101 protein-coding genes (1 of these 101 running past the window's edge) are annotated in these 115,343 nt (G+C 45.0%); 33 read left to right on the forward strand and 68 right to left on the reverse strand.

Annotation, left to right across the window (positions count from 1 at the left end):
* Positions 1-34: 34 nt before the first annotated feature.
* The 4 genes from EXT48_RS11600 (at position 35) to EXT48_RS11615 (ending at position 10,515) form a co-directional block, all read left to right on the forward strand.
* Positions 35-6,760 (forward strand): non-ribosomal peptide synthetase, encoded by a 6,726-nt coding sequence (locus EXT48_RS11600; protein WP_205992072.1) that lies wholly within the window; start codon positions 35-37, stop codon positions 6,758-6,760.
* Positions 6,761-6,888: 128 nt separating this feature from the next.
* Positions 6,889-8,127: an NAD(P)/FAD-dependent oxidoreductase gene (locus EXT48_RS11605; protein ID WP_045988380.1), complete on the forward strand. Its 1,239-nt coding sequence runs from the start codon at positions 6,889-6,891 to the stop codon at positions 8,125-8,127.
* A gap of 192 nt (positions 8,128-8,319) precedes the next feature.
* Positions 8,320-9,372, forward strand: a complete 1,053-nt coding sequence (locus EXT48_RS11610; RefSeq protein ID WP_130164535.1) for a hypothetical protein — start codon at positions 8,320-8,322, stop codon at positions 9,370-9,372.
* A 75-nt stretch (positions 9,373-9,447) separates the two neighbouring features.
* Positions 9,448-10,515, forward strand: a complete 1,068-nt coding sequence (locus EXT48_RS11615; RefSeq protein WP_130164536.1) for a hypothetical protein — start codon at positions 9,448-9,450, stop codon at positions 10,513-10,515.
* A gap of 64 nt (positions 10,516-10,579) precedes the next feature.
* On the opposite strand, the gene EXT48_RS11620 is transcribed toward EXT48_RS11615, so the two are convergent.
* Together EXT48_RS11620 and EXT48_RS11625 are read right to left on the reverse strand one after the other, a co-directional pair.
* A complete protein-coding gene (locus tag EXT48_RS11620; RefSeq protein WP_069022654.1) occupies positions 10,580-11,815 on the reverse strand; it encodes an MFS transporter in 1,236 nt (411 codons plus the stop codon).
* 203 nt (positions 11,816-12,018) lie between these two features.
* Positions 12,019-12,534: an acyloxyacyl hydrolase gene (locus EXT48_RS11625; protein ID WP_045961557.1), complete on the reverse strand. Its 516-nt coding sequence runs from the start codon at positions 12,532-12,534 to the stop codon at positions 12,019-12,021.
* A 180-nt stretch (positions 12,535-12,714) separates the two neighbouring features.
* On the opposite strand from EXT48_RS11625, the gene EXT48_RS11630 reads away from it, so the two are divergent.
* The 8 genes from EXT48_RS11630 to EXT48_RS11665 all read left to right on the forward strand — a co-directional run bounded on the left by EXT48_RS11630 (position 12,715) and on the right by EXT48_RS11665 (position 22,682).
* Positions 12,715-13,461 carry an ABC transporter substrate-binding protein gene (locus EXT48_RS11630; protein ID WP_039491180.1) on the forward strand — a complete coding sequence of 249 codons (747 nt, stop codon included), beginning with the start codon at positions 12,715-12,717 and terminating at the stop codon, positions 13,459-13,461.
* 105 nt (positions 13,462-13,566) lie between these two features.
* Positions 13,567-15,894, forward strand: a complete 2,328-nt coding sequence (ygjK, locus tag EXT48_RS11635) for an alpha-glucosidase (RefSeq protein ID WP_240703379.1) — start codon at positions 13,567-13,569, stop codon at positions 15,892-15,894.
* A 77-nt stretch (positions 15,895-15,971) separates the two neighbouring features.
* Positions 15,972-17,174 (forward strand): iron-containing alcohol dehydrogenase, encoded by a 1,203-nt coding sequence (locus tag EXT48_RS11640; protein WP_039491176.1) that lies wholly within the window; start codon positions 15,972-15,974, stop codon positions 17,172-17,174.
* A gap of 209 nt (positions 17,175-17,383) precedes the next feature.
* Complete coding sequence (locus tag EXT48_RS11645; protein ID WP_130164537.1) at positions 17,384-17,854, forward strand: sigma-70 family RNA polymerase sigma factor; 471 nt, start codon at positions 17,384-17,386, stop codon at positions 17,852-17,854.
* Positions 17,855-17,864: 10 nt separating this feature from the next.
* Positions 17,865-18,830, forward strand: coding sequence for a FecR domain-containing protein (locus EXT48_RS11650; protein ID WP_130164538.1), 966 nt, complete (start codon positions 17,865-17,867; stop codon positions 18,828-18,830).
* An 84-nt stretch (positions 18,831-18,914) separates the two neighbouring features.
* Positions 18,915-21,638: a TonB-dependent receptor gene (locus EXT48_RS11655; RefSeq protein ID WP_130164539.1), complete on the forward strand. Its 2,724-nt coding sequence runs from the start codon at positions 18,915-18,917 to the stop codon at positions 21,636-21,638.
* Positions 21,639-21,705: 67 nt separating this feature from the next.
* On the forward strand, positions 21,706-22,296 hold the full coding sequence (locus tag EXT48_RS11660) for a biliverdin-producing heme oxygenase (RefSeq protein ID WP_130164540.1): 591 nt from the start codon (positions 21,706-21,708) through the stop codon (positions 22,294-22,296).
* Positions 22,293-22,682, forward strand: coding sequence for a YbaN family protein (locus tag EXT48_RS11665; protein WP_130164541.1), 390 nt, complete (start codon positions 22,293-22,295; stop codon positions 22,680-22,682). Before EXT48_RS11660 ends, EXT48_RS11665 begins: the two co-directional genes overlap by 4 nt.
* A gap of 15 nt (positions 22,683-22,697) precedes the next feature.
* Here the strand turns inward: EXT48_RS11665 and EXT48_RS11670 are convergent, their stop codons facing one another.
* Positions 22,698-24,722, reverse strand: coding sequence for a methyl-accepting chemotaxis protein (locus EXT48_RS11670; RefSeq protein ID WP_130164542.1), 2,025 nt, complete (start codon positions 24,720-24,722; stop codon positions 22,698-22,700).
* 198 nt (positions 24,723-24,920) lie between these two features.
* Between EXT48_RS11670 and EXT48_RS11675 the strand changes: the two genes are divergently transcribed.
* The gene (locus EXT48_RS11675; RefSeq protein ID WP_039491160.1) at positions 24,921-25,373 is read left to right on the forward strand and encodes a HugZ family protein; all 453 of its coding nucleotides are present in this window, start codon (positions 24,921-24,923) and stop codon (positions 25,371-25,373) included.
* On the opposite strand, the gene EXT48_RS11680 is transcribed toward EXT48_RS11675, so the two are convergent.
* The 3 genes from EXT48_RS11680 to EXT48_RS11690 all read right to left on the reverse strand — a co-directional run bounded on the left by EXT48_RS11680 (position 25,370) and on the right by EXT48_RS11690 (position 28,206).
* Positions 25,370-25,780, reverse strand: a complete 411-nt coding sequence (locus tag EXT48_RS11680) for a GNAT family N-acetyltransferase (protein ID WP_239357928.1) — start codon at positions 25,778-25,780, stop codon at positions 25,370-25,372. The genes EXT48_RS11675 and EXT48_RS11680 overlap by 4 nt on opposite strands.
* A 103-nt stretch (positions 25,781-25,883) precedes the next feature.
* A complete protein-coding gene (locus EXT48_RS11685; RefSeq protein WP_130164544.1) occupies positions 25,884-26,849 on the reverse strand; it encodes a GyrI-like domain-containing protein in 966 nt (321 codons plus the stop codon).
* On the reverse strand, positions 26,833-28,206 hold the full coding sequence (locus tag EXT48_RS11690; protein ID WP_130164545.1) for an MATE family efflux transporter: 1,374 nt from the start codon (positions 28,204-28,206) through the stop codon (positions 26,833-26,835). The genes EXT48_RS11685 and EXT48_RS11690 overlap by 17 nt, the downstream gene beginning before the upstream one ends.
* A gap of 237 nt (positions 28,207-28,443) precedes the next feature.
* Between EXT48_RS11690 and EXT48_RS11695 the strand changes: the two genes are divergently transcribed.
* A complete protein-coding gene (locus EXT48_RS11695; protein WP_130164546.1) occupies positions 28,444-29,898 on the forward strand; it encodes a hypothetical protein in 1,455 nt (484 codons plus the stop codon).
* 43 nt (positions 29,899-29,941) lie between these two features.
* Here EXT48_RS11695 and EXT48_RS11700 read toward each other — a convergent pair whose 3' ends face one another.
* The 13 genes from EXT48_RS11700 to metA all read right to left on the reverse strand — a co-directional run bounded on the left by EXT48_RS11700 (position 29,942) and on the right by metA (position 49,423).
* A complete protein-coding gene (locus tag EXT48_RS11700; protein WP_130164547.1) occupies positions 29,942-31,213 on the reverse strand; it encodes a PAS domain-containing sensor histidine kinase in 1,272 nt (423 codons plus the stop codon).
* Entirely contained in the window at positions 31,206-32,540 is a 1,335-nt protein-coding gene (locus EXT48_RS11705) for a sigma-54 dependent transcriptional regulator (RefSeq protein ID WP_130164548.1), read from the reverse strand. Before EXT48_RS11705 ends, EXT48_RS11700 begins: the two co-directional genes overlap by 8 nt.
* A gap of 40 nt (positions 32,541-32,580) precedes the next feature.
* On the reverse strand, positions 32,581-35,007 hold the full coding sequence (locus EXT48_RS11710; protein WP_130164549.1) for an ABC transporter permease: 2,427 nt from the start codon (positions 35,005-35,007) through the stop codon (positions 32,581-32,583).
* Entirely contained in the window at positions 35,007-35,729 is a 723-nt protein-coding gene (locus tag EXT48_RS11715) for an ABC transporter ATP-binding protein (RefSeq protein ID WP_045988311.1), read from the reverse strand. The genes EXT48_RS11710 and EXT48_RS11715 overlap by 1 nt, the downstream gene beginning before the upstream one ends.
* An 11-nt stretch (positions 35,730-35,740) precedes the next feature.
* On the reverse strand, positions 35,741-36,997 hold the full coding sequence (locus tag EXT48_RS11720; protein ID WP_130164550.1) for an efflux RND transporter periplasmic adaptor subunit: 1,257 nt from the start codon (positions 36,995-36,997) through the stop codon (positions 35,741-35,743).
* 174 nt (positions 36,998-37,171) lie between these two features.
* Positions 37,172-38,275: a hypothetical protein gene (locus EXT48_RS11725; RefSeq protein ID WP_130164551.1), complete on the reverse strand. Its 1,104-nt coding sequence runs from the start codon at positions 38,273-38,275 to the stop codon at positions 37,172-37,174.
* 64 nt (positions 38,276-38,339) lie between these two features.
* Positions 38,340-39,143, reverse strand: a complete 804-nt coding sequence (locus tag EXT48_RS11730) for an MBL fold metallo-hydrolase (protein ID WP_130164552.1) — start codon at positions 39,141-39,143, stop codon at positions 38,340-38,342.
* Positions 39,144-39,219: 76 nt separating this feature from the next.
* Positions 39,220-41,730: an ATP-dependent helicase HrpB gene (gene hrpB, locus EXT48_RS11735; RefSeq protein WP_130164553.1), complete on the reverse strand. Its 2,511-nt coding sequence runs from the start codon at positions 41,728-41,730 to the stop codon at positions 39,220-39,222.
* 76 nt (positions 41,731-41,806) lie between these two features.
* On the reverse strand, positions 41,807-43,675 hold the full coding sequence (locus tag EXT48_RS11740; protein WP_069022691.1) for a GGDEF domain-containing protein: 1,869 nt from the start codon (positions 43,673-43,675) through the stop codon (positions 41,807-41,809).
* Positions 43,675-44,559, reverse strand: a complete 885-nt coding sequence (locus EXT48_RS11745; RefSeq protein WP_130164554.1) for a hypothetical protein — start codon at positions 44,557-44,559, stop codon at positions 43,675-43,677. The genes EXT48_RS11740 and EXT48_RS11745 overlap by 1 nt, the downstream gene beginning before the upstream one ends.
* Positions 44,560-44,769: 210 nt before the next feature.
* The gene (gene metH / locus EXT48_RS11750) at positions 44,770-47,397 is read right to left on the reverse strand and encodes a methionine synthase (RefSeq protein ID WP_130164555.1); all 2,628 of its coding nucleotides are present in this window, start codon (positions 47,395-47,397) and stop codon (positions 44,770-44,772) included.
* Between the two features lie 9 nt (positions 47,398-47,406).
* Positions 47,407-48,486, reverse strand: coding sequence for a homocysteine S-methyltransferase family protein (locus EXT48_RS11755; RefSeq protein ID WP_130164556.1), 1,080 nt, complete (start codon positions 48,484-48,486; stop codon positions 47,407-47,409).
* A complete protein-coding gene (metA, locus tag EXT48_RS11760) occupies positions 48,476-49,423 on the reverse strand; it encodes a homoserine O-succinyltransferase (RefSeq protein ID WP_039491121.1) in 948 nt (315 codons plus the stop codon). The genes EXT48_RS11755 and metA overlap by 11 nt, the downstream gene beginning before the upstream one ends.
* A 177-nt stretch (positions 49,424-49,600) precedes the next feature.
* On the opposite strand from metA, the gene EXT48_RS11765 reads away from it, so the two are divergent.
* Positions 49,601-50,491 carry a DMT family transporter gene (locus EXT48_RS11765; protein ID WP_130164557.1) on the forward strand — a complete coding sequence of 297 codons (891 nt, stop codon included), beginning with the start codon at positions 49,601-49,603 and terminating at the stop codon, positions 50,489-50,491.
* Positions 50,492-50,537: 46 nt separating this feature from the next.
* Here the strand turns inward: EXT48_RS11765 and EXT48_RS11770 are convergent, their stop codons facing one another.
* Positions 50,538-51,269: an Ig-like domain-containing protein gene (locus EXT48_RS11770; RefSeq protein ID WP_130164558.1), complete on the reverse strand. Its 732-nt coding sequence runs from the start codon at positions 51,267-51,269 to the stop codon at positions 50,538-50,540.
* A gap of 250 nt (positions 51,270-51,519) precedes the next feature.
* Between EXT48_RS11770 and EXT48_RS11775 the strand changes: the two genes are divergently transcribed.
* The gene (locus tag EXT48_RS11775) at positions 51,520-53,127 is read left to right on the forward strand and encodes a tetratricopeptide repeat protein (protein WP_130164559.1); all 1,608 of its coding nucleotides are present in this window, start codon (positions 51,520-51,522) and stop codon (positions 53,125-53,127) included.
* Positions 53,128-53,172: 45 nt separating this feature from the next.
* Here EXT48_RS11775 and EXT48_RS11780 read toward each other — a convergent pair whose 3' ends face one another.
* Entirely contained in the window at positions 53,173-53,643 is a 471-nt protein-coding gene (locus tag EXT48_RS11780; RefSeq protein ID WP_039491112.1) for a hypothetical protein, read from the reverse strand.
* Between the two features lie 368 nt (positions 53,644-54,011).
* Here EXT48_RS11780 and EXT48_RS11785 point away from each other — a divergent pair, with 368 nt between their 5' ends.
* From EXT48_RS11785 to EXT48_RS11795, 3 genes are all read left to right on the forward strand, one after another.
* On the forward strand, positions 54,012-55,613 hold the full coding sequence (locus EXT48_RS11785) for a hypothetical protein (protein WP_130164560.1): 1,602 nt from the start codon (positions 54,012-54,014) through the stop codon (positions 55,611-55,613).
* A 50-nt stretch (positions 55,614-55,663) separates the two neighbouring features.
* Positions 55,664-57,652: a hypothetical protein gene (locus EXT48_RS11790; RefSeq protein ID WP_130164561.1), complete on the forward strand. Its 1,989-nt coding sequence runs from the start codon at positions 55,664-55,666 to the stop codon at positions 57,650-57,652.
* Positions 57,653-57,743: 91 nt separating this feature from the next.
* Positions 57,744-59,189, forward strand: coding sequence for a metallophosphoesterase (locus tag EXT48_RS11795; protein ID WP_130164562.1), 1,446 nt, complete (start codon positions 57,744-57,746; stop codon positions 59,187-59,189).
* 16 nt (positions 59,190-59,205) lie between these two features.
* Here EXT48_RS11795 and EXT48_RS11800 read toward each other — a convergent pair whose 3' ends face one another.
* On the reverse strand, positions 59,206-60,405 hold the full coding sequence (locus EXT48_RS11800) for an MFS transporter (RefSeq protein ID WP_130164563.1): 1,200 nt from the start codon (positions 60,403-60,405) through the stop codon (positions 59,206-59,208).
* A gap of 108 nt (positions 60,406-60,513) precedes the next feature.
* Here EXT48_RS11800 and EXT48_RS11805 point away from each other — a divergent pair, with 108 nt between their 5' ends.
* Positions 60,514-61,092: a TetR/AcrR family transcriptional regulator gene (locus EXT48_RS11805; protein ID WP_130164564.1), complete on the forward strand. Its 579-nt coding sequence runs from the start codon at positions 60,514-60,516 to the stop codon at positions 61,090-61,092.
* 29 nt (positions 61,093-61,121) lie between these two features.
* Here the strand turns inward: EXT48_RS11805 and EXT48_RS11810 are convergent, their stop codons facing one another.
* The 5 genes from EXT48_RS11810 to EXT48_RS11830 all read right to left on the reverse strand — a co-directional run bounded on the left by EXT48_RS11810 (position 61,122) and on the right by EXT48_RS11830 (position 65,971).
* On the reverse strand, positions 61,122-61,664 hold the full coding sequence (locus EXT48_RS11810; protein WP_130164565.1) for a hypothetical protein: 543 nt from the start codon (positions 61,662-61,664) through the stop codon (positions 61,122-61,124).
* Positions 61,665-61,676: 12 nt separating this feature from the next.
* A complete protein-coding gene (locus EXT48_RS11815; RefSeq protein WP_130164566.1) occupies positions 61,677-62,261 on the reverse strand; it encodes a hypothetical protein in 585 nt (194 codons plus the stop codon).
* A 79-nt stretch (positions 62,262-62,340) separates the two neighbouring features.
* Complete coding sequence (locus EXT48_RS11820; RefSeq protein ID WP_130164567.1) at positions 62,341-62,949, reverse strand: hypothetical protein; 609 nt, start codon at positions 62,947-62,949, stop codon at positions 62,341-62,343.
* Between the two features lie 207 nt (positions 62,950-63,156).
* Entirely contained in the window at positions 63,157-63,738 is a 582-nt protein-coding gene (locus EXT48_RS11825) for a hypothetical protein (protein ID WP_130164568.1), read from the reverse strand.
* A 106-nt stretch (positions 63,739-63,844) separates the two neighbouring features.
* Entirely contained in the window at positions 63,845-65,971 is a 2,127-nt protein-coding gene (locus tag EXT48_RS11830) for a TonB-dependent siderophore receptor (RefSeq protein ID WP_130164569.1), read from the reverse strand.
* A 327-nt stretch (positions 65,972-66,298) separates the two neighbouring features.
* Between EXT48_RS11830 and EXT48_RS11835 the strand changes: the two genes are divergently transcribed.
* Positions 66,299-67,453: a PepSY domain-containing protein gene (locus tag EXT48_RS11835; protein WP_130164570.1), complete on the forward strand. Its 1,155-nt coding sequence runs from the start codon at positions 66,299-66,301 to the stop codon at positions 67,451-67,453.
* Between the two features lie 6 nt (positions 67,454-67,459).
* Entirely contained in the window at positions 67,460-67,933 is a 474-nt protein-coding gene (locus EXT48_RS11840) for a hypothetical protein (protein WP_130164571.1), read from the forward strand.
* A 226-nt stretch (positions 67,934-68,159) separates the two neighbouring features.
* Here the strand turns inward: EXT48_RS11840 and ggt are convergent, their stop codons facing one another.
* Positions 68,160-69,902, reverse strand: coding sequence for a gamma-glutamyltransferase (ggt, locus tag EXT48_RS11845; RefSeq protein ID WP_130164572.1), 1,743 nt, complete (start codon positions 69,900-69,902; stop codon positions 68,160-68,162).
* Between the two features lie 303 nt (positions 69,903-70,205).
* Here ggt and EXT48_RS11850 point away from each other — a divergent pair, with 303 nt between their 5' ends.
* Both EXT48_RS11850 and EXT48_RS11855 read left to right on the forward strand, forming a co-directional pair.
* The gene (locus tag EXT48_RS11850; protein WP_130164573.1) at positions 70,206-70,388 is read left to right on the forward strand and encodes a hypothetical protein; all 183 of its coding nucleotides are present in this window, start codon (positions 70,206-70,208) and stop codon (positions 70,386-70,388) included.
* 32 nt (positions 70,389-70,420) lie between these two features.
* Positions 70,421-70,633 carry a hypothetical protein gene (locus EXT48_RS11855; RefSeq protein ID WP_069022722.1) on the forward strand — a complete coding sequence of 71 codons (213 nt, stop codon included), beginning with the start codon at positions 70,421-70,423 and terminating at the stop codon, positions 70,631-70,633.
* Positions 70,634-70,679: 46 nt separating this feature from the next.
* Here the strand turns inward: EXT48_RS11855 and EXT48_RS11860 are convergent, their stop codons facing one another.
* Together EXT48_RS11860 and EXT48_RS11865 are read right to left on the reverse strand one after the other, a co-directional pair.
* A complete protein-coding gene (locus EXT48_RS11860) occupies positions 70,680-71,297 on the reverse strand; it encodes an HAD family phosphatase (protein ID WP_130164574.1) in 618 nt (205 codons plus the stop codon).
* 296 nt (positions 71,298-71,593) lie between these two features.
* Positions 71,594-72,520, reverse strand: coding sequence for a LysR family transcriptional regulator (locus tag EXT48_RS11865; protein ID WP_130164575.1), 927 nt, complete (start codon positions 72,518-72,520; stop codon positions 71,594-71,596).
* Between the two features lie 112 nt (positions 72,521-72,632).
* On the opposite strand from EXT48_RS11865, the gene EXT48_RS11870 reads away from it, so the two are divergent.
* From EXT48_RS11870 to EXT48_RS11910, 9 genes are all read left to right on the forward strand, one after another.
* Positions 72,633-73,052: a lactoylglutathione lyase gene (locus EXT48_RS11870; protein ID WP_130164576.1), complete on the forward strand. Its 420-nt coding sequence runs from the start codon at positions 72,633-72,635 to the stop codon at positions 73,050-73,052.
* A 13-nt stretch (positions 73,053-73,065) separates the two neighbouring features.
* Positions 73,066-74,187 carry an alkene reductase gene (locus EXT48_RS11875; RefSeq protein ID WP_130164577.1) on the forward strand — a complete coding sequence of 374 codons (1,122 nt, stop codon included), beginning with the start codon at positions 73,066-73,068 and terminating at the stop codon, positions 74,185-74,187.
* Positions 74,184-74,735, forward strand: a complete 552-nt coding sequence (locus EXT48_RS11880) for a YbhB/YbcL family Raf kinase inhibitor-like protein (RefSeq protein WP_130164578.1) — start codon at positions 74,184-74,186, stop codon at positions 74,733-74,735. The genes EXT48_RS11875 and EXT48_RS11880 overlap by 4 nt, the downstream gene beginning before the upstream one ends.
* 2 nt (positions 74,736-74,737) lie before the next feature.
* On the forward strand, positions 74,738-75,676 hold the full coding sequence (locus tag EXT48_RS11885) for a polysaccharide deacetylase family protein (RefSeq protein WP_130164579.1): 939 nt from the start codon (positions 74,738-74,740) through the stop codon (positions 75,674-75,676).
* A 235-nt stretch (positions 75,677-75,911) separates the two neighbouring features.
* On the forward strand, positions 75,912-77,159 hold the full coding sequence (locus EXT48_RS11890) for an efflux RND transporter periplasmic adaptor subunit (RefSeq protein ID WP_130164580.1): 1,248 nt from the start codon (positions 75,912-75,914) through the stop codon (positions 77,157-77,159).
* Positions 77,160-77,177: 18 nt separating this feature from the next.
* Positions 77,178-77,885, forward strand: a complete 708-nt coding sequence (locus EXT48_RS11895) for an ABC transporter ATP-binding protein (RefSeq protein ID WP_130164581.1) — start codon at positions 77,178-77,180, stop codon at positions 77,883-77,885.
* On the forward strand, positions 77,882-80,269 hold the full coding sequence (locus EXT48_RS11900; protein WP_130164582.1) for an FtsX-like permease family protein: 2,388 nt from the start codon (positions 77,882-77,884) through the stop codon (positions 80,267-80,269). Before EXT48_RS11895 ends, EXT48_RS11900 begins: the two co-directional genes overlap by 4 nt.
* Positions 80,270-80,337: 68 nt before the next feature.
* A complete protein-coding gene (locus tag EXT48_RS11905; protein WP_130164583.1) occupies positions 80,338-81,708 on the forward strand; it encodes a sigma-54 dependent transcriptional regulator in 1,371 nt (456 codons plus the stop codon).
* Between the two features lie 8 nt (positions 81,709-81,716).
* A complete protein-coding gene (locus tag EXT48_RS11910; protein WP_240703380.1) occupies positions 81,717-83,012 on the forward strand; it encodes a PAS domain-containing sensor histidine kinase in 1,296 nt (431 codons plus the stop codon).
* A 27-nt stretch (positions 83,013-83,039) separates the two neighbouring features.
* On the opposite strand, the gene EXT48_RS11915 is transcribed toward EXT48_RS11910, so the two are convergent.
* The 38 genes from EXT48_RS11915 to EXT48_RS12095 form a co-directional block, all read right to left on the reverse strand.
* Complete coding sequence (locus tag EXT48_RS11915) at positions 83,040-84,179, reverse strand: PAS domain S-box protein (protein WP_069020233.1); 1,140 nt, start codon at positions 84,177-84,179, stop codon at positions 83,040-83,042.
* A 105-nt stretch (positions 84,180-84,284) separates the two neighbouring features.
* Entirely contained in the window at positions 84,285-85,364 is a 1,080-nt protein-coding gene (locus tag EXT48_RS11920) for an NAD(P)/FAD-dependent oxidoreductase (protein WP_130164585.1), read from the reverse strand.
* An 11-nt stretch (positions 85,365-85,375) separates the two neighbouring features.
* Positions 85,376-87,304, reverse strand: coding sequence for a LodA/GoxA family CTQ-dependent oxidase (locus EXT48_RS11925; protein ID WP_130164586.1), 1,929 nt, complete (start codon positions 87,302-87,304; stop codon positions 85,376-85,378).
* 274 nt (positions 87,305-87,578) lie between these two features.
* A complete protein-coding gene (locus tag EXT48_RS11930) occupies positions 87,579-88,589 on the reverse strand; it encodes a phage late control D family protein (protein WP_128728002.1) in 1,011 nt (336 codons plus the stop codon).
* A gap of 1 nt (position 88,590) precedes the next feature.
* Positions 88,591-88,806: a tail protein X gene (locus tag EXT48_RS11935; protein WP_010378405.1), complete on the reverse strand. Its 216-nt coding sequence runs from the start codon at positions 88,804-88,806 to the stop codon at positions 88,591-88,593.
* Positions 88,807-88,831: 25 nt separating this feature from the next.
* On the reverse strand, positions 88,832-89,263 hold the full coding sequence (locus EXT48_RS11940; protein WP_130164587.1) for a phage tail protein: 432 nt from the start codon (positions 89,261-89,263) through the stop codon (positions 88,832-88,834).
* A 14-nt stretch (positions 89,264-89,277) separates the two neighbouring features.
* Complete coding sequence (locus EXT48_RS11945; protein WP_130164588.1) at positions 89,278-92,436, reverse strand: phage tail protein; 3,159 nt, start codon at positions 92,434-92,436, stop codon at positions 89,278-89,280.
* A 124-nt stretch (positions 92,437-92,560) separates the two neighbouring features.
* Entirely contained in the window at positions 92,561-92,686 is a 126-nt protein-coding gene (locus EXT48_RS24005) for a hypothetical protein (protein WP_017218950.1), read from the reverse strand.
* 5 nt (positions 92,687-92,691) lie between these two features.
* Positions 92,692-92,949 carry a phage tail assembly protein gene (locus EXT48_RS11950; protein WP_010378399.1) on the reverse strand — a complete coding sequence of 86 codons (258 nt, stop codon included), beginning with the start codon at positions 92,947-92,949 and terminating at the stop codon, positions 92,692-92,694.
* A gap of 3 nt (positions 92,950-92,952) precedes the next feature.
* Complete coding sequence (locus EXT48_RS11955; RefSeq protein WP_010378397.1) at positions 92,953-93,462, reverse strand: phage major tail tube protein; 510 nt, start codon at positions 93,460-93,462, stop codon at positions 92,953-92,955.
* Positions 93,462-94,625 (reverse strand): phage tail sheath subtilisin-like domain-containing protein, encoded by a 1,164-nt coding sequence (locus tag EXT48_RS11960; protein WP_045988655.1) that lies wholly within the window; start codon positions 94,623-94,625, stop codon positions 93,462-93,464. Before EXT48_RS11960 ends, EXT48_RS11955 begins: the two co-directional genes overlap by 1 nt.
* Positions 94,626-94,760: 135 nt before the next feature.
* Positions 94,761-95,096, reverse strand: coding sequence for a GPW/gp25 family protein (locus EXT48_RS11965; protein ID WP_017218947.1), 336 nt, complete (start codon positions 95,094-95,096; stop codon positions 94,761-94,763).
* A 6-nt stretch (positions 95,097-95,102) separates the two neighbouring features.
* Positions 95,103-95,405, reverse strand: a complete 303-nt coding sequence (locus EXT48_RS11970; RefSeq protein ID WP_052258317.1) for a PAAR domain-containing protein — start codon at positions 95,403-95,405, stop codon at positions 95,103-95,105.
* A 6-nt stretch (positions 95,406-95,411) separates the two neighbouring features.
* Positions 95,412-96,149, reverse strand: coding sequence for a phage baseplate assembly protein V (locus EXT48_RS11975; RefSeq protein ID WP_130164589.1), 738 nt, complete (start codon positions 96,147-96,149; stop codon positions 95,412-95,414).
* Positions 96,146-96,724: a hypothetical protein gene (locus EXT48_RS11980; RefSeq protein WP_130164590.1), complete on the reverse strand. Its 579-nt coding sequence runs from the start codon at positions 96,722-96,724 to the stop codon at positions 96,146-96,148. The genes EXT48_RS11975 and EXT48_RS11980 overlap by 4 nt, the downstream gene beginning before the upstream one ends.
* A gap of 78 nt (positions 96,725-96,802) precedes the next feature.
* Complete coding sequence (locus EXT48_RS11985; RefSeq protein ID WP_130164591.1) at positions 96,803-97,018, reverse strand: tail fiber assembly protein; 216 nt, start codon at positions 97,016-97,018, stop codon at positions 96,803-96,805.
* 2 nt (positions 97,019-97,020) lie between these two features.
* On the reverse strand, positions 97,021-97,698 hold the full coding sequence (locus EXT48_RS11990; protein ID WP_130164592.1) for a hypothetical protein: 678 nt from the start codon (positions 97,696-97,698) through the stop codon (positions 97,021-97,023).
* Positions 97,699-97,707: 9 nt separating this feature from the next.
* Positions 97,708-98,460, reverse strand: coding sequence for a phage tail protein (locus tag EXT48_RS11995; protein WP_130164593.1), 753 nt, complete (start codon positions 98,458-98,460; stop codon positions 97,708-97,710).
* A complete protein-coding gene (locus EXT48_RS12000) occupies positions 98,460-99,569 on the reverse strand; it encodes a phage tail protein I (RefSeq protein WP_130164594.1) in 1,110 nt (369 codons plus the stop codon). Before EXT48_RS12000 ends, EXT48_RS11995 begins: the two co-directional genes overlap by 1 nt.
* Positions 99,562-100,470 (reverse strand): baseplate J/gp47 family protein, encoded by a 909-nt coding sequence (locus tag EXT48_RS12005; RefSeq protein ID WP_240703381.1) that lies wholly within the window; start codon positions 100,468-100,470, stop codon positions 99,562-99,564. Before EXT48_RS12005 ends, EXT48_RS12000 begins: the two co-directional genes overlap by 8 nt.
* Before the next feature lie 154 nt (positions 100,471-100,624).
* The gene (locus EXT48_RS12010) at positions 100,625-102,022 is read right to left on the reverse strand and encodes a hypothetical protein (RefSeq protein ID WP_130164595.1); all 1,398 of its coding nucleotides are present in this window, start codon (positions 102,020-102,022) and stop codon (positions 100,625-100,627) included.
* A gap of 249 nt (positions 102,023-102,271) precedes the next feature.
* The gene (locus EXT48_RS12015) at positions 102,272-102,691 is read right to left on the reverse strand and encodes a hypothetical protein (protein ID WP_130164596.1); all 420 of its coding nucleotides are present in this window, start codon (positions 102,689-102,691) and stop codon (positions 102,272-102,274) included.
* Positions 102,692-102,700: 9 nt separating this feature from the next.
* Positions 102,701-104,182, reverse strand: coding sequence for a hypothetical protein (locus EXT48_RS12020; protein WP_130164597.1), 1,482 nt, complete (start codon positions 104,180-104,182; stop codon positions 102,701-102,703).
* A 20-nt stretch (positions 104,183-104,202) separates the two neighbouring features.
* Entirely contained in the window at positions 104,203-104,424 is a 222-nt protein-coding gene (locus EXT48_RS12025; RefSeq protein ID WP_130164598.1) for a hypothetical protein, read from the reverse strand.
* 8 nt (positions 104,425-104,432) lie between these two features.
* Positions 104,433-105,629 carry a hypothetical protein gene (locus EXT48_RS12030; RefSeq protein ID WP_130164599.1) on the reverse strand — a complete coding sequence of 399 codons (1,197 nt, stop codon included), beginning with the start codon at positions 105,627-105,629 and terminating at the stop codon, positions 104,433-104,435.
* The gene (locus tag EXT48_RS12035) at positions 105,626-107,590 is read right to left on the reverse strand and encodes a DUF4815 domain-containing protein (protein ID WP_130164600.1); all 1,965 of its coding nucleotides are present in this window, start codon (positions 107,588-107,590) and stop codon (positions 105,626-105,628) included. The genes EXT48_RS12030 and EXT48_RS12035 overlap by 4 nt, the downstream gene beginning before the upstream one ends.
* A 10-nt stretch (positions 107,591-107,600) precedes the next feature.
* Positions 107,601-108,083, reverse strand: coding sequence for a hypothetical protein (locus tag EXT48_RS12040; protein WP_130164601.1), 483 nt, complete (start codon positions 108,081-108,083; stop codon positions 107,601-107,603).
* A gap of 26 nt (positions 108,084-108,109) precedes the next feature.
* Positions 108,110-109,015: a phage tail protein gene (locus tag EXT48_RS12045; RefSeq protein ID WP_130164602.1), complete on the reverse strand. Its 906-nt coding sequence runs from the start codon at positions 109,013-109,015 to the stop codon at positions 108,110-108,112.
* A 1-nt stretch (position 109,016) separates the two neighbouring features.
* Positions 109,017-109,859 carry a baseplate J/gp47 family protein gene (locus EXT48_RS12050; RefSeq protein ID WP_130164603.1) on the reverse strand — a complete coding sequence of 281 codons (843 nt, stop codon included), beginning with the start codon at positions 109,857-109,859 and terminating at the stop codon, positions 109,017-109,019.
* An 8-nt stretch (positions 109,860-109,867) separates the two neighbouring features.
* Positions 109,868-110,236 (reverse strand): hypothetical protein, encoded by a 369-nt coding sequence (locus EXT48_RS12055; protein WP_130164604.1) that lies wholly within the window; start codon positions 110,234-110,236, stop codon positions 109,868-109,870.
* A gap of 2 nt (positions 110,237-110,238) precedes the next feature.
* The gene (locus EXT48_RS12060; RefSeq protein ID WP_130164605.1) at positions 110,239-110,997 is read right to left on the reverse strand and encodes a hypothetical protein; all 759 of its coding nucleotides are present in this window, start codon (positions 110,995-110,997) and stop codon (positions 110,239-110,241) included.
* A 1-nt stretch (position 110,998) separates the two neighbouring features.
* A complete protein-coding gene (locus EXT48_RS12065; RefSeq protein ID WP_069020287.1) occupies positions 110,999-111,535 on the reverse strand; it encodes a phage tail protein in 537 nt (178 codons plus the stop codon).
* A gap of 67 nt (positions 111,536-111,602) precedes the next feature.
* Positions 111,603-112,349 (reverse strand): phage tail protein I, encoded by a 747-nt coding sequence (locus EXT48_RS12070; protein ID WP_130164606.1) that lies wholly within the window; start codon positions 112,347-112,349, stop codon positions 111,603-111,605.
* Positions 112,330-113,286: a baseplate J/gp47 family protein gene (locus EXT48_RS12075; RefSeq protein WP_130164607.1), complete on the reverse strand. Its 957-nt coding sequence runs from the start codon at positions 113,284-113,286 to the stop codon at positions 112,330-112,332. The genes EXT48_RS12070 and EXT48_RS12075 overlap by 20 nt, the downstream gene beginning before the upstream one ends.
* 59 nt (positions 113,287-113,345) lie before the next feature.
* A complete protein-coding gene (locus EXT48_RS12080) occupies positions 113,346-113,810 on the reverse strand; it encodes a hypothetical protein (RefSeq protein ID WP_039496121.1) in 465 nt (154 codons plus the stop codon).
* Between the two features lie 11 nt (positions 113,811-113,821).
* Entirely contained in the window at positions 113,822-114,592 is a 771-nt protein-coding gene (locus EXT48_RS12085) for a hypothetical protein (protein WP_130164608.1), read from the reverse strand.
* Positions 114,593-114,720: 128 nt separating this feature from the next.
* The gene (locus EXT48_RS12090; RefSeq protein WP_130164609.1) at positions 114,721-115,035 is read right to left on the reverse strand and encodes a hypothetical protein; all 315 of its coding nucleotides are present in this window, start codon (positions 115,033-115,035) and stop codon (positions 114,721-114,723) included.
* A 10-nt stretch (positions 115,036-115,045) separates the two neighbouring features.
* Positions 115,046-115,343, reverse strand: partial view of a phage tail protein gene (locus tag EXT48_RS12095; RefSeq protein WP_130164610.1) — the 3' end only. The gene runs 479 nt beyond the window's last position; only the last 298 of its 777 coding nucleotides appear in the window; the start codon falls outside the window, past its right edge; its stop codon occupies positions 115,046-115,048.

Below are 115,343 nucleotides of genomic sequence, written 5' to 3' on the forward strand. Positions count from 1 at the left end.
CCCCACACCGGAGCTTCAAGCCGACAACCTTTATGTGGCACCGCGTAATGCCTTAGAGACCCAGCTTTGTGAGATTTGGCAACAGGTACTTGGCCTTGAGCAAGTGGGGATTGAGGATAACTTCTTCCAAATCGGCGGCGACTCAATTGTCAGTATTCAGCTGGTTTCACGCTTAAGAGAAGCTGGGTTAACGGTACAAGTTAAAGAGATATTTGCCGCCCCAACTCCCGCGCGGCTGGCAAAGCTTATCAGTGCGAATGGCGACAAGAAGGTTACGATAAAAACCGAACAAGGCCAGCTTGAAGGCGAGTTCGATCTGCTGCCTATCCAGCAGTGGTTCTTCGCAAATCAGTTTGCTAATCCCGCACACTTTGCCCAAACTTTTGCCACTGTAATGCCAAGCGCAATCAGTGATGAGAGATTAGTTGAGCTATTGTCCGAGCTTGCTGAGCAACATGATGTGCTACGTCTTGTTTTCAATCAAAAGACGGCGCATATTACCCAGCAGTACCAACAAAATAATACCATGGCACCTCTAGTTAAACTTGATGCAGACACACTTAGTGACGACGAGCTTGGCAAGCAATTAACCCGCTTGCAGTCACAGTTTGCGTTAAATTCAGGCCCTTTATGGCAGCCAATTCGTGTCAAACGCCAAAGCCAAGATATATTGGTACTGGCCTTCCACCACCTGATCATTGACTTTGTCTCTTGGCGGATCCTAATTGAGGACTTAAATAGCCTTTATCAAGGCAAAAAATTGGCGCAAAAAACCTCAAGCTATCGTCAATGGGTTGAGGCCTTAGCCCAATATGCACAGGTTCAAGCCGAACAAATCGATTACTGGCAAGAAGTACTTGATACTTGTCAAACACACTTAACAGCGAAGAGTACACCGAGAAACCAAGTGATTAAACTTGACTCTGCATTTACACAAACGTTGCTGTTTGACGCTAATCAAGGATATCACACAGAGCCTCGAGACCTTGTCGTCGCCGCGCTGTCCCTAACTCTCGCTCATATCACTGGTAGTAATGATCAGGTTATTGCGCTTGAAGGACATGGTCGTGAACACATCGCCGAAGATATAGATCATTCACGCACCGTAGGCTGGTTTACGTCATTATATCCACTAGCACTCCATGCGGGTTCTAGTCTCGAAAGCGCTATAGTCAATGCCAAAGAGCAGCTGCGTAAATTGCCAGACAATGGCGTTGGTTTTGGTCAATTCTATTTTTCTAAACAAGTGACGGGGACTTTACCAACCGTTGCATTCAACTATTTAGGCCAAATCGGTGGCACAAAAACGCAGCAACCCAGTGGTGACTTTTACTTGACCGAAGCCATTACAGGTCAACCAGTCGCAAGCGAAAATAATGGTCATTACGTTCTTGATATCAACGCGGCTATTATTCATGGTCAGCTTGTCTTAAATTGCACCACGGCATTGTCTGAAAGCGAATTTGCCCTATTCCAAAGTCAGTTCACTGCCAGTCTACAAGCGGTGCTGGACACGGCATTACATACCAAAGCGCTTGGCGCCAAACAAACGCCGAGCGACTATAACCTGACAGGCGTCAGCTTCGCCCACTTAGATACACTGCGCACACGTTACGACCTAGCCGCGGTTTATCCCGCAACAAACTTGCAGCAAGGTTTTATTTTCCACCAGCTTAATAGTCCAGAAGATACCGCCTATCGGGTGCAGTCACAGATGCAGTATTTCGATAAAGTTGACACTGCGCTTTACTGTCGTGCGTGGCAACTAACCTCACTGCAATATCCAGCGCTGCGCTGTGCTTTCGATGTTGAAGAAACCATGCTGCAACTTATCGTGGATCACACCTGTGTTGATGAAGATAACTTTAGCGTGATTGATATCAGTCAATATTCAAAAGCAGAACAACAAACACACATAGAAAAGCTTGCAAACCAAGTGCTAAATCAGCCATTTAATTTTGCAAGACCGGGGTTATTTACACTGCATTTGGTAAAACGCGGTGAAGCGCATTATCACCTAATAAAAACAGAGCATCACAGCATTTGTGATGGCTGGAGTGGCCCGTTAGTTATGCAGACCGTTCACCAGAACTATACGCAATTACTACAAGGTCAAGAACCTGTTTTACAGGTGGACAACGCCTATTTAGATGCCCATGCTTACCTAAGAGATAATCAGGCCGCCACCAAAGCATTTTGGCAATATCATGTCGCTGATTTATCACAAGCAAACGATCTTAACACCCTGTTTAGTCACTCAACAGATTTAGAAACGCTCCGTCATAATCATGACCCGCAGGCGCTGCTTTTTGCTCTACCAAGCGAGACATTAAGTAAGTTGCAGCAAGCGTGTCAGCAACATTCTGTCACGCTCAATGCTGCGGTACAATTTGCCTGGCATAAGCTTATCCAAATCTATACTCGCGACGAATTTACTTTAGTAGGTACAACTATCGCAGGTCGTGACTTACCAATTGACGGCATAGAGCAAAGTGTTGGAGCTTACATCAATACGCTACCGCTTTATCTTGATTGGCCTACAGATGCTACCATCGCGCAACAACTCGAGAAGATCCAAACTGCCATTTTGGACTTAAATAGCCATGCGAATGTATCACTCGCGTCACTGCAACAAGGTGGTAATCGGCTATTCCAAAGCCTAGTCGTTTTCGAAAACTACCCAAGCCTTGAAAATGAACAAACAGAGGCACAACAAGCTCGTTGGCAGTTTGACGCCGCACCAGAGCAAGTTGAATACCCACTTGCATTGATAGCAAAGGAGCAAGGAGAGCTGCAACTTGAGCTGATGTACGACGCCAGTTTGCTTTCGCCAGCACGTGCCGTACAACTGCAATCTCAACTGCTACTTATCCTTAAGCAAGTCGCTGACAATACTCACTTACCGCATCAACACATTGAAATTGCCAATACAGTGGAAAAGGCCCGTATTCTCAACGAGTGGAATGAAACCGAGCGCCAGTCATGTGGCTTCGAGAACTTCAACGACTTATTTAGTGAAAAAGTCGCCGTATTCCCGGATGCAACCGCTGTGGTCTGGCAAGATGAAGCACTAAGCTATCAAGCACTCAACCGCCAGGCTTGCCTGCTTGCCCAGCAATTATTGGTGATTAAGGCTGAGATTTACGGCAACGAGTATCAAGGTGATTTCCCAGTCTTATTGCTGCATGAAAAACAGTTGGATTCTATCGTTGCGATCCTCGCTATTCTTAAAGCAGGCGGTGGTTATGTTCCTGTATCACCGGAATTTCCTGACTCAAGGATTGAATATATTGCCAAGGACTGTGGTGCGAAAATCGTGGTCACCCAATCGGGATTAATGGATAGAGTTGAGAGTACAACACTTGCCTCACTGTCACGTGTACTTAGCGATGCACCAATGGAGGAAACAAGCTTAGACCAAGCGGTATCGGTGAGCCCGTCTGATTTGGCTTATATTATCTATACCTCTGGCACCACAGGTAATCCTAAAGGCGTAGAAATCAACCATGAGGCACTATTAAACTATGCCACGGACGACCATTTTATCGACCCCACACAACTGAACAAGGTACTTAGCTTATCGAGTATTAGCTTCGACGCGTTTATTTTTGACTGCTTTGTCACACTCAGTAACGGCGCAGCGCTACACCTGATAGATAAACAGACTCAACTTGATCCAGAACGACTGATTGAGTACTGCCAAGCACAGCAGATTGATACGTGCTTTGTAACCACTGCGCTATTTAATCGTTTAGCTAGCGAAGACTTCTTCTTACACGCCGGACTTAAACAGATTAATTTTGGTGGAGAGGCGGTCGACTTAGCTATGGTTGAGCGAGTAAAGCATCAAGCGCCAGAGCTGATGCTTTACCACGCCTATGGCCCAACAGAGACCACCGTTTATGCGACTTGCTGCTTACTCAACTCTGTAAATCACGGAGCACCTATTGGCCGCGCTATTGCCAATAAATCTGCTTACGTGTTGTCACCTGCTGGCAAAATACTTCCACCGGGCGTGGCAGGAGAACTTTATATTGGCGGCGCGGGTATGGCAAGACGCTATTTACACCGTTCAGATTTAACCGAACAAGCATTCTTAGTTAATCCGTTCGCATCGGATAGATACCTCGCAAGCGGTTGGAACAAAATGTATAAAACGGGAGATTTGGTTAAATGGCGTGAAGATGGCTTATTAGAGTATGTTGGTCGTAATGATTTTCAGGTGAAAATTCGTGGTTACCGCATCGAACTTGGCGAGATTGAAACTGCGATTAAGCAACAACCGCAAATTCATACTGCGTTTGTAAACGTGAATGAACAAGATGGGGTTAAACGTATCGTGGCCTATTTGGTCATGGCAAATACTGAGTCACTAGATGAGGCGAAGCTCAAGCAAACACTCTCTCACATGCTACCGAGTTATATGCTGCCAAGTGCATACGTCACATTAGACGCCCTACCGGTTACGGTTAATGGCAAGATTGATGCCCGAGCACTACCGCAGCCCGATTTTAGCCAAACTGAAACTCACCATGCTCCAAACACAGAACAGCAAAAGCATATCGCTAAAATCTGGTGTGCTGTATTGGGAATTAAGCAGATTAGCTTGGAAGATAACTTCTTCCATATTGGTGGTGATTCAATTATGAGCATTCAGCTTATGTCGGCTCTCAAACGTGCTGGCTATTCGCTGTCGACCAAAGACATATTTACATATCCAACCCTAGAAGCGCTTTGTGCATTTTTGGCAAATAATGAACAGGTAGAAATCGAGGCTGAACAAGGTGAGCTCAGCGGAGAAATCAAGTTATTACCTATCCAGCAATGGTTCCTCAACTCCCATTACCGTCATAAAGCGCATTTTAATCAGTCGGTCATGCTCGCACTTCCGCACAATACCGCGCTGGATACTTTGGAGCGTGCACTTACGCAGCTGCATCAACAACATGACATGTTGCGCGCTCAGTTTAGCAAAACCGAGACTTGGCAATCCCAATATCAAAGTGTTGCTGCTTGTCCAACACCAAAGCTTATCCATTTGGACACCTCGGGGCTTGATGAGCAGCAAACCGGTCTGGCGTTGAGTAAAATACACGCCCGTTTTGAACTCGGTTCAGGTGCTTTGTGGCAACCGGTTTTACTCAGCGATGATACGCCGCTAACTAGGCTTGTACTTATCGTTCATCACCTTGTTATTGATGGTGTTTCGTGGCGTGTTTTGGTCGAAGACTTAAGTCGCTTGCTGCAAGGCGACACCTTAAGCGACAAAACCAGCAGTTATCGCCAATGGTCAGACGTTGTGGCCCTGCATCCTTTTGAACAACAAATACCGTATTGGCAAAATGTGCTAAGCACACAACAAAACGTACCTTACGGTAAATCACAACAGCGTCTTACGCATCAATTTGATACTCAGCTTACTGAGCAATTGCTACGCCTTGCTCCTGCTGGGTTTAACACAGAAATCAATGATCTCTTAATGAGTGCGTTTACTCGGGCTTGGTGCAATACCTTTGCTACCAACTATTGCCACCTCACGTTAGAAGGCCATGGGCGAGAACATCTGAGTGACCATATTGATACCTCAAGAACACTAGGCTGGTTTACTAGCATGTTTCCGGTTGCCCTGAAAAATGACACGGATTTATCGACGCTGATTATTCAAAGCAAAGAAACGCTTCGTGCCATTCCAGATAAAGGGCTAGGCTTCAGCGAATTGGTCAGACGTGGGGAATTTTCCTTCAATCAGTTACCTAAAGTTAGCTTTAATTACTTGGGACAACTTGATAGCAACAATGATGCACAAGATCAGGGCATACGAATGCTAAATGCACACTCAGGCGATGCCAGCAGCAAGGATAATCAGGATGAAATGGCACTCATCGTTAATGCCGAAGTGCGTCAAATGAAACTGCAAGTGAGCATTGCAAGTCAGTTAGATGAGACGCAAACCGCCGCATTCATAGAGCAGTTCGATGCTGCCCTTCGAGCCGTCGTTTCACATTCGATTACAGCAGCAAATCCCCAAGGCATAAAAACCCTAAGCGATATTGAGATCGGCGTATTGGTGAATGAAGCCGATGCTCCTATTGAATGGTTTTTCTTCCCTCCGGGTGGCGGTGGTGCTGAGAGTTACTTGCAATCCATTGCTCCCAAGATTTCCGCGCCTTGTTATTGCTTCAATAATATCTATGCCGCACAGGAAAAACCAACGGACTCGCTCGCCTATGACTATTATCAGTTCCAAACATTGGCGTTGCAGTATGCTATTCATCTTAAAAAGCTAAAGCCTAGTGGTCCTTATCGGATTTTTGGTTGGAGTTTTGGCGCAACGCTGGCACTTGAGGTTGCCAAACTGCTGCAAAATGAGGGGGACACAGTCGAACACTTGGTGTTCGTCGACCCTTGTTTTGACTATGCCGCGATGCATGATGAAGTTTTTGCTCTACACCCAGAGTTCAGTCATCTTGATCCCGATAGAATTAATTATCACTACCAAAATGATCCGGCATTTTCTAGCACAGCAAAGGTGACGCTATTTAGTGCTGGTTGTGCGGTTGAAGTGGCTCAGTCGGATAGCCTAGAGTTGCAACTTTCCAGTCATATAATCAACCGATACCTTGATAAGAATCAAAATCTTATCGAAGAAGCAATGCAACCCAGTCAGGTTCAAGTGTTCACCATGAAAGGGTCGCACAACAGTTGGGTAAAAACACCGGAAGACTTAATAAAAATGTCAGAAATTATGAACACTCTTTAACAATTTATTCGTTAATATAATGTTAAATTGGATTTTCTAGAGTGAGGCATTAAAGGGAGCTCCCCTCTTCACTCTAGGATTAATTAATTGCCACATTTTCTCACAATATATGATTAAGGAATTACAAAATGGCTAAGGAAAATGTAGATGTACTTATTATCGGCGCTGGACCTGCTGGGACAATGACCGCTGCAAAGCTAATTCAAGCAGGATTAACCGTGAAGATCGTTGAACGTAGCCACTTTCCGCGCTATGTCATCGGTGAAAGTCTTCTACCACAAAGTATGCAGCATTTGGAAGATGCTGGATTTATGGATGCGTTAGTTGCACGCAATTACCAAAAGAAAATCGGTGCTAATTTTAAACAAGATGACTTCCAAGAGTTTTTCGATTTCTCTAAAAATTACACCGATGGCTGGACATGGACATGGCAAGTTCCAAGAGATGACTTTGACAATGTACTGGCTGAAGAAGTGCAAAAAATGGGTGCCCCTATCGAATTTGGCACTTCAGTAGTCGATGCCAACATGGATCTAGAAGAGCCTATCATTAAGGTAGTCAATGAGGCCGGTGATGTGCAGGAAATTCAAGCAAAATTCGTTGTTGACTCAAGCGGCTATGGCCGAGTACTCGCAAACCTGCTTGATTTAAATGAACCTTCATCAGCGCCAACTCGCGCAACTTTGTTTGCGCAATTTAAACCTGCTGATGGCATAGAGACTGGGGCTGAAAACAATAAAGTAACGATTCTGGTTCACGAAGAGGATGTATGGGTTTGGCTAATACCTTTCTCTGACGGTCGTGTTTCAGTCGGTTTTGTTGGTAACCCTGAGTATTTGGAAAGTGCCCAGGGCGATGCTAAAACACGCTTTTTAACCTACCTTGCTCGCGATCAACATGCATCAGCAATGTTGGAAGGAATGGCGCTGTGTATGGAGCCAAAGGAGATCAAAGGCTACTCAAAAGGTATTAAACAACTGTTCGGCAAAAACTTTGTACTAACCGGTAACGCCAGTGAATTTATTGACCCTGTATTTTCAGCCGGTGTTATGTTTGCGATTGAATCAGGCGCGCGCGCCGCTGATCTCATAGTCGCTCAGTTAAATGGCGAGGAAGCAGATTGGCAGCAAGATTATGAGGCGCATATGCTTAAAGGTATTGCTGTCATGCGCACCTACATTGAAGGCTGGTACGACGGACGTTTGCGCCGCCTATTTTTCTCAGACAACAAGCCTGAAAAAATTAAGAGCCAAATCACTTCTGTGCTTGCGGGCTATGTATGGGATGAGACTAACCCATTTGTAAACCGCAGCGAGAAAACCCTGAACCTGCTATCTGAACTCCATAACAACCCTGAAATGGCGTGATTTTAGCTTTTTAGACCGGCGTGGGAATAGTTTCTCACGCCACATAATATACTAACAAAGATGCGTTTCAGTAGTAGTGAAAGTAGTTGTGTGATGCCTATAGTTTCCCGAATTGATGATTAAGCAAAGTGGGAGAATTTTATTGTAGGCCGACCATAGATGTGGCACTTGGCGCTTTAAAGGACTTAGACAATGAAAACTAACTTTGTATACACTGCTGCACTTTCTGCGTTATTAACAGGCGCTGCACTTGCAACTCCCGCGCAGGCCGCTGAATATAAAACAATTCTAATTCATGGCTTTCAAGCGGACCAACTTAACCGCCCTAACAGTACCAATGTCGAGCTTGAGGGTGAAGAATATTGGTCATCTTTTTGGATAAACCACGCTGATGAACGTATTGATTGGCCTTCTTATGAACGCTTGCAAGGCAAAATCGCAACAGATTATATTTGGCCAAAGCTAAAAGCATTTGCAGAAAATGGCACTTGTAATCCTGGCTGTGTCTTTGTTACCCACTCAACGGGTGATTTGGTTGCGCGCTATATCTTAGATAATCAAGCAACTTGGCTTGAAAATGCGGACCTTCAACCACTTAATATCGTTGCTACTTTTGACCTTGCAGGTGCGGGTGGCGGAAGCGAACTCGCAGACACTGCTATCAACGCTGCGACTTCTGGTGGTGTAGTTGGTGAACTAACTCGCCAAGCTGTTGAGGCTTGGCTTGGTAGCATGCCTGAAGAGTTTGGTATCATGTGGGATTTAAAAGTAAATAACGCGCGACAAGTTGCTCAGTACCCAAGTGACAACGCACCTCGCCTACGTTTCGTCGCTGATGCAAGCGACTACTACGGCCTCACTTCAGGTTTCTTGCCAGGTAATGATGATGGTGTTGTGTCAACACACTCTTCTTGTGGTGCATCGACAAAAGGTGACTTTGGTAGTTGTAGTACAAGCGTTGCTATCAACGGTCAACTAGCCTCTCAAGATGATGCAGTAACTAGCTTTATGCCATACCACTACCCATTACTAATGAGCGCGGAATATAGCCACGGTAACCTGCCAGATGCTGGATACCAAGGCAAAGTAACAGCGGCTCGTACTCAGTTTAACGCGGGTTATAAAACAATTAGCTACAACACCTATGAAGAAACAACGGGTAGCTGGTTTTGGAAAAAAACTTACCGTTATGTTAGCGAGTCTAACTCACAAAGCTTTTCACAGTTAATACTAAACTCACTGTAACTTAACGGTTATTTTGCTAATTTCTATACCCAAGGGACTGCTCCATGCAGTTCCTTATATTAACCGAGTATTGCTATGAAAAAGTTTTTGTTGATTAGTGTCATTCTTATTGTGATCTGTATCACTGCAGGCTATTTTGCCTTGCAGCGCGAAGCTCAGCCCTCACCTGAGTTACCAGCACCACAAGTCACCACAGCTATTTTGACACCACCAACAACGCAACCCACTACACCTAAAACTACGATAGCACAAAAACAATCACTGGTTGAATCACTACCACTGGCACAAGCTGCGCAAACAGCTGCGGCACATTATGAGTATAGTATTTCTCTACCTCCTTATTCACAGCCCCTTGGCAAAGGTGATTTTGATAGGCTCAATCCAAATCATTTTTATGCCGTCGAAATGACAATTGAAGAAAACAACGAACAGGTGTCTTTGTCGCTGAATCAATATCGCTTTGTGCACCCCGCTACTATCGAGATAAGTTTATCTGGTAGTCAATTTTCTAATGCAACCGCAACGATACTCGACCCTACATCACAGCAAACCTTATCCACCACCCGCCTCAAAGAGTCTGATGGTATTTGGCTTGGTGCAGTCGATGGCGAGACAACATGGCCTCAAGAGCTGAATGTCGTCGTGCGTGCTAAGCCAAGCTCGGCTAAGGCTGTTGCATTAACGGCAAGTATCCGTTATTACCAACCCAGCGCCACACTGCTCGCCATTGCTACACCTTACCCCGAGCAAGCAGACTTGATAATTCCATTGCAGCTTGAAGTAAAGCAAAGTGGTACTTATCGTATCCGTGCAAACCTATTTACTCGCGATGGCACACCAATCAGTCATTTGGTTGAAAAACAAAAGTTAAGCGAAGGAAAACAAGTATTCAACTTAAAAGCACATCAGTCGGTGCTTGCTCCTTTTTCAGCTAAATCAGGCCCATCGCAATTCACGTTAAAGACATTTGTGATTGAGAGAATGTCGCCAATGCCCGGAGAGCTTGCGCAGTTTGGTGATAGCAAAATAACCGAATACCACATCACTGATTTCTACTTTGACGCACTGGAGAAGCGCCCATATCAGCCCTCGGCTGCCGAGCGTCAACGTCTGGGTTACTTGCAAAAAATGGCGGGTAAGTAAAGTAACTAACCTTTGCTTCGGATAATTAAACGGTGACCCTTTTTAGGTCACCGAGTTAGCTAAGCTATATCGCTTCAGCCGTCGTCTTAGGCTTCAGCTCAGCAATGCGATAAAACCCAAGCGCGGTGATAGATACTAAGGTCATGATGATAAACAGCATCATGCCGGAGTAAAAATCTAATATAAGTCCGCCTAAAATGGGTGCTAATGCATATCCTAATGAACACAAGCCAGCAGCACCAAAATAGCTAGCTTTCAGGTTATCTGGTGCCAACCTGTCAATATAGACATTGATGTTAGTAAACATAATTGCTTCGCTCAGACTCAACACCATCATGGCTGCAATCCATCCCCAGATATTTTGCACATCATTCAAGGCCATCATGACTTGTGAAATGATCAATATCACGCCACCCGCATAGAGTCTATTTTCAATACGCCAATTACGCATCAGATGTAGTAATGGAAATTGGCAAACGATGATCACACTAGAATTTGCGATGATTAAGCTAGAAATTAGCCAAGCCAGATCGGGGACCTCTGCACGCGTCAAATACTGCACTAGGCTAGAGTCACATTGTGCATAAACCAAATACACTAAAGTTGTAGCGATTAGCACAATTAAAAAGACTTTATCTTTTCGTAAGATCCCCAGCCATTTTGCGAACTTCGGTACCGACTGAGCGGCAGACTGCAAAGCGAAAGTCTGCGCTTCACTCAATTTAGGTCTAAAGTAAAGCAGCGCGAGCAACAAACCAATATACGAAATACCAGTATAGATAAAGCTAAACTGCTCACCATTAAGCCCCGCCCATAGCCCGTACAATGGTCCTAAAGCCGCCCCCACATTCACGAGAAAATAGAGTAAATGCAGTGCAAGCTCTCTGTCTTTTGCGTCGGCGAGTTCTTCAGTAAGTAATGCTTTACTAGGCGCATCCCAAAGCGTCCTAGGTAGACAAGCTAAAAACACTGAGGTTGCAAACAACCACAACGATTCAGCCACAGCCAACAGTGAAAAAGAAATCACACCAACAAACACTGCCGTGTAGAGCATTTTGGTGCGACCAAAGCGATCAGCGAGATTCCCCGTATAAAACCCCAAAAATACGGCGAAAGTCGCTGACACCGTCAGCAATAAACCGACCTCTGTTGCACTCAGTCCATAATTTTCGTAAAGAATAACAGCCAAAAAAGGCCATACCATGTAGTAACTAGCGCGAACGAAAAAGTTACCAACAAGCATTACCCAAACTAAAGGTGTAAAGCGCTTTAACCGCTCAATTGCAGAGCTATTCTCCATTGATGTTCCTTGATTATTATTGATTTACGCAGAACTCTAATTCCTAAACCTTAGTTTAGGTCAAGCGTTTAACTGCATTCTATTATCTTGGAAACTGGAACTCTATAAAGAAAAAATGACGTTATTTTAGCGTTATTTAGTAAGAAAAAATTTCATCCTTGAAATCACAAAGGGAGATAAAACTAAATCAATGACATTAAGCGTTAAAACCGCTTAACGTAGAACACATTTAAAAAATCAAGACCGGGGTTGTGGTCGCTCAAACCTGCATTAGAATAATGCAGATATCGGATCCCAACTTTAGTACTGGGGTTCAAATTAACACTAAGTCCAATGCGGTCTTCAAACTGATAGTGAACACCAATGTCTTTGCCCGCAAACCGAGTATCACTGACGTAGGTCATGCCAATCCCAAACTCAAAATTTACCGGCTTTCCAGCAAACTCGGTCAGTGGAACACTAAGCACTGGTGACAGTGCAATAGCAAACGTCGTGTCTGAGCGTTTTGGTTTGCCGTATTCCCAATAGTTGGTGCTCAACTCAAAATAAACATAGGCACCTTCGCCAAAACCATAATCCGCTAAACTATAATGCAAGGGACGATACCCAAGCCGCAGTCCTTTTACATCCCCCTCTCCCATCACATAATCAACTGCAACTTCACTAGCATGTGAGTAAGTAGACACAAACAACATAAGCAAGAATAAAACTAAGCGCATAACGACTCCTCTACAACAAGAGCAATTTTACGCCGTTATTTAATTCTTAAAAGACACCAAAAAACCATATAATAATTGCCAATAAAGCACCAATATGAAATTTTAATGGGTACATTAATTTAACCAAAACCAATAACAAATTATGAGTTATACTGTTAAAAACGATCTTGAGAATGTGGTATGCAGTATATAATTGGGAGCGTTATAGGGATATTTAGTGTATTTAGTGCCTTAGCCGCAGCACCGACAAAAGTAGATATCTATACCGAGCATTTTCCTCCGTACCAGATAGAGCAAAAGAACGGCACCATTACTGGGCTTGCCACTGATATCGTACGCCTCATTATGTGGGAAGCAGAGCTAAGCTATCAAATTTATATGTTGCCTTGGACTCGCGCAAAAGCCTTCTCCAAAAAATCCCCTTATTCATTGCTCTACTCGATCGCCAGAACGGAGCAACGTGAAGCAAACCATATCTGGATTGCGCCACTTTGTGAGCTAAAGGTCGCATTTTATAAGCGTGCTGATATCGCCGATCAGCAAGAGTGGGAAATATGGAAAATCAAACAACATGTTGTCGCTGTTGCGGCCGATCAACTCTCCGAAAACTATTTAAAAGCACAAGGCTTTATCGCCGATAAGAACATGCTATCAGTAACTAGTTTGAGTCGAGCAGGTGAGCTGCTTGAAAGAGGTAGAATTGACTTTATTTTTGGTGCCGAAAATTTTGTGGATAGAATGGCTGCTAGAATGGGTTTAGTGGAGCAATGGGACAAAGTGCTAGAAGTTCCAGAGTTAAGTAAAACCCTCTATTTAACCGCCAACCCCAGCGCCCCTCCAGAATATATAAATCGGCTACGCGCCGCCGCTGAACGAGTACAGATGCAACGCAAAAAGGTTGACGTCGGCTGCCCCATAGACGAGTAATTCATCGTTTGCTACTGAACTTTGTACGTCGCTGTGATAGCATCTCAAAAATTGTATACTTTATTCAAAATAAAAATGAAAGTACTCACAGGAATGGTATTACTCATGCTCTTTGTAGCATGCGAAACGTACGCGAGCCCAAAAATCATCAACGCGGTTTCACGCTTTGGTCACCCTCAGGTAATGAAGCCCGCAGACAAGTTTGGCCATAGTCCCTATTCACCACTTTTTGATAACGGCGCATGGCATGGTCACTTACTTCCTGATAGCGCTGCGGAATATGGTGGTTTCACGGGTAACGCGATTATCACCGAAGAGTATTTAACGTATTTATTTGAACGTATTGAGCGCCTACAAATTTTTTATGGTGAGACCAAATTGCAATTTGATGCAGCACTGTACAGCCTGCCCGGAGAGCTGGTGCAAACGCTTAGACATGAGCTCGCGACGGTGACGATCCGCTTACGCTTTGTTAGCGAGCGTGTTTCTCTTATTCAAACCACTATTCATACAAAGCAACGACTTACTTTAAAATTGGACGGCAAATTACTCCACCAGCTTAATGATCAACAAACACTGGACCAACAATACCCTAAGCTCGCACCAACTATGGTTGCCAGCGAAAGTGGGATCAGTACCACTTTTGGTCGTGTTCGCGATCCGTGGGCGCTTCTGACCTCTGGTAGCAACGAGTACTCAATCACCCGCACAATCCCTTTCAAAAATGTGGTAGAAAACAACCGTTATTATAGCGAGACGCAAACTTCTGGTGATCTGCAGTTTTATACCGCAATAAGCTATGTCCACAATCAACAAGAGCGCATAAAAACAACAAAGGCCGTTGCCAAAATTCTCTCATCCCCAGTTCCGTATTGGCAACGCTCTAAAGCTCGCTGGACGGGCTATTTAGCACGCTATCAAACCTTACCACGAGATAAACAAACATTGGCGATAAAAGCCGTTGAAACCCTCATTGGTAACTGGCGATCTCCTGCAGGGGCAATCGCGTTTGATACCATATCGCCTTCGGTCACTGCTCGCTGGTTTTCCGGAAATTTAACTTGGCCTTGGGACAGCTGGAAACAAGCATCAGCACTGAGACTATTTGCACCAGATTTAGCCAAGGCCAACATTGATACCGTATTTTCCTATCAAATAGCAGCGAACGATCCTGTTAGACCCCAAGATAAAGGCTTATTACCCGATTTAATTGGTTATAACCTGCCACCTGAACGCGGTGGCGATGGCGGTAATTGGAGCGAACGAAATTCAAAACCCTCGCTAGCCGCTTGGGCGGTGTTGAATACCTACCATGCCAGCAAAGACAAAGCTTGGCTTGCACAAATTTACCCTAAACTTGTCGTCTATCGTGATTGGTGGCTGCGCAACCGTGATCACAACCAAAATGGTATTCCTGAATTTGGTGCAACCATAGATAAACACCATAATAATCAAGCGGGTGAGTTGTTATTTTATCTACATGAAGGAAAGCAAAAGCATGCCCGCTTTGGGCTAAAAGCCTATCGCGATGCGCAAACACAAGGTAAACAGATAAGTATTCCCGCGCAGACCGCAGCGTCATGGGAATCTGGAAGAGACGATGCTGCTAACTTTGGTTTTATCTCACCACAGCAGCTTGAGATCTATGTGAAACAAGGTGGCGATGTTAAAGACTGGCAAGTCGAATTTGCTAGCAATAAGGACGCCCAAGGCCACCTGCTAGGCTACTCTTTGATGCAAGAATCGGTTGACGGGGCCAGTTATTTTTATTCTGACACCAAAAACTTGAGTACCATCGCCAATATCTTGGCTAAGCCACAGGAAGCCAAAGCCTTTTCAGCACAAGCAAAGCAAATCGCCGATTATATAAACCGCTGCATGTTCGACGATAACAGCGGATACTACTACGACATTCGCATTGCCCCATCTCCGCTTGCAAATGGCTGTGCAGGGAAACCAATCATTGAGCGTGGTCGCGGCCCGGAGGGCTGGGCTCCGCTCTTTAATCAGGTAGCAACAGCGTATCATGCTAAACGCGTCTCTGAGGTAATGCTCAGCCCCAGTGAATTTAACACCTATATTCCTCTGGGCTCTGCATCCCAGACCAACCCTGCATTTGGCGCAAACATCTATTGGCGTGGTCGTGTCTGGCTTGATCAATTGTATTTTGGCTTGATGGGACTACGCTATTATGGTTATGAAACTGAAGCGAACACTTTGCTTCAGCGATTTATGCAAAATGCGGATGGTCTGCTGCAAAACGCACCTATTCGCGAAAACTACAATCCACTCACCGGCGAGCAACAAGGTGCACCGAACTTTTCATGGAGCGCGGCCCATATTTTGCTCATGATAGAAGCATTTGAGATGGACAAGCCCAAAGCGCCAATTAAAGAAGAAAAGCCAGTTTCACAGCAAATCACCACAAATTAGCCGAAAATTTGCTAGCAATCCAGTGATGATCCGTCTAAATTTTTAAATGATACAAAAACAAAATTAGACGGATCGCAATGAGTTGGTTTTACCGTATTTACCACTTTGCCCTAAAGTGCATTGTTATTTTTATCGGGATCCCGAACCCCAAATTACATCAGGGAAAAACGGGGTTGTTAGACGCCATTAAAGCGCTGGGGTTAAAAAGTGGAGATAACGTCTTAGTCGTGACCGATCAAGTGCTGCTCAAACTCAACTTGCATCAGGTTGTGGAAAACACACTACGTGAGTCAGAGTTAGTCACGCATTATTACGCAGATGTTTTACCCAACCCAACCATAACAAACGTCGAAGATGGTCTAAAGGTCTACCAACAGCATCAATGTAAAGCAATTATCGCACTTGGTGGCGGCTCGGTACTCGACACGGGCAAGTTGATCGGTGCTCGGGCTGTCAAGCCGAACAAACCAGTCACTAAACTCAAAGGGTTGTTTAAAGTCTTAAAACGCCTACCGCCGAATATCGCGATCCCAACAACAGCAGGAACCGGCTCGGAAACCACCGTTGCCGCCGTCGTTAACGATCCTACTAATCACGCCAAATATGCCGCGACTGATTTTTGTTTAGTGCCACACCATGCCGTGTTATTACCAGAATTAACCACAAGTATGCCCGCACATATCACCGCGACTACAGCAATTGATGCACTAACCCACGCCATTGAGGCTCTACTGAGCATTAACTGTCTTAAGTTTAGCCGCGAACGTGCTCTTGAAGCCTGTAGAGCCATCTTTGAATATCTACCCAAAGCGCAACAAGACCCACAAAACTTAGAAGCAAGAACACAGCTACTACTCGCTTCCCATTACGCAGGACAAGCGTTTACCAGAACCTCTGTCGGCTACGTGCATGCAATTTCACACCAATTGAGCGCTCAATATGGTACGCCGCACGGGCTTGCCAATGCGGTGTTACTCATGCCCGTGCTAACCTGGTATGGCGAGCGCATTAATCAGCAACTCGCGCTCATCGCCAGATACTGTGGATTAACCTCGTTAGACTATCCCATCGAGCGCCAAGCAGATGATCTTTTAGAGCACATTGAGCGCTTACTGCTTGATTTACATATCCAAACCACGCTCGCCGAAGTACTTCCTGATGATGCTGCACTACTCGCAGAGCTGGCGCTAAAAGAAGCACATCCGGATTATCCGGTGCCCCATTTTATGGATCCCAGTGCCTGCCAGCGCATTATAAAAGGTATCGCTCCTACGCCTTAATAAGCACTCCGCTTAGTGTTTGGAACCAAAGCAATTTAAAATAAAGCTAAGTTTTTTCATAACCTTACAATAAAACATTAAGTAAAAGCACTAAAGACATAAAACCTATTAACGAACAGTTTAAAACCAATAAACGCAAATAAAAACGATTCTCAATAACAAAAATTAATGCTAGTATGCGCGACTTTTGAAAAGCAAACTGGTGTATTTTGGAACGTTATTACTCAGAAGTATTAAGTTATATCGCTCGTTCAGTGGGGTGCAAAGATAAGGCTCAAAATATAGTCCAAGAGGCGTATACCCGAATACTAAGTTATAAAAACAGCAATCCAAAGCAGGATAGCACGCAAGAGCGCGCACTATTTTTTAAAGCCGCGAAAAACATTGTGATTGATCAGTATCGCAAAAATCAAACCGTTGCTGAGCCCGACGACTTCGAATTAGTCGCGCCAAGTTATTATGAGCCCGAGGCTAAGCTCGCAAGTCAACAACAACTGGCATTACTTAATCGAAGTATCGACTCCTTACCCCTAAAAACCAAGCAAGCATTTGTGCTCTATAAATTTAAAAACTTAAGCCAGCCACAAATAGCAGAGCAAATGGGAATATCTGTCAGCATGGTCGAAAAACACTTGGCAACTGCCATGCTCGCTTGCCGTAACGCATTACAAAAACAATAAGAGAATCGCAATGGACCGTCATAATGTATCAATACAACAGCAAGTAAACCACTGGCTGGAACTCGAAAGGCAAGGACTCAATAAAGCGCAGCAGCAAGCGCTCAATCGTTGGCTTGGTGAAAGCCGTGCGCACCAAACAGCCTATCAAGAAAGTAAACAGGTTGAGCGACTGTTATCGCAATTTTCAGAGCAAGACATTGCACAATTAGAGAACCCAGTTACACACTCTAAGCTTAAATCAAAGACAACTCAGCGGTACTTCGCCATTGCTGCATGCTTTGCACTTTTTGCGTTGAGTTTCGTTGGTTATCAAACGTGGTTCTTTCAAGTAAACAAAGACACCTTTCACGCCAGCTATCAGTCACCTCGAGGCGAATTACGCACTATCTCACTGCCCGATAACTCTCTACTGACCTTAGATGCCAAAACGTCCCTCGCTATTGATTTTGATGGCAATCGGCGCCGGAATAAGCTACTCAGTGGACGCGTATTGTTTGACGTTGCCAGTGACAAAAGCCGACCATTTGTGATCAGTGCCGGCAGTACAAAGATTACCGTATTAGGCACCCGCTTTTCAGTCGATAAAAAAGCCGATAGCGTTCGCATTGTGGTGGCTCATGGCCGTGTAAACGTGCAAAGCCAACATCAGCAAATAACGCTGACAAAAGGTCAAATGGCGGTTGTGGGCAGTGACGGCATTGTTAAGACTGAGTTTGACCAAAACCTCAATCTCGTCGATGCGTTTAAGCAAGGGCGACTCGTGTTCGACAATGCACCACTCAACGAAGTATTTGAGGAATTTAAACGACATCATGCGATAAGTTACACCTTAAGCACGCAATCAACTGAGCAATTGGTTATTTCGGGTACTTTTTTGGCATCAGAGCTCGAAAGCTTTTTAAACTTACTTCCACATGTTCTCCCTGTAGAAATTAAAGAATCTAATAATCATATAGTTATAGTTAATTCTCGATGACAAGATAAAAATATTCAAATTTTTATTGAGGAGTTCTCATTCTCATTCGTTTTCATCTTAGGTAATTTATTTGGACGCATCACAATGAGAACTCGCTCTGTTTTAAACACAAGACTCACTCCCTTAGCATTTGCACTCGGGCTTAGCCTGAGCCTGCCTGCAACCGCGCAGAGTCAAGTTGCTATATATCAATTTAATCTCGCGCAGCAACCTATTAGCCATACCTTAACGCAGGTAGCTGAGGCTGCGAGTATGAATCTAATTGCCGATGCTAAACTCTTAAATGGCCTGCAAGCCCCAGCACTTAAAGGAGAGGTAAGTTTAACCGAGGCGCTAGAGCGTACATTGAAAGGCAGCCCACTAACGGCGAGTATTATTGACAATAACATCGTTATTAAAGCGGCGATTAGCGAGTTAACGTCAGCAAAAGACCAACCCAACAACACTCAGGCTAAGCACGACCAAACACCAGATCCACAAGATAATATTGAAGTTATCACGGTCAAAGGCGATAAACTCAATCTTAATCGTGAACAGATTGCTCGAACCAAGGGTTTATCTAACTCGGATATCTTCTCAACGTTTTCTGGTGTAGAGGCAAACAATATTCGAAACGAAGCAGGCGCACTTGATATTGGTATCCGCGGCGTGCAAGGCGAAGGCCGAGTGCCGATTTTCATCGACGGAAGTTTGCAATCAACGCACACAAACCGCGGCTATATGGGTTCGTCTGACAGAACCTATATCGACTCAAACTTGATAAGCTCGGTTAATGTCGAAAAAGGCGCATCGGCCAAAGCATCACCTTTTGGCTCAGGTGCAATCGGCGGAACAGTCAATATCCGTACCTTAGGCACGCAAGATATTCTCAAAGATGGTCAGAATCTTGGCGCTTTAGTTAAGGTAAATACACACAACAATAATAGAACACCTGAAGTACCTGAAAGCTTTGGCCTGCAAAGTTATTACGAAATCAGCAACCACAATGACACGCTCGACTTTGCAGGCGGCGGGTTTACGCTAGCAACCGCTTATCAACAGGATAACTTACAAGCAGTACTCGCTTATAGTAAGAAAAAGGTTGGTAACTACTTTGCTGGTAAAAATAGCTTTGACGACTTTGTTGAAACCGTGGAGTACGTGCGTTGGGTGCCTTCAACTGATCATGAGGGGCAATATGACGAAGTAACAGTAGTCGACCAGATCCCACCTCCAGTTAACCAAAATGGCGAAGTCGTCAATACAAGCTTTGAAAGCGACTCATATCTTGCCAAACTAACTTATGCGTTTACGGACGAACAATCGTTAGAGGTGAATACACGTTACCATAAGCAAGAAGCGGGAGAAATGCTGGCCACCTACTGGTATAAACAAAGAGCCGGTGACACCAAGTTTTGGAAGGTGATAGATGAAAATGGCCAAGAACAATGGATGTCCGAAGAAATTCCAGAAGGCGTAGAAACCATGCCGCAGTGGGCTCCAGGCTCTGCTCTGGTAAACAGTGCCAGTGCGTTATACCGTTTTTTACCAAGTAATAACTCATTAGTCGATCTTAGTGTTAACGTTTGGCGTACCAGTGCGAGGTTACAGCAATATAATGCGCTTGGCAGTAACCTAGGAGCAAATGCGGGGCAATATTTTCACCGTTATAATAATAAGCGTCATGGGATAAGTGCATTCAATACCTCTGCATTATCTCTGGCTAGTACACCAATTACTTTGACGTATGGCCTATCCTGGCAGGTTGAAAAATTAAGCCCTCATAAAAACTGGAAAGACAATTTTAATCGAGACTGGTACCCTGCTGACTTCAATTTAAAAGCGACTTCGCGACACGGTAAGCAAACAAAGCGAGCGTTATTTACCAATGCCAATATCGATCTTGCCCCGATAGAGCTTGCACTGAACGTAAACCTTCATGACTCGGTAAACGAGGACTATCAAACAGGCGAAAAGCTTACATTTGATGCCAAAGCGGATGTGACTGTACAAGCAAATTATCAACTACTTGATAGTACAGTCATTAAAGCCAAATATAGCAACGCATATCGAATGCCAAACCTGTACGAAACAACGGTTTCTAATGAGGTATTTTCTTACTCAAGTGACTACCCGATCACCCCTGAAAAAACGAAATCGTATGATATTGGCTTTGAGAGTGACTTTAGCAACTTACTCAGCCACGGGGATAAGCTAATTATCTCGGCGGAGTACTTCTACACCAATATTGAAAGTATGTTAGCAACAGGCTTCTTGCCTAAACCCGATGCACCTTCATGGGATCAAAAGTTCACTTTTACCAACTATGATCAGTTTGAACTGCCTGGCACGGAGTTTGGCCTTCATTACCAAAGCGACTTATTTTACAGCAGGTTATCTTACACAAAGTACACCGACGTCAAAATGTGCTCACGCTTAATGGCTGAGGCTGCAGGTGTTGATACTTGTAATACGACCGGCTTTGCGGGGAGTTTAACACCACTTCGTGTGCCTCCTGAAAAAAGCTATATCGCAACGCTTGGTATGACACTCTTTAACGACACAATTGATACGGGTTTTACCTACAAAAAACACTCTGAGAAACATCACCCAGGCGGCTTTTTGGCAGGGACTGGAGTAACTGCGCTTGAGTATATTCCAGCAGGCTATCAGCTCGACTTTTACCTTGATTATATCTTTAGCAACAGCATCAAAGGCAACCTAGCGATCACCAACTTGACCGATCAGTATAAAGTTTCAAGTGGCTCGATCGTTGCGATGCCAGAACCTGGCCAAACCATTTCGATTGGCTTAGAACTCAAACTTTAATCAACACTTAGGCGCTGTACTTTTGCTTAAAGACAGCGCTATATTTTTACATCACCTTGGAGCATCAATGACTACCGTTACCTCTGCACTTTCTCGAGCGCAAAACTTAAAACATGCAACTGCAGATACCCACGACAATGTAGACAAATCCATTATGGCGCAAGACCCATTCGCCAATACACAAAGCTATCTCGATTTCTTAAGACTACAGTTTTATTTTTTAAAAGATGTGAGCGCTCTTTATGAACACCCAGAGTTGTCGGCGCTTATTCCTGATTTGGCCGCGCGCCGCCGCTTAGGTTTGCTTGAACAAGACTTTATCGACCTTGGAACCACCATCCCTACTCCCTACTTAATGCCAGAAGTAACCAATCATACCGACGTCGCCAAAGCGCTCGGCTGGCTGTATGTGGTTGAGGGCTCAAAGGTAGGTGCGGCCATGTTGGGTAAACAAGTTGGGGTCAAACTCAATTTTGATGCGCAGCACGGCGCTCGATATTTAGCAGGCCCAGGAGCTGGTCGCGGCAGCGCTTGGCGAGAGCTTGTGCAAATCATAGACGCTATTGAATTGAGCGAACAGCAAGAACAGGCGCTAATTGAAGGTGCTCGTCAGGCATTCACCCGTTTCCAAGCATTTCAGGCACACGTTTATTCATGATGTTTAAAGCCGCCTTAGCCAACTATAAAAAAATAGCCCTACTGCTATGCGGATACCTATTTGTAGCCCTCGGTGTTATTGGTATTGTTTTGCCCGTCATGCCAACCACTGTGTTTTTTATTCTGGCTTTGGCGTGCTTTTCAAAAGCTTCTCCTAAGCTTGCCTTGTGGCTGCTAAATCACCCAAGGTTTGGCACTTCATTAACGCAATGGAAACAATATAAGGTTATTCCGCTTAAGGCCAAAATTATGGCAACAGTGGGCATGGCTGCAAGTTATGCTTTACTTATTTTGCTCTCACCAGCGGCTTGGTTGGCCTGTGTAGTTGGCAGTATAAAGATTGCAGTGATGTCTTATATTTATTCCAGACCATCAAAGCGTGTGTAATGCCAATTTACATTTTTACAATTTAAAACGCTCAACCAATGTTGCAAGACGATGCGAGAAGCTACTGAGCGACTCACTTCCTTTCGCCAAGCTTTGCATCGCCTGAGCGTTGTCGTTTGCGGTACTTTGTGCATCTAGCATCACTTGCTCAATTTGCTGACAATCCGTCGCTTGATGATCTGCCGCTTGGCTCACTTCTTCACTTAATTGCGTAACCTGTAAAATAGCGTTGGCAATTTCATCCATGGCACTGGCAAGTGCCTCACTTTGTTTAACACATGAGGCTACATCACGCTGGCCGGAATTAATGGCCTCAGAGGCGGTATGTGTATCCTGTCTCAGTGCTGCGATCATTTGGTTAATCTCATTAGTCGACTCCTGCGTCCTAGACGCAAGCGTTCTAACCTCATCGGCAACCACCGCAAACCCTCTTCCCTGCTCACCAGCTCGAGCCGCCTCAATTGCTGCGTTTAACGCCAACAGATTGGTTTGCTCTGCGATAGAAACAATGGTATCCAAGATACTACCAATGTTCTCGCTATGTGTGGTCAGCTTGGTCATGCTCTCTACCGCTTCACTCATGCGCGTGCTGAGCGATAGAATATGTTGTTTGTTGTCTTGCGTGTATTTACTGACCTCGGTTTTATGCTGGTTAGCGGTATGGATACTCGCGAGACTATCTGACGAGCGCTCGGAAACCGCCAAAGCACTGGCTGAAATGCTTTGCGCTAAGCGATTGGCATTATCCATGCGGCGCATTTGCTCGGTCGCATTATTGGCTATTTGTTTGCTTTCGCTTAATGATGATTCCGATAGTCCTTCTAACTCATGAACTTGGTTATTGATTGACTCTAGCAAAGCACGAAGATTGTCTTTAACCTGATTAATATTATCAATTAACTGACCAAATTCATCATCACTGCGCTTACTCATTTGCTTCGAAAAGTCTCCAGCAGCAAGGTATTTGAGCATTTTATTCACCGCAGCCAACGGCCCAAGCATTGCTCGGCTAGTTGAAACCGAGATAAACGCACCTAAAGCAATAAAGACAATCACCAATAAAATGGCGGTATTTTGCGCTCGCTCGATAAGGGTTTCAGCATTATTTTGAGAACGATTAAACGCCGCATTAGCGCTTTGCTGCATTTTCTCAAGCTCGGTTAAAATGGCAAACGCATGTTGCTCTGACTGCTTATATAACATTGCAGCTTGCTGCTGCTGACGCAGTTTCTCTTGTACCGCAACATAAAGATGACCTGGCTCACCGAGCTTTTCTCTGAGCTTAGTCATACCCTCACTAAACTGATTTAACAAATCATCTGCATCCATACCATAGGCTTGGCGCTTCAAAAACGTTAAGTTGTTTTCAATATTATCTAACAAAAACAGCATGTCTTGCTGATGCTGATCAACTTGCTCTAGCGTTAACCCGCTGATCCGCTGACTGTTGTTTTCCAAGGTAAACAACATGTCGTCAATACGAACGCCGGTCCCAACCATTTCTTCCAACTGCCGTGTTTTGTCTGTCTCGATTAACTCAAGATCCAGCATGGCATTGCTGGCCTGTTCTTTATCCTGTTTAAGTGCTTGATATTGAGATTGGATCCGTTGCTGCGCCTGTACAACGTCTGCCTTAGCCTGCAACATTTGTTCTGCGGCACGACTGAGCTGCTCACCCAGCGCCAGAGTTTGCTTTAATGGTGTGACAAATTCAGGCATGGCTTGCGTCAATGACGTTAAGTGCTGCTGGCGCTCAACATACAGTTGCTGCTGTGAGGTAAATTGCTGTCGAGCCCGATTAATATCTTGCTCGTTTTCGAGGGTATAAGCTTGGGAAATCAATTTGCTGAGCTTAAGCTGCTCAAGTTGCAAGGCGTCAGCACTGCGCTGAATAGGTAAAGTGACTTGCCCCATATTTTGATTAGCTGACTTTATTTGCGCCAATGCTAGATAGGCAAGCACGCACGCAAGTAACAGCAGCACGCCTAATGCACTAAAGCCTAAAGTAATTTTTTGTTTTATTGTTAGTTTACTTAGCATAATGTCATTGCTCTATTTTGAGTAAACAAACTATGTTACAAACGAGATAAAAAACCAAGTATATACTCTAAAAATTACCAACATACCTTTTAAAAAGGTAGCTTCAAATTTGCGGTTTTGCTTACTTAGTTTTTGATTTTATTTTTAGTTTTAGCGATCATAGCTGTTAGGAGTTGTATTACTTAAGCGCATAACAAGATGAGAGAAACCGCAATCAACGAAGCAAAGGCCTTATGCCAAAGCCATAAGAGCGCATTTTTATCTACCTTCTCTAACAATCAAAAGGGTTTTCCGTTTTCTTCTATCGCTCAATATGTTTTTCTTGAAGATAATCACTTTTACTTCTTTATTAGTGATATCGCCCAGCACACCAAGAATTTAGCCAAGCACCCGGCACTTTCGTTTATGGTGCTTGGTGATGGCGCGGTTGAAGATGTTGAAAATGCGCGAGTTACTATTCTTGGGCATGCACACAAACTGCCAAGAGCGGATAGCGAAAGCCTGATTGCACAATTCGTAATAAAGCACGAAAAAGCTCAGCAATATGCCATGCTCGGTGATTTTCACCTGTGGCGAATTGAAGTGGCTAGGGTTCGATATGTAGGCGGTTTTGGCCGTGCATTTTGGCTAGAAAAGCAGGAATGGTACTAAACAGCAAAAGCGTGTTCAAACTCGCTTTCTCGTCCAAGCGATTGATTGGTCATGTCAGCCAAGGTTTTGCGCCAGAACCCGCACGAACTTTCAATCTTATCTTGCATACGTACTTTCCAACGACCTTTGTATACCGACCAAATGTGTGCCATAAACTCAGTGGCGTAACGCTTTCTGCGCTCGGAAGGGGTAATATAAAGCGCGTAGACTTCAAACTCTCGGCGGTTTGAAATACCAATTACGGTAAAGCCAACCAGCTTACCATCTGCATAAAAAAGATAAGCGATATTGGTTGCGCTACACAGTTCAAACGAGCCCACTTGCTTTTGATAATGGCTCGCTTTTAGCAATTGTGTAAAAGTCTGCTCGCTGTATTTATCAACTCGAATTAACTCTAGTTCAACCACTTTTCTAATCTCCCGCTTGGTGTACGGTTGATCATGCTTAAAGTTTGTGGGCGAATTGTGAAGTTTAAAAAAAACACCAATAAAGTATTTTAACAATTTAATTTTATTTGAATTTTAGCGGCTTGACCTTTAACCAAATTTCCAGCGCAATCACCTTTTCACTTGGCGAGCCTCCATTTTCTTGTGAAATTACTTCAGGATAATGTTCTATTAAGGGCGCATCTTCTGGCTCGTACCCGCTTTGTGGCAGCCACTTTGCGAAAATATCTAATTGGAAACTCAACAAGTCTTTAATTGCTCCACGGTAGTCAAAAATTGCGTATATTCCCGCACTGAGCACATTGAGTTGATATGGCCGAGTCACCGCAGATTTTAATTCATCGTTAATCACAATTGCGCCATCGTAACGCGCTTTATCTAGTGGCGTAAAAACGGGATTATCATGACCAAAACCAAACTTTTGTACTTGGCTATAATCCAGTCCATGTGCACTAGCCCACGCTGCAAGCTGCTGCCAACAGGCGCTAATTCCTTGCAATTGGTAGCCTTGTGACGCGCGTAATGTACATAAGGATAGCTGTGAAATAGAGTGTAATTTAACCGGCTGAATAACACTGTGTCGCTCAGCTCTTAATGCGTGTATCCGGGTAAGTTGTGTCGTGTTAAGGGCCGGCTCAAAGTTATTGTTTGCCACCAGCTTACGTAGTTGTTCTGTTTTTCGCACACTTGAAGGAGTCACACCAAAGTGCTCTTTAAACGCTCGCGAAAAGTTTGCGCTACCAGAAAAACCAAACTGTAGCGCAATATCTGTCACACTGTACTCTTCGGCTAGCAACAGCATATTGGCCGCGCGCTCCAACCTCACGCGATTAGTGTACTGGCTCAAAGACTCACCAATCACAGCTGCAAAAATGCGCTGGAAATGAAACTTAGAAAAATGGCTCAGGCTCGCCGCTTGCTGTAACGAAAGCGGCGAACTTGGATTGCTATGCACCCATTCAATGACAGGCTGTAACCGCCCTAAATATACCTCTTCAGCGCTTAACTTTTGCTCAGTTGATTGATGCAAGCTGTATCTCTCCCGATTGGCTCTTAGCTTGTTGATAGTGTCGCCAACACAGTATAAGTGTTAACCCTGCCGCTATAAAATCAGCTCCCACAAGTGCCATAAATACACCATTTAAGCCAAAATAGTGTGGCGCAATAACGATTAATGGAACTAGAATAAACATCACCTTCAAGGCACTGTAAAAACAAGCGCGTTTGGCATCACCTTTCGCTTGATAAAATCCAGACGCTAAAATTACCACACCAAACAGCGGCATCCCCCAAAGTGCTGAGCGAAAAACGCGCTCTCCTATTTCGAGAAATTCACTCGCTTCGGTAAACAGGCTCAGCCATAGCCTCGGCAATCCCATCAACCCTAGCGTCAATAACAGCGCAAATCCTGTCATACCTAAAAAAGCAACACGCGTACACGCTCTTACTCGCCCACTATGTCCTGCCGCTAAGTTATAGCCGACAATAGTTTGAAATGCGATCAACATTGCAATCGCGGGTAGAATTGCGAAATTAATAATACGTCCCAGCATGCCGTGGGCGACTACCCAATTTTCGTTTGCAAAAGACAACAGCTGCCAGTTAACCACCGCAGTTTGCACGCCAAGGCAAAATTGCGTGATCAAGATAGGCATACCGATTGCGAGGATCGGTAGCCAAGCACGAGGTTTCCAACACACCTTAACCGCAAGCAAGTCACTACGCTTTCTTTTGAGCTGAAGCGCAATAATCAATGTCCCCAATTGCGCTGCGATTGTCGCATATGCTGCACCTGCAACCCCCAAACCAAATTGCGCGATAAATAGATAATCAAGCAGTATATTGAGCACAGCCGAGACTAATAACAACAGCATCATCAACTGCGGTTTACCCTGACCACGGAACATATCAGCCACAATGGGTAATAAAACCCCGGTAATGGCACAAAGATATAACGGCTGTATGTAGCTAAGCGCATCCTTTACAAAAACCGCTTCCACTTGCAAAAGTGATAAGAGTTCAAGTGGATAAAGCCAACCAAGTACCAAGAATACCACGCTAACTATACCGCCAATTATCAGTCCATGACCGATAACCTCCGCGGCTTTATCTACTTGCTTTGCTCCGATTAATCTTGTCATAGTGGCCGCCATACCTGCAGATACCATAGCGGTTAGCGCTATCATTAACACTTGCAGTGGGTAAACCATGGCCACCGCGCCAAATGCCATCTCTGACACATAGCGACTAATAAACCAGCCGTCGACCAAGGCATATAAACCCACAACGAGTAAACCGATGCAAATGGGAATACAGGTTCGAATAAACAGCGCTAATATGGGCATCTCAGCGAGCTGCACGAGCCCTAATTGATTTTTATCTTTCATGTAAACTAATCCTCAGTAGCCATAATATGGCAAGGTAAAACTACTTATCTGGAGAGGTTACAAATTCCAAACAAAGATAAATATTCAAATATTGCGAAGTTGATGAAATTAACGCACAAAAACTGGCATAACAAAAAATCCCGCAACGATAACATTCTTTTACAACTCTATTTTGTTCCTAAGTTAGTATATTTTGTAACCTCTACTTCTTTGATTCACTTTTGAAAGGATTTTACTATGCGTTTAGGATTAACTATTGCAGTTGCAACTATTACCCTATTAACTGGTTGCGGTGGCTCTTCAACTGACTCAAAAGACCAAGCACCACCACCCAAAACGGTCACGCCACCACCCACTCCCACAGAAAACAAACTCAATATCACAGCACTGGACCAAAACAATCATGTTTACTCGAGCGACTTGGGTTACACCACGACTTTGGAGCGCGTCTTCAACTTAAAAGACAACAAACTATTAGTGCTCGGAGAAACATCAAGTGTTGAAGAACTGGGTAATAAAGAAGGTTTTTATGCGATCACGAACCTAGATGGCCAAACTTATCAATATGAACAAACGCAAGAAGGATTTGTTGATGCCTGTGTTTTTGACTCAGGAGAATACGTCATAGGCCGATTTAAACGTGAAGATACTGATCGGTTCAGTGTACAACTTGAACGCTACGATGGCTCTGGTACTTTGCTACAAAGTGCTGAAATGAAGGCGTTATCAATGGACGTTAAATATGATATCCCAGCTGATAAGAGTGCTTGGCTTAAAAAGCCATTCACTATTATTCCGACAGACAATCCATTGAGCGAGATTCCATATACGCAAACTAGCATTACATGGTGGCGCTTTAACAATGTAAAATTCTCCTGCCATGACAACAACTTGTACGTCAGTTATAACAACGGAGGTCAAAAGATTGCGAAATACGACGTAAACCTCCAACTTAAGTGGCAAAAGCTGATCGATATTCGTTACTGGGCTAACAGTTCGCGTGCGTCTGAAGCAATTGAAATGGCGCTCTCTGAGAACGGATTTTTATACACAGTGCAAAATATTAGTACTGATGCAATTCCTGCCTACAATCATAAGTTTTCAACCAACCATCCGATACCCAATAACACAGAGCAAAGTGCGATGCACATGATTGTAAAAACCTTTAATGTAGACGGTGAACAACTCAATGAACAATTTATCAGTGACACTGACTCATCGTTAGTTGAGGATGTTCAAGTACATCAAGACAGTGTATTTGTTGGTGTATCGGCACGCCGCAGCAAAACGGGTAAAACAAGATATTCAAGCGAATGGGATATTGGCTTAGTAAAAGTTTACCATGGTGAAAGGGCTGCCGAGCGTTATTGGTATGACTTAGATAAAGAAGATGTGCTACGTGGAGTAAAGATCAGCAACGACACATTATTTGTGTACGGCCATACTGGTGGTGTACAAGTGGACACAAATAGCTGGGTTGAACATAGCAAGGCGTTTATTGGGAAAATCAACCTTGAAAACCTAGCCGATATTGCTGTTGAAACCACTAGCACAGCACGTTCCGCCAGTTTCCAGGATTTAACCATTCAAAATGGCGTGTTAAGCGCTGTGGGACTTGAGAATGCGCCCATGACACATTCTACCGATATCTCTATGGCAGGTTTGTTCATTAAAAAAACACTCAACGACTAGACCTGCCAAGTGGTGATAACGACCAAGTTATCACCACTTATTATTAACGCGAAAGCAAAGTAACCACAGCTTGAGCCCCTTTATTGTCCGGTAAATTCGCTAAATGCAACTCCCCTTGCTGAATACGAATAAGCTCCCTGCTCAACACCAAGCCGATACCTGAGCCATTTGGTTTAGTGGAATAAAATGGTACGAAAAGGTTATCTGGATTGGCGATACCAGCGCCGTTATCTTCTAGGGTAAAGCGCCAATTTTTTGGTTTATCTAGGGTTAGCGTTATGCCATCATTCCCCGCAGATTGATTTGCTTGCTCAGCATTATTGACAAGGTTGATCATAGCCTGCGTTAGCTGATCTTCATCACAATAGACCAAGCCCTTATTAAGCGCCTTTATCTCAACACCGGGAAATAAAGCTTGCCAGCGCGATACCAGCAACTCTACCTCAATGTTTTGCATATCAACGGGTGGAAGCTGCGCTACTTGTGCGTAGTTTGCAACAAATTGCTGTAAATGAGCTGCACGACTTTCTATTACCCCGAGCATAGTTTGCTGCATCTCAGGTGAAATGATATTGCCATCTTGTTGTAGAGATTGCGCCATTGAGTAGACCGGAGTTAAGGTGTTTCGCACCTCATGATTGAGTACCGATAGTAGCTTTTGCCATACCTGCTTTTCATTATCTCGCAGCGCTTGCTCTACTGAGAAAAACACCAGTAATTGATAGACCCGCTGCCCCCGATATAGTTTATGAGCTGCAATGCTAAATCGAGAGATGTGCTGCGTATGCTGCCATTGTTCATCCACATACTGAAGCGCCAGTGCTTTCACATGTGCACCATGTAACACCTCCTCTGGATACACGGTATTCATGGCATGATTAGCAAAATACACATGATGATGCGCATCAAGTACCACTATTGGCAGAGTGAGTTCGCTAATAAAATTAAATACAAAAGCTTCATTCTGACCATATTCTTGACGCTTTTGCTGTAATCGCTTGGCAGCTTCTTTGAGCTCAGCCTTGAGCAATTCAACCCGACCCTTGCGGTATTGCGCTAACTGCCATACACCAAACTCTTCATTGGTTACACCGTCCAACTGAACAGCCAAACTTTCAAGCACCTGCATTACTGCCCGATAGCCGTAGCTCAGTGCGAATACAGAGGGGAGCATCACACCGAGCAACAAAGTGATTGCACTTAACAGCGTAAGCTCAAAATAGTAGATCATCCCAAGCGCGAGCATAGCAAGTGTAATTATAGGTATCGCAAAGCCAACAAGTAACTTGTGCTCAAGTGATGCCAACTTAGCCATCAAGCTCTGCCTTTGGGCTAATATCATGCTTTTCTAGGCGTCGATAAATTGCAGATTTACTCAAGCCCAAAAACTCTCCAGCGGCCACTACATTACCATCGAAATGGCGGATCGCTCTTGCAATCATGCGTTTTTCGGCTTCTTCAAGGCTCAAAAGTGGGAGCTCTTGCTCTGGTACACCTTCCTCAAGCTCAATATCATCCGCAGTTATCTCAGGCTGAAGTCCTAAGATCACGGCCCGTTCAATGACATGAGATAGCTCACGAATATTACCAGGCCAGCTGTAACTCAATAATTTGTCTAGCGCCTCTGCAGTTAGCGTGCGCTCCCGTCCGGTATCATTACCATGGCGCCTAGTGTGCTTTGCTAAAAAATGGGCCGCTAAGCTTGGGAGCTCTGCTAATCTTGCTCTCAGTGGCGGTACCTTTAGCACCACCGTATTTAAGCGATAAAGTAAGTCCTGACGAAACTGCCCAGCGTTAATCGCTTCTGACAAATCCGTATTAGTGGCAGAAACAATCCGCGCATTACTGCGACGCGTTTCAGAATCTCCCACGACTTCATATTCACCCGTTTCGAGCACGCGTAATAGCTTGCCCTGAAGTGGCAACGGCAAGCTGCCGATTTCATCTAAAAACAAAGTGCCATTTTCAGCCATTTCAAACCGCCCAATGCGATTTGCCTTTGCATCGGTGAATGCGCCTTTGCAATGGCCAAATAACTCACTTTCAAATAATTCCGTTGGAATAGCGGCCATATTCACGCTCACAAAAGCGTGCTCAGAGCGACCGCTATTATCATGAATATATTTAGCCAACTGACTTTTTCCGCAGCCATTTTCTCCCAGAATAAGCACGTTGGCATTGGTTTTTGCAACGCGCTGAGCTTGCTGAAATAACTGAGAGGTTGCGTTATTGTCTGCGTGTGGTTCATGTGATGACGATAGTGCTTCAGCACTTTTGGTGTAGCGTCTAACGGTGTTCAGCAGCCGCAGGTTGTGCCAAGGTTTTTCAATGAGGTCACATGCGCCCAACTGCATTGCTTGGACCGCAAGTTCAACTTTGGCCCACGCGGTAATAACAACCACAGGCACACTTATTTGCGCTTGTCTCAACCAACTAAGAAATTGCAGCCCTTCTTTTCCTGAGGTTGTATCTCTATTGAAGTTCATATCAAGCAAAATAAGCGCAACGGGCTGCTCTGATAACATAGCCTTGGCTTCATCTGGGTGTGCAGCTTCAAGACTCATAAAACCATGACTTTGTAGCACTATGGTGGCTGACATTCGTACGTCAGGGTTGTCGTCGATGATTAAAACTGGCGTCATCACTTCCTACTTATATTCTGTTTGGGCTTACGCCCAAACTTTAATGTTTTAATGCTCGCATTGGTGTCGAGTTTATTAACTGTCTCATTGGGTAAATCGCCGTGGCTAACGCAAAAGCCAACATGGTAACAATCACTACAAACAACCAACTGGATTTTGCCAACAACCAATCTGACGAAACACTCATATAAAATCCCGCAACAACCATAATGGCAGCCAACATCGCCACCAGCATGGGTGCGATGGTATCTGACAATAACAACCGATATAAGCGGTGTCGTTTGGCACCAAGTGCCATTCGCATCCCAAACTCGTAGCGTCTTTGTTGAAAGCTATAGTTAAGCACACCGTAAATGCCCACCCCAGATAACAACAAACAAAAACCACAAAGCGCAAAGCTTAGCAGTAAAGTCAGGCGCTCCAAATAGGTAATGCTCTGATATGTCTTTGTTAAGTTTGAAAAACGCCATATTCCCGCCTGACCATTCACGGCACTGATGGCATTTTGGATCTGAGCGCGAGTAAGTGATGCTCCCGGTTCCATTTCTATCATAAATGGATATCCCAAAGGCAGCGCGGGTAGCCAAACGGTTTTACCTTGAAGTTCATGATGACGTTTAGGGTGATTGAAGTTTTTTGAAATTCCTACGATTTCAGCAGGTACATCTGGGTTAAAAATAAAATACGTTTCACCAATCACATCACCGCCTGGCTTTAACGCCTGTGCCGCAGCCCAAGAAACAATAGCCTCTTCCTTTTCGCCTCGAATTGCAGCTTCGCTAAAAGTGCGTCCGGCAACGAGCTCAAGCCCAGTTAATGCAAAATAATCCGGCCCAACGTTACCTCTAACCATGCTCGGTGTCCATTCACCCGCCATATCTTGCATAGCAACCACAGGGACATCGCTTTGTAATGGACTTTCTCCATGGGCGACGCCTAACACGCCCGGAATGTTAGTCAGCGCGAGTTTGAATCTTTCAATATTGGCGTAACGCGCGGGAAATGGAGTGGGATCTGCGGGAATATGTAGCATCACGCTATACATATTGTCCAACTTTGTTCCGAGCGGTCTAAGCAAGGTATCGGCGCTTTTACATAGCACTAAGGTCGCCCCAAGCACCAACACAGTGGTAAAAAACAGCTGTACCGCAACCAGTGTTTTTGTCGTCGCTATGCGTACCGCTTTTACGCTGCCTTTACCAGACGACTGCATGCTTTGTTTAAGTTGGCTAAAATCAATCATGCGTGAGGTGACAAACGCAAACAATAAAGCTAATAACAGTACGGTTAGGATAGCACTGAACAGCACTGTGGTATCTAAGGTTAAAGTGTCAATCAGCGGCAAATAACCACTGGTGAGCGATTTAACTAACCTCAGCTCCCACGCGGCGATAAATAACCCCACCAGCACAGCGCCTGACACCAATAACAGCGCTTCTAGTAAAATGCCACGAAACAACAGCTTACGCTTCGCGCCGAGCATTGCTTGTAAGGCCAGTTGCTGTTGGATGGTGTGAGCTCGAGAGATAAACAAATTACTCACATTAAAAATTGCGATGAGTACCAAGCATGACACACTCAACAACACGATAATGGCAAGCTTGTCATGTCCCGCCAGTTCTACGTCACGGTACGAACGTACTATAGGTTCAATATCAAGTAACGCTTCGTCAGCCGATTTCCATTCGCTTTGGTGCAGTTGAGCATTTTGATATAGCTGCTCTGCGAGGGTATCCAGACCACTATTGGCTGGTAGTATCGCCAGTAACTTCAAGTTGTTTAGTCTGCTACTCCAAGGATGATACTCGCCGCGCTGATCACCAAAAAATCGCTCATCTTCAGAAAAACTAAGCCACAGCGCCCCATTTCCTTCACTTAAAAAGTAAGGATCAACATGCGTACGTGCAGCAACACCGACGATGGTGTACAGTCTGCCAACAATCCGCAGACTCTCCCCAAGCACATTGTCATCACCATTGAAGTATTGTTGCCAAAGTTGAAAGGAAATAATGACCTCTGGATTTTTCTGGCTAATGCTTTTCGTTGGTGTTAGGTATCGTCCCAGTGCTAGCGGCATTTTCACCATACTAAAATAATCCGAACTTGCAAAAGTCAGCGTAAGCTTTGGCTTGCCAGCTAGATTTTCAACCACATCGGAAAAGCTACTGATCAAAGCTCGTTTTTCATACATGGAGGGGTTCTGATACCAGTTCAGCATATTTTGAAAGCTTTGCAGCCCTTCAGACGCCCTGTCTTGGTATACGTTTTTTTGTTCTACCACCACAAATCGCGATTCATTTTCAATCTCAAGCGGCTTAATAAAAAAGCCACTAAACAGACTCAATGCGACAAAAAAGCAGCTTAACGCGAGTGCCAACGTCAGTACTAGCGTGATACAAAAATTCGGTACTTGAAGCAAACTTTTGATTGCCAGCCCTAATTGACGCCGAAGTTGCAAAAACCCCATTACACCACCTCCGCAGTACAAATATCGCGTTTTGCAACGCTTGATGAAACCTGTACCCCATCTAAAAGCTGAATTTGCCGCTTGGCATAACCTGCATAGCGAATATCGTGCGTCACCATGCAAATGGTTGTGCCTTGCCTATTCAACTCCCCCAGCAAGGCCATTACCGCATCACCATTTTTAGAATCGAGGTTTCCAGTTGGTTCATCAACTAATAAGATACTTGGCTCGCCTGCAAGCGCACGCGCAATAGCCACTCGCTGTTGTTGCCCACCAGATAGTTGGTTTGGTTTATGTTTTGCTCGGTGAGACATTTCAACTTGCTTAAGTGCGCCCATCACACGGCGCTCAATTTCGTCAGTCGCAAGCGCAGGCTCACGATATTGAAGCGGTAAAGCCACATTATCAAATACTGTTAACCCATCGAGTAGATTAAATGACTGAAAGACAAAACCGATGTGCAAATTACGCAGCTCTGCTTGCGTGTCTGCATCTAGCGTACTGGTTTCTATATCTTGGATGCGATAGCTGCCTGAAGTGATGTCATCTAATAGTCCAAGAATGCTCAATAGAGTGGATTTTCCCGATCCTGAAGGACCAGTTATCGCAACGTAATCGCCCCTTTCAATTTCAAGGTTAATGTTGCTAATGGCGTGAGTTTCAACATCCTCGCCAAAGAACACTTTACTCACTTGATGTAATGCCAAAATTGTCTTGTCCATTTGTTCTTCCTTTACCGATTGAGTGATTTAATTGTTATTTTTTCTAGGTGCTGGTAATCAGACATTTCTGACACCACCACTTGCTCACCGGATAAACCGCCTTCGAGTACTTCTATGGCATTGCCGGCTAGTTTACCAAACTTAAAACTTTTTTTGATAAGCATGTTGTTTTGTTTATCTAAAACAAATAATTGACTCTGAGATTGTGGAGTTGCACGCGGTGGCTTAATCAGTGAAAGTGCGGCGGTCTTTTTTGCTGTAAAAATTTGCCCTTCAACAGTCAAAAGTGGGCGAGCATTGCTTGGCAGCTCCCCAAGTAATGTCAGTTCTATCGCAATACGCCCGTCTTGTACTATGGGCACAATGCGGCTAACCTTAGCCTCAACCTGACCAACAAAGGTGTCTACTAGCGCTCGTTGACCTAAGATAATCTCGCTTGCTTCTCGCTCTGGCACCAGTAAATCGGCTACCAAAGTTCGCTCACTGCCCACCACGGCTAGCGCCTCTCCGCGTGTAATTGCTTGACCTTGACTGACATGTACTTGCTGCAACATGCCGCTGATCCCCGCAGTGACTTGTAATTGCTCCACCGCCTGAAGCGCGACCTGATAGCTCAGCTCATATTCTTTTAATAGCTCTAGCTCAATCTCAATTCTTTGCTTATGTAATGCACTGGTTTGGCTAAGCTGCTGCTGAGCGAGCTTTACTCGCTCACTTAACTGAGCGACCGTTAAGATTGAGCGCTGATGATCTAAGCTTGAAACTATGCCTTGGGTGACTAGTTGGCGTTCAGCCTGCTCTCGCAATTTGGCATTTTCAAGCTCACTGCTGAGTAGAGTATTTTGCCCTTTCAATACAAGTCGCTCACTTTCTTGGCTTAGCCTTAATGCTTCAACATTGGCTTTTTGCCTAGCGAGTACCAGTCTTTCTCGGTGGAGTTGCTGAGTTAACTCAGGATTGGTTAACTGTAAAATAACGGTGTCTGGCGCTACCCTGCTGCCTGGAAGATGCAGTACGGTTTCAACTTGCGCTGCAAATGCGGTTGTGATCTCTCTACTGATCTTTGAACGTAATCGGCCATAGCCTTTAACACTAAACTGTATCGGTCCGGATTGAACAGTGGCAAATTTAAGCATTTCAGCATCTATTTGCTGGTCGTGAGGCACCATCCATACGCCCATTGCAGCGAGCACAATAAGGGTCGTTAACAGCCACCACCGACGAAATGGCTTTTTAGCCGTTTTGGCAAGGCTAGTGTGAATATCCATCGAATTACCATGTTATTATTTTTATACGGTAATACGATATTCAGGCCAAATTTAACCTATTGATTTTTATAAAGTTAAAATAATTCGCCTGTATGAACTTTCCCTAACTTGGGACTGTGTAATATCAGTTATGGGAAACCTGCCGCTCAGCAAAGAACAACTGGTTTAGATAGCCTATTTAATTCGCCAAATTGCTTTAAAGGTTTTACTCGCCAAATAGAAAAATAACAGCGGCATCAATACTAACTTCAGTACCAAAAGCGATACCACGTTTAAGAAGTCGATAAAGAGTGACTCAGCAGCGTCGAGCATATCGCTAATACCACTAGAAACCGCTTTAATTGCTCGGCTTAGCGTCCCCTCATTGCTACCGTGAAGCTGCTCATTGAGCTTTTCGATTGCGTGTTGATGTTGGTCTTTTTCTCTATTGATAAGCGCTATTTGCGTGTCGAGTTTTGTTTTATCGCTGGCCAATCGCTGTTGCTTTTCAATCAGTGGCTTAGCCTCTTCACTTTTGGTAAATGTTAGCCACTCGGATAAACTTCGGTTCGCTTGAGCCGCTTTAATATCACCTTCTAAAGCGGTAATTTCAGCATGTAGCTCGGTAGCTTCACCATGAAGTTGGATCTGTTGTTTCGTCAATAGCGCTATTTGCTCACTATGGCTTTGCTTTTGACTGGTGATTTGAGCCTTTATTTTTGCACTTTGCGTGCTGGTCTTTGTTGCTTGAGATTGAAAGAGGTCAACACTGCTCGACACCACTTCACTTTGTTTATTTATTTCTTGGTCCAGTAACAGTTGGCTAGTGAGACCCGTCGATAGAATTACAAAGGGAACCACAAAACGGATCAGTAGCATCGTGGCTAATATTTTAGTCCTTACCGTTTGCCAAAGTCCTAGATAGCAGCACACGAAATATCCAATTACGGTGACGGTAAAAGCAACACTGAATAATATATGAGTAGAAATAGTGTAGAGAATACGTTGGATAAACAAAGAGCCAATGGCTAATTGCATCACATCAGAAATATATTCGGCTAAATCATTGATAGGGTCGAGTAGCTGCGCAGGCTGAATGCTTGCAACACCAATCCCAACCTCGGCAGATTGCAGCAAAGAAATTGCGCCATTGACCGTACGTGCTGAAGCATAGACGAGTGAAGATTGTAGCAGCGCTCCATCAATGAACTCCGTCATGGTGAGATTGAAAGCTGATGACCAACTTAATACCACCAAGATAGTAAGTAATACAAATTTACCTATTTTAGCCCAGACCATCTACATACACACCTAGAATGCTAAAGGTTTAGTATTGATGAACAAAGCTTAACTAAAACTGATTTTAATTGTGGTTTTCTGGATAATGAGCTACCACAGATAATGTCCGCTCAATAAAACGGGTAAGCGCTCGTTCTGGAAGAAAGGGTTGTCGCCCTTCAAGATTAAACTGCGCTAATAAGCGCTTGATCTTAGCATCGTTCTTTATTTGCTCAACCGACTTACCCGCCTGATTCAGAATCTTAACCCGCTCAACCCAAGCGAATGTTTGAATTCTATGTTGTTCGAGTTCACTTTTCGATGTGGGTTTGCCATGACCTGGCACAATCAGCGTATTTTGATCGCCAATCGACAAAATCAAATCGACCGCTTTATTAAAACCCGTTAAGCCCCCAGCATAAAATGTTGGATGCCAGTTTGTAGTGTAAATGTCTCCGGTAAACAAAGTATTGCTCGTGGGGTGATAGAGAATGTTGTCATTTGCGGTATGTGAAACGGCTTGAGTATGCTTTATCACCCCGAGCTCCTTTAACCCTTGCGGGCTCTCAATAAGTGTAAAACCTTGCTGTTGGAAAAAAGCATTACCACCAGTATGATCCGAATGACTATGCGTATTTAGCAGGTATTTTTTCTCGGTCTGAAAGCTATTCTGTATCAAATCATTGAGCTTTGGCAAATCCGCATCTTCAGCTGTGGGGTCAATGATCACCACTCCCCTTTTCGTTGCAAAGATCCCAATGTTTGTGCCGTAACTTTTATCTCTAACGACTTTTGCTGTGTCAGATTGATAAAGCACTTCAAACTCACCGCTATAAGTTGGCTGAGCAACAATTAAGCCCAATAAGATGAACCCCGTAATAGACCGCATTTCACACTCCTTTCTACATTAGACTGTTCACGTTATAGCCATTATGACTTCTTTACAAGCCTATTGCTCCACCAGCCTACTTTCCTCTCGGTTTTATGGAGCGGCCAGGCTTTTCCTCAAGCGGTTTATCTGGCCATCGGTGTTTTGGATATCGACCACGCATCTCTTTGGCCACCTCAAAATAAGAAGTTTGCCAAAAGTTGCTTAAATCACTGGTGGTTTGGATTGGCCTTTTCGCTGGAGATAACAGCTCAAATCGCACTGCGACTTGACCATTGCCGAGCGTTGGCGACGTCAATTGACCAAACATTTCTTGTAACACCACAGAAACGGTTGGCCCTTGGTGCTCATCGTAGCGGATCGCGACTCGCTTATCGCTTGGCGTAACATAAAACTCAGGTGCTTGCGCTTCGAGTTGCTGTTGCTGCTCCCAAGTGAGTGTCGCTTGAAGCAGGTTAAAAATATCCAGTTGCTTCAGTTGTTTGATAGTGTTTACGCCCGTCAAATAGGGCAATAACCAAGTATCAAGCTGCGCTATCAAACTTGACTCAGATATCTGTGGGAAGGTATTCAAGTGCTCACTTAACCATTTAGCTCGAGCGAGCCAAGCGTGACTTTTTGCCGACCAACTGAGCAGACCAAGCCCTTCCGATGTGAGAATATCCTTCACACATTGGGCAAACGCTTCTTTGGGAATTTGACTCAGATTTTGCTCTTTTAATACCAGAGCATGATATTTAACTTGTTGACGTCCCTGAACCGTTTCTTTTTTACTATCCAGTTGATACTGCATCACTTCACTCAAGTATGGCGCCAGTTGCTCTAGTAATGTGCCCTTTTCGATTGCGCAGCTTAGAAATACCAAGCCATCCTTATTTTTGCCATCCACGTCACAAACGATCAAGTAGGCCTGACCTTGCAGCGGATCGCCTTCACGTAATGTTACTCCCCGACCATTTGCAAGCAAGTAGCGGTTATCCCCTTGAGGACGTTTTTGCGCAGCTCTGTCAGGAAAGGCATGAAGCAATAAAGTAGGCACTAAGGTTTGAATATCTACAAGGGTGATTGCTTCATTCTTGAGCTTAACTCCCAGTTTGTGTGCAAATGATTTGGCCAATTTTACGGCCTGCTCTGTGGCAGCTCTGTGCAAACGATATGCTTTGGCGGCACGGGTACGGTCTTGAACAAACTCAATCAACGCCAATACTCGCTCACATATATCGCTTGTGTTGGCTTGTACTACAATATCGCGCTCGCTCAATATTGCCGCCAAAAAACAAGCAAGTTGTTGCGAAATTAGCGTCTCACATCGCAGCAACATGCTGGCGAGACGAGGCGAAACGCCTAGTTGTAGTGCACGTTGCCCAGCACTTAACACTTTATTCTGTGCATCGACCAAGCCAAGCGACTGATTCAATTGACAGGCCACCGAAAAATGTTGCATCGGTGGCGGTGTTAGCCAATTCGCGTCCTTGTATTGTGTCACTCCCCACGCGCTTAGCTCTAACGCTAAGTCAGAAAGGTCAGTGGTGGTTATTTCTTCTGGCTGAAAATCACTTAAATTATGATGCTCACTTTCGCGCCAAAGACGTAAACAATGGCCCGCTTGTAGACGACCCGCACGCCCTGCACGTTGTGTTGCTGACGCCTTTGAGATCATCACCGTATCGAGCCGCGAGAGACCGCTTTTAACGTCATAATTCAAGCGTTTTTCAAGGCCAGAATCTATAACCATAGTGATCCCTGCTATGGTCAAACTGGTCTCAGCAATATTGGTCGAAAAAATAACACGTCTGGATGCGCTGGCGCTTTTACTCAGCACCTTTTCTTGTTCAGATAAGGGTAATCCGCCGTACAAAGGCAGAAGCTCAATATTACTTTGGTCAAGCACTTGGCACGCCTGAATGCAGCGCTGAATATCAGCCTGCCCGGGGAGAAATACCAATACATCGCCATCGCTTTGTAGAGTGAAAGCATGGCGCAGCGCACTTAACACATGATCCGCCAAGTAACGACTCGCTTTACCGATATATTCAATTTCAACAGGATAGGTTTTACCAGGGCAAGATAACCTTGGTGCGCCATCCAGATAATTCGATAATAGCTCAGTGTCTATGGTGGCGGACATCACTAGCAATTTGAGGTCATCGCGATATGCTTGTTGCACTTCAAACGAGAGCATTAAAGCTAAATCCGCATGAATCGAACGCTCATGAAATTCATCGAAAATAATAAGTGCAACATCACTGAGTTCAGGATCCGCTTGAAGACGGCGAGTCAACACGCCTTCGGTGACGATTTCCAAGCGGGTGTTGGATGAAACACGTTGCTCGTTTCGAATTTGATAGCCTACTCGCTCGCCGACCGATTCTCCCAGCTGTTTGGCTAAATAGGTTGCAATAGATTTTGCCGCCACACGACGTGGCTCAAGCATAATTATTTTTTTACCTGAAAAAATATCAGCTTGCAGTAAACGTAGCGGCACTAAGGTCGATTTACCTGCGCCGGGTTCGGCCTGTAATACCAGACGGTTATCATTGGTTAAGGTGGAAATAATCTCGGGGATGAAGGCTTCAATCGGCAGCAAAACTATAACGCTTTATTATTCTATCTTGCTCAATATGATACACCTAAACTGGATGTCTCCAAACAGCCGAATTCGCTTATCGGGTATTACAAGCATAAATAAGATCGGATAGATTTGACCACGTTTTTAATTTGCCAGCTTGTAAGTATGAGCGTAAATTTTGCACCATGTGCTCTGCCGGACTTTGCACTTCCTCGTCTCCAGTGTGGACACCAACCCAAGCATTACGATGAGATTCCTTCGCTAGATATAAACCACCGTCGGCTAACTCCAACACATGCTCCCAGCTAAGCTTATCTGGTTGCGTTGGATCAAACGGGAATGGAGCAAAACCGATTGAGCAAGTACAGTTGATAGATTGATCGTTCACCACAAATGGATAGCTCTCCACTTGGCGACGGATCCGCTCTGTCACTTCGTGCGCAGCCGCCCTGTCCATATCTGGCATCACCAGCAGAAACTCTTCCCCACCCCAGCGCACTATAATATCTGACTCACGTGTGCATTGCTTAAGGATTTCAGCAAAATCTTGCAGCACGATATCTCCTGCTGCATGACCAAAACTATCATTGATATTTTTAAAGTGATCGATATCAATAATCACAAAAATCAGATCGGTATTTTGTTGTAATTCAGGTGTTTGCCATCTTTGTTTGTATACTTCAATGGTGCCATCAATGACGCTAAAAAAGTGATGTCGATTACTCAGCCCGGTTAAGCTATCGGTGAAACTGAGGGTTTGCAAACGTTTGTTTCGCTCCGCCAGTTCCTCGGTCCGCTGCGCAACCTGACTCTCTAACAGCTTAGTGTATCGACGATTCTGCCAGCGCCAATAAAAAACCAGCAACAAGGTAAATGCAAGCAAGGCTATCAACAACCAACGCTGCTGACTTAATCTTGCGTTTTCTATCTGTTGCTGATGCGCCATAATCTGCTTTGCCTGCTGGGCATTGTCTCGCTCAAGCTCATTAAGCGCCTGCTTTTGTTGTGCGAGAGAATATTGCGCTTCTAGCTTAAGTAGTTTGTTATTACGCTTTTGCAAATTCAGTGACTGCTCAGTAACGGCATAGCGTTTTAAATAACGATGCGCTTGCTGATAGTCTCCAAGCTGGGCATAGGCTGAAGCCAGTATCCATTGCAACTGAGATTGAAAAAGTAAAAAACGTGTGCCGAGTGTATCTCTCAGCCCTGCCTGAGCTAAATCAATTGAAACTGCAAAATCACCACTTTGTAAAGCGACTCTGGCACGCTGCACCGCTGCCATAATCCGCATTCTTTGGTTTTGAACCAAATAACCTGCATTGTCTAACTCATCTAGAATTTGTTTAGCTGGTAAATATTCACCGAGCTGTAAATGAGCCCACGAACGCGTCAGCTTTAACTGCGCGAGTGTCTCCTGTCGAATACCTGAAATCTCTGGTACGAAAGAAGACTTGAGCGCTAAACGATAAGCACCCTTATCCATATTCAAGCGCGACTGCCATAAACTGATATCGGCTTTTATCTGGGCATTATCATCAATTTGCTCAGCCAGCAATGAGGCTTTATCTAAATAACGCTGTGCTAACTCATAGCTCTCTAAGTCAATATCAAGGTGAGCGATGGCGAGATAGGTGTTTGCCTTTAAAAATGTATTGTTATCGGCTTCGGCCAACTGCAATGCTTGTTGGTGCAAGTCCAAACCATCCTCAAACTCACCAAAGTGTTGAACTATGCTACCTTCTAACAGTAATGCTTTGATTTGCAGCGGCTTATTACCTTGTGCACGCGCTTGTTCTCGCAGCGCTCTGATGTCCGGTAATAAAGACAAGTCATAATCTTGTTCAGCCGACATTTGTAGCGCATTTAAATTGCGCTGTATTTGTTCCGATGATTCGTAAGCAAAACCACAAAATGTAATTAGCGCACTTACCAATATGCAAAGCGATACCACAGCTGGCTGCATTAGTCTCCTCCCACCAGCATTTCAGCGTTAGCCACCTGCCAATTCGCCACTTTTTTGTTGATAAAGCCAGATTCTGTCAACGCCCGTTTTAGCACGCCTCGTCGTTTAAGTATTTTTAACCCACGATTGAGTGCCGCAAATATTTGCACGCCTTCAGGATGGTTTTTACTGACGACAAAATGCCGAGAGTCTGGCAAGACAACCTTAATATTTTCGATTGGGACATATTCTTTACCTTCAAAATTTAGAGTTAAAGAATCACTCACGCTAAAATTAATCAACATAGTGTCAACGACATCGCTTTCTACCATTGCCAACATGGTTTCCCACGGGCCAATAAAACTCACCATGTGTAAGTCTGTATTCATCAAGGCACGCCAATCCACTTCCCATTGCGGGTTAGAAACAACATTCAGCTGCCGAAGCTGTGAAAGCGGCGTTTGCTGCAGTGCGACGTTACGCTTGGTGACGTAAAGCCCTGCTTCGTAATCTCCTACTTCAACAAGCGGATCTGAGATAAATAATGAGCCGCGATAGTCCACGATATTTTCATGCCAAACACTGCGAGCAAGGATTAAGCTTTCCCCAGCGATCAGATCAGAAAACTCTAGAATATTAACCGATGGTTTTGGATTAAATACGACTTTACGTGTTTCACCACCTAGAAACAGGGCCTGCTGTAATAGTACCATTTCGATGATTTCAATATGAGAACCTTTGGTGGTAGGAAAGAAAGACTCAACGTCTAAGACGTCACGACCAGCAAGAAAGTGCTCATAACGCTGACTGAAATTTTCGCTACTGATAATATCAACAACCAGCTGATTGCTCCCCCAACAGAGATTGGAAATAAAAAGGAGTGAAAACAGCCACTTCATCTTCATTGTTGAGTAAAGCCTTATTATTAACAGTTATTCAATTCAGTATACTTGAATTTAGCGCGCTCTGTTAACCACTAAACAACATATTCTAATGAATTTGGATTTGAAATTTATCAGCCCGCAAATAAGCGTTAAAACTCACAAAGTGAAGGCAACAAAAAACCCAGCTTAACTTCGTCTTAGATTAAGTTAAGCTAGGCTTCAATTCGGCTATTATGCGGGTTCATATCCTAAGTTAGGACCAAGCCAACGCTCTGCTTCTTCTAGCGACATCGCTTGACGCGCGGCATAATCTTCTACTTGGTCTCTTTGAATACTCGCAACGGCAAAGTACTTAGAATCTGGATGTGAGAAATACCAACCCGACACCGCTGCTCCCGGCCACATGGCGTATGAGCTAGTCAGCTTCATACCGATACGGTTTTCGACATCTAACAACTGCCAAATTTTTTGTTTCTCGGTGTGTTCAGGGCACGCTGGATAGCCTGGCGCTGGACGGATCCCTTGATAGTTTTCACGGATAAGTTCTTCGTTACTTAGCGCTTCATCCGCCGCAAATCCCCAGTGCACTTTACGCACTTGCTCATGTAAGTATTCAGCAAATGCCTCGGCTAAGCGATCTGCGACCGCTTTAATCATGATCTTGTTGTAATCATCTTGCTTGGCATCAAATGCGTCCGCTAAGTCATCTTCTTCAAGACCACCAGTAACGGCAAATGCACCAAAATAATCAGGCGTGCCTTTAGGTGCAACATAATCCGACAAACAATAGTTAGGGAAATCGGTTTTTTCGGTTTGCTGACGTAACTGACATGACGTAACCAAGACTTCGCTGCGCGACTCATCGGTATAAATTTCAATATCATCACCGACGCGGTTAGCAGGGAACAACCCAATCACACCCAGTGGCTGCAAAGTACCCTCTTTTTCTAACTGATCTAACATGGCATTGGCATCATGAAACAGTTTTTGCGCCTCTTCACCAACCACTTCGTCTTGTAGAATACGTGGATATTTACCGGCCAATGACCAGGTCATAAAAAATGGCGTCCAGTCGATATAATCGCGTAGTGTTTTAATGCTCACGTCTTTAAATTCAGTGATCCCTAATTTACTTGGGACCGGTGGCGTGTAGCTTTGCCAATCAAGTTTTACCGCATTATCGCGAGCACGCGCCAAGGTAACCGGTTTTGAACGTGGCTTTTTGCGCGCTTGCTGCTCTCGAACTTTGACGTATTCGTCTGCGGTTTTTGCTAAAAACTCTGGCTTTTGGGTTTTACTTAGCAGGCTAGATACCACACCAACCGCACGACTGGCGTTATTGACGTAGATCACACCTTTGTCGTACTGAGGTTCAATTTTAACCGCCGTATGCGCTTTCGATGTGGTTGCACCACCAATGAGTAGAGGAATATCAAAGCCGCGACGTGTCATTTCTTTTGCAACATGCACCATTTCATCAAGGGAAGGCGTAATAAGGCCAGACAGACCAATAACATCAGCGTTTTCGTCAATGGCCGTTTGCAGAATTTTCTCTGCCGGCACCATCACACCCAAGTCCACGACTTCGTAGTTATTACATTGCAATACCACGCCCACGATGTTTTTACCAATGTCGTGTACATCGCCCTTAACCGTGGCCATGATCACTTTACCGTTACTAGAGCCTTCTTCTTTTTCGGCCTCAATGTAAGGGTCTAGATAGGCAACCGCGCGCTTCATCACTCGAGCAGATTTCACCACTTGAGGCAGGAACATTTTGCCCGCGCCAAACAAGTCGCCAACCACGTTCATGCCATCCATCAGAGGCCCTTCAATCACTTGAATTGGCTTATCAAACTGTTGGCGACAGGCCTCGGTATCCTCGTCGATAAACTCGGTGATCCCTTTAACTAAGGCGTGCTCCAAGCGTTTTTCAACTGGCCAAGAACGCCACTCTAAATCTTCCTGTTTTTCGGCTTGCGCCATGCCCGAGTATTTAGGCGCGATCTCAACCAATCGTTCGCCAGCACCAGCGTCGGCATTGAGGATCACATCCTCAACGGCATCACGGAGCTCTTTTGGAATATCGTCATACACGGCTAACTGACCCGCATTGACGATCCCCATATCCATGCCCGCTTTAATCGCATGGTAAAGAAACACAGAGTGGATCGCTTCACGCACCGGGTTGTTACCACGAAAAGAGAAAGAAACGTTCGATACGCCCCCTGACACTTTACAGTGCGGCAGGTTTTGCTTAATTCTGCGCGTGCCCTCAATAAATTCTACGGCATAGTTATCATGCTCTTCGATACCCGTAGCGACCGCAAAAATATTAGGGTCAAAAATAATGTCTTCTGGCGGAAACCCAAGCTCGTCAACCAAGATTTTGTAAGAACGCTGACAGATCTCAAACTTTCGCTCTGCGGTTTCCGCTTGACCAACTTCATCAAATGCCATCACCACCACAGCAGCACCAAAGCGCTTGATGATTTTGGCTTGGTGGATAAATGGTGCCTCACCCTCTTTTAAGGAGATTGAGTTTACAATGGCTTTACCTTGAATACATTTCAGACCCGCTTCAATGACTTCCCATTTAGACGAGTCGACCATGATGGGGACTTTAGAAATATCCGGCTCTGACGCTATCAGATTAAGAAACTTCACCATCGCAGCTTTTGAGTCCAACATGGCTTCATCCATGTTGATATCGATCACTTGCGCGCCGCTTTCAACCTGCTCTCTGGCAACATCCAGCGCGGTTTCGTAATCTTCTTCTAAAATTAAGCGCTTAAATTTTGCCGATCCCGTTACATTGGTACGTTCACCGACATTGGTAAATACTGCTGTTTGTGTCATGGTGAATTCCTAATTTAAGTTACAGGCTTCAAGACCTGCCAAACGCATCCGCACTTCGATGTTAGGCAAGCTACGCGGCTGGGTTTGCTCAAGGCCTCTCGCGAAGGCGCGAATATGTTCAGGCGTGGTGCCACAGCAGCCGCCAACAATATTGATAAACCCTTCATTGCCCCAATCGATAATCTCTTTTGCCATGTCGTCGGCTTCTAGGTCGTATTCACCAAACTCGTTAGGAAGCCCTGCGTTTGGATGCACAGAGGTAAAGGTCTCACAAACGCGTGACAGCTCTTCTACATACTGTCTTAATAAATCGGGGCCCAATGCGCAGTTGAGGCCGATAGAGATTGGCTTAATATGGCGAATAGAGTTATAAAACGCCTCGGTGGTTTGCCCTGATAGCGTGCGACCGGAAGCGTCGGTGATCGTGCCCGAGATCATAACAGGCAGAGTGACTCCCGCTTGCTCGAACGCTTCTTCTACACCGTAAGACGCGGCTTTGGCATTGAGCGTATCAAAAATAGTTTCAATCAAAATAAGGTGAGCACCGCCCTCGATAAGAGCAAGCGTTGATTCAACATAGGCTGCAACCAATTTGTCAAAAGTGATATTGCGAAAACCAGGGTCGTTTACATCTGGAGAAATCGAACAAGTTTTTGACGTTGGACCAAGCACACCAGCCACATAGCGAGGCTTGCTAGGATCTTTGGCGGTAAATTCATCACATACCGCACGTGCAAGCTTCGCCGATTCAAGATTAATCTCACGACTTAGGCTTGCCATATCATAATCTTCCATCGAGATGGTGGTAGCATTAAAAGTATTGGTTTCAATGATATCCGCGCCAGCAGCTAGATAATCGCGATGGATCTGTTTGATTATCTCAGGCTGCGTCAAACTTAGCAGATCGTTGTTGCCTTTAATAAGGACATGCCAATCTTTAAAGCGCTCACCGCGATAGTCTTCTTCTTCTAATTTGTGCTTTTGGATCATGGTTCCCATTGCACCATCTAAGATCAGAATACGTTGCTGCATTGCTTGCTTAAGCTGCTCTGCTATTTGCTCACCGTTTACGGCTACATTATTCGGCATAATTGTTAGTCCTTACATCTTGGCTAACTAAGTTAATATCATAAGGTGTGGTTTGGTAAACATAGTAGTTTAACCAATTTGAGAATAACAAGAATGCATGGCTTTGCCATGTTTTAGATGGACGTTTGCTGGTGTCATTCTCAGGAAAATAGTTCTCAGGCTGCGGTGCGTTGGCCATCTTTTCACAATCGCGAAGATATTCTTTTTGTAGCGTATCGGCGTCGTATTCAGGATGACCGGTAATGTATACTTGGCTACCTGAGTGATTTTTAATTAAGTAAGCGCCCACTTTTTCAGAGCCTGCTAACACCACTAGGTCTTTACACGCATTAATTTTATCGATGTCGATGTGGCCATAACGTGAGTGTGGCACCAAAAACTCATCATCAAAGCCGCGAGTGAGCGCCCCGTGGTCAAAATAACAGTGGTGCTTAAATACGCCACACAGTTTGTCATTTTTTAGTGCTCGCTTTAACCCATAATGGTGATACAAACCGGCATGTGCGGCCCAACAAGAAAACAGAGTTGAAGTAACATGGTGCTCAGCCCAATCAAAAAACGCCTGTAATTCCTGCCAATACACCACATCGTCATATTCAAGATGCGCCAGCGGCGCACCGGTGACTATCAAAGCATCATAATTTTGCTCTTTTACATCCGAAAAATAGCGATAAAACATATCTAGATGTTGTTCTGAGTTTTCAGAGCTGCGGTGGGTGTCTAGTCGCAACAAATCAACATTCACCTGCAAAGGGGTATTTGCCAGTAATCGGATAAATTGCACCTCAGTCTCCACCTTATTCGGCATCAAGTTTAATATCGCGAGCCGCATTGGGCGGATCTCTTGCGTTGATGCACGACTTTGTGGCATCACGAACACATTTTCATGACGCAATTGGGCAATGGCTGGGAGTTCGTCGGTGACGGTGATTGGCATGCGCTGCTCCAGACTAATCGAATGGCATTATTATGGACAAAAACTGGAAAAATTCAACCTCTAGATGTATGGACGTCTAAACATTTATAATAATAATTTAATGCCTCACCTCTCACTGACTATTTCAATTTATGTATACTTGCCACCATATTAATAAACACATGAAACTTGATATTTATGATTGGTATTGGCGAAGCGGCAGCGATTGCGGCGGCTGGGGTATGGGCTGGCTCAACTATACTGTATAAACGATTTAGCCATCACCTTAGTCCATTTGAGTTGAACGTCAGCAAAGGCGTCATCGCTTCTGCTTTGATGATCTTGTGTTTGCTCATCGCAGGTGATGCTATGTATCCGACCTTACTCTCGAGCTGGGGCTGGCTGATAGCCAGTGGGATACTGGGCATAGCGATTGGTGACAGCGCTTACTTTGCCGCACTCAGAAATATAGGTCCTGCTCGCACTTTGGTTATTGAAAGTCTTGCACCTGCCATCGCGGGGATCTTAAATATTGTACTTCTTGGTGTTTATCTCAGCGCATCCGCTTGGCTCGGCATTGCAGTGACAACCGTTGGTGTAATGCTGGCGATTAAGCCAAGTAGAAGCCAGCCAGTGCTAGACAAAAAACATTATCTCTTGGGAGTCTGCTTTGCACTCACGGCTGCCATTTGCCAAGCTGCGGGTATGGTACTGTCCAAAGGTGCGCTAAATAACGAAAGCATTAGTAGTTTGTGGGCGGCACTTATCCGCTTGGGATCCGGCACCCTATTTGTGGCCTTTATTGTTGCTTACTTGAAATCACAAAGCCTGTTTAAAGCACTCACACTTAAAAAAATCGACGGTAAAAACTGGTTATTCGTTGCAGTGTTTTTTGGCACCTTTATTGGCCTTTGGCTACAGTTGATTTCCGTTAATCATACTGATCCCGCTATCGCACAAACCATCTTTGCAACGGCACCGCTCATGGTCATGACGATTGGACTACTGCGCAGAGAAGCTATTACTAAGTCTATGATGTTTGGAGGCCTAATTGCTTTGGCTGGAGTATTTTTATTGCTAAAAGGATAGCCAATATACACACTTAATATGTGTGCATATTGACCTGAGTTTGGGGTTAATTTGCTACCGAAATAGAAACTGTCGCTGGCGCGCTTGTAATATCATAAAGGTTGTTACCCTTAATGCGATATTGGAACGAATCCTGGCCAATGAACCCTGCTTTTGGTGTGTAGGTAATGGAATAGTCACTGTTAACAGATACTGTACCGTTAGCTGGTGAGCTAAAAATCTCAACACCATAATAATATGGTACGCCACTATCGTTATCTTTAACGTACACATCAACAGATTGACCAGCAAAGGTTTGTGCCGAGTCATCACTCGGATACACATCGTAATTACCACCAAACGCTTGGTCTAAGCTAACTCTGATCTCTCCCCACTCCGATGTTTCTCCAGCGGGATTAACAATGCGAAAAGCAATCGTATCTATCTTTTGGTTACCGTTGTCTTCGCCTGAAAAATAAAGCACCTTACCCTTAAATTTAACCCAACGTCTGTCTAATGTGTTGTATGCAACCGCCTGACCGTATGTAGTGTAAACTTTGTCATAAAAGCCAATTTGATCGTAGCTTTTGCTACTATCCAATTGAATACGTAGCTCACTATTTGGATAATTTGGATCAGTCACGTTACCATCGGCAAAGATATTAAATTCCTCTTGGATGTTTAATCCAGCATTGTACTCAAATATGGCTTTATCAAGCTGAGGAGCGGCACTCACTAATGGTGCAAATAACGCGACACCGACGCTAAGTGACTTTAGCCACATTGTATTTAACTTCATTTTTATTTCCTTATGGATTGATTTCCAGCTTCTTCAGCTGGGCCTTAATTAGCAACAAGACCATACCAAAAACACATTAAACTAACAATATTAACAAATCGAGACTTGGTCGTACTGGCAAAGTTAAACAACAGCAGCTAGACAGCAACAAAATACAAAAAATAGTCCACCTGAGATTTATTAAAGGCAGACACGACTTTTTGTTACCACTATATTAATATGTAAAAACAATGTATCTAGACTAATATTTATGCCTTTGCTTTTAGCTTTACTGCTCGTTGTGTTACCGGCGCATGGTTCAGAATGCCCAAGTGCTAATAATGCTAACCTCACAAGCCAAATTTTGTCTTGTAAGCAACATCTTGAAACGCTTGAACCCAACGGTGCTCAAGCTTTTGATGCACATCTTGAGCTTGTGAGCTTGTATCGTCGAGCGGGTGACATAAAGCTCAGCAATCAAATACTGGATGAGTTGATGGCATGGAAGTTAACCACACTTCAGCGCTTTCAGGTGTTAAGACAAAGTGGTATTAATCGTTACCGCCAGCGCAATTATATTCAAGCGCTGGAGAGCTTCCACGAAGCGCAAACGCTTGCGGCTAAGTTGCAACAAAACGAACTCCTGGGTAAATCGGCAAACGATTTAGCTAATGCTTATCAGGCACTCGGAGATCTAGATACCGCCCTTACTTTATTTTTAGAAAGCTACCAAATAGCGAAAGCAACAAATAACCAGCAAAGACAAGCGATCACACTTAATAATTTAGGGAATGTGTCGAGGGATATTAATCAGTTGGATGATGCCATTCTCTCATTTCGTCAAGCCCATGCGCTCCACCAACAAGCCGGCGACCAGGTCAAAGCGAACCACACCTTGCTAAGCATAGCGGAAGTCTTCTACAAAAAGCGCGACTACAACAAAGCAATTGAAATCATTGAAGATTTACTTCAACCTTTGACACAAAGTGGCGCCTATACCCAATTGTCTCGAGCCTATTTATTATTGGCCGAAATTGCCATTGCTCAAAATCATATCGCTCAGGCACAACAGCAACTTGCTTCATTTAAACGTACTCGGCAACTAATTCAACACGGTAAAGTGGATCAGCGAGCACTGCTTATTGAAGCCAAACTCAAGCAGCTTGAGGGCGATAACCTAACAGCACAAACGATACTTAAACAGGGGCTTGAAGCGCATAATCAGCAAAATAGTCAGCTTACGGAGTTATTTTACATTGCCTTATTGCAGTCCCAACTACAAACACACGCTTATAAAGAAGCGGTAGAGACCGCACAGCGTTATAATGACATGCTTAAAACTAGTCGTGTACAAAGTGAAAACCTTTATCAATTTCGCCTTCAAAGCGCTAACGTCTTGGCCGCGCCTAAGCACCAAACAGAGACAAGTATTTTGTCTCATGTACTCGTCGGGTTTATCGCATTTGTAGTGGGTGTGCTGGTTACTTACAGCTTTGCTCGCTATACCGCCCGCACGGGTACTAATGGATTGCACGGTGGACATATGAGCATTGACGAACAGGCCGCTAGACAATTGATGGTTGAAGTAATGACACTCACTTTGACGCTTTGGGAGCAAGGTAGTGGCAAAACTCGTGTCGAATTAGCGGAAGAAAGCAAAGTGTGGAAAGTGAATATCGATGATGGTCGCTTACGAGTGCGTACTCTTGAACGCTATCTAAATATCAAAACGCTGCCCAAAAAGCCGCGTATTCGAAATATTGTTACCACGGCACAATATGTACTCACTCAATGCCAAGACGCTAATTTCGATACAGCACCTCTTTGTGAAAAAGTTGCACAACTGGAGCAAATCTTAGCGTGCTCCAACGCTACTTGATGTCTACAACAAAGGGGCTTTCGCCCCTTCTGGTATTAACAGGCCCTAATTAACCGTGGCGGTCTCACATAAATAACATGCTAAGGTCACGCCCATACCGGCCTCATACTCTTGATGATGACGGTCTCCTTTGAATTCAAAAGGCCCTTCAAAGCGTGGATACACTGCCATATCAGGTTTTAAGCTATTACTAAAGCCTTTCATATTTTGATGTAGAGATTGACACATTTTATTACCCATATCATAAGCAAGCCGCCAATCATCAAACTGGCCACAATCTAGTTGTGGTGTAATGCGACCAGAAATACTTTGCTTAGGACTGGTGCAAACGTTACTTCCTTCACTGTGTAAATATTTAAAGGTCCCAGCTGTTAATGTCATTTTACCTAGCAGAATCGTTTGCCGCTTTGGACATTTCGCCCCATCAGCAACTTCGAGCTGCGCTATCATTTCTGGGCTATGGGCTTGTACAAAGCTCGCAATCAAAGTTGCTCCCAATACTATTACTCGTCTCATAACTGTCTCCTTATTGGTTATGACACCGTTATTCGATTGCGAATGTACTCACGCTGAGACTCCAATAACGGCGATAGCAAAATCCTGCCTCAAGCGAATATTGATTGCAGCAAAAGTTACGGGGCAATTGGGTAAATTTGGGTAAAAATATAAGTAGACCTTTGATATTTAAGTTTTTATTTACCACAGCTTGATATCAAAACTTACCTAACCCAAGGCGTCCGTTTAATATCAAAGGTTTTACCCAAGTTGACCCTAACTGGCCCTACAACCTCCTATTCAATCGCTGAAAAAGTTTCCAACATCACAAGGCAAGTTAACAATGCATGAGGCATGTTGACTCAGCACAACGATGAAGGAATAGAAAAATGAAACAGAGAAATTTCACCCCCAAATTAGTCAGCCTAGTTACCAGCACGTTGTTACTGGGTAGTATTTCGCTACAAGCCGCAGAAGAATATGGAGAAATGGCTCCCTCTCAAGTAAGCCCAGAAGCGTGGCAAGCCATTTCAAACTGGTCTCAAGACCGTGTTTCCTTGCTTGAATATATCTCCGACAACGACGAAGAATATGAATTAGACCGCTACGTCGATAGCTTGATCCGCGACTATCGAGATGGCGAGATGCTAAGCCAAGCAAAAGCTATCGATCAAAACGTGTTATCAGCATGGGAAAATGCTTTTACCGAGCAAGCGCCTGAAGATAACTTTTTCTTTTCTCGATATCTTATTCAATTTAAACCGACGGTATTCGAAAAATGGACACAACAGCAAAAAGTGCCAACACTCAGCCAACATTTAGAGCTAAATGCACCGCAGCTTTACAACACTTGGCATAAGGAGTACGCAGCGCCGAAACGTAAAGGGCTCTCGGTACTTGAATACGATAGGACGCTACCGTCAGATATTCTTGCCGAATTAAAAGAATTGCTGACTAAAAAACCCATCTTCGGACCTAAGTCACAATGCTCATGTCAAATGGTGACCCCTTCAACCAGCACAGGCCAAGTGGTAACGAACTACCCATCAACCCAAACGCCTTGGAGCACATCCACCAGCGATGGTAGTGGTTTCTCTAAGCACCATGCTTATGTCAATACCTCAGCCTACGGCGCCTTTCACTCAGCTAAGGGGAAGCGTTGGTCAAAAAATAAAGCGCTCAGTTTCGATAACACCTCAGCCCACAACTCAACAGAGTTCCACGTCAAAATGTTATGTGCAGACACGGGGGGATTTGCATGTAATCAAAGTAATGCCTGTTCGGGCAATTTAGAAGTCAGAGGCACTTATTCAGCTCGCTACCATGTAACCGGGCAAGCTAAAAAAATCTGGTCAAAAGGTACCAACTCACATGCAACTGACGGCGCAAAATTTGCGGTCGATTTGCCAGGAGCGGCACCTGAAGTCATCTTGTTTAATAAAGCCGGTGGCGCAGCCATGGGATACAACACCACATGGAATTTAAACTCCACCATTGGAGTCGTCAAAGCCGCACTTGGCATTACTTCTGCAATCGTCAATGGCAACCCAGGCAGCTTGCTGGATGGTCAATTGGCCGATGCGCTTATCACCAACTTGGCAGCCATGATCACGCGTTCGGGTAATCAAGCCAGTGTTACCACCACAATGCGCGCGCGCTTCGATTCGTCCGACGTCAGTCCTTTTCTGTTGCAACCCAATGAGGTGTATCACTTTACCCTTGATTCAAAAGGTCGGGTACAAGCCAGAGGCTACGGTGGTTATTCGGACAGTCATTACGAATATGGTAGCTCAGGCGCGGTGATGTATGCGGCAAATCACTTTACCTGCGGCAGCAATGTCAATGCCCCAGCACCAACAGGATTATGGTTCTATTCGTCACAATCCGGTCCTGATAGCGACGCGTCGTTACGTAGTGACGTTGAAAACTGGCTCTCTGTGCAGCTCAACAAACCCGTTAATGCAGGCCAACGCCAAGGCATCATTCACTAGGTTTTTGTTAAGGGTGGCTATGCGCTGCCCTACTCCAATAAGGAAAGATTATGAATAAGTTCATCGCCACCACGCTTACCTGCTGGGCTTTGTCTTTAAGCGTTAACGCCTCAGCAGAGTCAGAGCACTACGACACATCAACCCTACCGTTATTATTTCACGCTGGTCAACAAGGTTATCAAGCCCTTTCACCTTGGTATTCTTTTCAATATCAGGACCAAAGGATCACCTTACAAACATGCGCAGAAGATGCCTGCAAACAAACGTTGCAATTTCCCCAATTAGAGCAAACTGCACCATTCAATAGCGAGACGTATGAGCCCAGCTATCAAGGTGAAGCTGGAAACATGAAAAAGTTAGAGAGTTACTCTCAACTCCAGCTCGGTTATCTAAAAGAAAACAGACTCTATGCCAGCGGCAATCAACGGCGTTTACTGTTCACGTTGCAACTCGCCTCGGGTAAAGCTGAGTTACCCTTTGTGTTTAATGATAACTATGACGAATCTCTGACAAAAGACAAGTCATCCCTTACACGAAGTTCCCCCTCCTGCGCTAAAGCCTGTAATACCACTTGGCAAGCATTTAGCGTGGATAAATCTGGCCAATATATCCCGGCTATTTTTGTTCGAGATGAAACAGGAAACTGGCTTATTCAAAGTACTCGCGACGCCATTCGCATTGAACTGACCACCTTAATCGGACAATATCAGCCGCCGGCGCTGCGCCATCACCACAATGACACCACACAGTCTAGCTATTCATTGAATGACGATAGTTTAATTGTTACTCGCCAAGCTGATAGCGTATCTCGCCACATCCTTAATCAAACTCAGGTTGTTGGCCTAAGTGATAAGCATTGGTTGCTGCTTCAAAATACCGACCTCACCCTCACGGATACCCGCTCAAATATACAAGCCAAGCGTCCAATCGCACAACTTGAGCTATCACGCTTACTGGCAAGCTATCTTGATAACGATCGCTTATATCTATTGGGATTATCACCAAGAGACGCTGTGATTAAACCATCGCAGCAAACGATTATGACGCAATATCCAAAGCTTCATGAAGACGCCCTCGTTGCCACCTCTCTACTAGAACTAGATTTAGGGCTACAGGTTATTTCGGCCACAACGGTATTTATTCCTGACACTGAGTTTGCTGATATTCGCATTACTCGCAATGCTTGGGGAATATTGGTTAGCTCCGGCGAAGTTTCGGCACGTTCAACAACACATGCGTATGAAAGCAACCAATCGGCATCGGCAATGTCTGGCTGCCCGATGATAGCCAATGGCTATGGCTATGGCCTGCTATGCTGGAAGGCGTTAAATAACCCAATACTCACCTATACTCCCAATACCGCAAGCACAATGATCCCAACGACTGTGGTCGACAACACAACGCCAAATCTAATGAATCAATTAGAAAACAATCAATATGGGATTATTTTTAAAAGTGGGGCAACGCCAACCGATCCGGGTGGAGTGTGGACTCATCCAGATAATGTTGCCACCAGCAAGGAAGATTTAGGATTGGCAGTGGCTATGTACCATTATCGCTGGGGTTCACCTGTCGCGGCAAATATCGTCTACCCATCAGGAAGCCCCGCACATCCTGTGATGTTTAGAAAGGTTGAGTATCAAGCGGCGAATAGCAGTAATTTGCCACATAATGTTTGTAATCATTTTGCTGCCAGCTCAGGTTATCCTGAGTATCAGGCGGCTGATGCTTGTATGACACAGCCAGGTTTTGGCCTATTTAGCCTCGAAGATCTTACCTTCGACCGTTGGCAAGGGGGGAATTATTATCCGAATCAAACAGTCAGCGGGCAGGATAATTCTTGGTTTCCTTGGTATACCAACTTTGTTGGTGATCCACCAGTAACAGAAATCTTTGAGCAGGCCTCGAGTGCTGAAATGCTTGCACGGCTGCAATTTAACCTAGCGCAGTTTGGTAAAATCAACCAAGACACCTATGTTAACGGCACACGTTTTAGCCAAGACACAGTCACCGGCTTCTACCGCTGCAGCCACCAATAATCAGCTAAGAATAAGGATATTCGTATTCGAGACTCGCAAATTGTTAACAATGCATTAAACTTCATTCAACTGTTCAAAAAGGAATGAAGTCATGCGCATCATCATCGCCATTGCGACGCTCAATTTAATTGCTTGTAGCAGCACTTTTGCAGTCCAACAAGCGAACACCAAAGTATTAGGCGCTTACTCAATGTTTGCGCCTTCCACTACTGAAGCCCCAAATATCTACGCGCGCGTCGTTGTTGACGGCGTGCTCAACGACGCCAATCAATGCCCAAGCTTGCTCTTTGGTAAAAAATCCATGCCGATGCAGTTGCGAGCAATGCGTCCAGACCAAACACACTTTCCGGTTTCAGTATGTGAAGCAAAAATCTCCCCAAACACGGCTTATACCGTCAGTGATAGCCAATTCTCGTTAGCACCCGTGACATTCGACCCGAATAAAATTGCGGTTTTTGGCGACACTGGCTGTAAGTCATCCGTTTGCGAAAACAACACTGCTGCCGAGCCGTTTAAAACCCTCGCAGAGCAAGGGGCAAAGCAACAACCACAATTGTTGCTCCATATGGGGGATTTCAACTATCGAGGCACCGGTGGTGCGATTTCCGGTGATACCTATGCTTATGACGCAGGCGATGGTGGATATGGTGGTACTAGCTGCGGTCTTAACGATACCTACTACAGTCAAAACGCGTTAAATAGCCCAAGACCAGATACATGGAGCAACTGGCAAGCCGACTTTTTTGCCGCAACAACGGATCTTTCAGCAACCGCACCATGGATTTTTGCGCGAGGCAATCATGAACTTTGTAGCCGCGCAGGAATTGGCTGGTTTTACTTTTTTGGCCCGGGAGCCAATCTTCCTGATGCCATTGACCAACAGCAATGTCCATCTCAAGGGGATTATAATCAACCGCCACAATCTGCAAGTGCCCATATCATTGTGCAAAACTCCTATACCATCAACTTAAAACCGCTCAGTGTGTGGGTAATGGATAGCGCCAATGCCTGTGATGCCAGTGCTGATAATGGCCTGACAAAAGTCTACCAACAGCAATATCAACGACTTAATGTCAGAAGCGAACTGCTCAAAGCCAAACCCATGTGGATTATGAGCCACAGACCCATTTGGGGCGTTGAAGACCCAACAACCAAAGACACACTAAATGTGATGTTGCAAACCGCGCTGAAGAGCACCAGACAAGGTAAGTTGCCTGCTCACGTAACTTTATCACTCGCAGGACATATGCATATTTATCAGTCTTCAACCTTTGCCGCCAGTACCGCACGTCCTGCGCAAATCGTTGTCGGCAATAGCGGCGTCAGCCTCAGTGATACCAATGCCTTTAGTGAATTTGATTATGCACTTGATAGCCAAAACGCAATCGTTAACGAGCAAGGTAAGTTCGGCTTTTTATCCATCAAGCTTGGCAAAGATGGCGCGTGGCAAGGGGAATTTTTGGATGAAAGTGGTGCCGCTTTTCTAACCTGCAGCAGCGAAACTACAGATAAACAAGCGGTATGTCGCACGAAGTAAGCGCGACTCTTACATCCTATTCACTGACAACTTGAGTTACTCGCCTTGTATCGTGGTGTTTTTTATACCAGGCGAGTAACACCACGGTAGCAGCAGCGACGACTGCAACCCCAAATCCAAGATCCACGGTAAGGTGTTCAACGACCCATCCGGTCAACGCAGCCCCACCTGCGATCCCTACACCGAGCCCGGTAATTAGCCAAGTTAAGGCTTCAGTGAGTAAGTGTTTTGGTACGCTTTGCTCAACCAGACCCATGGCAATGATCATGGTTGGAGCAAACGCGAGTCCCGAAATAAACATCACTACTGCCAGACCATAAACGTGTTTAACACTGAGTAATAGCACGCTCGCGATCAATGTGAATATCGCAAAACGTACAAGCAGTACTGGCATAGACACACGCCACTTAACGGCCCCAAATCCAAACCCAGCAATACAAGAACCAAGCGCGTACATCGACAATACTAAGCTGGCCGCAATTGGCATCCCTTGCAGCTGAGCAAAAGCGATACTTAATACATCGATAGCACCAACTATTACACCGAGCGCCAATAACACCAAACTAAGCAACTTAACCGTGGAGTTAGCCAGTGCGGAAGTTCGGGTCTGATTTTCACTTTGTTCTATTTTTGGCTCGGTGTCCTTTTGCGACACTAACCAGATACTGCCTATCACAAACAAAATAACCGCTAGCAACGGACCGGCTTGAGGAAAGAGCAAGCTGCTCAGTGCAATCGCAAGTGGAGGTCCTATCACAAAGGTAATTTCATCCAGTACCGACTCAAAAGAATATGCCGTATTAAGTAAATCTTGATCTGATTGTATCGCGCTCCATCTGGCCCGAACTAAAGCCGGAACACTTGGCATAATGCCCGCACACATGGCTAAAACATAGAGGCTCCAAAGTGGCGCTTGCAAGTGACTTAATAGCAACAATGCCAGCGCAGATACAGCACTGAACAAGGTCGCAGGGATCACAACCTTGCGTTGCCCTACCCTATCAATCAGTCGCGACAACTGCGGCGCAGCAAATGCCATGGTGAAGGTAAATAGCGCAGCGATGGAACCTGCAACCCAGTATGAGTCATAGAGTTGCGAAAGCATGGTGATTAACCCAATCGCCATCATAGAGAGCGGCATACGAGCAATAAAACCAGCACAGCTAAAATGCTTAGTTCCTTTTATCTTAAAAATTTCGGAGTAAGGATTATTCATTGATCTCTCCTTGAGATTATTTTCACATACAGTGTGTATGTAAAAATAATTGACATACACACTGTATGTCAATTATAAATTGTGTAGTTTTTTAATAAGGATCGCAAAATGACAACAAGAAGCAGCATGATGGAGAAAACCCGCAGCGAGCTATTGGCCCAAGCCAGAGTACTTTTTGCAAGTAAAGGATTTGCAGGGACGGCGTTAGAAGAGCTGACAGCGGACGTAGGACTCACTCGAGGAGCGCTGTATCATCACTTTGGCAACAAAAAAGGGTTGTTTTACGCTGTCGTACAGCAACTAGATAGTGAAATGGATATCCGGCTCCGTGATATTGAACGTAGTGAAACCTCACCTCAGCAAGCGCTTTTGAAACGTGCAGAAACTTACTTGGATATGGCTACGGAGCCCGAGATACAGCGTATCATATTACGTGATGCGCAGTCGGTATTAGAGCCTGAACAACTCGAAAAGGCAGCGTCAGGGTGTGTGGCATCAATCACACAGTTACTAAGTGTAATCGCACCGCAACAGAGTTCTCAAGCGCATAAAACTAGCGCTCAATTTATCAATGGTGGATTAACGAGTCTCGCACTTTGGATTGCAAATCATCAAGTACCCGATCAAGCCGTAGATGATGCAAAACGTACCGCATACGAATTATTAAACCGTATTATGCCAGCTTAGATTTTACTTAATAAGAACAGCACGCCGAATCATTCGAACTGTTCTAGCGTATGCATAAGACTAAACGGATGCTGTAAAAACTCGGCTTGGTAGGTTTTATTGCGAACACTTTCTGGTAGCTGGTTAAATTCCAGCTCCGTTTCAACATAATCGAAATAAACGCTGGAGCTTACCGTGTTTAGCGCATTGACGAACCTTAAGACTTCTGGCTGCTTTTGCACCGCTAAATTCGCAGCAACAAGTCTGGCGAATTCGCCATATTCTTCGGCTTCACATTCTCTTTTTTGGTGAATATAAAAATAAGATAAAACGATACTTCGCTGCTGCGGGGTAATATTAAGACTGTGTAATTGTTTTGGTGTAATAACACGCGCATTTTCGCATGCCGCTTTTCTATCACCCAGTTGTGTTACGCTATTTAACAGCTCACTAAGCAGCGCCTTTTGAACTGGTGCTAATTGTTCAACTGGATACTCAATGGTCGGCGTAAGATCTACTGACATTGATTCAGCGTTCGCTTGTTGTGCGAATACAAGTCCAAACAATATCGAAATGAATAACTGGCGATTCATCAACTATTCCTTCTATCGTTCGAATCCGTAGATCTGTTCTATGCTTTTAAGATAATTAAAGTTGATCTGAAGAAAACCCGCCTTTAGTGTGGCCTCTTTTACCGTCTCAGGTAAGGCATTAAACCTTGCTTCAGCTTCAATAAAGTGTGCATAGCGAGAAGAAGACGCAGCATTGATGGCCTCTAAAAAGGTGAAATCACTATGCTGCCCTTTCGCTGCATGATTGACGACAAGTAACTTTGAAAATTCACTAAACTCTGCTGATTCGCACTGATTTTTGTTGAGACCGTCAAAGTAATGAAGAACTAAGGGGTAGTGCTTCATATTGATTTTTAGCGGGCTCAATTGCGACTTGTTCAACACATTATCAACGTTCTCACATTCCTTGCGCTTACTCTGTAATCGGTTATAGCTCTCTATAAGCGCTGACATTGCCCGTCGTTCAAAACCTTCTATTCCAAAATTGTCCAGTAGCGTGTTGAGTTCGCTGGGCTGCACAGGTGGCTTGTTAAGTATCTCTTGATAATCAGGTGTAGCGGCCACTGTGCTCACATTTAGCAATAAGCCCACGACTAAGGATGCTGAGGATAAATTCACTGTAAAATTCCTTTTCAATCATATTATTATAGTTTCTGCAGCATACAGGCCCTGCAGAGGCATGGCCTGCAGCCCTGGTTTATTCCATCACACTGTCAAGCGTAGCAAATAAATTGAAGTTCTTGTTTAAGTAGTCAGCGTTAAGAGCTGTTTCTCGAACTTGTTCCGGTAAGAGATTAAACTCGGCTTTAAACTCCCTAAAATCACCATAAAGGCGAGATGATAAAGTGTTCATGGAATTTATTAGCTCAACATTTTTTGGCTCTTTTTGAACAACCAAATTGACTGCAAGCAATCTCAAAAAGTGCTCATACGCTGCTCGCTCACACCGACTTTTGTTTACACTATCGACGTAAAATAACACTGTTACGTAATGTGTTTTGTCAATGCTCAATGCATCCATTTGTTTTACTGTAAGTATGTTGTCGACAGCTCGACAGCTCATTCTTCTTTTATGTAGCGAGTTATAGCTTGATAATAACTCCATCATCGTCGCGTGCTCACTCGACTTTAAATCAAACTCACTCTGTAAAGAAGTAAACTCCGATTCGCTTAGCGGTAGCTTGTTATACAATTCAGTGTAAGTCATTGAAGTTTTGGCATTAACAATACCCATAGCAGCGACTGATAGTAGCGCTATTACTAAATGCTTTATTAAGCTTCGTGTCCTTTTGATGTCACTTTCCAAAACTCCCTCCTGTTAATGACCGATCTTCAAAATATAGTCGCCGCAATGATAAACCATGTATTTTTGGCGCTAGAACAACACCATTCACCTCGGTTTACGCTGAGTCGCCTTACACGAGGTTATCTTACGAGACGCTACGACAACTTATTCGTGAAACCCAAACAGTATCAAAACGAATAAACGAGATTTCACCACAGACACCTTTAATCACTTAAATGTCAAAACTGGCAATAAGCTTTCAACATAATTAAAGTTGTTTTTTAGAAAATCAGCTTTCAGCGCAGCCTCTTTCACGGGTTGGGGTAAGGTATTGAATGTTTCATCGGCCTCCATGAGCTCCTTGTAACTGAGAGAAGGTACTAGACTCATTAACTTTAACCTTTCGAAGCTTCTTTCATCTTTTAACATTACATAATTGACAGCAAACCTTCGTGAAAAATCACTAAACTCCGCAGATTCACACTGATTTTTGTTTAAGTAGTTAAAATAAGTGAGTACAGGAAGATAATAGTCTACCTCAATGTTGAGCGTGCTAAATTGCGAGTTGTTTAGAACCGTCGTAACCTTGTTGCATTCTTCACGTTTGCTGCGCAGTCGGCGATTACTTTCATCTAACTCGGCCATAACCTGCAGCGCAAGAGCTTGCCTATCAACGTCACTCTGTATCGTGGGAAGTTCACCAGTCAGCGGTTGTAGTTGGCTAATCACATATTGATTGTTGGGTGTGGCTGAGGCTGTACTTATATTTACCAATAAGCCAACGACCAGCAGTAATGGGGATAAACTCATTATAAATTCCTTTTAAATGATGTGTTGCAAGCATACACAACTTGCAATAAATAGACAATGAACAACAGCGTGGCCCACCAGCCACGCTTAGTTAGTTTACAGTCTGCTAAAAATCATAGCTGAAACTTAAGCTGTAATTTCTCGGCGCGCCATAACGATACTGATCAAAGAAGCCAATTTGGCTGTAGTACTTTTCATCGAAGAGGTTTTCTACGTTGAGTTGTAGCGCCATATTGTCTGCCAGTGCGTAGTTTGCCATCAAGCTAACCAGTGCATAGGCATCTTGCTCTAGCCTATCGTTGCCCGTTACTGAATAAGTGTCATCCTGCCAGTTCACGCCACCACCAATCGTCAACTCAGGTAAAGCATTCACAAATTGGTAAGTCGTATACAACTTAAATTGCTTTCTTGGGTTATCCGTATTCACTTCAACGCCGTTGGCATCCTCGGCTTTGTATTGTGAATAACCCAAATGCACATCAAAACCGTCTGTTAACTGACCCACCACTTCAAATTCGAAGCCTTTACTGGTTGTGCCTTCAGCAGCATATTGCGCGACTGTATTTACCGAACCAGGAACTATGTATCCAACATCATCTTGAGCTAGGTTGTCCTGTTCGATTTGGAAAATCGCCAATGTTGTTTGCAGCGTGTCATCTAGATAGGTACTTTTTAGCCCCACTTCGTATGATTTTCCTTTGATTGGATCAAGGAAATCACCATTACGGTCTTGGGCATTTTGCGGCTGGAATATTTCTGTGTAACTTGCATACACTCGCTGCGTTGTCGACAAGTCGTACAAGGCGCCAGCGTAAGGTATAAATACGCCACTGTCGCCAAAATCAGTGATGACGCCATAGCTTTCGCCTTCACGCTGCCAGCTCGACAAACGACCACCCGCTATTACTTTAAGTTCATCACTAAGATTTAGCCTTGTTGCGGCGTAAAACCCTTTTTGCTCGGTGTCCATATCTTGAGCAACTGAGGTTTCTGTGCCCCACGTCGGCTCAGGGAAATTGCCGTCCCACTCGTAAAAATTGCCAACTGGCAAAAAGGCATTATCGAGCGCAGCGAAAGTGAGTGTATCGGCACTTTGCTCACTGTAAAGCGCGCCAGTTACAAAATCATGCTCACGACCCGCGAGTTGATAAAAACCTTGAAGCCGGATATCAAAGCTGTCTTGGTTACTTTCACCAGTACTTTTATAAGGCCAAGAAGCTAAGCCCTCACCCGTTGTTTTATCCAATGTACCGAATAAATACAGCAGCTCTGTATCTTGCTCGTATTTCAGATTGTTGTAATTGGCGACCAGTTCCCAGCCATTTGCAAAATTATGACTAAAGTTCACAAAAGCATTGGTGCCAGTAGTTTGCCACTCTGTCCAATTTGCAGCCGTGGTTTTTTCGACTTCCCAGTCTGTTTTACTTCCATCGGTAAAGAAAGTAGGTAATGCCCCCCAAGTTGGACTGGTAGGATCGTTACGCTGATAGCTAGCACCAACGCGGATTGTCGAATGCGTGCTTAAATCCGCTTCTAGTACCCCATAAAACACGGTACTTTCGTCAGAAAAGAGATCTAAATACGAGTCACCTTCTTCATACTTCGCGACCACTCGCCCACGCACACTGCCATCGTTAGTTAATCCATTGGCAACGTCCACCATCACTTCTTTATTGTTCCAGCTCCCCAAAGAGACACTAGTGAAACCTGTAAGGTCAGTACTATTTGCATGTTTGCGTACTAGGTTAATAGAAGCTGAAGGATCGCCCGCGCCGGTTAATAACCCCGTTGCACCACGCACAAACTCCACGCGCTCGTATATCGCAACATCCGCGATGGTTTCACCTGAATCACCCGCCAAACTCCATGACAAAGGAACGCCGTCAATTTGATAGTTGGTAATGTCAAAGCCACGAGACTGTAACGTATTACGAACATTATCAATTTCTTTCGCTGACACCCCAATCGCATTTAACACGGTATCGGTTAATGTATCGAGCTTTTGCTCTTTGATCCGTGCAGCGGTAATAACACTAACGGATTGCGGCGTCTCAAGAAGAGATAACCCTAAGCCGGTTGCGGTGTCTATCACTTCATTGACGGTGTACTTTCCCGTCACGACTATTTTTTCAATTTCTTCATTATCTTGCTGTGCTGCTTGCACCTGTAATGCTGACGTGCCGAGCGCTGCCATAACAGCAAATGAGAGCGTTTTGAGAGGCAGAGTGTTCACTGGGTTCATCCTAATATTGTAAAAATTGAAACGATAATAATGCAGATGATAACCATTAGCAATAACATTAAGGTGAATTACAACCTGTTTCGAACCCGATTTAAGGAACGTTCCTAAAAACAGTAACCAACTAATTTAAAAAGACTTTCCTATAAACGAAACAAGTAAGATAAACCGCTAAACGAATAAAACATGCCATTTAACGCACATCCAAATGAATATAATTGCTATTTACACTTTTAAAAAGATATACTTTATTTACATTTTTGCGCAAATACTCCCTCAGCTTTAATTTGTCGCCGTCATTCAAAGAACTAGGAACACACAATGGCAAAGAAAATAAGCAACAAGTTTTGGTTTCAGTTGCATGGTTGGTTTTCACTGCCAATATGGCTACTGTTTTGCTTTATTTGTATCACAGGTACCATTTCCGTTTTCAGCCATGAACTTACATGGCTTACTAACCCTGATTCTCGGGCACATAACCCCAGTCAGGTAAGTGAGATGTCAGCAGGCTCAGTGTTACGCACGTTTAAGGATGAGCACCCAAGTGCAGATGTCATGGGGCTCAATGTGAGAGAGCCCTATTTGACCTATGTGGTGATGTTTACCGACGTCGACAAGCCCTATGCGCTTGCATACGTAAACCAGTACACAGGGACTGTTCAGGAAATAAATGACGGCAATACGTTTATTAACTTTATGCGTTCACTACATGGCTGGCTGCTATTTCCATGGCAAAATGGCTACAGTGTTGGTTACTATTTAGTGGCGTTTATGTCACTGATCCTATTGGGTGCGTTGATCACAGGCCTGGTGGTATACAAAAAGTTTTGGTTAGCGTTTTTTCAGTTTAAGCTGCGTAAATCACAAGGTGGTCGCACCCTTGCCGCTGACATCCATAAACTCAGTGGAGTATGGTCGCTTTGGTTTATGGCCGTAATGAGCCTCACCGGACTGTGGTATTTAACGCAAGCGGTGCTGTGGCATGCTGGTGTTGAACTCGAACATCATGAAACATTAAATGCAGCGGATATACCCAACTCAACAATAAACGCGAATGCAGTAGAGACCAATGTTGACCTAGCGCTCGGTGAAATTCAACAGCTGTACACTGACTTTCGTCCAAGTTACATCATGCTACCAGAGCATAACCGCGATACGCTCAAAATCAGTGGCGCAAACGACTACGTACTCTATGACGATTACAGCATTAATATTGCCTACAACACTTGGAATGATACAGTCGTTCATCATGCAAACCCTGATTCAATGACAGACTTACAAACGGTTATGCACATCACAGATCCACTGCACTATGGCACCATTGGAGGGATCTGGACCAAAGTCATCTGGTTTATTTTTGGCTGTATTTTATCCGGGATGTCTGTCACTGGATTTATCATGTATCAGCTTCGGACCAAACGCGCGCGTAGCCAAGCACGAAGCAATGCAAGACAACTAAAAGCACAACAAGGGTAAATCGCCATGAATGCAGTCAAACGCTTTATACAACACAATAAATATTGGTTAAATGCTCTATTATTGGTGTTGCCAGCTTGGTTTTATTATCAATCATTACATCCAGAATTTCCCGCTCCATTGGCGGAGCAAACACTTGGAAAGTACAGCATCACGCCGATGCCTTTTGACGAAAAGCCGCCATACATCCACGATAACTTATACGTCAAAGACTTCTTATTGCTATTTAATAAAGGCGATGTTGATTCTGTCCGCCAAGGCTATCTCAATATCGGCCCCAACGCGATGCCACTTGCACAGCTTATGGAGCATGAGCTCGGGATCCTTCACGGCACAAAACACGGTCAACACGTACATGCTTTAGCAAAGAAAACATTATCAGAAGACGACAAGGTTTGGCTGACGATTGAAACTTGGCAAGGCGAAGTCATCGTCATGAATTGGCCACTGCCAGAGTATTTAATCAAAGAAAGTGCATAGAAAAGGGGCACCTCGCCCCTACTCGATTTGAATTACACTTAAGACTCAATGGAAATCAGGATATTATACCAGTTGTATTAAGTAAATGATCTATCTTGAAGCGGGGAAATAGCTTTAGTAGCAAGGCAAAAATTTTGCTATTTAGTTGTTCTAAATGAGAAATTTTTAACGAAGCTAATATGCTATTTCACCCTTCAAATTGATTAGAGAATTAATTCAATTGGTATTAGTACCCCACCGCAGCGCTATCTGCACGCCTTGGATCTGAGGAGCCAAATAGACCTTTATCGGTAAGCATGATTGACTGGGTTGAGCCCATCGCATTCTGCTCTGAAAGTGTGTGTCCTTTGTTTTCAAGTAGATGTCGAGTATCCACATTTAAGCTACGTTCAATACGAATTTCATCTGGTAACCATTGGTGGTGAATACGCGGAGCCACGGTTGCTTCAGCGATGTTCAAGCCATGATCAATAACATTCATAATGATTTGTAGCGTGGTGGTGATAATACGTGAGCCACCAGGGCTACCCGTTACCAAAAAGGGTTTACCCTCTTTCATTACAATCGTGGGTGTCATTGAGCTCAGCGGGCGCTTCTTGCCTTCAACGGCATTAGCTTCTCCACCAACCAAGCCAAAACCGTTTGGTGTGCCGGGCTTTGCCGAGAAATCATCCATTTCGTTGTTAAGTAGAATGCCAGTGCCAGCCGCGACAATGCCTGAGCCATAGCTAAAGTTGAGCGTATAAGTGTTACTCACTGCATTGCCCCACTTATCTACCACAGAATAATGCGTGGTTTGGTTACTCTCATAAGGTAATAATTTACCGGGCTTAATCTCGCGGCTTGGCGTCGCTTTGCCTGCATTTATTTGTTTACTACGCTGCTTTGCATACTGCTTATCCACCAATGCTTTAACGGGTACGTCATAGAAATCAGGGTCGCCCAAATATTCACTGCGGTCAGCATACGCACGTTTCATGACCTCAGCCATTAAATGGACGGTAGCAGCGCTATTATGCCCAAGCTCACCAATAGGATATTGCTCCAGCATGTTCAGCATCTCTATGATATGCACACCACCAGATGAAGGAGGCGGCATAGAAACGATGTCGTAGCCGCGATATGTGCCTTTTACCGGCTCACGCTCTACCGCTTTATAGCCTTTTAAATCATCCAGCGACATAATGCCACCAGCTGCTTCTACCGCCGCAACAATTTTCTTTGCTGTCTCACCCTGATAGAAGCCCGCGCTGCCTTTTTCGGCAACGAGTTCCAAAGAGTGAGCCAAGTCAGCCTGCACCAGCCATTCATTTGGCTTATAGCTGCTACCATCTTTTTTATAAAACACTGCCTTAGACGCCGGTACACCAAGCATTCGTTCTTTAATGTAACGATGAGAAAGCGAATTAGCTAAATCAGAGGTCACTTTAATGCCATCACGCGCCAATTTTATTGCAGGTTGAATAACTTGGCTAAGTGTCATGGTGCCATATTTTTCGAGTGCTAACTCCATCCCCATAACAGTTCCGGGAACGCCCACGGCAAGGCCGTGCTGAAGGCTTAGCTTTGGGTTTACCTCGCCGTTTTCATCAATAAAGATATCTTTGTGCGCACGGCTCGGCGCCATTTCGCGATAATCAATCGCGATGGTTTTATTCTCTTTTGCCAGATGCACTAGCATAAAGCCACCACCGCCGATATTTCCGGCCCTTGGCAAAGTCACGGCAAGACTAAAACCTACTGCGACAGCCGCATCAACGGCATTACCACCTTGCTTTAAAATCTCCACCCCAACCTGACTGGCAAGTGCCTCTTGGCTAGATACCATGCCATGCTCAGCCCATATTGGCTGTGCTGTGGCTTTAGAACTAAATATTGGTGACTCGTCAGCTTGCGCCGTGTTACCAAACGCAACACCCACGCACAAGGAAACAGAGCAAGTCCACACCAAGGCTGTTAATTTACGCATCTTCATCCCGTTTTTTAATTATTCTCATGTTGCAGTGTTGCATGATTAAAAAGACCAAACAATATCGATGCGTTGGGCGGCTGACAGTGCAAATTTACATTACACCATAGTTACTGCACTCAAGGCTAACAAGCAGCATGTTGTCGAACGTTGAAGTTACACAGGGTTGAAATAAGGCAATTAAGAAAAACATAAATTTAACTTTTAAAGAACATATTTGACAAATAATTTATGTTGGGTACAGTCAATAATATAGTTTGTTTTTTGTACGACAATTCACGCTTTCGCAATAAGGAAAATAAGATGAAATTAACACTAACAAAAAGAAAGATAAAACAACTGAACCATACTGCAGGCTTGGAAAAAGCCCAAACACCAAACATCGCGGGAGGTTATTTAACCGCGGGTTGTGACAGAGAAATAACCGAGTTATGCAACACGAAAGCATTTGGTTCTTGCTTTAACTGTGGCTCTCTTCGCTGTTAATACGCTTTCTTACCACCCAAAGGAAATGAAAAATGAAAATTAAACTGAATAAAAAGCCGCTTAAAAACTTAAACAATGCTCAAGCTATTGCACCACAAGCAACCCCCCAAATTGGTGGTGGTATAAACCGTTTGACTGATTTGGACTGTGTACCGACTAACCGCCACGATTGCCGTACAGGTGCTATCTCTTGTTACGGTGATCACGACTGCGCTTTCACAAATAGACAGTATATGTGTGATTAATTCTTTTTAGGCCCGTACTTGGGCCTATTTTGGAGTCTCGATCTGCTTAAAACACTAATCCTAGCTCACGTAACTCGCGCTCAGCTTGCGCCGCATTAAAGAACTGAATGCCATGCAATCCGACCTGCTTTGCACCTTCAACATTCGCTAAGACATCATCAAGAAAAACACAGTCATCTGCCACCAGTTGATAGCGCTCCAGTAAGTGAGTAAAAATAGCTTTGCCGGGCTTCATGCAGCCAAGCTCAGCAGAAACGATTTCTCCGTCAAAGTGTTGCCAGAAAGTATGACGCGCTTTTAGGTGGCTCACAATCTCGTGCACATTATCGGTCAGGGCATAAGCACTATATCCAGCCGCCTTTAGGCGCTGCATCAGTGAAAGCGTGCCATAAAGTGGGATCAGCGATTCTTTGATATAAAAGAACAGTTCATCAGCTTGCTCAGAGGTTAAGTGACAGGTTTGCATAAAAGCGTGCTTGGTGTCTGCTTCAGTCAGTTCGCCTCGATTAATCGCAAACCAAATCTCACTGTGGAACAGCTGCTTAGCTAGACTCTCAACGTCGCATTGGTTGCCAAAGGTAAGCCGAACTATCTCCTCCGGTGACCACCTCACAAATACGTTACCGACGTCAAAAATTACGTGTTTAATATTGCCAATTGCCATCCTTGAACCTCTTTAGTTAACCTGAGGTTTGGATAAGGAATGTTCCAACTCATTGTTGCTAAAGCACAACTTAGTTTTTTCCTTGTCTAGCCAGAGAGTTTTAGGGAAAACAAGGCGAATTTACGCACCAATAGCTGGCTATTGGAAGTGAATTCAACGCAGTTAGCGCTAAAACTGGCTGCTAGAAAGGCATTAATTATCCGCAGCTCAGGTTAGTTAGTTTAAATATGAGCGTTTATTATGCATATCTTTATCACTTACGCACGGCTAATTCGTTAGACTTCATTGAAATAAAATCAATCATGCATTTGTTGTAAATACTCGCTAAAAAAGGTTAGAAACGCTTTGACTTGGCGAGGTTGAAACTGCCTAGATGGATAAATAGCTTGCAGCGCGACTTTATCTGAGTCCGTTGGACTAAATCCCAATGTTTGAGTTGGCAACAACTCCACCAATCGCCCCGCTTTAATATCTTTGTGAACATCCAGCCACGACTTGATGGTGATCCCAAGCCCTTGAATGGCCCAGTTCCGCAATACTTCTCCATCTGAACTCACTAAACAGGTAGGCACGGTTTCAATGATGGTTGCTTGCGTGTCTCTGTCGATAAAATACCAATCGTTTAGCGCCTGTCCAGCTCTTTCCAGTACTAAACAGCGATGTTGCTGTAATGCTTGATAACAATCTGGTGTACCATACTTTTCGAGATAGTTTGGGGCGGCCACCAGCATTCTGCGGTTGTTTAACAGAGGCCGAGATATCAAGCTGCTATCATTTAAATTACCATAACGAATGGCGATATCAGTGCCAGACTCAACTAATTTGACCAAGCCCTCCCCTAAGCTCAAGTTAACCACCACCTGTGGATGCTGCGTGGCAAACTCCGCAACGGCGGGAACCACGTACTGACGGCCAAAGTCTGAGCTTGCTGCAATTTTGAGTGTGCCTCTCAAATCAGGATCGGCATCTTGCAGTAGCGCCTCCGCCGCTGCAACCTCCTCAATAACTCGCACACAGCCCTGATAAAACCGCTCTCCCGCTTCGGTCAGTTTGATACTTCTGGTGTTTCGAGTCAGTAAACGGGTTTTATAGTGCGCTTCGAGTGCATTGATCCGTGCGGTCATGCTCGCTGGAGAAAGCCCTAATACTCGCCCTGCCGCAGCTAAGCCATCAGAGCGCACCACTTGAACAAAAAGCGCCATATCGTCTGCTTTGCTTTTCATTATTCACCTTTTATGAAAAGTAATTTTATATAAAAGCCAATTATCAAATATTAATAAACAAATAGACTGTTCTCAACGCATAAATCGCTAACACCAATGGAGGTAACACACCATGCAGTTAGATCACTTTTTGTTTAGAGCACATGACATGGCAAAAATGGCGACCTTTTTTGAGCAGGTGCTTAGGCTTAAAGAAGGCTTACGTCCACCTTTTCCATTTCCAGGAAAGTGGTTCTATGGCGACCAACAGCAACCTTTCATTCATCTGGTTGAACAATCACCACATACCCAAGTACAGGCTGAATACCTTGGCTCTGTGCAAAACACAAACATGAGTACTAGCAACATAGATCATATTGCATTTCGTGGTGACGATTACCCCGGGTTAATCGCCCGACTAGAGCATTTTGGCGTTCGTTACGTGGAACGAGATGTCCCTATTAGCAATGAGCATCAGGTTTTTATCTTTGCACCTGAATCTCTAAAAATTGAAGTGCTGTTCCCACGCCACATCAACTCACTTGTCCAATAATTAGGAGAATACTATGTCTGATCCATTGTTATTTACGCAGAAAAAACTCGGTAATTTAATCTTACCAAACCGCATTTTGATGGCACCAATGACCCGCTCTCGAACAACACAACCGGGAGATATTCCAAACCAGTTGATGGCAAGGTACTACGCCCAACGCGCTTCGGCAGGGCTTATCATCAGTGAAGCCACACAAATTTCTTGTCAGGGCAAAGGATATTCATTTACTCCCGGAATTTATACCGCTTCGCAGGTTGCTGGATGGAAGGAAATCACCCATGCAGTGCAGCAAAAAGGTGGCCGTATTTTCTGTCAGCTTTGGCATGTCGGTCGTATGTCTCACTCCACTTTTCATGAAGATGGCCAACCCGTCGCCCCCTCAGCACTGGCGCCCGACGCACAAGTGTGGGTGGTCAATGAAAAAGGAGTGGGTGAAATGGTCGATTGCCCAACACCACGCGCACTGGCAACCCAAGAAATACAGAGCATAGTCGAAGATTATGTCCATGCGGCTGAGAATGCCATGATGGCGGGGTTTAATGGCGTCGAGATCCACTCTGGTAATGGCTACTTAATCGACCAGTTTTTACGCCGCAGCTCTAATCAACGTCATGATCAATATGGTGGCTCGAAGGAAAACCGAATTCGCTTTGCGGTTGAAGTTATCACTGCGATTAGCCAAGCAATTGGGCCTGAAAAAGTAGGGATCCGATTAGCGCCTTTTATTACCCAACGTGGCATGCAAGACGAAGAAGCCATTGATACTATTTTGCTCGCCGCGGAGCACTTTAACCGCTTAGGCATTGCCTATGTGCACTTAGCAGAAGCGGACTGGGATGATGCGCCGGTCGTGACGGAGAGTTTTAGGCAAGCACTAAGAAGAAAATTTCACGGCGCCATTATTGTGGCGGGAAATTACGAACCAGAGCAAGCCGAAGCCCTTATTGAACAAGGTCTAGTTGACTTTGTGGCTTTTGGTCGCAAGTTTATCTCCAACCCAGACCTCGTATATCGTCTAACTCATCAATTACCTTTGAGTCCAATCAACCCTGATACGCCTTTGTTTGGTGGTAGCGAGCAGGGCTACACCGACTATGCAGATTTTCAACAATTAAGAGCAAAAGGTGCAATATGAAGCCATTATTACTGAACTTATCCCTAGCCTCCATAGCATTACTCGGTGCAACCAATGCAATTTCAGCACCTGAGTTTACACTAGAAAGCCCAGATCTTGTTGCCGAAAAATCTATTCGGCCATTTCAATACTGGGATCAATTTGGCTGCGAGGGAAACAGCACACGGCCAACCTTAGTTTGGTCAAATGCACCTAAACAAACCAAGAGCTTTGCGGTGACATTTTACGATCAAGACGCGCCAACCGGCAGCGGATTTTGGCACTGGCAAGTGTATAACTTGCCCAAAGACACGACTAGGCTTGCAGAAACTTTACCAAGCCAAGCCATTGAAGGTAATACGGATTTAGGAAAGCCTGGGTACTTTGGCCCGTGCCCGCCTATTGGCCGCAAACATAAATACACCTTTACCGTGCATGCGCTAGACGTAGATACACTCCCCGTGCCAGCTGGTGCAACGGCACCACTTACTGGATTTTTTATCCACCAGCATAGCTTAGCGCAGGCAACACTTTCTGTGTATGCAGGCCCAAGAGCCGCAGGAGAATAACCATGCGTACCACGTTGACCACAAGTATTCGAGCACTACTAACAGCAACCGCCCTGCTTGCAGGCACAGCCCACGGCGCTGAAATGGAGTCTGGCCATTACTGGCCTGATGATGCTCAATTGGTGATCTCTATCTCCATGCAGTTTGAAGCAACCGCGCAAGACCCAAGCGATCCTGGGCCATTTCCTCAGCAAGAAGCGGGCTATCCCGACACCGTCGCTCCTACTTGGTATCAGTATGGTATGAATGAAGGGATCCCACGATTGCTTAAGCTTTGGGATAAGCACAACATCAAAGTGACGTCCCACATGGTAGGAAAAGCTGCAGAGCTTAACCCTAAACTTGCCAAAATGGTGGCAGAAAAAGGGCATGAAATTTCAGGTCATGGACAAAACTGGACACCACAATACTCGATGACACCCGAAGAGGAACGTGCATCTTATATTCACAGTGCAGATGTGCTTGAAAAGATCACCGGGCAAAGACCACAAGGCTTTAATGCATTTTGGATGCGCCATTCTGAGCAAACTCTAACTATTTTGCAGTCCCTTGGATTTATCTATCATATAGATGACCTATCTCGGGATGAGCCTTCGTTTACCCCGGTCAATGGCAAACCCTTCGTGGTGGTGCCTTATACCTTTAGAAATAACGATATCGTGCGCTATGGCGGCAGTTCCGCAATGACAGCAAAAGCCTATTTGCAAGAGTTAAAGGACGAGTTTGATGTGCTTTATGAAGAAGGAAAATCCCAGCGCCGGATGATGTCTATCAGTGCACACGACAGGCTCGCAGGCAGTCCTGCTCGCGTAAAAGCACTTGACGACTTTATTCGTTACGCGAAATCGCATCCAAAGGTTAAGTTTATGCGCAAAATAGACATAGCGAAATGGACCCTAAAACAGCAAGACGTACCAACCAACCCAGAACGTGTGTTTTAACAAATAATAACGCTGCAATTCATAGGCTCTATTGATGAGCCTATTTTCTTCTGCGCACTTGCAAATACAATCGAGCTTCCCAAATCCACAATTTTTATTTTCGAAACCGCAAAAAGCACTCCTTCCCTGCAAACAGAGAAAGTAAAAAATCCAATAATTTCAGTGAATTAAATTTTGGCATGTGACTTGTTATCTACTGAGTAATAACAACCTTCATTCCACCAGAGATATCAACATGGATATACAAGTCGAACATAAAAAACGCAACAAGGTTAACTGGTTGTGGGCCGTTGGCGGAACTATTTTCGCCGTAGTTATTATATGGCTGCTATTACAACCCTCAGCGCAGGCATCTTTGCCTATGGCAAAAACATGGATTGCGGAGGTCCAGCAAGGGGATTTAGAGGTCAGTGTATCTGGATATGGTCAGCTTAAATCGAGAACGCCGCGTTTGATAAGTGCCGCAAGCGATGCCACGGTTGAAGAAATTTTGCTGCGCCCAGGTGCACAAGTTAACCCCGACAGCATCATCATGAGGTTACAAGATGCAAATTTGGCCCAATCTTTAAAAGATGCCAAACGCAGTTTGGCGCAATCGCAAGACCAATATCTACAGCTCGATATCAATCAACAACGAGAACTGCTGTCTCATCAGGCGGATTTGGAAATTCTGAGATCTGAGTTAGAAAGTGCCGAGCTGGAGGTTAGCGCTCAAGGAGAATTGGTTGAAGATGGAGTTGTTTCTAAACTCGACTACCAACGCGCGGTACTTACCCATCGCCAGCTGAAACGCCGCATTAATATTGAACAACAGCGAATATCACAATTGCAGACCTTACACAAAGCCAACCTGCAGCTTGCGCAGTCGAATATTGATGCCAGTAATGAAGCATTTTTATTGGTGCAAGATAGGGTGAATAAGCTCACTGTACGGGCTGGGATCAAAGGAGTATTGCAACAACTTCATGTGGAACTTGGACAAAGTGTCTCTCTTGGCACTCAATTGGTGTTAGTTGGCAGCACCACTGATTTATATGCGCAATTGCAGATCCCACAAGCCTATGCCCAGCAAATAAAGCTGGCTCAGCATGTGAGCATCAATACCCGTAACGACTTAATTGCAGGCCAAGTGTCGCGCATTAATCCAATGGTACAAAATGGCAATATTGAAGTTGAGGTGACACTGCCTAAAAGTCTGCCCGCGAGTGCTCGCCCCGAGCTAAATATTGAGGGGAAAGTCTCTATCGACAAATTGAGTTCCGCACTGTTCATCGACAAACCCATCGGTGCAAAACCTTATAGCCAAGCAACCTTATATCTTGTTGATAAAGAAAAACAACAAGCCCGTGCAATTCAAGTACACTATGGCGCAGAAACGTCACAGCACATTCAGCTGCTCAGTGGCGCTTCGACAAATCAGCAGTTTATTTTGTCGGATATGGCATCTTATGCCGACACACCCGTAGTGACTTTGAGCAAATAACAAACCAAAGGAAGAACAATGAATAATAAACACGTTATTGAACTTAAAAACATCACTAAAAAGTTTGTCCTCGGCGGAATGGAAACACTGGCACTGCGTGGCGTAAACCTCAATGTGACGCAGGGCGAATATCTGTCAATTTCAGGCCCATCGGGCTGCGGCAAATCAACACTTCTAAATATTCTTGGTTTATTAGACAGCCCAAGCACCGGCACCTACACAATTGCGGGTAACGATGTCAGCAACCTTGACGTCAACCAAAGAGCCACACTAAGAAATAAACATATCGGTTTTGTGTTTCAGTCATTTAATCTCATTGATGAATTGAACGTCTTTGACAATATCGCCTTACCTATCAAGTACAGTAGCACTGCACTCTCAAATACTGCGTTAAAAGAACGGGTAATGACTTGCTTGGAGTTAGTACAAATGACCCACAGAGCAGAACATAAGCCCAATCAACTGTCAGGCGGACAGCAGCAACGTATCGCCATCGCCCGTGCACTCGCCAATCAGCCAGATATTCTGCTTATTGACGAACCTACAGGAAACTTGGACTCAAAAAATGGCGATGCCGTAATGAACATGCTGAGCGACCTAAACGCCCAAGGCACAACGATGTGTATGGTTACCCACGACCCTAGGTATGCAGACATGGCAAAACGTAAACTGTTCTTGTTAGATGGGGTGATGGTGGATGAAATGAATTTGGAGATGGTGGGATGATAAAAGAGGAATGTAAGCTCGCACTGTCAAATCTTAGGAAGCTTCCGGGATTTAGTCTTACCGTACTTGTTACCCTAGCATTAACCTTAGCAGCGCTAACGGTAGTGATTAATATCAACCATAGATTGATCACGCAACCGCTTCCCTACCCTGATGCAGAAAAGCTGTGGGTGACCGATCAAAGCGAAACCATTAATGGAGAAACCCAATATGGATTCCAACTGCTCTCCACCCAGTTTCAACTCTATCAAGATAAGCAATTTATCGACAAAATGACGATGATGCATTTCGTATCATCTCGTTTTATGGACATTAAGGATATGCCCACGGTAGACATTATTCGAGTGACTCCCGAATTCTTTGAGTTGTTGGGCACGCCACTGCATCTTGGTCGCGCGCTAAAGCAAGACGAAGGCGTCAGTGATGAACAAAAAGTTTTAGTCCTGAGTTACCAGTCTTGGATAATGCACTTTAATGCCGATCCAGATATCGTTGGTAGCTACACGTCCATAGATCGTGAACGCTATCAAATTATCGGAGTAACGGGAGAAGCGTTTGAAGTGCCTGAGATCTTTGGTGGCTTTCCCGCTAGCGGCTTTAGTAGCTTTCCGGAGCCTGTCACCACCACCTCGCACTGGAATAACATCAGTAGCCAGTTTAACGGAATCGCTCGACTTAAAGCGGGTGTAAACATAGAGCAGATGAATCATGCGCTGGGCGAGCAAATTAACACGCTTTACCAATCCCGTGAAAACGTAGCGCCTAACACGCGAATTGGCGCTCAGTTTACACCACTGCGCGACAAAATCGTTGCACGAAGTGATGAGCTCGCCATTACCTTGTTGTTCTCAGCAGCGGTTTTGGTGCTTATTGCCCTGACCAATGTGGTTAATTTATTTCTCTCAAGGGCTGCGCAAAAACAACGCACTATGGCAATTCAAGCGGCACTGGGGGCAAAGCCTACTCACATTTTTGTCAGTATGTTTTGCGAAAGCGTCCTGTTAGTGGGCGCAGCGACTATACTCGGGTTATTGCTTGCCGAGTGGTTGAATGTTTGGTTAGCAAACGACTTGAGCTATTTATTTAGTCGCATGCAGGGCTTAACTCTGGACTGGCCGACCATAGTGGTTGCTTGTGCACTGAGTCTGATAATAGCGCTACTCATCGCCTGGTTTACCAGCAAACAAGTAAACTATCATGCCCTGACAGATGCGCTACACAGCAGCGGTAAAGGCACTGGCGCGCAAATTTCCAAGCGTACTCGTCAAGTGTTGGTGGCATTACAAGTGTGCTTTGCCAGTATTTTACTCTTTCTTGCAGCCAACAAATTAGTTCCCGCATACGCGCAAATGACTCATCCCACAGGATTTGATACTGAGCATTTGTACTATGTCCGTATCGATGGCAGTGCCACAGAAATCGATAACTTTGAGCTTGGCAAACAAATCAAACAGCTTTTAGCCAATCAAGCGAGCATCGCATCGGTATCAGCAAGTTACACTTCACCACTACAAATGGGATGGCAAAACTATTTGTATGATCAAAATATCGCGCTGATCGGTATCGTCAGTTTGTCCTTTTACGACGAAGACGGTTTCACTGCGCTTTCACTGCCACTTGAGCAAGGAAGCCGGTTTACACCAATCATGGCCTCAGGCTCAGACAACAATGAAATAATTCTCTCAGCCTCACTCGCTAAGCGTTTGTACAAAGATGAAAACCCTATCGGTCAAACCCTCTATGCTGACAGAGAGGTGCCAAGAAAAGTGGTTGGGGTTGTGAGTGATATTTACGTGCCTACGGGCAACCGAGGCTATACCTTAGAGCGCTATTACTTGCCTGTCACTGAAGGCAGCACATCTTTTATTATCAAGGGGAATGCGGAGCTGTCTAAAGCCCAATTAACTCATGCTCTCAAGGCCATTCATCCGAGTCTAAACTTTGCTTTTTTTGAGCCTGTAGATGACATGCTAACCCAAAGGCTAAGACAAACTTGGCTGCAAGCAATGTTGACTGTCGCCCTATTAGCCCTTACCTTAAGCCTAGCTGGCGCAGGGATCTACGGCGTGCTCAATTACAGCGTACAAATGCGTCGCTATGAGCTTGGCATTCACTTGTCGTTGGGCGCACATACACACAAACTGATAGCACAAGTGCTCAAGCAGAGTCTAACACCGGTAATGATTGGCCTTGGAGTGAGTGCATTAACCGTTGCAATCGGATATGAGATACTCATAAAGATAAGCACAACTGCTATTTCCATGAGCTGGTTCGCCGTTATCGTGACCATCCCTATCATGCTGCTGATCGCGCTCATCGCAAGCTATTTACCAGTGCAAAGAGTGATAAGCCAAGATCCCATTAAAGCGCTAAGAAACGAATAAGTTAATAATAACAACAGGAATGCGTAGGCAAAGCGTGGCGTTTAATCTCACTTTGCCTACAACACACTATGCAAGGTTCAATTTTAATTGTTGATGACAAGGCCGATATCCGCCTTAGCTTACAGTTTTTACTAAAAAACCACGGTTTTACCATTTTCCAAAGTAGTAGTCTTGATTGTGCCGCTAAGCAGCTCAATGCGAACGACATTGATATTGTACTGCTAGACATGAACTATGAATTCGATACAACATCCGGCGATGAAGGCCTCTCTTTTTTGAGTCAATATGCAAGCCAAAGTAGCGCAACATTTATTGCGATGACCGCTTGGTCTAGCGTCGAACTCGCCGTCGAAGCCATGCAGTGCGGCGCCAAAGACTTTTTTGCCAAGCCTTGGGACAATCACGCTGTAGTATTGATGGTGAAAAAGCATTTAGGGCTAAAGCAAATCGCTGCAAAACAACAACCTGCTTCCTCCCAACAAACCATAGCTAAAATAGCGTCAAATGTAGAGCCAGCTGAAGCGTTACTCTGGTTAAGCCCCACGATGCAAACACTAAAAAGCCAACTTGACCGTATTGCAAAAACCAAAGCGAATATATTGCTTAGAGGGGAAAATGGGACAGGAAAATCACAGATTGCCAACTATATCCACCAGCAAAGCAACATCAAAGGCAACTTTGTGAGCACCAATATGGCTGCCATTCCAGAGTCATTGTTTGAAAGTGAAATGTTTGGCCATGTGAAAGGTGCGTTTACTGACGCTAAACAGGATAGACAAGGCCGTTTCTCAATGGCTGAGCAAGGGACTTTATTTTTAGATGAGGTAGGCACTCTCACTGAGTCTCAACAAGCGAAGCTACTACGAGTATTAGAAACAGGGGAATATGAAGCCGTTGGCTCAAGCAAAACGCAGCATGCAAGCTGTCGAATTATTAGTGCAACTAATGCAGATTTAGAATCGCAACAACAAGCAGGTCAATTTCGTAGTGATCTATATTTCAGACTAAATACAATGGAGTTTGAGATCCCACCACTGCGCTTGCGTCGCACTGAGATAATTCCGCTGGCCGACTTTTTTATTCAAAAGCACGCAACGGCCTATGAATTAGACGTAAAACCTTTGTCTCACGCAGCGCAAACAAGACTACAAAGTTACGCATTCCCAGGTAATATCCGTGAACTTAGCCATATGATGGAACGTGCGATTTTGCTGTGTGATGGCACTGAAATTGAACAAAGCGCGCTTTCTTTTAAATCTGTAGCAACCACAGAGCAGAGCGAGCCTGAAATGATGACGCTAGATCAAGCCGAGCAAAAGTTGATTAAAATGGCGCTGTGCCAATGCCATGATAATGTGGAAGATGCTGCGGTTTTACTTGGGATCAGTAAAAGTGCCCTATATCGTCGCCTTGATAAATTCGATATCAAAACGCGGTGAGCTTGCCTATGAAAAAGCCTAACTTTGAACAGACTATCGAGATTTTTTGCCTGATTATTTGGCTTCTGTTCGCCGTACTCAGCGCTTTTTTTATGGTCACCCTTGAGGTCTCAACACTCAGTGTTATCACCTACTTTTTCCTTGTCCTTTGTCCGCTCGCACTGCTGTTGTATCATTTTAAACAGCGCCTGATACAACCTTTTTATCATCTATCAACCACCATAGAGGCTATCAAAAACGAAGAGTATGGGCAGCGCTTTTACACCTCTGAAAGCTCAGGCATTCTTCACAGTTTGCAGCAAGAAACACAGCAATTATGTCAGCAGCTGCAATCATTCAAATCAGAGCGAGACCACCAAGCCATATTACTATTTAGACTCATTGAACAACTGCCCAGCCCCATCGCAATTTTCGATAACAATACTGCATTGGTGCATGCCAATGAAGCCTTCTCAAATTGGATAGGGAAACCATGGCAAAGCCAGCGTTTATTAAAAGCGCATAAGTTTAGCCTTGAGTATCATAGTGGACATTGGCGCTTTAACCATTCCACCCTAGGTGATGAGTGGCAGCTTCGCTATAGCGAGCTTACCATTGCAGGTATGCAGGCGCACTTAGTGATCCTGACCGATGTGCACGCAGTTGTCAGTCAAGCTCAGCGCGACGCTTGGCAAAAAATGATCAGAGTGCTCAGCCACGAGATTCATAATTCTCTCTCGCCAATTAAGTCACTGGCTCAAACCTTGATAGAAATTCCTACCACGCAAGAGAATCAAGCCGATTTTGAACAGGCGCTTGGCGTAATTGTGCAGCGCAGCGATGGCCTGATGTCATTTGTTAATCGCTATGCAAGCGTTGCAAAACAGCATCAACTTCATATAGAAGCGATATCCATAAATGACTTACTAACACCGCTCGTAGGGCTTTTCGACAATCGCGTGAGATTAACCATTGAACAGAACTTTACGCTGCAAATTGATCAAAGCTTACTTGAGCAAGCACTTGTAAACCTGATCAAAAATGCCTTGGAAGCGGGAGGTAAGCGCAATGCTGTTTACGTCAAAGCATATCACAATCATAAATTCGCAGGTATTGAAGTACTCGATGAAGGGCATGGCATAAAGAACGCTGACAACCTATTTGTACCTTTTTACACCACTAAAGCAGCGGGTAAAGGGATTGGGCTCATCTTAGCTAAAAATATCGTTGAACAGCATAACGGAAAACTGAGCTTAACCAATCGTAAAGAAGCACAAGGCGCAATTGCTCATATTCAGCTTCCACTGGCGGCAGCGAATAGGTGAGTGTTCACCGCCACTGCTAGGCAACATTTATTCAGACATTTTAAGCATCGCAATCAACTGACGGCCAGCGGCAATGGTATTGGTTTCACCACTATAGATGTTGTCGCATTCTTTCGATTCAAACACTTCTTTAATCCAAACAAATAAATCTTTGTTAAACATCACCAGCATCTCAACGGGAATATCTTTGTCGTGCAAATGCGCAGTTAAACATTCTGCAACCTCATCAATTAATAACGCGCCATCATTAAACTCAACACAAAAATACAAGCTATTAGCCAATTCTTTGTACAATTTTACAATTAGTTCAATACGTTGCTGTGAATATCCGTTGGCTTGAATAAGGCCAACTTCGGCATCCACCTCTTCTACGGCTTCAAGTAAACATGCAACATCATCGCCTTCTATCGGACACTCAAGCCAAAATTCGCTGGCAGATTCCGCCTCTTTTTGCAATTTACTTGAAAATGCTCCGAGGTCGTCTGGGCCCATATCGAAAAAAGCATCATCGAATAGATCATTGGCGGCTTCTGAGCGTAAATTACCGTTGAGTAATTTTTCATTTTTCTTGAGCTCTTCGAGGGTTTCATCAAACAACTCAATTGCCTCTGGCGCAATCTTTCCTCGATCTCTTTGGCGTCGCGCTTCAGGCCCAACAAATGCCTGATTATGTGAGATTTTAAAGTAAAACTTCTTAAAGACTTCTGTCGACTCTTGGATTTGTTCTGCGAGTCGACGCAGATTAGTTAAGTCTTTTTGCATCGAAATATAATGCGTCACCTCTCCTTGTTCATTACGAATAGCGGAAATATTCCACTCTACCGGATACATACTGCCATCTTTACGATAGTTAATAGAGGAGCCATAGAAAAAGCCGTTGCGCTCAAGGGCATCACTTAGCTTAGCAATAACGCTTTTATTACTTTTAGGCCCTTGTAAAATCGCAGGGGAATTGCCAACAAGTTCTGCGAGCTCATAACCCGTATGCGTACAAAACTTTTTATTGGCGTAGACGATGCGATAGCCATTTTCCCTATCTGCATCGGTGACAACCACCGCATGATGAGAATGCATAAGTACTTGTTTTAATAATTCTATTGCTGAGGTTTGCTTTAGTAACTGGCTGAAAAACAAGGTTTCTTCAATGTTATCTTGCTGGATAGGCATATAGCTTCCTTAAACCAAACGCCGCTTATTTATATACCTTTAAACAGTAGCTCAATTATCGTTACCTGCTACTTTTTCAGCATCAAAACAAAGCAATAATACGTGTTAACCGACTAACTTTGACCCCTCGTAAAAGTGCTGTCGATGCTCAAGGTAGCGCATCCACACTCTATCCATTTGCGACTGATATAGTTTTGCGCCATGTTTGTAATCCATGCCGTGCAACAGCAGCATATCCGCAAGTTGCATGCTGCTAGTCATGGCATGCAACATGCCTTGCGAAGAGAGCGGATCAAAACTCATGCTCGCATCACCCACCGCATACCAGCCTTTTGCTGCACAACTATCCAAACGGGCCGAATTTGCACTTACCATTGGATGCAGATGTGCCGTTTCCATATTCACCAAGTCCACTAAAGTGTTAAATCCCCTCACCTGCTTAACTTTGGCTAAAAAATCTCGAGCGTTGGTGATGTTGCACTTTTTGATCGCATCAGCACACGCCTGCCAAGAAAACACCCGAGGCTGCATATTAGGGTCGAGTGAAGAGCATGCCGCGCTCGGCGCACTATACCACCAGCCATTTTCTTCATCGCTTATCACCGCAAACTGTTTCGTTGTGGCAACCTCCGCGGTAAGCCACAGTGCCATTTGCTTATCAAACTGTTGTAGTTTTGCACCGAGTCGCCTCGCTAGATGACAGGCGCGACCGGTGGCATCAATAAGCAGTGTTGTCGTGATAGACATGTCAGTGTCGCAGCCTTCAGCCCTAACTTGCCACCCTGATTGTGATTGCACCACATCAGTGAGCTTTGTAGAAGATAACAAAGGGATACCACGAAGCACTAATTGATCACGAAGTTGCTGTTCAAAATGCTGCCGATGAATGTGCCACCCCAAACCATCAGGGTTTTTAACGTTATCCACTATGGTAGGCGATTCACTGCCCCAAAACGAAATCATACCGTGACAAGTGAGATGTTCCGGGCTTTGTAGTAAGTGCAACAAGTTAAGCTTTTTGAGAATTCTAGACGCCGCTGGCGGTAAACACTCGCCCACTTTGTCTTTAGCTGCGGCGAGCTTATCGACTACTATCACCTGATAGTGAGGATGCAAAGCAAGTGCAGCAATGCATCCTGCAATGCCTGCACCTACAATGACAATATCCGATTTCCTTTCAGCCATATTAGCCCTTATTATTTGCGGTTCCGGCGATGTGCTTTGTCGGTTTGTGACAAATCAGGACGACAATCTCGCATGCTTTCGTTATTATCCGCAGCCAGCAGTTTTTCCGCTTTGACTGGTGTTAACCCTACTTGCATGGTGGTTGGAAAACCAGTTACGCCTTTTTCTGTTTTCGGTAATACCACCGCCAGTTGACCAAACCCAGTGATCATACTGTTGATCTGCTCAATATAGTTGGTTGAAGGGCCTATCGGCAAATCGTTTAGCCACAGCTCCCGGTCATTAAATGCTGCTTGTCGCTCTGCAAATGGCTTAGTTTCATCGACTACTTGGTGATAATTTTGCTCGCTAAGCATATTATTTGGCACTCGTGCAGGCCAAAAGGTCGGTAAATAAGGGTCGTAAGCTTCATTGTAGCCATCGCGACAACTCGCGGTGTCTGTTTGCCAAGGAATGGCCATCCAACGTGTAATGCCACCAGCAACCTGCCCCGTTTTTAATGGGCCGCTCGAATGCAGCGCGATTTCTGATGTCATTTCCACGCCATAATTGGTGCCGTGGGTCGGTGCAGTATCTTCTGAATGTTTAAGACGGAAAGCCTCGCTATACATGCCCGCTGTACGCATTGGCCAAGTCATTTCACATCCAGGGTGGAAAGCATCCGCTAAACAAAACTCCATCGCCGCTTTAGTTAACATCTCAGGCTGCTCAGCAACCGGAATTTCATCAATGCTGGTTGGGGGGCAATAACAAGGGTCGTAATCAGAGTCAAATTCGCCATTCGACCACTGCTGTAACATATTCAACTGAATGTCTGTCAGGGTGACAAACTGCCTTGGCGAGTCATCGGCATCTACACTCATCGCATCGCCGTACAACCAAGGCCACAACTGCGGAGCGGTAGCGGCAAATTTAGGGTTCCAACTATGTTTTTCATCCGCCGTGGTGACTTTTTCTATCTGTCTAAAGTTATTAAAGAGATTACGTCTTGCTTCTTGCCATGTGCGTGAATTGTCATTTAAACGGCTGATCCAAGTCTCTGAAGTAAAATCAAAGGGGCTATTCCAGCCAAACCCTGCGGCAAATCCCGCATTAACCCATTGTAAATCGGTTAACCTTTGGAAAATTGGCAGAATGTCTTTACTAAAGGAAGGCTTACCCTTAGGTGCAGGTAGCATCTTGGCGTCAACTGCAACCTGACGCATTAAATCCCACATGGTTCGCGGAGATTTTTGCATTGGCGCGTAATCTGGTGGCGCACAAATAACCCATGCTGGTTTCACATCAAGTGCTTTGCCTTGATATTTCACCTCAGCAGTTACAGGGCCGTCCGAAGTATCGTCGTACCAGCCTTCATTATTACCGAACGTGATCGCCTCGTGGCCTTGAGGGTTTTCTGACACCCCGTGCCCACCAAGCATAAGTAAGCGGCCCTTATCATCGGTACGCATTTCGCCTAAGTACACTTTTTTACCGACAAAACATCCTTCAAAGCGACTACAACCGCACCCTGAAGCAATACCACTGATCTGCTGCGCCCCACCATCAATGAGCAAGCTGTTACGGTCGTTTACATTGAGGTTGCGCAGTAAACTCGGCTCGGCTTCAGCCGCCTCTGGAATATCCAACGCTAATTGAAACTCATACCAAGATGCTTTTTGATTAGCCAAGCGTGCATGCCAAATGATAGAAGCACCATCGTCGCAAGTAAGCTCTTTAACGATGTTGCCCTCGGCGTCCAATCCATAAATACGAAATCGCGCAGCTTGGCGCTTCAACGCTCCCGTGCTATCGCGATAGTAATTCATATCTCTTGGAATGGCGGTATCGACCTCAGGACCAATAAAAAATTCATCTGGGCTGTTACCAACCCGCATTACTCCAATGGGTGGGTATATCGCAGCTGAAACAATGGGATTTTGATTGCAGTGATGTGACATGTTGTAATCCTTTTTGCAGTGGTTCAAGTCATGAAGCATTACTGCAGTGTAGAAGCTATTTCTGACTTACACCATTACATTGAATTACAGGTAGGAAAGAGGCCAGAGCCTCAAAATGAGGATGGCCCACATGGAGAAAGGGTGATATCTCACCTATGATGGATGAGATAAAAGTACACCCTGTGCGGGACACAGGGAGAAAGGAAAAAATTAAGGAAAGTAGCGTTCAACGCGATAATCGCTGACGCCTAATATAAAAAGTGTGGGATTTAACTTAACCTAACGCTTCGCATACTAAATAGCTTTTAAAGCCGGCGTGATTAATTACATGTTTGACCTCACAGACAAACCAGTCACCGTTGAGATTATCGTCAACCTCTTCGATAGTTATCACGCCACCTGCTAATAAATTAGGGTCGCCAACCACACAAAGTTGCACACTGGTATGCGCTCGATTTAAGCGCTGTAACATGGCCGTCGCCGCGGTTTGTGCTTCGGCTTCATTAGGATAAACGTAAGAGAGTGTAGTATTAGGTGAACCGCCACCGACACTTACCAATGTTTTTTGCGCTAACGCTTTATCGTAAAAATACGCCTGCACCCCTTTAACTAACTTGTTGTGGTTAGCATTAAGCTGCCATGAAACCAGCTGCTTTTTACTTACCGTCACGCTAGGTAAAGCTTTGCCAGTTAACGACTTTCCGGTGCCTTTAGCCATAAAGATAAGCTTGTCATCCGCAATCTTCATGATTGCATCAAACTGCACAGCAAGCTTGCTTAGCAATTGCATATCGCTTTCACTTTGCTCAATGTGCGGTATTTCTCGGCCCTGAAAAGCATCGCCTATTTTTGCCTGTAGCCCATACTCACCAGCAATGTCTTGAATAAGCTTGTCCAGCATCAGCGGCTCATCCTTCCCCTGCTCTGGCCATGAGCGTATTTTTAACGCTTTAAAATCTTGATCCCACAGCACTTTATTACCATAAAATGTCAATGAGCGATTGGGGCCAGTCAACTCATAAGCGCCCACTTCGAAAATACCTAATTTGGTTGAAGGAGCACTCTGATCTTTGGTGCCTTCTTTATATCCCATCGCAATTTCTAGTTGATCCGTTGGTGCGGGTAAGGCAATAGGCGCGTCAGCTAAATTGTCAAATCGTACATAGCAGGTATCACTCGCCAGTCCCGTGCGTGTGGTAACACTGAGTTCAGCCAAGCGGTTCTTCAGTGTTTTTGATACCTCATTGCCATTTGCTTTAATAGAATAATGCGGTTGTAAGTCCATATTAATCCCAAATATTGATCACTTTAGACACAGTAGGTTTTGCGATTTCGGGAAGAAAAATACTGATCTGCTCCGAATAAATTGGCCCAAGCTCTGCCAAGCCGTGATTGGCTTCTAGCACCTTTTCTACCATGCCACTACTGCGGCCATAGTGCTTAAAACAGATGAGATCGAGACAATCGCCATCTCGCGTAATATAAGTTACCCCTTTACTCATAACGACTCCTTAGCACTCAGCGCGCTTAATAGCGGCTGAGCTCCATTGAAAATTGGATTTCTCGTGGGATCCCATCATTAAAAAATAAGGTCCGCGTTTCACTTATCCGTTTGATGACCCACTTACCCATCACGCGCCCTACGCTTGGACTAGATTTCCCACTTTCTTCAACATAGCCAAGCGTCATCGGCTCCCCTTTGGCGGCTTCATCTCTCATCATGTCTAACTGCTTCAAGCCGTTATCCACAATTTGCGGGAAGATCACCCCTTCAATGTTTAAGGTTTGCTCTCCTACGCCAATAAATTGCATCGGCGGAGAGTCCTTATCAGTCTGAGATTTGTGGGCTTCCCAGCGATATTGAGAATCGTACTGGAGCTTATTAAACGCTGCGGTGCTTACTGAGAACTTGTAGTTTCCCAGTTGCATCATATGTTTAGCATGATTAACTTTGCTCATTTAGTCCTCTATCGTTATGCCACTTGATTGTAATATCGAGCACTAAGCTCTTGCTCTGCTTGTTGCTGCTGCTGATCCAACATTTGCTTCACTTGCAGCGCAACCTCATAAGCCTGTTGGCCATCTTTTGCATTGACAGTAATATTGGCGTTCACCGTTACCGATGCTGCGCTCGATTGCGGCGCAGATGAATATTCAGACGCTTTATTCGCACTCACGTTCAGTTGATTTACACTATTTAGATCCGGTGCTTTAGCCTCATTGGTAGCTGATGTTTTATCCTCGCTAAACCAACCTTTAATGGTATCACCAACCATGTTGTTGGTAAGGTAACCCGCCATAGGGGCCGCCATTCTCACATAGGGATTTTTGCTTTTTGACAGTGCACCAGATACCGCGTCGGCAGAAAACATGCCGCCTAGCGTGCTACCAATGCCAGCCGCTTTTTCTTTAACAGAAAGCCCATCATTATTAAGCGTTTCCCATACCGTGTGTGCGTTTAGCGCTCTGCCTGCCAAATCACCCGCCTTGCTGACGCCGTGTATTTTGCCGGTTGTCATCCCCTGATTAGCAGCAAACGCAGCAGCCGTGCCGGTGGCTAAATTCAGCTCATTAATGACATTATTTTTAACAAAGTCGAGTGCGTTATTTTTTGTTGCTTCACTGTTTTGAGGCGTACTAATCGCAGCCGTTTTGCTGTCTGTTTGCGCAACGTTTTCATCGCCTTTTGATAACCAACCGCCTAGGGTGTCGCCAATTAAGCCCAGCGGCCCCATGGTGGCAAAACTCGTTGCGCTATCGAGCAAGCGCTCTGTCACCGAAGGGCTCGAGGTGCCTGAAGCTGAATCCTGGGCGTCGTCAGAGAACCAACCTCCAAGTTTGTCACCAAACCAACCTCCTATTGACTCACCGCCCATCGCGCCGAGTGCACCACCCACTAAGCCGCCAATTGCAGTGCCAACTACAGGAATAACCGAGCCAATTGCCGCGCCTGCTGCGGCGCCAGCGAGTGCGCCGCCAGCGCCACCCGCAGCCGCTCCAACCTGAGTGGTTTTTTCTTTAGTCGTTAACGTGTCATCAGTTAATGCCGTGAACGCATCGAATGCCCCTAACGCCACGCTAAGCGGTGCAGCCGCACGCCCAAGTAACTTTTTAGATCCCTTGAATAACTGACCAAGTTTGCCACCTTTAGCTGGAGAGAAACTGCCAAGCTTTTGATAACTAGCATCATTTGCGGCAGCCATCATTTTGACTTTTTTGGCTTTTGCTTTGGACTTTGGTTGCGATGCTTGATTATCTAACTGTGCTTTTACGCTGGGGGCTTTCCCGCCGTCCAACAGTTTCAAAGCGGGTTTATTGGCGCTTCGGTTGTTGATTTTGCGCGGCTTGTGCTCGCGCTCCGCCGACGTTTCTTGTTTATCCGCTAGATTAGAAGACCTAGCTCGCTTGTTACGCTTTCTGCCTCGCTTCTTGCGTCCTTTTTTACGCGTAGATTTCTTCTTCTCAACATCGCTTTCTAACTCAGCAAACGACTCAGATAAATCATCGCTAATACCGTCTAATCCAAACTCACCAAATAAATCTGGTAAGCTGTTGGTAAGTGAAGATAGATCTCCCTTGAGAATGCCTTTTAAATCAATATTGGAGAGTAGATCAGCGTGCTGCTCTAGTACGCTTGCCGCATCGTTTAGCCCAAATGCATTCAACAATTCGGGGCCAGCGCTTACAAGGGACTTGATGTCGCCCCCCAAAATCGCGTCGACATCCAGTTTTTCTAATGCCGGTAATGCGCTTTCGAGTACGCCAGCTGCACCGTCTAATTCAAATGCCTTTAGTAACGAAGGACCGGCCGCCATAAGGCTCGATACGTCACCGCTGGCAATTTGCTTGAGATTCAGTTGTTTTAAGCCAGGAACCGCAGCTTGTAGCTTATCCGCAGCATCGCCAAGTTCAAATGCTCTAAGCACTTCAGGTGCGGCATCCACTAAGCTGCTCAGCTCACCATCCATTAAGCCCTTAAAATCGAGTTTTTCAGCGATAGGAAGAACTGAACCAAAAGCCTGTGACGCACCTTGCATATCCAATGCATCTAATAATGCCGGAGCACTTTGTAGCAACGACTGGATATCACCATCTGCAATTGCGCCCAAGTCCAATTGTTGTAGCGCTGGCAAAGCCGCAGATACCGAGTTTGCGGCACCATCAAGTCCCGCCGCCTCAAGTAAGTTTGGTAATGTTGCGGCCAACGACCCCAGCTCACCATTAGCAAGCCCAGCTAAGTCAAGTTGAGCAAGCGCTGGAATTTCTTGCGCAAGAGTTTGGTTTAATGACTTAAGATCAACGGCTTCTAGCAAGCTTGGTAAAGCCTGCTGCAAACTTTGTAAATCGCCTTGAATAAGTCCTGGAATATCCAATTGGTTCACAGCTGGCGCAAACTGCGTGACCACATTTGCCGCATCGTCAAAGCCAAATTGAGTTAATAACGCAGGAGCTGCTTCTGTTAACGAACCAAGCTCTCCTTTGAGTACCTCTGCAAACTCAATATTGCTCAACAAATTGCCTGTTTCGAGCAGCTGCTTTGGCAAAGCAGCCAAATCTAAACTCGATGCAAATTCCGGCAAAGCTTGACCCAGTGACGCTGCATCTAGGCAAAATTGCTGCTGAGCATCGATTACAGATTGACCTTGCTTGGATGCATTTGTCGCCGCAGTCACGGCTGGTGCAACGGAAATTGCGTTAAAAAGTGAAGGAACGTGTTCGGCTAATGCCGCCAATTCAACTTGTACGGTTTGGCTTGCGGCGCTGAAATCTAGTTCAGCAACCCGTTCAGACAAGCCACTTATCGCATGCTGTAAAGAATCGGGCAACGCCAACATGACCTGCTCAGCTTGCTGCACCAGCTGGCTACTAGGCACAGCATTTTCACCAGTGGCAGGTGCCTGAAACTCAGGTACTGAGAATGAAGCCTGTGGACTTAACACCGCGCTGGCATTAAGTTGAGTCATGATGGAGATTAATTGCTGGATCTGCGCACTAGTCGCTGAATTGGCATTGAGCTTTGCAACTAGACTACCTAAATGTGCAACTTGGTTAGCAAGCGAAGTTACCTGTGGCAACTTATTTTTGACTTTGTTCGCCTCTCGTGAACGAACCTGTTTACCTTGTTTTGTCATGGCGTTACCTGAGGAAAATAGAGAAAAATGAAACGCTTTAGCTTAAGCTGAGGCCTAAGCTAAAGCGTCTAAAAGTATGGAAATGCGCCCCTTAAAGGGTTAAGGGGCGGTTGCGGTCATCGGTTTAGCCCGCTTCTGTCGCTTGTTTGTAATCAAGCGCTGCTTCAAACCACTCGATGAGTTCGTCTTCGGTCAGCGCGTTGAGTTCGGCCAAGCCCCAGCCAGTATATTTGGCCAGAGCGATAACCATGGCCTTTAAGCGCTTTGGCGGGACACGAGAAAAGCTTGTAGCGTTTCTCGCAGCTTCACAAAATCACTCCAATCAAGCTCTTCGATGATATCTGGAGAAACTTCGCATAAGTGCGAGAAATAACGAATTTCGCTTTCAGACTCGCTGATATCCGCTCTATCCACCATTAACCGATCGCGTACTTTTGGTCGTCTCATTGTCAGTTCTGCATACTCATGCCCATCGACCGTAATTGGGAATGCTAAGGTAATGATTTCTTTCATGGATTAAGCTCCGATTGCTGCGCGAAGTGCTGCCATTTGGTCCTTACCATTAACGGTACGAACGTCGTTGTATAGATCAATTTCGTAAATCACATCTTGACCGATCTGTAGCTTGTACTTCTGAATTGCATATTGCAGCGTAAGCTTAGCTTCCTCGCCATCTTTCCAGCTGCCCATATCCACTTCTTTGAAGAAGCCTTCAAGCGTTACCACCACTGGTACTGGCGCTTCGCCTTGCGCTTGGATAGCACCACGAGCCGTTAACGGCGTTGTTGCACCGCTCCAATCGCCAAGTAGCTTCATCATGTCAGCGTTGTATTCAAGTAACGTGATTGTGCCTTCTAGCTTTTCAAGTTGGCCAACATCAAGCTCAACCGGCGCTTGGAAACCCGACGTCACTTCGCGAGTTTTTACGGTTACTTTTGGTAGCTGGATTTCATCAGCGATACCTAGATAGCCTTTACCGTCTACAAACAGCTTGAATTTTTTAAGAATTTTTGGAGAGATTGCCATTATACGATTTCCTCTAGGTAGTTGTTAGTTAGAATACTCTTGAAGGTGATGTGCTCAGCCGGTGTTGGCGGCGTGAAGTCAAAGCTAAAATACACTTTACCCGCTTGAATATTGGCCGGTGTGTTTAACTCTTCATCAGCCCAAATTTGACCGCCAAGAATTGCACCTTGTGCTTTTAAGCTATCTAGGTATGACTGCACACTTTGCGTAACATCTTCGATGTAAGTTTTGGTGATATTGCGGTCAACCGCCCACATGTGCGCACGCAGTAGTGAGTCGTTGATCATATCTGCGGTACGTACCACTGACAGAAATGCCCATTTAGGGTCGTCAGAACAAGTACGGTTACCCCACAACTTAAAGCCATTTTGACGAATAATGGTCGACACTTCTTTTTCGTTCAGCATATTCGCACGTGCGTTAGCATCGCCCAGCTGGAAGTCGATCGGACGTGCAGTTGCCACAATACCGTTCATATTGGTATTACTTGGGCTCCACCAAAAGCCTCGGTCGTTGTCCGACTTAGCAATCATGCCCGCAACACGTGCACTTGCAGGTTCAACTTCTGTTTTGCCATCGCGGAATACTTTGACATGAGGGTCAACAACGAATACACGACGCGAACCAAAGTCTGCACGATATGTTTTTGCATCCTCATCGTTGGTGTTTGGACCATCTGCGATGATAACCGCACGAAGACGCTCAGCCACGTTCACAAGTTCTGTAATAACTGGGTTACGATTACCTTCAGGGCGTTGATGTGCATAACCTGGCGCCACAAGAATACGTGGTGTTACGCCAAGTACAGACTCAGCACCAAGGAAAGCTTGTACACCTTCATAAGAACCGTCTGCTGCCACACCGCCAACCATGTTTGACATGATTGCCGCTTCATCAGCACCATCGACACGAACCACAACGACTACCGCACCAGCTTGGTCAAAAATACCGTCCATTGCCGCAGGCAGTGTTCCTTCTGTACCCAACGGTGCAGCTTCAGCACGTTTACCAGCAACCAATACAGGTGTGTTAAGTGGAAACTTTTCTGGATCTGCACTAGGTGCAGTACCAATCACACCAATTACTGAGCTTTTTACTGTTTTGATTGGACGCGTGCCGGATTGCGCCTCAATGACTTCTACACCGTGTAGAAATTTTGACATAGTTATCTCCTTTAAAGACATGTCAGTTAGAGAATAAAAAAGGCCATACAAGCTGCCTTGTATGGCCCTAATAACTTCATATAAATTAGAGTTTGTTGACCTTATACTTTACGGATAAGGTGAATAAAAAATGACTTAGATTTGAATACCCTCGATGGTGACAGGCTCCCCGTTGATTAAATACAATCCTTTTATTTCGATAGACAACTTGCCCTCTCCTGCTGGATGTACCGCAACACCATCAAGTTGAAAGCGTGGTTCCCACTTCTCCAGTGCATTGGCGATGGTCATAGTGATATCCCCTACCAGAGAGTGAGAAAAAGGCCTATCTACAAGCTCATATAAACCGCAGCCATAATCGCGTCGCATCACTCTACTCCCAAGCGGTGTGGTCACAATATCGCGAATACTCTGTTTTAGATGCTCAACACCACCGAGTGGCTTGCCCGTTTTGGCATTCATTCCTATCATGCTGAGTTACCCTCCTACACTAAATGACGCGACGCCCGCAACCGCGAGCTTGCCACCACAACTGGCTGCATCACTGATCCTCGCGACCGCTTTTCCTGCAATGGTGAAGCTACCAGCACCGGCAGCTATCGTGACGCCAACGTGTTTTACTTTTGGATCGGGTGAAAATACATGGTCACTGATGGGATCTCCAACCCTAAGTACTGGCTTACCTGCGACGGTAAAACTCGACTGTGTGGCACTGGCCGTCCCTGGTACAAATTGCGCGTGAACATTTGTCATATCGCCATCCACTGCTATCACTGGCATATCCAATCACTCCTGTGCACTGATGTTTGCGCCGTTTAATTTCAGCGTCGCGCTGGCCGCTATTTCAATATTCCCTGAGATTGAGCTCATTGTTATGCTGCTGCCCTCAAGCGATAACTCATTCGCTGCTGCCACACTGATATTGTTATCAGCATTTACCACCGCATCATTACCAATTTGCGCTGTTAGATTGTTTGCAACCTGCACGTTAGCATCATTGCCAACGATCACCGTGGCATCGTTACCACACTCAATGTGTATATCTCGCGCCGAGTGCACTTTAATTTGCGCTACCTCGTTGCCACTGGTGTTAGGCACGTACAAATGGTAAATGTGCTGCTCTCGGTCGTATTCCACCATCGCACCATCCTTATACTTAGTGCGACTCACAGCTTCCCTGTCAGACACCTGCTCATATGCCTCACCAGCACCAAGAACATGATCTTGATGATGATGTGGTTGCGAGCTGGAATACAAGCTACCAAGTACCACTCCCTGGGAAGTATCTCCACAGGGAGATAACACCATCACTTGCTCACCAACTTCAGGTGCTTGCCAAGTCATATCATGAGCAGCTTGCGCCGTTAGCCAAGGTAACTTTGCCGTGATCCAATCACCCATTTTGACCTTGACGGTCGCCGTCTCGTAGTCCACTTCATGCACCGTTCCTAGGCTAATTAGCTTAGTAAGACGCTGCTGTAAGTCGGACATGGCTAAGTCTGAAAAATGTTGATTGGCTATCACGCTATCGGTCCTTCTTCTGGGGTTTTGTAAATTAAGCGATGCTCGCCACCATGCGGACCAAGGTACACTTCTGTCACCTCAACACCAGCCTCCTCGGGATACTCAACTTGGTAATAAAATTGCCAAGTCAGCGTCGCCTTAGCGAGCATTGAATTGACTTGGTTGCTATAACTAAAACTGCTTTTTTCGCAAATAAAGTGTTGCCAAGGGACGGGCGTTTCGTCCTTTATAATCGAAGCCTCAGCGGCACTGACCAAGTTATCCAACCGCGCTATCAACGCCGAGGTATCAGCCTCTTCAAGCGCCAGTTCAAGCTGCAACGTCATCACTCGTCTGTCGAGTGCATTTGGGCTCAGGTTTTTATTGTACGCAGGCCCATAAGTCACGCCTTTGTCGGCGCCTTTCGCTTGCAGTTCACTGGCTTGTCGCTCAGCGATTGGGATTAGGATAAGCTGTGCACGCTCTGTTAAATCCGGTTGTGGCTGGCTTGCTTTTAGTAAATCAACTTGAGCAAGCTCAGACAGACCGGCACTCAGGCACGCCAACACCTTAGCTATCAAGGTTTGTCGATGCATAGTTGTGCTCTCACATTATAAATTGGCTAGATTAAAAAGCCGAAGATGGACGAAACGCCCGAAAGAAGGTTAGAGATTTTAGAGTTCAGGTTTTGCCGGCCAAACCACTTGCTCCGGAGATTCAGACTGGTTAGGCAAATTTCTTAATTGTGTTCGATAATCGTTGAACTCTGCACGTTTGCTTTCACTAAGTGGAGAATCTGATACTTGCGTCCAATCTGTTTCAACGAGTAGTCGGTTTCGAATATCTCTGATTTCATTCCATTGCTTTTGTGTAAATAGTTCATTTTCCATAATTAATTACCTCGAATATATCTATTAGGAACAACGCTGTTATGCACTTCAGTTATCGGCGGTAGGTAATAATTTGTGTCACCAATTTTTTCGACAACTTGTGTTTCGGCTTCGATTATTGATCGCTTAGAATATCGACCAGAGGTATAGAGTAGATACGAATAACCTCCTCGCAACCAAATAGAAGACGTATAAGGTGTAGACGCGCCTAGCACTTTCGCAACAAAAGGATGAACTGAGAATGCGTGCGCCTTTTGAATCGCAAAGTGGAAATCTCCACCGCTTGACCAATTCTGTAGCTGAACTTGAAACTCTAATAACCCCTTACTGTCCCCATCTAAATGAACGTACCTTTCTAGGCGTACATCAAGCATTTTTGGGTGATGAAAGCTAAGAGCATAAAATGTGTTTTCATCTAGGTGTTTGAGATCAATGATTTCTTTCGATGAATCGCCTTCTAGACGCTTGCTAAACCTATCATCTGCGTTTTCTCTAAATTCTGAAAACTGCGTCTGTGCCGTGTTAATGGCTTGAGAAGTTTGGCTTTTAACATCTGTCACCGTTTCCGATAAAGTACTTTGAATAATTCCAACCTGATCTTCAACAGTTTGGCACAGTGCATTGGCACGTGTGGCAACCTGGCTCAGGCGCTCCGTCATAGTTAAATTGTCATTTGACATAGTGTTTCCTTATTGATGCTCAAGATTGGTTAATCTAATTTCTTGATTGGTTTGGCGGTTCATGGTGTCTAGCTGTACTGTCGTCATGTTGGCAAGTTCTGCGTTAAATAAGTCATGGAATGCTGCTACGCGATTATCTAGCCGAGCGGCATGTGTTGTATCTAATCGTGTCACTTCACTGGTGAGCAATTGTTTCAGCTCACTTAGCGCTGTTTCCTGTTGTTGCAAACGAAATTCTTGCTTGATTTGCCGATGCATCGTATCTAGCTGCGTAAGTGTCATTTCGGCCAGCTCTTTGTCAACAATCAGATTAAGATTATCGACCCCCAGCTTTACCTCGATACTCTCACTAGGCAGTTGTGCCAAACTTAACGTTAACCACTGTAGTACTTTGACGTCAGGTGTGCGGTAGCCAAGTGTGGTGTTGGCTTTTGAGTAAACTCCCAGCAAAATCAGCGCCGGCTCACCATTTGCGTCTACTTCGCCGCTATCTAAATAAACGCCAATCTCTCTGATGGCATATTCAAGTGGTGCGTCGAATTTGCCTGCAATTTTAAGACTCGTACTTTCACCGTCTTGATAGTCGCTGTCGGCAATAGCTACACGCTCTTTAAGGCTGCGTAGCTCAGTTTGATTTTGTGATGGCGTATAAGCGGCATCGCCAAACGCCATATGGCTGATTTGCCCCTTAAAGCCTCGCGCTTGAGCGCTGAGTAGGGCATCAAGTCCCGCATGGGTAAACTGCAGCGTTAGTGCAGACATTAAGTCGCTCCTTGTAAATGATAATGTTGATATTGAAGTCGGTGCATACCACTGGCGAGTACCACTCCTTGCATTAACTCATCAGGATGAATGCCCATTCCTTGGCTGGTATGCATTTGTGCATTGAGCTGTTTTGCTATCGCAAAGAGACCTAAGCTCGCTTGCGTTTCACTAGGTAAAACGCCTGCGCCTTCGGTATTTAACATTTGATAGCCATAGTGATTTATATGGCCACATGCCCCTAGTGCGGCTTTACCTTGCTCAGGTTTTACCCCTAACCCCAACACTTGGGTATTACTCAGACCCAAAGGCGCTTTGCCAAGACCTGCCACACCAATTTGCTCTTTAAGCGCAATACCCAATTGTAAATCAACATGGATAGCACCGCGCTTCACTGCGTTTACCACACGGCGAATACGTTTGAGCATCTGGGAGGTCAACAATCCTTGTTGTTGGTCGTCCAAATTCTGATTAATAAGCGCCCAGATCTGCACAGTGCCAGGCAAACCATCTTCCTGCTGCCACCATTCCTTGATCTCGGTTTCAATATTGAGACTATCGAGCGCTTTTTGTAGCGCAAATGGGGTTCCCTTACACTGATGAACCGTAAACGCATCAGTAATGACCTGACGTTTAATCGCCACAGGCCAATGTTCATCCCACTCATCCACTGAGTAGTTCCACGCCAAAAAAGGCAATAAAGGCTCGGGGCAAAGCTCTGGTTGCCAAAGACTCGTTAAGAGCAGCCGAGTATCGTTCAGTACACAAGCATCACGCAATTGGGTTCTTGCTTCATCATCCTTCAGGGAGAGCCCACTTAGTCCGACACTTATCGCTAGCCGCTCAAGTGCATCTCTTGGGAAGAATACTTGAGAATAAATAATTGGCAGCAACCTATTGCTTGATAAGCGTTTAAGTGCGCTGCGTAAATCAAGGCAGCCGACCTCCGTCAAAGATAGATAACGCGCAATTTCCACTAGTTCATCATCGCTGCGCTGCTCAAGTTTTAAGGCCGCTAATAAGCCTGCTCGGATAGTTCGAGGCTTGGCTTGCAGCTCTGCTAACCACTGCTCCAGCGTTGACGCATTATGAGGTAAAAGCTTAGTCATCCTGCCCCCTCACCTTTACTCGCAAATCCATTTGCTGACAATACGCCACCTCAATATCTAGAGGTATAATGTCTTCACTTGGCGACTCCAACCTAATGTTTTCAACACCGGATAAAAACAGAGCATTGCTAATGCCCGCTCGCGTGATCTGCCGACCAAGCTGACGTCTTTCAGTTAAGTAAGCGTCGAGCGCGGCTGAGGCACTGTCCACAATCACCTCAGGCGACGGGCCAGGTAAAATCTCAAGTTCCGCATCAATGTTAAACGTCAATATCTGTGGCTGCTTGATTGTGACTCTATCGCCAAGCGGTCTCACTTTGGAGACTTCAGGCTGAGTTGACGATTCAGGGGTAAAGGCGACATGTAATTTATTCAGCAGCTCCGCGCTTAGTGTACCTTTCCCTATTCGACTCAAGGCGGTTAGTTCTATTTCACATGGCCTCGGACTATGAACTTGCACATCGCAAATCTCATTACTCACCGACAATGCATGAAAGCGATAAGAGGCCGCGCTCCCTGCGGTATTCAGTCCATCAAACGCCAGTTGCGTTCTCGCTCTTAAACGCTCATCATCCTCATTCCCAAGCCTTGCAACATTAAACCTCGCTGCGATTGCGTCTAAATCACTCCCTGAAGCACTCGCGAGCAAGTTCGCTTCTATTGCATCATTTAGCATGCTTTGCTGAGTCAGTCCTTGATATGCCATGACTTCTAACAGTTTAGTAAGAGGTTCACTTTCCAAGTTTACTACCTCTTGGAGTGCGCTATCCTTTTGCAGCAATGCTTGCTTTAATGCGTCTAGACGCTGCTCAAAGTTTAAGGGTTTTAATACTTTAGGAATGGGCAACTGCGATAAGTCCAACCGCTCAAATGCCATCATCACCTCCTCGCTTTGCGCCATAAAAAAACCCACAGCAAACACTTGCTTGTGGGCCTTGGAGATTGGAAACCTGTGTGCTTGTTAACTTTCTCAAGCATAGGTCTATCTTACTGATTTTTAGGGAGTAAAACAGGTCAATCCTGACCTGCTTGCCAGAAGGTGACTCACCTAAGAATTAACTTAACTTGACACATAAATATGAATTTGGTTCATCTGGTTTTTGCATAATACTCGCTGAACAACCAGTCGGGATCTCTTTCATTCCAAAAACCCTGCCTTGAGTCAACTTCAAAGTCGTTGTACTTGACATATTTCGAATAGTGAGAGGTTTATTTTTACTCCATCTAGGACTCGCAGGCAATTTTACTTCCTTTTCAGCCACACCTGAGTATGTGAAGATATATTCACTTCCATCTCCTTTGGTAAAGTCTGTCGTTCCATCTGATAACATAATAATAAAGTTTGGATGATTAGACTGGATGACGTTCCTCGTTTCGTTGTCACCTGTATCGAGCGCTACAGCCTTGGAGTAATTAGGTGAGTTTATCAAGTTGGACTTATCAAACTGAACATTGGCTCCACCTAAGTTACTATAACGTCCATTTAGTAAACCAAAAACTGGGATTTTACTACTTGCTCCTGAGAATGAGTTTCCGACAAAGGTCGCAGAACAGTAGTTGTCTGGATTAAAAGACAAAGTAACCAAGTGACTTTGATTCCCATTATGGTCTCGCTGAGAGCCATCTCCGCCAAAGAAGGAACAACCAACAATATTATACTCTGAATGAGGTGCACCAAAGTTAATTCTCATTCTCGCGTTTTTCATATTCTCAAAGTACTCGTTCGACACCCTGACATTAGAGCCACCGCTAAAGTAAACAAACTCAGCTGCCGCACCTCCATAATAATGGTTACCATCAAACCGAGAACCTGACGGGATGAACATCTTGATAGCGGAGTCAATTTCACCCGCACGAAAGAAAACGTTATTTAAAACATATTGATCTGTCGCTTTAAACGTTCTTTGGATGTAATCACCACTTGCGTTCTTTTCAAGAAATGAATCTATACCCCGACCGCAGTGGATAAAGTAATTGTTGATAATATAGTTCTCAACTTGATAGCCGCCATCATAAAACTTAATAGCAGACTTAGCGCAAGAGAAGCGACAAGAGTCCCAAGTCCATTGATAGGGCGTCACGTGAAAGCAGTGAGAATGTTCAGACTCAACCTTGAGGTGGCGAATTACAACATCTCGAGAGTTATTATTCTGAGTCGGGGTCTTATCTATTGTGTTATCAATAATCGTCGGTGCCGTAGGGTGTTTACCCCTAATGCTACATGTTGATCTTGATTGGCCAGAAATACGATGTCCAGATCTCACCTTTGCACTGCCATATATTTCGATATCGCCAGTTATTTCAATTTCTCCACATTGTGCAAGACATTCATTCAGGAACTTTAGGTTGTTTTCCTGATCTACCCTGCTCATATCTATCCCATACTTAACACCAAATGTTTCAGGGTTAGCTTTAGCTTTGCTCTCAGCTATAAAGGTTCTGTCTTCTTTCATATTCAATCCTTAAATTAACTTTTGCATTACTTGTGTATTGTTTAGAAATTCCCAATTGACTAGGACTCAGGCTAAGAGTTCTTACCTTGACAGTAATAGCCCTCACCAAATAAAAAAGCCCACAGCAAACACTTGCTTGTGGGCCTTGGAGATTGGAAACCTGTGTGCTTGTTAACTTTCTCAAGCATAGGTATATTTTACTGAGTTTTAGGGGGCAAAACAGGTCAATCCTGACCTACTGTGAAATTATTAGAACGCAATCACAAACTCTAGTAATTCAGCTTGAGAGGTAAGGCTAAGCACCTCGGCTTCTAACTCACCGCTTTTTTCACGCACCACTTCTCTTTGCTGCAAAATGGCGAGTAGGTTTGCACGCTCTGTTGCTGCACCTTCTTCATTTCCGTTCAACCTCTCACTCAACTCACGCTCTTTTGCGCGCTCTACTCGCCACTGCTCCGATTGCAATTTGCTATAAGCGAGTTGCTTAATGCGCGTTATAACTTGCTGTTTTAAATACTCAACTTCAGAGTTTTCTTCAGTCTCTAACTGAGTCTCAGCAATAAACTGTGCTACCGACTCTTTACTCCATTGCTCACCCGTTTGCGGGTGTACCAACCAAAAGTTACCCGCAATAGACATCCCTTTTTTATCGTCGTAATAAATATTCATTTTCACTCCTTAAATCGCGCGACAGGTTCTAGCAAGGCCATACTGGTTGTATAGGTAGTGCTCATTAATAACACCGATATGTGAGTATGGATTCATCGCTTGAATGGCTGTTGCCATTATGCCTCCATCATACCCTACGCTATCGGCCTTAGAACGATAGCAATACGAACTCAGTAACTCGCCATCTAGTGTTTCCATGACCACATTCACTTCACCTTCACTATTCTCTGTACCATTTGAACTTTGTGTACGGTATGGCTCACTATTACTGGTAAAAATATAATTGATAGGCTGAAGCTTCTGCTCTTCAGTGAAGAGATAATGTGCGTTGAATTTATCACCCGCCATTTTGAGTTCACTGCCAAGTAGACCAAAGTAACCGTAGTAATTATATGAATAGCTCGACATCGCCGCTTCACTGTGGTTATAGCGATTTATCCCATGTGGCTGCGCTAAGGTATTTGCGATAAATACCATCGTTGTAAAGTCACCGCTATCCACATAATTCTGATATTCAGCTTCATTCGCAATGGCGATGTTGGTAATGTGATTGCCATCACGATACTTTTCCACAACCAAGTTAGTACCCGAGTCGATAACCACTAAGCAGTGCTTTTGGTTGTTATACAACACAGCTACCTCGTTATAGCTGTAGCTAGACCGTGTTGAAATACCAAATTTATCTTGAGCATTTAGGTTTTGCTTGGGCAAAGTTCGCGAGGTAAATCCCTGCCCTAAAACGAAGATACCACCATACTCTGTCGCATTCGCTGACAGAGACTCTTGGGTGCTATATACGATTTCAAAACTAACATCATTAGGTTGTGCTTTTAAACCCAACGGCACGATAGCACTAGAGCCGTGTTGATATACCTTAGTCGCAGGGTTTTGCTCAAAGGCATTATTATGGACAAAGCTTGATTTTAGTACGGTGGATGACGTGCCATCTTGGCTAATTTTCAGATGATCTAACCGGCATGTGTCCGTTGCGGCATTTGCGGTATAACTTGGTCGAGTGAGATAGGAAGTACCATCACTATTATAGATAGCCAAAACCGATGTGGAGCGGCGGAAATTGACATTATTATTCGCCGTATCAATATTTTTTATCGCGAATAAGGTTTTTGGTGTTGCTGCAGTGTTGTTCGCGACCACTTCATTAATTTGTTGCGTCAATGGACCTATTTGATCCAGTAGCGCTAGTTTTGCAGCCCTGGTAACCAGCTCAGCGGTCGACGCGGTTAAATCAGCTTTAGCAGAATCAATATTGTTGATCGCTGAAGTTGCAACCTGTTGCAATAGCTGGGTTGAGTCATCCAAATGTTCCTGTGCAACGGCCACAACGGCTTGTTCAAGCTTAGCGTTATCTGTGAGCCGTGCAATTGCATTCGTGACTAAGGTTTGCTCCTCTGCACTCAGCGGAGTGCTGCCGTTCATATCAGCGACCAGTTTGTCGACCATTACCTGAACGGCTTGTTGAATTGTTGCCATAATTTCCTCTTATAAATCCTTTAAATTGGTAGCAGGGTTTCACCCAACACTTGATTGAGCCGAAGCCGTCTGAAGCGCTTGTCGATATCTACTTGAGCTTGTTGATGTGCCAATTGCTGCTGGTGGATATCTGCATCAATTGCCTTAAGCGCATTGATCAATCGCTGTACGTCTTGTTCAAGTAGATTATCTGGGTGAGGGAGTGGATAATGCTGAAATGGAGTAAATTGGTTGATGTCCACAATTTCTCCTACAAGGTAAATGTACGAAGATTTCGTACTCTAGGGCGCTGAGCAGGTGTCCCCTTCAGTACTAATTTTACGCGTGTCGTGGCGGTATCAACACCGTTAAAGGTGTAGTTGAACTGCTGCCAACCATCGTTCAGCACTGAACTGCTATCTAGTGCAAGCGGTAGCCAAACATCCCCTTTTTGCATCAAAGCTTGTACTTCTGAGTGGCTTTGAATATTCGCTTCAAAGCTTACCGTTAAATCACCGCCTAAACGGCTGCGCAGCTCACGAGAAATATAGTCTCCGGTTTGCGCGACTTGCCCATGAACGCACTGGCTGCCCGCAAAAAGTACTGGCGTTAAGCTTGGTGTTCCCGTCAATACAGCAGCGACCTTCACCTTGCCTGTTATGGTTTCCCCAAGCGTGCTTGGTTGCCACTCTTGAACGCTTAGTACTTTTTCTTTATTGCCAGTAGGATACGTGAGTTCAAAGGTAACTTGGGTATCTGCACTTGGGCGCTGGACTACAGCTAAGAGCATTAAATCCGTTACTTGTTCAACCTCTACCTCGCCGAGTTCAATCCGCCTACTTTGCTCTGTGAATTTGGCGGCTTTTAACCTAAATGTGAGATCTTTATCCTGATGTGGCGTCCAGGTGCTAGCGTTGCTTGATGATAACAACACCCCTACTTGATACGGCTGAGAGGTAACCCAGTTGTGCGCCTGATCAAGCTTACCGAGCTCTGCAATAGCAACACTGTGCTCGGCCCCATCAGTTAACACAACCAACGCATATTCCTGATCGGCATTTAAAAAGGTTGGAGTAAAGGTAAACAGTGTCGATTGGTCATTTAGCTTTATCTCATCGCTGCTTATTTTGCTACTTGCCAGCACAGTTTGCGTAGGAATACCTTGTACAACTTCTCGAATTTGTACTTCAACCGCCTCCTGTCCCTTGGCGGTAAACCATAATTCAACACCGGCAATAAATCGCGATTGCTCCAAAATAAAGGTTTGTGCGAGTGGATCAAAACGCTGAGTAATAATGTTATTTACACGCCTCAATGTTTCCACTTCAATCACGCCACTACCAGTATAACTAGCGCTTCCTGAAGAGCCTTGCTTACCAATAAATCGCACCAATTTAGTTCCAGCGGGAACATTATTTGGCACTTTAAATCGACCTGCTAATTCACCGCGTGTATTTGCTTGGATCATGCTTGCACCTCTGAAATAATTTCAATGCCATCGAATAATAGTGAGTCCAATTGCTCACCTGAATCAAACCCAGAAATAGCAAAGTTGACCCAACGAGTGCGCAAGAATTCGGCTTGCTGACGGCGCACACCAACTCGCTCTGTTGTAGTATGTTCAACAACACGGCGCACGCGCCCACTACCATGGGTTAAGCGGCGAGTAATAGGGCTTGTCCACTGAGTCTGGGTTTGTGTCCAATGATCAACACTTGGGGTTAACGTGACATCCGCAGGCAGTGGTTCAAATGCCATATAAGGATTAATTTTCATCTCCCTAGTACGGCTTTCTTGTACTAAGACGTCTTCGAGTTCGTACGGTAATGTTTGGACTTGTGGTTGTGACAATTGAGTTATTTCTGCGGCCATTGGCAGCATAAGTTCGCCATCCACAATAGCAGCGCTTTGTTCAAGTCCAATATCGCGCATATCGTCATCTAAAAACGGGTCAACAAACACGCCGTATTTGCTAGCAGGTGACTGGGCATTGGTATCGTTACGTAGGCGTTCAATGGCCAACAATTGGTATAAATCTGAGATCTGCTGTTGCATCAACGCAAGATCTGTCATTTGTACCGCTTCAATCGCAATATTTTGGATATGCGGTGGCGCACTCCCCCAGTGTTGCTGCACTTGGGCAAGCCCCAGATGTTGATGAGGCACTAAAGGCGCTTGCGGGTTGATTCTGTCCGGTGCACCTTTGATCCGCTCAACATGACCATTGGGGGTAAGCACAAGCAGGTCGATACGTGGCATAAACCAATGATAATCGACGACCACAAGGCCATTTTCGAGCATTTCTTCAGCCTCGTTTAACTGTTGCTCGAGCCAAAATCCGGTTTCGTCGGCATCAACTTCAATAAGTCGGCGATAAGTATAAACCACGTCATACGACGTGCCTGATGCCGGCTTATTGCCACCATCACGCCAGCTAATATGATTACGGGTAAAGATAAAGTCGATACCTTGCTGATATTCAATGCCACCTTGCGAGATCTGCAAAATTTCAATCACAGAGTCATCATCAAAGGGATCGGTATTTTGGCCGGTTTGCGCGTGGCCTCGAGTCAGAGAGGTACGCTTTTTCACCTCAGCAGTCACCTGATCAATGCGCTGCACCGGTGCAAAGTCTAAATCAATTCGCATAGCGCCTTGAGTATTGGCGCTAAATCGGCTCGGCTCATTGATCACCTCACGTACATCAGGGTCGTTTGGCAGCGTAACAGGCAGTGCGGTGTTAAACGCTATTTCATAGCCATTGATATGCGCTTTTCCCTCTTGCACATTAAAGTGCTGGTGGCTTGCCGTGCTCTCTCGATAGCTAACATTGAGCCCGCTCACCACATAACTCCCACCGTTTGACTCGCGGTCGTAACGCGCAAGTGCGCTGGTAATTGAGTCTAGTTGTGGTGGCGGCTGCTTAACGATAAGCGTGCCATGATCGATTTGGTAAACGGGAAAAAAGTCGCTATTGGGATAGTCAAGGCTGTCGCTCAGCCCCCAACGGCCCGAGATTTTCAGTCGCGCGGCACCCGCTTCGTCAAAATTGTGTGCGCCAATGGCTGGATCTCTAAGTGTTGAATCTTCAAGCTCTGTCACCACTTCCTTTGCTAACCACACTCCGACAATTTCGAGTTTATTTAGCGCAATCGCTAACTGTTTGGTGTCGACATCATGTACCGCACCTTGCAGATATACTGAGGATGCGCCAATGGTTGCAACGGCATGAGCTTGGTCAATAACCACCTCACCCCCCTTAACCACATCCCCATCTTTCAACAATACATCAGCGATGCCTTTTACATGGTGCTGAGACTGCAGTTGCAGGTCGTTAAGTTCACGACTTTGCAACCCTTTACTCGCTCGAAACAATAGCTGACTGTATTGCTTTGCAGGATCAAACTGCTGGTAATAATCTTTTATCATTGCTTTCTTCTTAAAAACTGATCACAAACTCAAACGTTTCGCGTACCCCTTGATCACGAAATAGTGCCGTGCGATGCTCAAGCAAAATAAGCTCACCAGCCTCTACAACCTCGTCTGGTAAGAGGTAATATTTTCCAGCTGGAATGCCCGTTTTCGGTGTCGTACCAAGCATTAAGCCAAGCTCGCGAATATGCTCACCTAAGCCATCTTCGAAGTCGTAGGTGAATTGGCAATATAGATGTTGGCTGGCGGTATCGCTTAAGCGGAACTTTCCGGTTGGTACCTGAATTTCGCCTTGTTCATCCGGCTCACAAAAGCGAATTTGCTTTGCCTTGCGATAACCAATGAGATTGGTGAGTTGTGTAGTATTGGTAGGGGTTGGCGGCAAAGTATTATCCCAACTTGATGCGCCGTTTCCCCACGCCAAATAAATAGCCTGCTGCTGCATTAGCCGTGCAAGCGCCTTTCGGCCTTGAAGTGTTAAAGTGGCCAAGGACTGCTCCTTTTAATTTGATTGTTTTATCTTCGGTAAATAATAGAAACTTTAAAGCTTCCAGCCGCTCGAAGGATCGCATTTGCCGGTGAAGTTACTTGGCTATGTTTTAAGCTGACTCTACACGGCACTCCTCCAACTGCATCAAGTATCCCCCAGCGCTGTTGCCACTCACCCTGCCACGAGCGTGTTGACCACACCCGATGCTGTGAAAGCAGCCTAATTCGGGCTGAGCTCACAGGCAGTTGTGAAGGCTCTTTGTCGCTGAGCTTGTATTCACTCAAGCGTTTTGTGGTGAGATAATGACTGCGCTGACTATGTGTTCTACTGAGGTGTGCAGCGGCATTCGTCACGTTATGACTCACACCTTGCTGGTGGCAGCGACCAAAGCTGACTTTGCATAGCGTGTTATCGCCATCATGAAATGGTACGCCAGAAACATCAGATAGAAGCGCTCCAAAACCACTTTGAGACAACTTCAGTTCACGCACATCATAACCATGATAAATACGTGAAAGTTTGGCTCTTACTGGGGCAGATAGTCCAAGCAGCTGATGTATATCTTTAAGCGCCTTGTTCCCTGGAATTTTGCCAGATGCCAATTGATAGCGATAAAAGTGACGCCCGGGTTTATCAACCTCAAGCTCAGCCTCGTCAAAGTTGAGCCAATTGAGTGCGATATCTACACTTTTTGGTGTACCGCGAAGTCGCTGCCAAACCAGACCTTCCTTGATGGTTTCGCGAAGGTCTTGGCTGTAGGGCAAAATAGCTTCTAAGCCATACTCCCAAACGAGCCACATCAACAAGTTGTCGTGCGGTTCGGCCTTAAACCCAGATAACCTCGAGATACCCGAATGAATATCGTCACTCACGGCAACACTTTGCTGCAATCGCTGTTGCAGCAAAGTGTGATTAGGGGGTAATAACGTCATCTTAGCCTCGCTTTAATGTCAGCGAGATTGACTTGGGCATAACGTACTGATTGGCTGCCACATCAATTAACTGTGTAGGAGCGAGCAGTTCGATATGCCTAATTCCCGTACTATGTAATTGTGCATGCAGCCAGCTTGGCGTTAAATCCCAGCCAAGTGTCGTGATGTTGAGCCAGTTGTCTTGCAACGTTTGCTCCAGCTTATTGATAATAAGTTCAGAAGCATGAGTATTGAGATAAAGCTCAGCTTCAACATCTACCCAAATGGGCTGTGCAAGCTTGACCTCTAACGTGTCCGTTAGCATTTTCACCGAGTCGTCAAATAGCCTCTCTTTAACTTGTGCTAAAACCTGTTCTGCATCAGTGTCAAACTTTGCCAGTACCGTTACCACCACCAGCCCATCCCCTGGGCTTTGCACCGACACATCCTTGATTAATCCCGGTGCAGCTTCAATGGCTTGGTGACGATAATGCGCCGCACTACCTGCCGTACTGGACGCTATGGTGCTGTTGCGAATACGCATTCGTAGGGTTTCGTCATGCTCATCGGGCAACCGAGCCACCCCATAAAACGCGCCAAGATGTTCAAGATCGGCGCCTTGGCTGGTGGCTAACAAATTAGCCGCCGCGGCTTCATTGACGCGCTGTCGTAATAACAGCTCGCGATAGCTTTCAACTTGCAAACAAATCGCAAGCGGCGAGCTTTCGAGCGCTAACGCTTCGGCATATTCAGGTGCAAGTTCGATAAAACGTTGTTTACGTGCTTGGAACAGGCTTTCGAAATCAAGTGGTTCAAGGATATTTGGCGCTGGCAAAGTGGAAAGATCGATTGATTGATTTGCCATAGAGTGCCTTATTCTGAGGAAGTTAAAATGCTTGCAACACCAGTGGCGCGAGATTCAATTTCTTGGTAAACATTTTCAGTGCCTTTACCTTGATAGGGAAACTGAATCTCATTATTCAACACTTTTGTGGTTAATGTGCCTAAGCTGTCACGCCCCTGTAATGCCGCTGCGCGCATCTCGGCAAGTGTTGTTGCTTTGCTGAGACCATCAAGCAGTTTAATAAACTCAACTAATAGTAGGTGACCTGCATCCGCAGTAGTCCCAAGAATAGATTCTACATCCGCCACCTCTCGGCATATTTGCCCGCGCTTTACTTGCTTGTCTAGGTACGCGAGTGTCGCTAAATGGTCTTGTTGTGAAGGAGTTTGTTCTTGCATAATTACACCTCGATTCTTGGATAGTTAATAACACGGTCAACAGCAAAAGTGGCATTACCACCAAATTCAACGATATTTTGTGGTGGCTTTGAAGTTGCAGCAGGGGCATAAGTACGGTTAATAAATCGCACAAATAATCTCGAGTATGGATGATGTTGAGAGAACTTTAATACAGGAATTGAGCCTGTCGATGCACCATTCCACCAGCCTCCAAAGTTTCTAACACTCACACTATTTGCATTCAGTTGCTCATTGATCTCTGCACTCGTCGCCGCTGAGTTCGCAAAAACAAATTGCATATAGGTTACACTCCAGTCGCGCTCATACTGTGGCGTTTCACTGTACCCGGGCGAATATGAGTACCCATGAACTAAATGAATTTTAGTAAGTGCACCTACAGTCGGATAAATATGGTAACCAATGCTCGTCGTTGGCACTAATACCCACTCAGAGCAAGATTCATCTTCTGGATCGGCAACTACCCCAAGTGAAGCCTTTGAATGAGCAACTTGATCATAATAACTCACTTTTATATCAGAATGGCTATCTGCAAAATTAAGGATCGCTTGATCTGTTTTTGACCCCGCCAAAGTAATCGCTTCGCTAATATCTTGCTGCGCATCACGCAGCGCATGATTAATCTCCCCCATTTTGCCGATCACGGTTTGGGTTAGGGCATTATTTGAATCGATTAGTTTGCCGTTCTCGGCTTGCAGTGCGGCGATGCGCTGCTCTAATGTCATTGGCTGATAATCCGCCATATTACACTCCTAGCTGTAGTAGTCTGTTGTTGAATTGAATTTGTCGGTGATTCGCTTGAATTTGCGCACTCAGTTGTTGGGTTTGTGCTACCAGCATGTCGAGAAATTCACCGGCATAGAAAAGCGTTAAATCGCCTGTGGTATTAATCGTGATAGCATCTACGGGTGCAGCACTTAACAGTAGATCAAACCCTTGTACAATTTGTGCAATGGGAGTTTGATAAAAAAGTACATTTTGCGGGTGCGACCAAACGGCAAACAAAGTGCCATCTGCAAGATAAAAACCCACTTCGCGCACCGCATACTCAGCATCGTCAATAAAATGTCCGGTAATATGAAATTGCCCGTCACCAACAACTTGCCCGCCGGCAATCGCCACGCGATTTTTTTCACCTCGCAGCCTAGTTTGGCTACGAGACGGCGTATAGCCAGAAGTACCTACCGCAATCGCGCTAATATCAATGGTAAAACCATTGGCTTTGGCATTAACGGCCGCGTTTAATCCCGCCTGCGTAATAAGCGGCGTAAATTGTTCCATGAGTCATTCCTTTAGAGTCTGTTAATCTTCAAGTTTGTTTTTGCAGCAGCTTGAGCGTGTTTAGGTATTAATAGCAATAAAACGACTGTCGCTGGATTTGGATAGCAAAGGGCGCTGCGTGAACATAAAGATTGGAAGCACTTTTGAGATCAGAGCGCACTTCACCGGATATTTTGCCCACACCTTGCAAAACAGAAGTACCAGCAAGATACGACTGGCTTAAATTTGCAACATTATCTGTTTGTTGAGGCATCCATGTTCGCTGGAGGCTCGCAGACTGGCTGACGGTATTGAGCGATAAGCTTGCACTTTGCTGTACGCCTACACGCAAACTAATTTGGCTACGGCATGGTTTTGTCATCACCACAGCTTGCCAAAGTTGTGCCTGCAACTTAGGAGTCAGTAGCGTGCTGCCTGCTGGGTCTAGGTTCTGAGCGGCCAACGCAATGATCTGTGCAGAATGCGGCGTAAACGCGTGAGGATTTTCTTGTTGCCACCACTCTTTAAGCTCAACTTTTGCGGCTAGAGTGGATAGCGCGCTTTTTATCGCACTAACCGTCCCTTTTATTCGATGATCGGGCACGCTATTCGCTATAATCTTGCGCTTCACTTCAACTGGCCAAGCACTATCCCAAAAGTCCACACTAAGTGCATCCGCAAGCCAAGGTAAAAAATGCTCGGGACATCGCCAGGGATCCCAAAGGCTACCAAGTGGAACAGGTGTCGCGGAAACTTTACTTAGCGCCTTCGCCAACGAATGCTCTAGCTTAGTGCTTGCGTGCGGTAATAGTGTATTAAATATCTCTTCCTGCAATGTTTATCTCCACTTGTGTACAAAACGCAGCCTGCCAAGGGGTATTGATAATGTCGGCGGTGGGTGAGAGCAGCTCAACGCGTTGCACACCTGCTTGGTGTAGCGCACTGTAAAGCCCAGACAAACGAATATCATGATTAAGTTTATGATGTGTTTTTAACCATTGCTGCACGCTTTGCTCTACCGTAGATCTCACTTTTTCCTCATCGGGGCCTGGATATAAATAAAGCGTGGCGAGGAGGGTAAATTCTTTTACCTCAGCTGAGAGTACTCGTGGCCTATCCGTCAGAGGCCTAATGTCTTCTTGAAACAAATGCTCTGTAATTGCTGTGATTTCGTCTTGATTTGGTATACCATTGCCTCTATCTGTCAGCACCGTTATCGCAACATCCCCCGGTGCGGCATCTAGCAGCCTAGCGGCATGGCTACAATGCAGCAATTTCGTATGCTCTGGTACTAAGTCTGATAATGGCGGCTCGGCCTGAAGCAGCTCAAATTCGGGAGACTCAACAAAAACATCCTTAACTTGAGGTAAGGCTTTAAGCGTGTGAAAACAATAAGCACCAATTGGCCCTGCCGTACTAAACCCTTCTAGTGCCAATTGAATACGCGCTCGAAAGCGCTCGTCACTCTCCCCAGCTTCTCGTATCACCGCAAAACGATTCCCCAAATAATCGAGTTCACTACTCGTGGCTTTTGCCAGCAACACCTGTTGCGCGCCTTCATTAATTTGTTGACGTAATAGCAACTCTCGATAAGCAAAGACTTCCATCAGCTTGACGATGGGGTCGCTGGGTAGTAGCTCAGAAAGTTCTGGGCAGGCGTGTTCTACGGCTTGCTTTAGTTCGTTATAAAGCGTTTTAAACTCAACGGGTTCAAGTAAATCGGATGCGGGTAATTGACTAAGACTGACCGCACTGAAGTTAGTTAAAGACATAATGGGGCCTGATGTAAGGCACCCAATCAAAAATGACTGGGTGCTTGTGGTAGGTATGTTTAAACGTTGCTTTGCAGTGCTTGGCTGACACCATTTGCACGCTCGGCGATTTCGTGCATCACCTGAGCTTCGCCTTTCACTTGGTACGGAAAAGTTAAGCTTCCCGATTGCACATCAGCGTGGATATGGCCAATCTTATCTTTAAGTCCACTCACAGAAGCTCTAACGTCATCCAGTGATTGCGCGGTGCTAAGTGAAGTAACCAAACTGCTCAGCTCTTTCAGCAGTAATTGTGCCGTATCTGCCGTTGTACCGAGCAATGTGTCTGTGTCTGCAACTTGTTGAGCAATTTGCTCACGCGCAGACTGCTTGCTCTGTAGTGCTGTCTCAACTGCGCTTAGCTCTAGTGTGAATGTTGTTCCCACTCCAAATGTATCTTCAACAAACTCCTGCGTTACAAAATGTGGGGTATTGGCGTCGTAGAACTTGTCAACAATTTGGTTATTTACTATTAGTTTTGCCATTTTTATTCTCCTTAGTCGTAAGCATTTTGTGTAGCGTCACCTAAATAGGCGAATTGTCCCCAGTCATCCAAAGGTACTTCTCCTGTCACAACTGCAGGAAGGGCAATTTGAATCACGCCAGTTTCATCTTCAGGTTTACCTTCACCATGAACATAAGGGTGACAGTGGCTATATTTATTTCGACCGAAATAAGTGGTTTTACCACAAAGCTTCGCTTCTTGATTTGCCTCTAAACCCTCACACCAAAACCCATTGGGTAGTACTCCACGAATATGTTTTACGATAGCCGCGACAGTGACCAAAGTTGGTGCTCTAAAGTACTGGTACATTAAATAAGCAACTAGATGTGCACTATCGCCCCGGCGGTTTGGGTAATATTCCAGCTCCCAAATATTAAATTTACCTGCAAAGTATTTGGTGTCGGAATTAATTGCTCGTAAAAACTCTCTTGCGAGCGGTGTTCTTTGGTCTGTTTCGACTCCAGTTGTAACTGTTTCTAAAAGTCTTGCTTCTTTTACATAGCCACCACTCCAAGAGTGTGGAAAAGTGCCTGCCTCATTGGGAATTAATGCTTGGTTTTTAGTCACGCGAAAATGCGACTGCTTTTTGCGGGCAGAGTCAAACCTTTGATCTATTTTGCCTAACTCCGCGTTGACTTTATTTTTTGCATCAACAACGCTGCTAGCTAAAGTCGCCGTAATATCTTGAATTTTATTATCGACGGTTGCGGTGAGGTCGTTTGACGCCTCAATCAATTTGGCAATATCTTGTTCTAATGCCATATTTTTTCTCCATATGGTTAATACAATTTGTAAAAAGGAATGCCGAGTATTATCCCAGCGGTAAATCAGGCACAAAAAAAGCCCACCGAATGGTGGGCTTAATAGCCTAAAGTCGTTGTAGATTGGTGTTATTGCGGTTTTGGATAACGATTTTTAATGGTGCTTCGCGCTTGCAGCCACGCAGTTTTTGCCGCTTGAACGGCTTCACTCGTTTCACCAAATTCGGCCATTGCCGCTAAGTAATCGAAGGCAAGACCATCTGACTCGCTCTGGTAAGCAAAACTTCTAGCGTGCATACATTGCGCTGCAAGCTGAGCCTGCTTTGCCTCAGCTAGAATGCTTGGAATATCAGCACTGGCGACACCCAAATCTGCCAGTGTTTTTTCATCTGCCGGTACATTGATAAGTTCATCATCACCGATTTTTAAGGTTTTAATTTCCATTGTGACTCCTTTAAGCTGTTGGTGGTGTATATGGATGGTTTGCGTAAGGGATTGAGCTTAGTGTTGGTGCTAAACGCTCGGCAAATGGAATTGGCTCTGCGTACCAACGAACAGACCATGTGTCACGGGTTGTTTCGTAGATGTTTCTTCTATTCATATCAGCACCATCATGGTATTTGACATCACCGTTCCAGTTTTTAATTATACGATAGCTTAAGCCTCCGCCCCTTAGATACAGACCACTATATGTTCTGCACCACGGTCCCACACTTCCATCGGCGCCTCCACCATAACTATCTAATGTTGCG

Origin of the sequence: Pseudoalteromonas sp. CO348 (assembly GCF_004208845.1) — a bacterium.
In the GTDB taxonomy this organism is placed as follows: domain Bacteria; phylum Pseudomonadota; class Gammaproteobacteria; order Enterobacterales; family Alteromonadaceae; genus Pseudoalteromonas; species Pseudoalteromonas maricaloris.

What these genes read in the sequence shown, in the direction of transcription:
- EXT48_RS11885 (WP_130164579.1), top strand. Translation starts at nt 74,738, where the DNA reads ATGCGTACCACGTTGACCACAAGTATTCGAGCACTACTAACAGCAACC.
- EXT48_RS11945 (WP_130164588.1), bottom strand. Translation starts at nt 92,436, where the DNA reads ATGACAAAACAAGGTAAACAGGTTCGTTCACGAGAGGCGAACAAAGTC.
- EXT48_RS11630 (WP_039491180.1), top strand. Translation starts at nt 12,715, where the DNA reads ATGCAGTATATAATTGGGAGCGTTATAGGGATATTTAGTGTATTTAGT.
- EXT48_RS11925 (WP_130164586.1), bottom strand. Translation starts at nt 87,304, where the DNA reads ATGTCACATCACTGCAATCAAAATCCCATTGTTTCAGCTGCGATATAC.
- EXT48_RS11605 (WP_045988380.1), top strand. Translation starts at nt 6,889, where the DNA reads ATGGCTAAGGAAAATGTAGATGTACTTATTATCGGCGCTGGACCTGCT.
- EXT48_RS11965 (WP_017218947.1), bottom strand. Translation starts at nt 95,096, where the DNA reads ATGATAGGAATGAATGCCAAAACGGGCAAGCCACTCGGTGGTGTTGAG.
- EXT48_RS11695 (WP_130164546.1), top strand. Translation starts at nt 28,444, where the DNA reads ATGCGTTTAGGATTAACTATTGCAGTTGCAACTATTACCCTATTAACT.
- EXT48_RS12045 (WP_130164602.1), bottom strand. Translation starts at nt 109,015, where the DNA reads ATGACGTTATTACCCCCTAATCACACTTTGCTGCAACAGCGATTGCAG.
- EXT48_RS11615 (WP_130164536.1), top strand. Translation starts at nt 9,448, where the DNA reads ATGAAAAAGTTTTTGTTGATTAGTGTCATTCTTATTGTGATCTGTATC.
- EXT48_RS12080 (WP_039496121.1), bottom strand. Translation starts at nt 113,810, where the DNA reads ATGGCAAAACTAATAGTAAATAACCAAATTGTTGACAAGTTCTACGAC.
- EXT48_RS11920 (WP_130164585.1), bottom strand. Translation starts at nt 85,364, where the DNA reads ATGGCTGAAAGGAAATCGGATATTGTCATTGTAGGTGCAGGCATTGCA.
- EXT48_RS11930 (WP_128728002.1), bottom strand. Translation starts at nt 88,589, where the DNA reads ATGGACTTACAACCGCATTATTCTATTAAAGCAAATGGCAATGAGGTA.
- EXT48_RS11825 (WP_130164568.1), bottom strand. Translation starts at nt 63,738, where the DNA reads ATGAGTTTATCCCCATTACTGCTGGTCGTTGGCTTATTGGTAAATATA.
- EXT48_RS11610 (WP_130164535.1), top strand. Translation starts at nt 8,320, where the DNA reads ATGAAAACTAACTTTGTATACACTGCTGCACTTTCTGCGTTATTAACA.
- EXT48_RS12075 (WP_130164607.1), bottom strand. Translation starts at nt 113,286, where the DNA reads ATGTCTTTAACTAACTTCAGTGCGGTCAGTCTTAGTCAATTACCCGCA.
- EXT48_RS11875 (WP_130164577.1), top strand. Translation starts at nt 73,066, where the DNA reads ATGTCTGATCCATTGTTATTTACGCAGAAAAAACTCGGTAATTTAATC.
- EXT48_RS11980 (WP_130164590.1), bottom strand. Translation starts at nt 96,724, where the DNA reads ATGCATCGACAAACCTTGATAGCTAAGGTGTTGGCGTGCCTGAGTGCC.
- EXT48_RS11710 (WP_130164549.1), bottom strand. Translation starts at nt 35,007, where the DNA reads ATGGGGTTTTTGCAACTTCGGCGTCAATTAGGGCTGGCAATCAAAAGT.
- EXT48_RS12065 (WP_069020287.1), bottom strand. Translation starts at nt 111,535, where the DNA reads ATGGAACAATTTACGCCGCTTATTACGCAGGCGGGATTAAACGCGGCC.
- EXT48_RS11910 (WP_240703380.1), top strand. Translation starts at nt 81,717, where the DNA reads ATGAAAAAGCCTAACTTTGAACAGACTATCGAGATTTTTTGCCTGATT.
- EXT48_RS11675 (WP_039491160.1), top strand. Translation starts at nt 24,921, where the DNA reads ATGAGAGAAACCGCAATCAACGAAGCAAAGGCCTTATGCCAAAGCCAT.
- EXT48_RS11890 (WP_130164580.1), top strand. Translation starts at nt 75,912, where the DNA reads ATGGATATACAAGTCGAACATAAAAAACGCAACAAGGTTAACTGGTTG.
- EXT48_RS12050 (WP_130164603.1), bottom strand. Translation starts at nt 109,859, where the DNA reads ATGGCAAATCAATCAATCGATCTTTCCACTTTGCCAGCGCCAAATATC.
- EXT48_RS11990 (WP_130164592.1), bottom strand. Translation starts at nt 97,698, where the DNA reads ATGTCAAATGACAATTTAACTATGACGGAGCGCCTGAGCCAGGTTGCC.
- EXT48_RS11785 (WP_130164560.1), top strand. Translation starts at nt 54,012, where the DNA reads ATGAAACAGAGAAATTTCACCCCCAAATTAGTCAGCCTAGTTACCAGC.
- EXT48_RS12085 (WP_130164608.1), bottom strand. Translation starts at nt 114,592, where the DNA reads ATGGCATTAGAACAAGATATTGCCAAATTGATTGAGGCGTCAAACGAC.
- EXT48_RS12020 (WP_130164597.1), bottom strand. Translation starts at nt 104,182, where the DNA reads ATGGCAACAATTCAACAAGCCGTTCAGGTAATGGTCGACAAACTGGTC.
- EXT48_RS11755 (WP_130164556.1), bottom strand. Translation starts at nt 48,486, where the DNA reads ATGCCGAATAATGTAGCCGTAAACGGTGAGCAAATAGCAGAGCAGCTT.
- EXT48_RS11745 (WP_130164554.1), bottom strand. Translation starts at nt 44,559, where the DNA reads ATGAAGATGAAGTGGCTGTTTTCACTCCTTTTTATTTCCAATCTCTGT.
- EXT48_RS11880 (WP_130164578.1), top strand. Translation starts at nt 74,184, where the DNA reads ATGAAGCCATTATTACTGAACTTATCCCTAGCCTCCATAGCATTACTC.
- EXT48_RS11655 (WP_130164539.1), top strand. Translation starts at nt 18,915, where the DNA reads ATGAGAACTCGCTCTGTTTTAAACACAAGACTCACTCCCTTAGCATTT.
- EXT48_RS11995 (WP_130164593.1), bottom strand. Translation starts at nt 98,460, where the DNA reads ATGTCTGCACTAACGCTGCAGTTTACCCATGCGGGACTTGATGCCCTA.
- ygjK (WP_240703379.1), top strand. Translation starts at nt 13,567, where the DNA reads ATGCTCTTTGTAGCATGCGAAACGTACGCGAGCCCAAAAATCATCAAC.
- EXT48_RS11865 (WP_130164575.1), bottom strand. Translation starts at nt 72,520, where the DNA reads ATGAAAAGCAAAGCAGACGATATGGCGCTTTTTGTTCAAGTGGTGCGC.
- EXT48_RS11985 (WP_130164591.1), bottom strand. Translation starts at nt 97,018, where the DNA reads ATGGAAAATGAACTATTTACACAAAAGCAATGGAATGAAATCAGAGAT.
- ggt (WP_130164572.1), bottom strand. Translation starts at nt 69,902, where the DNA reads ATGCGTAAATTAACAGCCTTGGTGTGGACTTGCTCTGTTTCCTTGTGC.
- EXT48_RS11640 (WP_039491176.1), top strand. Translation starts at nt 15,972, where the DNA reads ATGAGTTGGTTTTACCGTATTTACCACTTTGCCCTAAAGTGCATTGTT.
- EXT48_RS24005 (WP_017218950.1), bottom strand. Translation starts at nt 92,686, where the DNA reads ATGGTTATCGCTCTGGCCAAATATACTGGCTGGGGCTTGGCCGAACTC.
- EXT48_RS12060 (WP_130164605.1), bottom strand. Translation starts at nt 110,997, where the DNA reads ATGGCGGATTATCAGCCAATGACATTAGAGCAGCGCATCGCCGCACTG.
- EXT48_RS11850 (WP_130164573.1), top strand. Translation starts at nt 70,206, where the DNA reads ATGAAATTAACACTAACAAAAAGAAAGATAAAACAACTGAACCATACT.
- metH (WP_130164555.1), bottom strand. Translation starts at nt 47,397, where the DNA reads ATGACACAAACAGCAGTATTTACCAATGTCGGTGAACGTACCAATGTA.
- EXT48_RS11795 (WP_130164562.1), top strand. Translation starts at nt 57,744, where the DNA reads ATGCGCATCATCATCGCCATTGCGACGCTCAATTTAATTGCTTGTAGC.
- EXT48_RS11740 (WP_069022691.1), bottom strand. Translation starts at nt 43,675, where the DNA reads ATGCAGCCAGCTGTGGTATCGCTTTGCATATTGGTAAGTGCGCTAATT.
- EXT48_RS12035 (WP_130164600.1), bottom strand. Translation starts at nt 107,590, where the DNA reads ATGATAAAAGATTATTACCAGCAGTTTGATCCTGCAAAGCAATACAGT.
- EXT48_RS11900 (WP_130164582.1), top strand. Translation starts at nt 77,882, where the DNA reads ATGATAAAAGAGGAATGTAAGCTCGCACTGTCAAATCTTAGGAAGCTT.
- EXT48_RS11670 (WP_130164542.1), bottom strand. Translation starts at nt 24,722, where the DNA reads ATGCTAAGTAAACTAACAATAAAACAAAAAATTACTTTAGGCTTTAGT.
- EXT48_RS11700 (WP_130164547.1), bottom strand. Translation starts at nt 31,213, where the DNA reads ATGGCTAAGTTGGCATCACTTGAGCACAAGTTACTTGTTGGCTTTGCG.
- EXT48_RS12090 (WP_130164609.1), bottom strand. Translation starts at nt 115,035, where the DNA reads ATGGAAATTAAAACCTTAAAAATCGGTGATGATGAACTTATCAATGTA.
- EXT48_RS11650 (WP_130164538.1), top strand. Translation starts at nt 17,865, where the DNA reads ATGGACCGTCATAATGTATCAATACAACAGCAAGTAAACCACTGGCTG.
- EXT48_RS11840 (WP_130164571.1), top strand. Translation starts at nt 67,460, where the DNA reads ATGAATGCAGTCAAACGCTTTATACAACACAATAAATATTGGTTAAAT.
- EXT48_RS11955 (WP_010378397.1), bottom strand. Translation starts at nt 93,462, where the DNA reads ATGGCAATCTCTCCAAAAATTCTTAAAAAATTCAAGCTGTTTGTAGAC.
- EXT48_RS11855 (WP_069022722.1), top strand. Translation starts at nt 70,421, where the DNA reads ATGAAAATTAAACTGAATAAAAAGCCGCTTAAAAACTTAAACAATGCT.
- EXT48_RS11810 (WP_130164565.1), bottom strand. Translation starts at nt 61,664, where the DNA reads ATGAATCGCCAGTTATTCATTTCGATATTGTTTGGACTTGTATTCGCA.
- EXT48_RS11960 (WP_045988655.1), bottom strand. Translation starts at nt 94,625, where the DNA reads ATGTCAAAATTTCTACACGGTGTAGAAGTCATTGAGGCGCAATCCGGC.
- EXT48_RS11705 (WP_130164548.1), bottom strand. Translation starts at nt 32,540, where the DNA reads ATGACGCCAGTTTTAATCATCGACGACAACCCTGACGTACGAATGTCA.
- EXT48_RS11660 (WP_130164540.1), top strand. Translation starts at nt 21,706, where the DNA reads ATGACTACCGTTACCTCTGCACTTTCTCGAGCGCAAAACTTAAAACAT.
- EXT48_RS12030 (WP_130164599.1), bottom strand. Translation starts at nt 105,629, where the DNA reads ATGATCCAAGCAAATACACGCGGTGAATTAGCAGGTCGATTTAAAGTG.
- EXT48_RS12010 (WP_130164595.1), bottom strand. Translation starts at nt 102,022, where the DNA reads ATGAAAGAAGACAGAACCTTTATAGCTGAGAGCAAAGCTAAAGCTAAC.
- EXT48_RS11940 (WP_130164587.1), bottom strand. Translation starts at nt 89,263, where the DNA reads ATGAGCAAAGTTAATCATGCTAAACATATGATGCAACTGGGAAACTAC.
- EXT48_RS11905 (WP_130164583.1), top strand. Translation starts at nt 80,338, where the DNA reads ATGCAAGGTTCAATTTTAATTGTTGATGACAAGGCCGATATCCGCCTT.
- EXT48_RS11805 (WP_130164564.1), top strand. Translation starts at nt 60,514, where the DNA reads ATGACAACAAGAAGCAGCATGATGGAGAAAACCCGCAGCGAGCTATTG.
- EXT48_RS11835 (WP_130164570.1), top strand. Translation starts at nt 66,299, where the DNA reads ATGGCAAAGAAAATAAGCAACAAGTTTTGGTTTCAGTTGCATGGTTGG.
- EXT48_RS11895 (WP_130164581.1), top strand. Translation starts at nt 77,178, where the DNA reads ATGAATAATAAACACGTTATTGAACTTAAAAACATCACTAAAAAGTTT.
- EXT48_RS11625 (WP_045961557.1), bottom strand. Translation starts at nt 12,534, where the DNA reads ATGCGCTTAGTTTTATTCTTGCTTATGTTGTTTGTGTCTACTTACTCA.
- EXT48_RS11800 (WP_130164563.1), bottom strand. Translation starts at nt 60,405, where the DNA reads ATGAATAATCCTTACTCCGAAATTTTTAAGATAAAAGGAACTAAGCAT.
- EXT48_RS11715 (WP_045988311.1), bottom strand. Translation starts at nt 35,729, where the DNA reads ATGGACAAGACAATTTTGGCATTACATCAAGTGAGTAAAGTGTTCTTT.
- EXT48_RS11790 (WP_130164561.1), top strand. Translation starts at nt 55,664, where the DNA reads ATGAATAAGTTCATCGCCACCACGCTTACCTGCTGGGCTTTGTCTTTA.
- EXT48_RS11690 (WP_130164545.1), bottom strand. Translation starts at nt 28,206, where the DNA reads ATGAAAGATAAAAATCAATTAGGGCTCGTGCAGCTCGCTGAGATGCCC.
- EXT48_RS11770 (WP_130164558.1), bottom strand. Translation starts at nt 51,269, where the DNA reads ATGAAGTTAAATACAATGTGGCTAAAGTCACTTAGCGTCGGTGTCGCG.
- EXT48_RS11935 (WP_010378405.1), bottom strand. Translation starts at nt 88,806, where the DNA reads ATGAGTAAAGGGGTAACTTATATTACGCGAGATGGCGATTGTCTCGAT.
- EXT48_RS11775 (WP_130164559.1), top strand. Translation starts at nt 51,520, where the DNA reads ATGCCTTTGCTTTTAGCTTTACTGCTCGTTGTGTTACCGGCGCATGGT.
- EXT48_RS12015 (WP_130164596.1), bottom strand. Translation starts at nt 102,691, where the DNA reads ATGAATATTTATTACGACGATAAAAAAGGGATGTCTATTGCGGGTAAC.
- EXT48_RS11970 (WP_052258317.1), bottom strand. Translation starts at nt 95,405, where the DNA reads ATGCCAGTGATAGCAGTGGATGGCGATATGACAAATGTTCACGCGCAA.
- EXT48_RS12000 (WP_130164594.1), bottom strand. Translation starts at nt 99,569, where the DNA reads ATGACTAAGCTTTTACCTCATAATGCGTCAACGCTGGAGCAGTGGTTA.
- EXT48_RS11915 (WP_069020233.1), bottom strand. Translation starts at nt 84,179, where the DNA reads ATGCCTATCCAGCAAGATAACATTGAAGAAACCTTGTTTTTCAGCCAG.
- EXT48_RS11870 (WP_130164576.1), top strand. Translation starts at nt 72,633, where the DNA reads ATGCAGTTAGATCACTTTTTGTTTAGAGCACATGACATGGCAAAAATG.
- EXT48_RS12055 (WP_130164604.1), bottom strand. Translation starts at nt 110,236, where the DNA reads ATGCAAGAACAAACTCCTTCACAACAAGACCATTTAGCGACACTCGCG.
- EXT48_RS11765 (WP_130164557.1), top strand. Translation starts at nt 49,601, where the DNA reads ATGATTGGTATTGGCGAAGCGGCAGCGATTGCGGCGGCTGGGGTATGG.
- metA (WP_039491121.1), bottom strand. Translation starts at nt 49,423, where the DNA reads ATGCCAATCACCGTCACCGACGAACTCCCAGCCATTGCCCAATTGCGT.
- EXT48_RS11860 (WP_130164574.1), bottom strand. Translation starts at nt 71,297, where the DNA reads ATGGCAATTGGCAATATTAAACACGTAATTTTTGACGTCGGTAACGTA.
- EXT48_RS11950 (WP_010378399.1), bottom strand. Translation starts at nt 92,949, where the DNA reads ATGAAAGAAATCATTACCTTAGCATTCCCAATTACGGTCGATGGGCAT.
- EXT48_RS11725 (WP_130164551.1), bottom strand. Translation starts at nt 38,275, where the DNA reads ATGGTCTGGGCTAAAATAGGTAAATTTGTATTACTTACTATCTTGGTG.
- EXT48_RS11720 (WP_130164550.1), bottom strand. Translation starts at nt 36,997, where the DNA reads ATGGATATTCACACTAGCCTTGCCAAAACGGCTAAAAAGCCATTTCGT.
- EXT48_RS12005 (WP_240703381.1), bottom strand. Translation starts at nt 100,470, where the DNA reads ATGGCGCAAAGCGAGGAGGTGATGATGGCATTTGAGCGGTTGGACTTA.
- EXT48_RS11730 (WP_130164552.1), bottom strand. Translation starts at nt 39,143, where the DNA reads ATGCGGTCTATTACGGGGTTCATCTTATTGGGCTTAATTGTTGCTCAG.
- EXT48_RS11665 (WP_130164541.1), top strand. Translation starts at nt 22,293, where the DNA reads ATGATGTTTAAAGCCGCCTTAGCCAACTATAAAAAAATAGCCCTACTG.
- EXT48_RS11620 (WP_069022654.1), bottom strand. Translation starts at nt 11,815, where the DNA reads ATGGAGAATAGCTCTGCAATTGAGCGGTTAAAGCGCTTTACACCTTTA.
- EXT48_RS11780 (WP_039491112.1), bottom strand. Translation starts at nt 53,643, where the DNA reads ATGAGACGAGTAATAGTATTGGGAGCAACTTTGATTGCGAGCTTTGTA.